Source organism: Arthrobacter sp. KUASC02 (genome assembly GCF_059739395.1).
This window is the reverse complement of record NZ_AP046053.1, coordinates 1,471,939-1,584,905: the sequence shown is the minus strand read 5'-3', so window position 1 is coordinate 1,584,905 and position 112,967 is coordinate 1,471,939. Positions and strand designations below refer to the sequence as shown.

The window sequence follows — 112,967 nt, the reverse complement described above, 5'->3', positions numbered from 1 at the left end:
GTGACCGATGATCATGCGAGGCTGCGTTCGGCCCAAGGTGTCGGGCCGTATCTCGAACTACTTCGCACGTCCGGCGTGGAGACCGTGTGGAACCGTGTCCATCTCGACCTGATGCCGTATCCGGGTGACGATCAGTCGGCGGAGGTGGCCCGGCTGCGGGCCCTCGGGGCCACTGACGCCGACGTCGGCCAGGGCGATGTGCCATGGGTGTGCCTCGCCGACCCGGAGGGCAACGAATTCTGCGTCCTCACCCCGGGCTGAACCTCGGCCCGCCGTCCCGAACGGGGGACGCGGCCTACGCGTCGGAGAGGTGTGCGATCGTGGCAGTGGCCCGGCGCAGGGCCTGCGGCGGAACGTCGCGCACGATTTCCTCCAGGAAGCTGAAGCGCCGCAGCCACTGGCTGCTCTGCCGTTCCGGCCTGGCGTTGGCCCGCTTCCACCAGTCGGCAATGTCGCCCCAGCCGGGCGCTGCCAGCGAACCGCCCACTTCCTGGACCGCCAGGGACGCGCACAGGTTGGCGAACCGGAGCCGGTCAGCAAGCGGCCAGCGCGCCAGGCTGCCCACAATGAAGGCCGCACCGAAGCAGTCTCCCGCACCGGTGGGGTCATAGGCGGAGACCGGCAGGGACGGCACCCATTCCTCTTCGCCCGTTTCGGAGTCCACGGCCATGGCACCCTGCGGCCCCAGGGTCACCACGGCCACCGGAACCCGGTCAGCGAGCGCATACAGTGCCGCCCACGGTGTGTCCCGGCCGGTAAAGGCCATGGCCTCGCGCTGGTTGGGCATAAAGGCGTGGAAATACTGCAGGTTGTCCAGCCGGGCGGAGGACCATTTGCCGGTGGCGTCCCAGCCGACGTCGCCGAACAGTTTGACCCCCGCGCTGTTGGCGGCAATGGCCCACGGGGCCAGTTCCTCGTCCAGGTCGGCGACGGCGGCGAGCGCGGCGGGCGGTGTGCCGATCAGTTCCGATGAGGTGACCGGCGCCGGGTGGCCGTGCGTCACCATGGAGCGGTCGTGCTGAACGCTGAGCGAGACCGTCACGGGTGAGTGCCAGCCGGGGATGCGCTTGGAGAGGGACAGGTCCACGTGTTCCTGGGCGGCCAGGATCTTCCAGTTGTAGTCCCCGTAGCCGTCGTCACCGAAGGCGGCCGCCAGCCCGGTGCGCAGGCCAAGGCGCGCCGCGGCGATGGCCTGGTTGGCCACACCGCCGGGGCAGCTGCCCATGCCTTCGCTCCAGATTTCGGTCCCCGGCTCCGGCGCATGGGGCAGGCCGGTGAAGATGATGTCCTGGAAAACGGTCCCGGTCAGGAGCAGATCGAAGCTCCCGTCCGCGGGAGTGCGGACGGCGGAGAGCGGGTCGAACCGGCGCTCTGGTATCGCGTCCATGTTCGGCAGACTACGCCCTCCCGCCACCACTGCAAAGTGCCGCGCCGCGGTACACCGCAGGGCGTGGGCCGGCTGGGTGGGCCGGGTGGGCCGGGCGGCCGAATAGACTGCGTGGTATGCGGCTCATGATTGCCGGTGGCGGCGGGTTCCGTGTCCCGCTGGTGTACCGGGCGCTCACCGCCGGCCCCTTCGCAGGGCTGGTGCGCGAGCTTGTGCTTTTCGACGTCGACCCCCTGCGGCTGGCCGCGATCAGCGCCGTCCTGTCATCGATGGCTCCATCCGGCGGTGCGGCTTCATCCGGACATTCCGCCCCTGCGGTCAGCACCACCACCTCACTGGCCGAAGGCCTTGACGGCACCGACATGGTGTTCGCTGCCATCCGCCCGGGTGGAACAGCCGGCCGGATAGCCGACGAACGCGTTGCCCTCGGCCTCGGCCTCCTGGGCCAGGAAACCACGGGCGCCGGCGGAATCTCCTATGCGCTGCGATCCATCCCCGGGATGCTGGAACTCGCCCGCGAAATGAAGCGGCGCTGTCCGGAGGCCTGGCTGGTCAACTTCACCAACCCCGCCGGAATGGTCACCGAGGCGCTGGTCCCGGTTCTGGGCAGCAGGGTGATCGGCATCTGCGATTCGGCCGGCGCCCTGGTTCACCGGGCGGCCCGCGCTGCCGGTGCCCCGTTGCCCGAGGGAAAGCTCGACGGCGTGGGCTACTACGGGCTCAACCATCTGGGCTGGCTGTACCGGCTGGAGTCCGGCGGCCAGGATCTGCTTCCCGGACTGCTGGCGGATGCTCAGGCGCTGGCCGGCTTTGAGGAGGGCAGGCTTTTCCCGCAGCCGTTCCTTCAGTCCCTGGGCTGTCTGCCGAACGAGTACCTGTATTACTACTACGACACCGTGCGGGCCGTCGGGGCCATCCGGACCATGCGGCAGACCCGCGGCGAATCGATCCACGAGCAGCAGTCCGGGCTGTACCCGGCGCTGGCCGCGGCCGGGTCCCGGGCCTACGAACTGTGGGACGCGGCCCGCCGTTCACGCGAGGAAGGCTACCTGGCCGAGGCGCGGACCGGCGGCGAACAGCGCGACGAGGACGACCTCGCCGGCGGCGGCTACGAGCGCGTCGCCCTCGGGGTAATGCGTGCCCTGTCAGGAGGGGCGTCCGCAGGTGCCTCCGGAGGTGCGTCCGGCAGGGGCGCCGAGCTCATCCTGAACACCCCGAACGCCGGTGCGGTTCCCGGGCTGCCGGCGGACGCCGTCGTCGAGGTTCCCTGCGTGGTGACCTCCGACGGCGCGGTGCCGGTGCCGCAGGACCGTCCGGCGGACGCCCAGCTGGCCCTCATGCAGCGGGTCAAGGAGGTGGAGCGGCTGACCGTGTCCGCGGCGGTGCACGGCCGCCGTGACGACGCCGTCCGGGCGTTCGCGCTGCATCCGCTCATTGATTCCGGGGAACGCGCCGTCGAGCTTCTCGCCGGGTATGAAGCGGCCCTCCCGGCGCTCGGGCGGCTCTGGCGCGGCGGGCCTGAAAGCGGGAAGCCCTGAAGCCGGCGGGTCCTACAGCTTGCGGTACATCACCTTCAGGCCCACGTAGCCCAGCGTCGGGTGGTTGAAAGCCTCGGGGATGGTGGCCAGGACGTCGAACCCCATGCCCTGCCAGGCCGCCACCGCGCGGACGTTGCTCTCCACCACGGCGTTGAACTGCATGGCGCGGAAGCCGGCCGCGCGGGCCGCGTCCAGGGAGTAGGCGCAGAGCGCCTTCGCCAGTCCCTTGCCCGAGTGGTCCGGGTGGACCATGTAGCCGGCGTTGGCCACATGGCTGCCTCCCCCGCCCTGGTTGGCGTGCAGCTCGCCGGTGCCGAGCACCACACCGTCCTGGACGGCCACGAAGGCCTGGCCCGGGGCGTCCTTGAACCAGCGGGCCCGGGCTTCGTCCTCCGTGGTGCCGCGGTCCCAGGTGAAGGTGTCGCCGGCCCGGATGACCGGTTCGAGGATCGTCCACATGCCGGGCCAGTCGGCAGCGGTGGCCGGGCGGATTTCGATGCCGGCGGTGGGGCCGGCTGAGTCTGTGGTTGCGTCTGCGGTGGGGCTCACAGCCGCCACGTTAGCAGGATGGCCGCGGATGCCGCGCGGGAGGGCCGCACAGCATCCGGTCCGCTGTGAAGGCCGGGGCACTTCAGGAGTAGTGTTTTATCGGATGCAGTTCCGCCAGCCGAAGGGAGAGCCGTGACTCTGATCCGACGTGTCGCGTTCCTCTCCCTGCACACCTCGCCCATGGAACAGCCCGGTTCCGGTGACGCCGGCGGCATGAACGTGTACGTGCGTGCGCTCGCGTCGGCGCTGGCGGCCAGCGGTGTGGAAGTGGAAATCTTCACACGGTCCACGTCGTCGGGACAGCCCGCCGTCGAACACCCGGATCCCGGGGTGTGCGTCCACAACGTGATCTCCGGGCCGCCGCGGAAGCTGCCCAAGGAGGAACTTCCGGAGCTGCTGCACAGCATGGTGGAGGAAGTCGAACGGATCCGGCAGCGCCAGCCGCACGGCCGGTACGATCTCATCCATTCGCACTACTGGGTTTCCGGCGTGGCCGGGCTGGAGCTTTCGCGGCTGTGGGGCGTGCCGCTGGTGCACACCATGCACACGATGGCCAAGGTCAAGAACATGCTCCTGCACTCCGGCGAAAAACCCGAACCGCGGCGGCGCGAGGACGGCGAACACCGCATTGTCGACGGCGCCACACGGCTGATCGCGAACACGCCGGCCGAAGCCGCCGAGCTCGTTTCCCATTACAACGCCGACTTCGACCACATCGACGTCGCTCCCCCGGGCGTGGACCTGACGGTGTTCACACCGGCCTTCCGGACCCGTTCCCGCGCCCGGCTCGGCGTGCCCGCCGGCAAGTTCCACCTGCTCTTCGCCGGGCGGATCCAGCGGCTCAAGGGCCCGCAGGTCCTCGTCAAGGCAGCAGCCCTGCTCCGCGCCCGCCGCCCGGACATCGACCTGCAGGTCACCATTTTGGGCGCCCTCAGCGGGGCCAAGGACTTCGACCTGAAGTCGCTGATCAGCGACGCCGGAATGGACGACGTCGTCACCCACCATCCGCCGGTGAACGCACCGGCGCTTGCCAACTGGTTCCGCTCGGCCGACGTGGTGGTGATGCCCTCATACAGCGAATCCTTCGGACTGGTGGCGCTCGAAGCCCAGGCCTGCGGGACACCCGTGGTGGCTACCCGCGTGGGCGGGCTGTCCCGGGCCATCTTCGAGGGCCGGACCGGGCTGCTGGTGGACGGCCACAAGGCCGCGGACTGGGCCGAAGCGCTGGAGGCGCTCTATGACGACCCCGCCACGCGGGAGGACATGGGCCGCGCGGCAGCCGTGCAGGCCCAGGGCTTCGGCTGGCAGCGAACCGCCGCGATCACGCTGGAAAGCTACCATGCCGCCGTCGACCAGTACATTGATACTCACAGAATTCCGGCGGGCCACACGCCTTAGCCGGGAGTGCCGGGAGGGACCCCCGAACGGCTTTGCCTGAAGCCACGAACTGAAGGACAACGATGTCTGACAACAACGTCATGAGTGACCTGGAAATCGCCCAGCGCGCCACCATGCGGCCCATCGAGGAAATCGCCGCCGCGGCGGGCATCAGCGCCGATGCCCTGGAACTCCACGGCCGGTACAAGGCAAAGATCGATCCGGCGAAGCTGTTGGTACAGGAAGGCGCGCCCGGCCGCCTGCCGGGCAAGGTGGTGCTGGTTTCGGCGATGTCCCCCACACCGGCGGGCGAGGGAAAGTCCACCACCACCGTGGGCCTGGCGGATTCCCTGGCGCGGGCCGGGCAGAAGGTGATGATCGCGCTGCGTGAGCCGTCCCTGGGGCCCGTCCTGGGCATGAAGGGCGGTGCCACCGGCGGCGGCTACTCGCAGGTGCTCCCGATGGAGGAAATCAACCTGCACTTCACCGGGGACTTCCACGCCATCACCTCGGCGAACAATGCGCTCATGGCCCTGGTGGACAACCACATCTTCCAGGGCAACGAACTCAACATCGATCCCCGGCGGATGACCTTCAAGCGGGTCCTGGACATGAATGACCGCTCGCTCCGCGAAGTGGTGATCGGCCTGGGCGGACCGGCCCAGGGGATTCCGCGGCAGGACGGCTTCGACATCACGGTGGCCTCGGAGATCATGGCGGTCTTCTGCCTGGCCACGGACATTGCGGATCTCCGCGGCAGGCTGGGCCGCATCACCTTCGGCTACACCTATGACCGTGAGCCCGTCACGGTGGCGGACCTCGGCGTCCAGGGTGCCCTGACCTTGCTGCTTCGGGATGCCATCAAGCCCAACCTCGTGCAGACCATCGCCGGCACTCCCGCCCTGGTGCACGGCGGCCCGTTCGCCAACATCGCACACGGCTGCAACTCGCTGATCGCCACCCAGACCGCCCGGCGGCTCGCGGACATCGTGGTAACCGAAGCCGGCTTCGGCGCCGATCTGGGGGCCGAAAAATTCATGGACATCAAGGCGAGGGTGGCGGACGTGGCGCCATCCGCCGTCGTGCTCGTGGCAACTGTCCGCGCACTCAAGATGCACGGCGGGGTGGCCAAGGAACGGCTGAAGGAGCCCAACGCGGAGGCGCTGGCCTCCGGCACGGCCAACCTTCGGCGGCACATCCGCAACCTGGAGAAGTTCGGAATCACCCCCGTGGTTGCCGTCAACAAGTTCACGACGGACACCCAGGAGGAGCTCGACTGGCTGCTGGAATGGTGCGCCGGCGAAGGCGTGCAGGCAGCTGTGGCCGACGTCTGGGGCCGTGGCGGGGGCGGGGACGGCGGCGACGATCTGGCCGCCAAGGTGCTCGCGGCGCTGGAGGCACCGCACAGTTTCCGGCACCTGTATCCGCTGGAACTGTCTGTGGAGGACAAGATCCGCACCATCGTGCAGGAAATGTACGGGGCCGACGGCGTGGACTTCTCCGTTCCCGCGCTCAAGCGCCTGGCCGAAATCGAGAAGAACGGCTGGGCCGGCATGCCCGTGTGCATGGCCAAGACGCAGTACTCCTTCAGCGACGACGCCACGAAGCTGGGTGCGCCGAAAGGGTTCACGGTTCATGTCCGGGACCTGATACCCAAGACCGGTGCAGGGTTCATCGTGGCGCTAACGGGGGCCGTGATGACCATGCCGGGCCTACCCAAGGTCCCGGCAGCCCTGCGGATGGACGTGGACGACACGGGCAAGCCCCTCGGCCTCTTCTAAACCTTCTCTCACTTCCCGGCGCCCACGGCTTCACTGCCAGCTATTGCCGCCTTGGCTGGCGGACTCAACGGAGCTGCATTTGATCAAGCCGCGGTCATTGCCCTCGGTTCGCCGTAACGGGATCTTCGGCCACACCGTGCTGGCCCTGGATGACGAGATCGAGTCCATCGACTGCATGCGTATCAGCACCCGGTCGCGGACGTGGCTGGACCTGGCGCGAAGGGTGTCGCTCAGCGACCTGGTGTGCATGGGCGACCAGCTGATCCGCATCCCGCGTGAAGCCTTCGAGGATCGGACACAGCCCTATGACACCCTGGTCGGACTCCGTGCTCTGGTGGGTCGCCACCCAAACCTGCAGGGTGTGATGCGTGCCCGCGAAGCGTTGGATCTCATGCGGGTCGGTTCCGACTCCGCCCCGGAAACGCTTCTCCGCCTGGCGATGGCCGACGCGGGCCTCCCCGAGCCGGATCTCCAACTTGCATTGCGCCCCGGCGACGCCGTGTCGCCGACCGCCGACCTCGGGTACCGCCATCGGCGCCTCGCCATCCAGTACGACGGCGAGCATCACCTTCTTGACGCCCGGATCCTCAGCGACCGGCGGCGGGACAAGGCGTTCGAGTCGGCTCGCTGGACGGTCCTGGTCCTCGCCAAGGATGACCTTGCTGACGGTTGCCAACCGGCCGTCAGGAAGATCAAGCGGATACTGCGCACCGCATGGCTGGATCACCCCCAGGCGTCCGGTTTCGCCGACGTCGGGTGAGGGAGGGTCCGCCGGGGACCCACCACAAGTGAGAGAGGGTCGGTACTAAACGCGCAGGGAGTGAGAGAGCGTTCCATCCGTCGACGGGGCCGCCTTACCCGCACGTCCGCCGCGCTTCAGCGATACGAACGTGACCAACACACTCAGCACCACCAGAGCTGCAACATATGCCGCGGTACCCGGGTCCTCGGCGAGGAGCTGCGGAATGGCCCGTCCCGGCACCGCAACGGCAAAAACGAACGCCACGGCAATGCCGATGTAGCTCCCGATCATGTTCCCCAGGTGCGAAGGGATGTTGCGGCGGATGGCGCTGACGAGCCCAAGGGTCACGGTCACGATGGTGAACGCCGACAGCCCGTGCAGCCAGGTGAAATGTCCGGCGGTCACAATCCAGAAACTGCTGACGCAGACGTAGTACATGGCGGCCACCCACAGGTAGCCCATCGTGCGGTGGATGCGGTCACGGCGCCTGCGCAGGATTTGAAAGGGTCCAATGACCAGGACGAACAGCGCGGCAATGACGTGGCTGACAAGCAGTACATTCCAGTGCTCCATGGCTTTAGGATAGAGCCACTATCCAATGCGTGTACATCAGGATAGCTGGCGCCGGGTCTGCTATCCGATGGCTTCGGGACCCGCAGGAAGGATGTCCGGTATGCAGCTGAAGGAACTGAGCGAGCGGTCGGGAGTCTCGGCCGCGAGCATCAAGTACTACCTGCGCGAAGGCCTCCTGCCACCGGGAGCGGCCGTCCATGCCACGCGCGCACAATATTCAGCGCGGCACGTCGAACGCCTAGAACTGATCCAGTCGCTCCGCCGGATAGTCGGTCTGACCATCGAACAGATTCGCGGCATCCTCACAATGGCCGACGACGGCGCCACGCGCCTTGAGCTCTTGGCGGCGGTTCAGCGGGTGGTGCTGGAGTTGGACTCCTACACCAATGCCAGTGGCGAGGTCGGCGCCCGGCCGGCTGACGCCGTCGTGCGTCTTAGGGGCTGGCCTGATTTCCCCAGTGATGCCCGGAACGCGTTGAATGCCCATCTGGAGTTGATGGAGAGCCTCAACATCCAGGTGCCCGGCGAACTCCTGGACACTTACAGCAAGGCCATGGACGACGTTGCGGGGGTCGATATTGCGGCCACGACGGCCCCGGACAGCGTCGATGAGCTCATTCTGACGGCCGCCGTCGGCATGCACATGCACAGCCAGCTGCTGCTGCGGCTCCTCGCCCTGGCCCAGGCCAGCCACGCGATCCGGCGCTATGAACAGGACGCTTAAGGCACGACGCTCCCCCACCAGTTCAAAAGTGAGAGAGCGTCGCGCCGAAACCCACCAAAAGTGAGAGAGCGTTGCGCGGAAGGAGGAACGGGTTTAGCGCTCCAGGTCTCCGCGGATGAAGGCCTCGACCTTTTCACGGGCGAGGTCGTCGTTGAACTGCTCCGGCGGGGACTTCATGAAGTAGCTGGAGGCGGAGAGCAGCGGGCCGCCGATGCCGCGGTCCAGGCCGATCTTGGCCGCACGGATGGCGTCGATGATCACGCCGGCGGAGTTGGGTGAGTCCCAGACCTCCAGCTTGTACTCGAGCGACACGGGGGCGTCGCCGAAGTTGCGGCCCTCGAGGCGGACGAAGGCCCACTTGCGGTCATCGAGCCACTGGACGTAGTCCGAGGGGCCGATGTGCACGTCCTTGGCAGCCAGTTCGGCCTCGACGTTGGAGGTCACGGCCTGGGTCTTGGAGATCTTCTTGGACTCGAGGCGGTCGCGCTCGAGCATGTTCTTGAAGTCCATGTTGCCGCCGACGTTGAGCTGGTACGTGCGGTCCAGCGTGACGCCGCGGTCCTCGAACAGCTTGGCCATGACGCGGTGCGTGATGGTGGCACCGATTTGGCTCTTGATGTCATCGCCCACGATCGGCACACCGGCAGCGGTGAACTTGTCGGCCCACTCCTTGGTGCCGGCGAGGAACACCGGCAGGGCGTTGACGAACGCCACGCCCGCATCGATTGCGGCCTGCGCGTAGAACTCGGCGGCTTCCTGCGAACCAACGGGCAGGTAGCAGACCATGACGTCAGCCTTGGCGTCCTTGAGGGCCTGGACAACATCGACCGGTTCGGCCGGGGACTGCTCGATGGTCTCGAGGTAGTACCTGCCGAGGCCGTCCAGGGTGTGGCCGCGCTGGACCGTGACACCGGTGGGGGGAACGTCGGCGATCTTGATGGTGTTGTTTTCGCTGGCCAGGATGGCGTCGGCGAGGTCGACTCCGACCTTCTTGCCGTCCACATCGAAGGCCGCAACGAACTGAACATCGTTGACGTGGTACTTGCCGAACTCCACGTGCATCAGACCGGGAATCGTGGCCTGGGGGTCGGCATCCCGGTAGTAATGGACACCCTGGACCAGGGACGCAGCGCAGTTACCCACGCCAACAATGGCAACACGAATCGGATTTGAAGACACGGAACTCCTTTGAGAACAAACTTCAGTGCCCGGCGCGGCTGCACTCTGATGTGCGACGGCGGCTGATGGGCACGGCGCCATTGGGCGCCCTTGCATTGTAGCCAACGCCGCCGGGGCCGGAGTTGTTCCCGGCCCCGGCGTACTGTCACGGACAGTTCTGTTACGCACGCTTTGTTACGCGCGGCCGCGTTGGGAGCGGCTGCGTTAGGAGCGGCTCTGGGCCCAGAGGTTGATGTCGGATTCGACGGCGAACTCGTCGATCGCTTTCAGCTCCTCCAGCGAGAACGCCAGGTTGTTGATAGCGGACAGGGTGTCCTCCAGCTGCTTGACGCTGGATGCGCCTACCAGCGCGGACGTCACGGGAGACCCCTTGGGCTGGTCGCGGAGGATCCAGGCGATGGCCATCTGAGCCAGCGACTGCCCGCGGCCGGCGGCGATCTTATTAAGCCCGCGGACCCGGTCCAGTTTGTCCTCGGTCAGGGCGGACTCGGACAGGAAGCGGTCCTTGGCCGCGCGCGAATCGGCCGGGACGCCGTTCAGGTAGCGGTCCGTCAGCATGCCCTGGGCGAGCGGGGAGAACGCAATGGAACCTGCACCCACCTGGTCCAGCGCCTCGTACAGGTTGGGGGCGCCGTTCTCGGTCCAGCGGTTCAGCATGGAGTAGCTGGGCTGGTGGATGAGCAGCGGGGTGCCGAGCTCCTTCAGGATCCGGGCGGCCTCGAGGGTCTGTTCCGGGGTGTAGGAGGAGATGCCCGCGTACAGGGCCTTGCCCGAGCGCACGGCGTAGTCCAGCGCGCCCATGGTTTCCTCCATGGGCGTTTCCGGATCGGGGCGGTGGCTGTAGAAGATGTCCACGTAGTCCAGGCCCATGCGCTGCAGCGACTGGTCCAGGCTGGAGATCAGGTATTTGCGGGAGCCCCACTCGCCGTAGGGGCCGGGCCACATGTAGTAACCCGCTTTGGTGGAGATGACCAGTTCGTCGCGGTAGGGCTTGAAGTCGTCCTGCAGGTGGCGGCCGAAGTTGGTTTCCGCCGAGCCGTCCGGCGGGCCGTAGTTGTTGGCGAGGTCAAAGTGGTTGACGCCGAGGTCGAAGGCGCGGCGGAGGATGGCGCGCTGCTCGTCGAAGCGCTTGTCGTCGCCGAAGTTGTGCCAGAGGCCAAGGGAAATGGCAGGAAGTTTGAGGCCGCTGCGTCCCACGCGGCGGTAGGGCATGGATTCATAGCGGTTGTCCGCTGCAGAATAAGTCATACCTGCAATCCTGCCAGCTGTGACGCAGCCTACAGCCAACAAGTCCGTTGTTACGCCGCGGGCTGACAGGAAAAGCCCTGAACATCCCGCGGCGCGGCAACAACCAAACCCGGCAGCAGACCCCTGAAGTCAGCCCTTCAGGATGGCCGCACTCCACGGAGCCAGCACCAGTGCCCCGCCGTGCAAGGCCGTAGCCTCGTCGGTGGCGAGCAGCACTGAGCCCGCAGTGTCCCCGAGCTTGACCGCCTGCTCCGAGAAGTTCAGTGCCACCTGGACGTCTCCGCGGCGGAACCGCAGCCAGCGCTCGTCCTCGCTGAAGTCCACCACGGTGTCCGCGAACTCCAGGCCGGCCAGTTCCGGAGTGGTGCGGCGCAGCGCGGTCAGTGCACGGTAGAGGTCCAGGAGGCGGGCGTGGTCGCCCCCGGCGGCCTCGGCCCAGTTCAGTTTCGACCGGTTGAAGGTCTCCGGATCCTGGGGATCAGGCACGACGGCGGGGTCCCACCCCATGCGCTCGAACTCCTTGATGCGGCCTTCCGCCGTCGCCTTGCCCAGCTCCGGCTCCGGGTGGGAGGTGAAGAACTGCCAGGGCGTGGTGGCACCGTATTCCTCGCCCATGAAGAGCATGGGAGTGAAGGGCGACGTCAGCGTGAGGACAGCGGCCAGGGCCAACTGGCCGTAGGACAGCGACTGGGAAAGCCGGTCGCCCGTGGCGCGGTTGCCGATCTGGTCGTGGTTCTGGCTGCACACCACCAGGGCGGCGGGGTGTACGAGCGACGTGTTGATGGGCCGCCCGTGGTGCCGGCCGCGGAAGCTGGAGTAGCTGCCGTCGTGGAAGAAGCCGTCCCGCAGGACCTTGGCCAGGGCACCCAATGAGTCGAAGTCGCTGTAATACCCTGCGGTCTCACCGCTGACGTTCACGTGGACGGCGTGGTGGAAGTCGTCGCTCCACTGCCCCTCCAGCCCGTAGCCGTTGACATCGCGGGGGTACAGCAGGCGGGGGTTGTTGAGGTCCGACTCCGCGATCATGGTGATCGGCCGGCCGGTTTCCGCGGCCACTGCGTCCCCCAGGGCACCGAATTCCTCGAGGAGGTGGACCGCGCGCTCGTCCTTGAAGGCATGCACGGCGTCGATCCGCAGACCGTCAACGTGGTAATCCCGGAGCCACATGGCCGCGTTGTCCAGGATGTAGCGGCGGACCTCGTCGGAGCCGTTCCCGTCCAGGTTCACCGAGTCGCCCCAGGTGTTCCCCTCCCCGGACTTGAGGTAGGGCCCGAACTTCGGCAGATAGTTCCCGCTGGGGCCGAGGTGGTTGTAGACCACGTCCTGGATGACGCCCAGGCCTGCGCCGTGGGCGGCGTCCACGAAGCTCTGGTACGCCGCCGGGCCGCCGTAGCCCTCATGGACGGTGTACCAGAGGACGCCGTCGTAGCCCCAGTTGTGGGTGCCGTTGAAGCCGTTGACCGGCAGGAGCTCAACGAAGTCGACGCCGAGGTCCTTGAGGTAGCCCAGCTTTCCGGCGGCTGCCTCCAGGGTTCCTTCGGGCGTGAAGGTCCCGATGTGCAGTTCGTAGATGACGGCACCCTGAAGCTCCCGGCCGGACCAGTCCCCGTCCGCCCACTCATGGGCGGACGGGTCAAAGGTACGGGACAGTGAGTGGACGCCCTCGGGCTGGCGGCGGGACCGGGGGTCCGGCAACGGAGTGGTGTCCGTCCCTGGCAGGTAGCCGTAGAACACTTCCCCGTCGGCCGGGGCGTCCGGGGCGGTCCACCAGCCGCCGTCGCGCCGGCTCATGGGGTACTCGGCGCCCTCAGCCAGCAGGGTGATGGCGGTGACGTCGGGGGCCCAGATGTCGAAGCGTCCGCTTCCGCTCAGGGGCCGCGTCATCAGCGGTTCTCCGATCCGTGGGCCGCAGCAGTGGCGGCAGGGGCAGCGTCAGGAACGAGCAACGCTACAGGGTACCCGGCCAGGATGTCCGCAACGCGGACCGTGCCAGGTCCGAAGCCGTTGCCTGTGAGTTCGTCCGTCATGGCTGCCGGCAGCTCCACCGAGGTGTCCTGCCAGCCGCCGGACTGTTCCAGCCCGCGCGGCAGCCTGGTGGCCAAGGTCAGGGCGCCGGCAGACTCGCCGGTTCCGCGGCTGAACGCCACCACGTGCCCGGCGGCCGGACCGGAAGCTGTGACTGCCGTGTAGCCAGTGAAGAGCTCAGGCCGGTCACGCCGGAGCCGGAGCGCCCGTGAGGTCACCAGCAGCTTGGCTGCGTCGTCCCGGTACGATGCCGGAGGCTCGCCGGCGTCGAGCGCGTCCAGCGCCCGCTGCCGCGCGGCGAAGTCGACGGTGCGGCGGTTGTCCGGATCGGTGAGCGAGCGGTCCCAGAACTCGGTGCCCTGGTACACGTCGGGGACGCCCGGCATGGTCAGCTGCACCAGTTTCGCGGACAGCGCGTTGGCGGCGCCGTACGGTTCCAGGAGTGCCACGAAGGCCTCCAGTTCGGCACGCACATCCGGGTTGTCGAACGCGGCATCGACGGCGGCGGCCAGCTTTTGCTCAAACGCCTCGTTCGGGTCCAGCCAGTCGGTGGAATTGCCGGCCTCGCGGGCAGCCTTGGTGGCGTATTGCTGCAGGCGTTCCCGGGAGGCGGGCCACGCCCCCGCGATGGCCTGCCACAGCAGGCTGGCCAACGGCCCGTCAGGCAGCGGGGCAAGTTCCTGCAGTTTGGCCAGGACCTGCTCCCATTCGGTCACGAACTCGGAGATCACCGAAATCCGGGCCCGGGTGTCCTCGCTGCGCTTGGTGTCGTGGGTGCTGAGCGTGGTCATGGACAACGGCAGTTCGGCTTCACGCCGCGCCATCCGGTGGTGGAATTCCGCCGGGTCAAGGGCGAACTCGGTGGGGTCGGCACCCACCTCGGTCAGGGTGCCCAGCCGGGTGTAGCGGAAGAACGCGGTGTCCTCCACGCCCTTGGCCATCACCATGCCGGAGGTTTGCTGGAAGCGCTGTGCCAGCGCCGAACCGGCATCCAGCAGCAGCGGCTGCAGGAGGTCCACCGCGGGTGCCAGGTCGGGCCGGTTCCGCGCAGCCAGGCTGCAGGCTTCCTTCAGGACTTCCTCGCCGTACGGGAGGTAGGTCCGGTACACGGGGAAGGCGGCAATGATCTCGGAGATGGCATCAGCAGCCCGCCCGCCATCCAGCACCGTCCCGGCGGGGTCGGTTCCGGACGGAATAAGCCGCTCCAGCCGGAGGATCTCCGAGTGCAGGATACCGTCGGTGATCCGGCGCTTGGTTCCGCGGATCATCTCCTCGTAGTCTGCCGGTTCTCCGCCGCGGAGCCTGCCGTCGAGCTGGTCAAGGGCCGCCTCCGCCGAAGGGTCCACGAAAAGCCGGTCCACGTCCGCCAGGGCGTCGTAGCCGGTGGTGCCTTCGCACTCGAACGAAGCCGGCAGCTCCTCCCCCGGTTCCAGGATCTTCTCGATCAGCAGGTACCTGCCGCCGGTCGCTTCGCGGAGCCGCCGCAGGTAGCCCTCCGGGTCGGCCAGCCCGTCCGGGTGGTCGATCCGGAGTCCGTCCGCCAGCCCCTCGCGGAACCAGCGGACCACTTCGGCATGCGCTTCGTCGAATACCCGGGGGACTTCCACCCGGATGCCGGCCAGCGTATTGACGGCGAAAAAGCGGCGGTAGTTGAGCTCGTTGTCCGCGCGGCGCCAGCCCACGAGTTCGTAGTTCTGGCGGTCGTGGACGTCGCGGGGGTCGTCCCCGTCGGTGTAGCTGCCGTCGGCCAGCGGGAAACGGTGGTCGTAGTAGCGGAGCTCGCCGTCGCGGACTTCGAGCTTGTCCAGCTCGTCATCGCTTCCCAGCACAGGGAGCCGGATGCGTCCGCCTGCGACGTCCCAGTCGACGTCGAACGCTTCCGCGTAACGGGACTTCCGCCCTTCCTTGAGGAGGGACCACCACCAGGGGTTCTGGTACGGCGACGCCACTCCCACGTGGTTGGGCACGATGTCCACGAGCACGCCCATGCCGGCGTCCCGGGCCGCCCGGGACACCGCTTCGAGGCCGTCGGGGCCGCCGCGGTCGGGGTCCACCGCGGACGGGTCCGTGACGTCGTACCCGTGGTCCGACCCCTTTTCAGCCGTCAGGATCGGGGACAGGTAGATCCAGTCCGCGCCCAGCGACTTCAGGTAGGAAACCTGGGCCGCAGCGTCCTGGAGCGTAAAGGAAGGGCGGATCTGGAGCCGGTAGGTGGAGACAGGCGTCCTCATGAATCCGCCTTGCCCTTCGCCTTTATCTTCCTGGTCTGCGCGGGTTCCGGGATGGCCGGCGTGGTGAGTGCCGCGGTGTCGCTGGTGGTTGTCTGGGACAGGGCCGCGAGCGATGCCGCCACCGAGTGGTCCGGTTCCGTTTCCGGGACGCTGTGGGCGCGGAGTACCACGAGGGACTTGGCGGCCACGGGCAGTGCGTCTCCGGCTTCCACCGGTTCGGTATCCGCGTTGTGCCCTGCAGTGTCGATGATGATGTCCCAGGCGGGCGCGTATTCGTCGGACGGCAGCGTGAACTTCACTTCGTCGTCGTGCGCGTTGAAGTAGAGCACAAAGTTGACGTCGGTGATGCGGCGGCCGCGTTCGTCCCGGCCGCGGATGCCGTCGCCGTTGAGGAACATGCCCACCGAGCGGCCGAAGCCGCTGTCCCAGTCCTCGGGCTTCATGGTGGAGCCGTCAACGTCCAGCCATTCGATGTCCGGAAGCCGTTCGCCCTCGCCGCGGAGGACCGGCCTGCCGTCGAAGAAGCGGCTGCGCCGGAAGGTGGGGTGCTTGTGCCGGAGGGCGTTCACGGCGGCGGTGAATTCCACCAGCGGCTGGTCCACGTTGTCCCAGTTGATCCAGGTCAGCTCGGAGTCCTGGCAGTAGCCGTTGTTGTTGCCCTGCTGGGTGCGGCCCAGTTCGTCGCCGTGCAGGATCATCGGCACACCCTGCGAAAGCAGCAGCGAGGCGATGAAGTTGCGCTGCTGCCGGGCGCGGAGGCCCAGGACCTTGGGATCGTCAGTGGGGCCTTCGGCGCCGCAGTTCCACGAGCGGTTGTGCGATTCGCCGTCGTTGTTGTCTTCCCCGTTGGCTTCATTGTGCTTCTCGTTGTAGGACACCAGGTCCTGCAGGGTGAAGCCGTCGTGGGCGGTGACGAAGTTGATCGAAGCGACCGGACGGCGGCCGGAGTGCTCGTAGAGGTCGGCGGAGCCGGTGATCCTGGAGGCGAATTCGCCAAGCGTCGCCGGCTCTCCGCGCCAGAAGTCGCGGACCGTGTCGCGGTACTTGCCGTTCCATTCCGTCCACTGCGGCGGGAAGTTGCCCACCTGGTAGCCGCCGGGGCCGACGTCCCACGGCTCGGCGATCAGCTTGACCTGGGACACTACCGGATCCTGCTGGATGAGTTCGAAGAAGGTGGACAGCTTGTCCACGTCATAGAATTCGCGCGCCAGGGTGGAGGCGAGGTCGAACCGGAAACCGTCCACGTGCATTTCCGTGACCCAGTAACGCAGGGAATCCATCAGGAGCTGCAGCGAGTGGGGGTGGCGGACGTTGAGCGAGTTGCCGGTGCCCGTGTAGTCCATGTAGTGCTTCTCGTCGCCGTCCATGAGCCGGTAGTAGGCGGCGTTGTCGATGCCCTTGAAGGACAGAGTGGGGCCTAGGTGGTTGCCTTCGGCGGTGTGGTTGTAAACGACGTCGAGGATCACTTCGATGCCCGCCTGGTGCAGCGAGCGGACCATGGCTTTGAAGTCCTGCACCTGCTGGCCGGTGTCACCGGTGGAGCTGTAGCTGTTGTGCGGGGCGAAGAAACCGATGGTGTTGTAGCCCCAGTAGTTGTTGAGGCCCTTGTCCTCCAGGATGCCGTCGTTGACGAACTGGTGCACCGGCATCAGCTCGATCGCCGTGACGCCCAGCTTCTGCAGGTGGGAGATGACCGAGGGGTGGGCGACGCCGGCGTAGGTGCCGCGCTGGTCCTCCGGCACCTCCGGGTGCAGCTGGGTCAGGCCCTTGACGTGGGCCTCGTAGATCACGGACTTGTGGTACGGGACGCGGGGCAGGTGGTCGCCGTCCCAGTCGAAGAACGGGTTGATCACCACGCCCATCATCATGTGGGCGGCGGAATCGGCGTCATTGCGGGAATCGGGATCGCCCATGTTGTAGGAGAACAGCGCGGGGTCCCAGTCGATCTGGCCGTGCACGGCCTTGGCGTAGGGGTCCAGCAGCAGCTTGTTCGGGTTGAACCGGTTGCCGGAGTCGGGATCGTAGGCGCCGTGGACGCGGTATCCGTATTTCTGTCCGGGCTGGATGTGCGGCAGGTAGCAGTGCCAGACGTAGCCGTCCACTTCGAGGAGCTCGATCCGGGTCTCCGCGCCCTTGTCGTCGAAGAGGCACAGTTCCACCTTGTCGGCCCTTTCGCTGAACAGCGCAAAGTTCGTGCCAGTGCCGTTAAAAGTGGCTCCCAGTGGGTATGCCGATCCGGGCCAGACTTCCATGTGTACTCCTCGTGCGTGACGAATAAATCTCTAGACAGACTACTAGTAAGTAGGATTACTATTATGTTTCCTGCGTCTTGCGCCAAATGATTACAAAGTCCGCATCACCTCGGGCAGGTGGCTGGCGATGGCACCGGCGGTGACGGGTCCGCCGGCGGAGGCAAGGGTTCCGGCTCGGCCGTGCAGGCTCGCCGCCATTGCGCCGATGGCCGCCCAGCGCTGTTCCGCGGAGATCCCGCACGCGTCAAACTTGTCCTCGTCGTCCGAATGCTGGGCCAGCAGGGAGCCGAGGATCCCGGCCAGCACATCGCCGCTTCCGGCGGTGGCCATCCACGGGGTGGCTTCCGACTGGCTGAAAACCGGGCCCGACGGCGGCGCCACCAGTGTGGTGGCGCCCTTCAGCAGGACGGTGGCTCCGGTGCGTTCGGACGCCTGGCGAACGGCATCGAGCGTGGCGCCGTCAACGCCCTGCCGCCCCAGGTCGATCCCGTAGCGCTGCAGGAGGCGGGCCAGTTCGCCGCCGTGGGGCGTGAGCACCACACGCGGCGGCAGGACGTCCGGGAGGGCCGGCAGCGCGCCGGCGTCGGCAGCCACGGGCAGTCCGGTCTCCACGGCGTCGCGCGCGCGGCGGAGCTGGTCGTCGTCACGGTCGGCGATGCCCGGGCCAACCAGCCAGGCCTGGACGTGGGCGTCGGCCACGGCATCCGGCCCGCACACTACCTCCGGGCAGGCCTGCCGGACCAGCCGGGTTGCCTCGGGCGGGCCGAGGTACCGGACCATGCCGGCCCCCGCCGCGAGGGCGCCCCGGCAGGCGAGCACGGCGGCACCCGGGTACTGCTGTGAGCCGGCAACGATTCCCAGGACACCGCGGGTGTACTTGTGGGAGCGGCGGGCCAGCGGGGGCAGCAGGCGGGCAAGGTCGGCGGATTCCAGGCGCCGCAGCACCGGCAGGGGCAGTTCGGTTTCGATGCCGATGGGTATGACCAGTACGCGTCCGGCGTGGTCGGCGCCGGGATCGGCGAGCAGGCCGGCCTTCGCGCCGCCGAAAGTCACGGTGATATCGGCTGGAAGGACCGGGTCATAGGACTCGCCGGTGTCCGCGTTCACTCCGCTGGGAATGTCGCAGGCCACCACAAACCCGTGTGCCCCGCCGTTCAGCTTCTCGATCAGGGACGCCGCGGCGCCGCGGAGGCCTCCCTGGGCGCCGGTCCCCAGCACGGCATCAATGACGACGTCGGCGCGGGCGCCGGCCGCTGCCAGCTCGCCAGCGTTGTGGTCGCTGAGGGTCAGGGTACGGCCGCCGGCCCGTTCAAAGGCGGCCAGGCCGTCAGGGTGGGCGTCACCGGCGGTGAGCACCGCCGTCGTACGCATTCCCCGGGCAGCCAGGAAAGCGGCGGCGAAAAGCCCGTCTCCCCCGTTGTTGCCTTTGCCGGCAAGGACGGCGACGCTCGCACCATAGGGGCGGATCCCGCGCGAAACAAGCTCACGGACCACGGCGTTGGCCAGCCCGTAGGCTGCGCGTTGCATAAGAACAGCGCCCGCACCAGAGTCCAGGCTTGCCTGAAAGAACCGTTTTTCGGCCTCCCGTATTTGGGTTCCGGTGTAGGCGCTGATCATATTCAGTCCAATCGGTGCTGGGTCCGCGGCAGGGCTGTCAGGTGAAAGTCCGCGTCAGCCCTCCGCGAGGACGGTCGCCGTGGCGATTCCGCCGTCGTGGCTCATCGAGAGGTGCCAGCGTTTGACGCCCTTGGACTCGGCGACGGCCAGCACGGTGCCTTTAACCTGGATGGTGGGCCCGTTCTGGTCAAGGCCGATCCAGCAGTCCTGCCAGTTCATGCCCGCCGGCGCGCCCAATACCTTGGCCACGGCTTCCTTGGCCGCAAAGCGCGCGGCCAGGGAGCGGGTGTTCAGTTCCCGTTCGGCCGGAACGAACAGCCTGTCACGGAGCCCGGGGGTCCGCTCCAGCTGCCGGCCGAACCGTTCAATGTCTACGACGTCTACGCCAATGCCAACAATCATGCGGCTTATTCTACGGTCACGCTCTTGGCCAGGTTGCGTGGCTGGTCCACGTCGTATCCCTTGGCCGTGGCAAGTTCGAGGGCGAAGATCTGCAGCGGAACGGCGGCCAGCAGCGGCGCCAGGAGCGTAGGCGTCTCGGGGATGTAGAAGACGTGCTCGGCGTAGGCCTTGACCGCTTCGTCGCCTTCCTCGGCGATGACGATGGTCTTCGCGCCGCGGGCCCGGACTTCCTGGATGTTGGAGACCACCTTGGCGTGCAGCGAGTTCCGGCCGCGCGGGGACGGGACCACCACGAAGACCGGCTGGCCTTCCTCGATCAGCGCGATCGGGCCGTGCTTCAGCTCGCCGGCGGCAAAGCCCTCGGCGTGGATGTACGCCAGTTCCTTGAGCTTGAGCGCGCCTTCCATGGCCACCGGGAACCCGACGTGGCGGCCCAGGAACAGCACGGACTTGGCCCCGGCCATGGACCGGGCCAGGTCCTTGATCTCGTCAACATGGTCCAGGACCTGCTGGATCTTTGCCGGGACCTTGCCCAGGTCGGCCAGGATGTCCTTGATCTCGCCCTGGAACTTGTTGCCGCGCAGCTGTGCCAGATACAGGCCCAGCAGGTAGGCGGCGGTGATCTGCGCCAGGAAGGCCTTGGTGGAGGCGACGGCGATCTCCGGTCCGGCGTGCGTGTACAGCACGGCGTCGGATTCGCGCGGGATGGTGGAGCCGTTGGTGTTGCAGATGGAGAGGGTCTTGGCGCCCTGTTCCTTCGCGTAGCGGACGGCCATCAGGGTGTCCATGGTCTCGCCGGACTGCGAGATGGACACAATCAGCGTGTTCTCGTCCACGATCGGGTCGCGGTAGCGGAACTCGTGGGAGAGCTCCACCTCGGTGGCGATCCGGCACCAGTGCTCGATCGCGTACTTGGCCACCTGGCCGGAGTACGCGGAGGTGCCGCAGGCCAGCACGATGATCTTGTTGATCTTCTTCAGGTGCTCCGGGTCGATGCGCATTTCATCGAGGGTCAGCTTGCCGTCAAGGTCCGAGCGGCCCAGCAGGGTGTTGGCGACGGCGTCGGGCTGGTCATGGATCTCCTTCTCCATGAAGGACGGGTAGCCGCCCTTCTCGGCCGAGGCCGGATCCCAGTCAACGTGGTATTCCTTGCCCTGGGCCGGGGCGCCGAAGAAGTCGGTGATCTCCACGGTGTCCGCGGTGATGGTCACGATCTGGTCCTGGCCCAGCTCCACGGCCCGGCGGGTGTAGTCGATGAAGCCGGAGACGTCTGAGCCGAGGAAGTTCTCGCCCTCGCCCAGGCCCACCACGAGCGGGGAGTTGCGGCGGGCGGCGACGACGACGTCGGGCTGATCCGCGTGCACGGCCAGCAGGGTGAAGGCGCCTTCCAGTCGCTGGCAGGCAAGCTGCATGGCCTTGGTGAGGCCGCCGTTGGAGGCGTCGCCGTTCAGCTGGTTCCGGAAGATGTCGCCCAGCAGCGCCGCGGCCACCTCGGTGTCCGTCTCGGACGCGAACACGGTGCCCTTTTCGAGCAGTTCCAGCTTGAGCTCGGCGAAGTTTTCGATGATGCCGTTGTGGATCAGGGCCAGCTTGCCGCCGTCGGACAGGTGCGGGTGCGCATTCTGGTCCGTGGGGCCGCCGTGCGTGGCCCAGCGGGTGTGCCCGATCCCGGTGACGGAATCCGGCAGCGGCTTCTCTTCCAGTTCAGCGAGCAGGTTGCTCAGCTTTCCGGACTTCTTGCGCGACGAAATGGTTCCGTCCGCCACCACAGCAACGCCTGCCGAGTCATACCCGCGGTACTCCAGACGGCGGAGTCCCTCAAGGACAACGTCCAACGCGCCGTGGCCAACATTTACCCGGCCTGACGAATGGCCTACGTATCCTACGATTCCACACATAGAGCCAAGCTTATATGGAGTAGTGGTCCGCTGAGGTCTGGCACGGCCCCGGCGACACTGTTCCCGGGCCCCGTTGCAGCGGATGCGACGCCCTGCATTTCGCTCTCAGCGTCGCGGAGGGCAGAATCTCTAACGTGACTTTGCAACGCAACGAAGCGAATGGAGAGGGCGTCTCCCCGTTCGTGGAGCTGGACAGGCAGACCTGGTCCCGGCTCGCAGCCCAGATGGAACAGCCTCTTAACGAAGAGGACGTGGTCCGTCTCAGAGGGCTCGGTGATCCGCTGGACATGAAGGAAGTCCGCGAAGTCTATTTGCCCCTGTCCCGGCTGCTTCACCTCTACGTCGAGGCCGCGGGCCAGCTGCACGCCGCCACCACCACCTTCCTCGGCGAGCAGACGCAGCGCACCCCCTTTGTGATCGGCGTGGCCGGTTCCGTGGCCGTGGGCAAGTCCACCATCGCCCGCGTGCTCCGTGAGATGCTCCGCCGCTGGCCCGGGACGCCGAACGTGGAGCTCATTACCACCGACGGTTTCCTGTATCCCCTGGCAGAGCTCAAGCGCCGGCACCTCCTGGAGCGGAAGGGTTTCCCGGAGTCGTACGACCGCCGAGCCCTGCTCCGCTTCGTGAGCGAGATCAAGGGCGGCGCGGAAGAGGTCCGGGCACCCTGGTACTCCCACGTCACGTACGACATTGTGCCCGGCAAGGAAGTGGTGGTCCGCCGCCCGGACGTGCTGATCGTCGAAGGCTTGAACGTCCTGGCACCCGCCCGGCCCCGCCATGACGGCAAGCAGGGGCTCGCGCTGAGCGACTTCTTCGACTTCTCCATCTACGTGGACGCGAAGACCTCCTATATCGAGGAATGGTACGTGGACCGGTTCCGCAAGCTGCGCACCACCGCCTTCGCCCAGCCGGAATCCTACTTCCACCGCTATGCGACGCTGTCCGACGAGGAAGCAGAAAGCACCGCCCGCGACATCTGGAAACGCATCAACGAGCCCAACCTCGAGGAAAACGTCCTCCCCACGCGGGGCAGGGCGCAGCTCGTGCTCACCAAGGAAGCGGATCACTCCATCCGCCGCATGCTCCTGCGGAAGGTCTAGCACAGGCGTGCCACAACTGTTCTGCGGTTCCTGGGGCTGCTGAATCCGTGCCTGCTCCCACAGCACCGACCCGGCGGGCCATCGCAAGGCTCCTGGCCGCCGGCGCGGGACTGACTGCATTGGCAGCCTGCACGCCCGACGGCGGAAACCGGCCGCCGTCGTCGGCTTCCCCGTCCGTAACTTCCGCCTCCGCTTCGCAGGCGGCACCGCCGTCGTCCGCCGGCCCGGAGACGAGCGCTGCCGCCACCGAACCCGGAACGGTGGCCGCGCCGGCACCCACTGCCGCGCCGACGCCTACGTCGCCCGCGGCCGGACTGGCCCAGCAGCATTCGTTGACGGATCCCGCCAGCCCGTGGCTGGTGGTCAACAAGCACCGGCCGCTCTCCCCCGCCGACTACGTCCCGGCGGACCTCGTCCAGCCCAACATCGCCCTGGCCGTTTCGGGCGAGTCGGCGCAGCTAAACAGCACCACGGCGGCTGCCGCGGAGCAGATGTTCGCCGCGGCCGCGGGAGACGGCGTCACCATGACGCTGGCGAGCGGTTACCGGTCCTACGGCACCCAGGTGGCAACGTACAACAGCTATGTGGCGTCCAGGGGTCAGGCCGAGGCGGACACAGCTTCGGCCAGGCCCGGGTTCTCGGAGCACCAGACCGGCTGGGCCTTCGACATCGGCGACGGCGGCGGGGCGTGCGGGTTCCAGCCGTGTTTCGCCGAGCAGCCGGCCGCGGTGTGGGCCAAAGCCAACGCCCACCGCTTCGGCTTCGTGGTGCGGTACCCGTGGATGTTCCACCAGATCACGGGCTACTACTACGAGTCCTGGCACCTGAGATACATCGGCGTGGAAGCCGCCATGGACATGGCCGCCAAGGGCATCGTGACGCTGGAAGAGTACTTCGGACTGGAAGCGGCGCCGGGGTACTTGTAGGGCGGTCACGTTCAGCCCTTCTCGCCAGGGACGCGGTGTATCGTCGACCCGCGTCAGGTCTCAGGCCAGCGCCAATGCGGATGCGAAGCGAGGGGTGAAGACTCGCCGACCAAAGCGCTGCGCAGGACCTTCAATCAGCACACAGCTCAGCCAAGCCAAAGGGGCTGTTGCCAGTACGGAAAATACGGCAAAGCCACCCAATGGCACCAGGGCGTCCACTCCAGCCAAAGCAAGGAGCTGCTGAACTGGCCAGCCATAGATGTACATGCCGTAGGAAATGTCGTATCGAGAACCGATTCGGTGGAGCGCCGGCGACGAACCGAACCAAAGGATTAAGTACGCCAAGGGCAGTGGGCAGAAGGCGATGAAGAAATCCGCAGAGTACGACAGAGCAAGCAGAGCCGCGGCGACCATTGCGATGTCTCCTCGCAAGAAGACCCTTGACCGGAAGAGGCACAAAACAGATCCGGCGAGAAAGGTTGCGGTCGGGCAAAGAATTTTTCCCCATGGCCCTGCCGTAGGACCCTGGGCCATCACCTGAAAAACAAGAGTGCCCATCGCTAGGCCGAAAAAGATTGCGATGGCTACGCGAAACAACTCGGGCTTTAGCAGCGCGAGCGATCCAACCAGGGCATAGCACAGGACCTCCCAGAAGAGCGTCCAGAGCGGCGAGTTCCATTCGTCGGCCCCTGGCACATCGGCAAGAGTGGAGCCAATAGGAACATTGCCTAATTGCGTGCCGATAAGTGAAAGGTTGTTTGCGACGAAAGCCGTTGCATCGAAAGTGCTGTACGTTCCACTGCCAAGGAATGCCCCGATCGGGGCCATAACAAAGGCGATCAACATCAAGCAAACGACCAACCCCGGTACTATCCGGAGGAAACGCGCACGGAAGAACGCAGCAACGTTCCTGGAACGCAGCCTGCTGAGTGTTATGAGATATCCAGAGATTCCAAAGAAACCCACTACGGCCCAGGATCCCAACTGACCGCCGGCCACCGCCGGTCCGGGTCCGAGCCCCGTCAACCACCAGCTGTGCGCGACAATAACCCAGACAGCCAAAATTAGTCGCATGCCGTTTAGCGAGTTTCGAGTCGCGCCCAACGCGTTCTCCAGTGTCATTCCGTCGGCCCCCCATCCGTAGTTGGGCAAGCATACGGCTACAAAGTCATTAGTCTGAAGAGTAGTCCGCTAACTTTAACACCGGCACGCCCCGACACATATGAAACCAATTCCCGCCGTCAAGGGCCAGTGACCGACGACACACCCCGCGAAATTACCCTACTGTCACACCGTGTTCACAAGACAGGGTTAAGCTCAGTCCCATGTTGACCGGATTCAAGAATTTTATTATGAAGGGCAACGTCGTAGACCTTGCCGTCGCAGTGGTCATGGGTGCCGCCTTCGGCGCCGTCGTGACCTCAATCGTTGAAGGCTTGCTGACTCCACTGATCGGCCGTCTGTTCAATGCCAAGGGCATTGAAGAAATGCAGTGGGAGGGGTTCATGTACGGATCCGTCATCTCCTCCATCATTTCGTTCCTGCTGGTGGCAGCCGCCATCTACTTCGTGGTCATCATGCCGATGAACCACATGATCGAACGCCGCAACCGCCGGCTCGGTATTGATACCGAAGTCAAGGAAGAGGCCGCCGAGGACCCCCAGATCGCACTCCTCACGGAAATCCGCGATTCCCTCCAGGCCAGGCCCCGGGCCTAGCTTCCGGGACATAACAAAGTGGTCCGCCTCCGGAGAGGCGGACCACTTTTTGTTTGCTGGATCGGGCTAGGCTACGGTCTGGGTCAGGCTGCGGGCGCTACCGCCAGTCGTTCCTGCACCACGGCCGCGAGATGCTTGCAGATCCGTTCGGCGGTGGGCATGTCGGCAGCCTCCACCATCACACGCACCAAGGCCTCGGTTCCGGACGGCCGGAGGAGCACACGGCCGGTCTCGCCGAGTTCCGCGGAAGCCTCCGCCACAGCAGCCAGAACCCCTTCGTCGGTCCCAGCCCGGGCCTTGTCCACGTTCTTGACGTTGATCATCAGCTGCGGAAGCTTGGTCATCACTGTGGCGAGTTCCTTCAAGGGCTTGCCCGTGAGAGCCACCTGGGCGGCCAGCTGCAGGCCGGTCAGGAGGCCGTCGCCTGTAGTGGCGTGATCGGCGAAGATCACGTGACCGGACTGCTCGCCGCCAAGGTTGTAGCCGCCGTCGCGCATTTCCTCGAGAACGTAGCGGTCCCCCACCGCAGTTTCGCGGATGGTGATGCCGGCGTTGCGGAGGGCGATCTTCAAGCCGAGGTTGCTCATGACAGTGGCCACCAGGACGTTGTCCGTGAGCTTGCCGGATTCCTTCAGCGCCAGGGCGAGGATGGCCATGATCTGGTCACCGTCCACCTCGTTGCCTTCATGGTCGATGGCAAGGCACCGGTCGGCGTCACCGTCGTGGGCGATGCCCAGGTCCGCACCGTGTTCCACCACTGCGCGCTGGAGGGCGCCGAGGTGGGTTGAGCCCACGCCGTCGTTGATGTTCAGGCCGTCGGGCTCGGCGCCAATGACCACGATCTCGGCGCCGGCGTCGTTGAAGAGCTGCGGTGAACAGCCGCTGGCTGCGCCGTGGGCGCAGTCGAGAACCACTTTCAGCCCGTCGAGGCGGTGCGGCAGGGTTCCGAGGAGGTGGACGATGTAGCGGTCCTCGGCGTCGGAGAACGTCTGGATACGGCCCACGTCGCTGCCTGTGGGCCGGACAGGGTCTTTGCCCATCTGCGCCTCGATGGCATCTTCCACCTCGTCAGGCAGCTTCTGGCCGCCCCGCGCGAAGAATTTGATGCCGTTGTCCGGCGCCGGGTTGTGGGAGGCAGAGATCATGACGCCGAAGTCGGCGTTAAGGTCGGCCACCAGGTAGGCGGCGGCAGGTGTGGGGAGGACGCCGGCGTCGTAGACATCGATGCCGGAACTGGAGAGTCCCGCCGCGACCGCTGCCGAGATGAACTCGCCGCTGGCACGCGGATCGCGCGCCACCACGGCGCGCGGACGGGTGCCGTTGGTGGTGCGTTCGTGGCCGAGTACGACGGCGGCCGCTTGCGCCAGCTGCATCGCCAGCTCTGCTGTGAGCAGGCCGTTAGCCAGGCCCCGGACACCATCTGTTCCAAATAATCTAGACATCGGGTCAAGTTTAGACGATGGACCCACTGGGCCGGGCTGTCCCTCACCGTGCTTGTGGTGACAGGTGACGCGCAGGTAGTACGCAGCCCCAGGAGGCTACTCGTTTGGACTACTTGGATATGCCGCACTTTGTACTCGTCTTTCCCAAAACCCCTCGTCAGAGCTACTAGTGGCTCTCTAGCATTCGAGGCATGACACCTAGCTCTGGGGGCTTGGCGCTCGAAATCGTAGTACCGGTCTTCAACGAAGAGTCGGTGCTCGAGAAAAGCATCAGCAGGCTCGCCGAATACTTATCGCAGGAAATGCCTTCAACGTGGCAAATTACCATCGCGGACAATGCCAGCACGGACAACACTGCTGTCATCGCCACACGCTTAGCAACGCAATTGCCCAACGTTGTTTATCGCAGGCTGCAGGTCAAAGGCCGGGGCTTTGCACTGAGGGACGCATGGGGGGCCTCGACCGCAAGGGTCTTGGCGTACCTCGACGTCGACCTCTCTACGGATCTGGCAGCACTGCCTCCGCTGGTTGCCCCGTTGCTGTCCGGCCATTCGGACGTATCCATTGGCACCAGGTTGGGCGCCACCTCCAGAGTCAGCCGCGGCCCCAAACGGGAATTCATTTCCCGCTGCTACAACTTTCTTCTCAAGCGGACCATGCAGGTCAAGTTCTCTGACGCACAGTGCGGTTTCAAAGCCATCCGAGCTGACGTAGCGAAGAAGCTACTTCCGCTCGTGGAGGACAACGGCTGGTTCTTCGACACCGAACTGCTCATAATCGCCGAACGTTCAGGGCTCCGGATCCATGAGATACCCGTGGATTGGGTTGACGATCCCGATAGCCGAGTCGACATCAGGCAGACGGCTGTGGATGATCTGCGGGGCCTGATCAGGGTTGGAGGAGGGCTGATGAAGGGTTCCATTCCAGTTCAAGCCATCTATGCGGAACTTGGGCGCAGACCTTTTGTTCCGCCCGGTCGTCCAAGCTTCTTTGGTCAGGTCCTGCGATTCGGACTTGTCGGTGCGGCCTCCACCATCGCCTTCGCTTTGCTCTACCTCGTCCTTCAGGGACCGATGGGCGCGCAGCAAGCCAACTTCATGTCTCTGCTGTTAACAGCGGTGGGGAATACCGCTGCGAACCGCAGATTCACTTTCGGGATCAGAGGTCCGGCCAGGCTCTTCACACAGCAGTTCCAAGGCATGATCGTATTCCTGTTGGCTTGGACCATCACCTCCGCTTCACTGGCAGCACTCCATACTGTCTACTTGGATGCCACGCCAAGCCATGAGCTGATCGTCCTGACCGCGGCTAACGTCCTGGCTACGCTGATGAGGTTCGTACTGCTTCGGCTCTGGGTGTTTCGCAGGCGGAGCTCCACTGCGCCGGTGCACGCCGTTAGCCTGACCCCATCCAAAGAGCCGGCACTGTGAGCCGCCTAGCCGCACAGGCCGAGCTGTCAGCAAAGGGCGAACATGGGCGGCTATCATCACCTGTCATTCAATTTTTCAGAGGTCCCCAGAAATCCCCAGCGTGGCAACGTCCCGCATTGCTGGCCCTTCTAACGTTCACAGCGATTCTTTACACGTGGGGCCTGGACCGGAACGGGTGGGCCAATGCCTACTATTCCGCCGCTGCCATGTCGGGTTCGCTCGATTGGACTGCACTCCTATTTGGCTCCTCGGACCCAGGAAATGCGATCACGGTAGATAAACCACCTCTCAGCATCTGGATAATGGCGCTTTCCGCCCGGGTGTTTGGACTGAATTCGTGGAGCATCCTCCTACCCCAAGCCGTGATGGGAGTCCTGAGCGTCTACCTTCTGTATCGCATGGTGGAGAAACGCTTTGACGCGGCCACGGCACTGCTCGCCGGGACGTTCATGGCGGTAATGCCCGTGTCCACTGTGATCTTCCGCTATAACAACCCGGACGCCTTACTGACCGTGATCATGATTGGCATTGTCTTTTGCACCTTAGAGTCTATTGACCGCGGCAGACTGCGGTGGCTCATGATGGCGGGGGCGCTAACGGGGGCGGCCTTTCTGACAAAGCAGCTACAAGTGCTCGTGGTCCTGCCCGGAGTGGCCGTCGCCTACCTGGTGTTCACACGCATTTCCGTAATCAGACGCCTGCTGCACTTGTCGCTGGCCCTCGCTGCTTCCGCCATCGCAGCTGGCTGGTGGTTGGCAGTTGTCCAGTTGACTAGTCCTGCGGACCGCCCGTTCATTGGCGGTTCGAGGAACAACAGCGTTATCGAGCTCACCATGGGATACAACGGTTTGGACCGACTAACCGGCGAGGACGCAAGCCGAACAATGGGTTCCGGACTTGGCAGCGGGTTAAATGAGAAGCTGGACGCTGGATTCCAACGATTTCTTCAGCCTCAATTTTCAGGACAGTTCGGTTGGTTTCTGCCGCTGGCGGTGGCTGGACTTTGTATCTCGGTATGGCTGCTAAGGCGGCGTGAAGGCGAACTCACGTCCCGGGTCTTCCTACTAATGTGCTCCGTCTGGTTCTGCTGTTCGGCAACGATCCTGGCGTTCATGTCTGGCATCCTGCACCCTTACTACGTGCTCTCTGCGGTGCCCCCGTTATGTTGCTTGGCTGCGGTGGCCCTTATGTACTTTCTTCGGGGCCTGGACAGCAGCAAGATTCGTTTCACGGCAGCGGTAACTTTCGCCGCTAGCATGATCTTCGCGTTTGTGACGGCTGTCAGGTCCACTGCTGATTTCCCGGGCTTCCCCGTCGCGGTCGTCGTGATGTGGAGCGTTGCCGTTGGTGGGATCCTGCTGCGGCCGCCTCGACAGGTCGTCAGACGGGCAGTCAGCATGCTTTCGATAGGCGTCCTCCTAAGCGGCCCCGTCATTTGGTCCGTGAACACCGTCCTGACCGGCCATGTTGGCGCCGGCGTCATTGCCGGGCCGAGCATTTTCGGAATGCGCACGGACGACAGGGAACGTGCCTCGCCCAAGACGCCCGAAAGCTACCTGTCCGTGATGTTTGGCGACTCGCCCAGCCCGGAACTGATACGTCGCCTACGAGAAACTCCCTCAAGCCAGACGTGGGCTACTGCGGTAATCGGTTCGGAGACAGCCGCAAACTACCAGCTGGAATCGGGACGGGCTGTGCTGCCCCTGGGTGGCTTCGACGGCACAGACCCGTATCCGACTCTGGAGCAATTCCAAAGCCTCGTCAAGGACGGTCGGGTTCAGTCCCTCGCATTCCAGAACCTGCCGCCATTGACATTGGAAGGACGCGGAGAGTCAGCCAGAATATTGCTCTGGGTGAGGGAAAATTTCGTCGCAGAACAGGTCAGCGGGGCTGTTTATTACGAGTTGACGCGATAAGCGCCGTCATACAGCGGAAGCCCGCCCCGCCGAATGGCGGGACGGGCTTCCGGGAAGCGTGATTAGCGCTTGGAGTACTGCTGAGCCTTACGGGCCTTCTTGAGACCAGCCTTCTTGCGCTCGATGACGCGGGCGTCACGACGCAGGTAACCGGCCTTCTTCAGGGTGGCGCGGTTGTTCTCGGCGTCGATCTCGTTCAGTGAACGGGCGATGCCGAGGCGCAGTGCACCGGCCTGGCCGGAGATGCCGCCACCGTGGATGCGGGCAATGACGTCGTAGGCGCCGTCAAGATCGAGGATCTTGAAGGGCTCGTTGACGTCCTGCTGGTGCAGCTTGTTCGGGAAGTAGTTCGCCAGCTCGCGGCCGTTGATGGTCCACTTGCCGGAGCCGGGAACGATGCGGACGCGGGCGACGGCTTCCTTGCGGCGGCCAACAGCTGCGCCGGCAACAGTCAGTGCCGGGCGTTCCTTCTTCGGCGCTTCTGCTTCTGCAGGACCGCTTTCCGAGGTGTAGCTGGTCAGGTTTTCCTCAGCCGGAACGGCCTCGGTGGTCAGTTCTTCGTTCTGAGCCACGATTCTCCTTGTATAGATAAGTTGTTGGTGGCCAGGACTACTGGGCGACCTGGGAAATTTCGAAAGTCTTGGGCTGCTGAGCGGCGTGCGGGTGCTCTGCACCGCGGTAAACCTTCAGCTTGCCCAGCTGCTGTGCAGCGAGGGAGTTCTTCGGGAGCATGCCCTTGATGGCCTTCTCCACGGCGCGAACCGGGTTGGATTCAAGCAGTTCCGCGTAGTTGACGGAGGTCAGACCACCCGGGTAACCGGAGTGGCGGTAAGCGCGCTTCTGCTCGAGCTTGGCGCCGGTGAGGGCAACCTTCTCGGCGTTGATGATGATGACGAAGTCGCCCATGTCCATGTGGGGAGCAAAGGTGGCCTTGTGCTTGCCGCGCAGCAGGATTGCGGTCTGGCTGGCGAGACGACCAAGGACAACGTCGGTGGCGTCAATGACGTGCCACTGGCGGTTGATATCGCCGGGCTTCGGGGTGTACGTACGCACGGTGTTTGCCTCGTTCTTGTTCTGGCGTTCTTGTTTAGGTGTCACGTAAGCGTGTGCACCTACTATCTATGCGCTACCGGAACAGAGGTGAGGGCTCCAAGAATCCAGTGGTCCAGAAGTCTCGAATGTGCCCGAGGAGTAGTTATCCTGCAACCGGATTCTCAGCGGGCACGCATCATCGAGAAAGGACACGCACAACGACTATCAAGAATAGCGGGTATAGAGGCCACTGGTCAAAATAGGCTCTAGGTAGACAGTCTGCGCCGGACCTGATGCTCGGGTCCGGCGCCGTGGACCATGAACAACTCCGAGCTTAGGTGCCCTGTTGACTGAAATGCCCCCGGCCGCCCTGCTGGTAATCGCTTGCGCCCTCCTGGGCCTCGCCGCGGCACCCGCTGCCCTTCTCATCACGCGCCGGTTACTGCCCGATATCGAGCTAGGGCACGTCCGCTGGCACGCTAGGGCCGGCGCAATTGCAAACGGCGTGCTGTTCGGAGCGATGGCTTGGCGGTTCGGCTGGTCCTGGGTGCTGCCGGCCTACCTTTTCCTCTGCGCAGCTGGATTTGTGCTCTCCCGAATCGATCTTCAGCACAAGTTATTGCCCAACAGGCTCGTTGTTCCCACCCTCGGAATCGGTCTAGGACTATTGCTAATGGACGCCGGCATGAACCAGCGATGGGGAAATCTGCTCGTAGCAGTCATCGGATGCGCCGCAACTTTCGTGATCTACCTGATTTTGGCGGTTATTTCCCCCCGTGGAATGGGCATGGGCGACGTAAAGCTCTCGGCACCACTTGGTTTGTACTTGGGCTACCTCTCGATAGGTCACTTGATACTCGGGATAGCCCTTGGTTTTATTGTGGGCGCCGTGACCAGTGTGCTCCTTGTTACGGGCGGGTTTGCGGGCCGAAAGACGGCTGTGCCCTTCGGCCCGTCCATGTTCGCGGGATGCCTGCTGGCCGTTCTATGGGCCGCCGAAGTGGGGCGGATTCTCCTGCCCACAGTCTTCCCTCGATAGCCCTTTCCGAGTACACCAAGTAGTCGCGTACTTGGGTAGCGCGGTTATAGGGATGTAACACCAAGTAGACGCCCGATTCTGGTGTCTAAAAGACGAGTACATCCACTCATTGTGGGGCTATTTGTGACTCCTGTATTCCTTTGTGTATCGAAGTTCCAGCAACACCTTTTTGGGGGGAGCGGGAATTCGAAGCCAATTCAGCACTCACAAAAGGAACACAAAATGAACTCTGCACTGGTCTCCATGGTTGCCTTTATCGCCGGCGTCAAGAACCGGCTCACTCGCGAAGAGAAGGGCGCCACGATGGTGGAGTACGGCATCATGGTCGCCTTCATCGCCGTCCTGGTTATGGCCGCTGTCATCATCCTCGGCCCGCAGATTGCGGCCCTGTTCACGTCAGTTTCGGCAAAGCTCTAGTCGACGAGGTTGCGGTGGCCATAAGTGCCACCGCAACCAACCCTTCGCACAGCCAGCTGGGGAACTCTTCGAGTGGCCGGCACCGAAGGCTGAAATTTTGGTCTTATACAAGGAGCAAGTCATGAACTCGTTCATAGCAACAATCAATGCCGTTCTTCACACAGCAAAAGGCAAGCTGCAAGAGGAAAAGGGCGCCACGATGGTCGAGTACGGCATCATGGTCGCCTTCATCGCCGTTGTGGTGATGGCTGCGGTCATCATCCTCGGCCCGAAGGTCGCCGACCTCTTCACTTCTGTTTCGGCAGCTCTTTAGAAAATTTGTTCAACGGAGCTGACGACGCTTTGGGCTCTGGCGGTGGGCATAACCGCCGTCAGGGCCCATTCCACTTATAGGAAACATTCACCGCTCTAACAAAAGGTTTGGGGAGACGGTCTTGAAGTCAAAACGGAAAGAACGCGGCGCAGTGGCCGTTGAGATGGCGATCGTTCTCCCGCTGCTACTACTGGTTCTTATCGGGATCATCGAATTCGGCCGAGTGCTAAATGTCCAGGTCTCACTGACCCAGGCGGCCCGTGAAGGGGCCAGGTACGCAGCCATCCATCACAGCGACTCGTCACTGGACGTAAGCGCCGTGGCCTTGGCGGCGGCACCGTCCCTTTCGGGGCTCCCGGTGACGGTCACACACAATGCGGGCAGCTGTACGTCCGGCACAAATGTCACGGTCACCACCAAGGTGACCATGTCCTCAATGACAGGCTTCCTCGACGCCGGCTTCTTCGGCCAGCCGGTTATTTTCCCGCTGTCCATGACTGGAGTAGGAGTAATGCGATGCGGCGGTTGATTCCACAACGTTTCGCCCACCATCGGGCCGTGCGTGCAGCAGAGCGCGACGAGCGCGGCGCCGCGTCTGTCATCGTGGCAGTGCTCCTCGTTGTCTTGATGGGGTTCGGGGCCCTAGCCGTTGACGTCGGCGCCATGTATGCGGAAAAAGCCCAACTGCAGAATGGAGCCGACGCTTCCGCGTTGGCTATCGCAAATGACTGTGGCAAAGGATCATGCGGCAGTTACAACGCGACGGGGAGTGCACTAGCCAACAGCAACAGCAACGACAACTCCAGCGGAATTGCGTCCATAACGTTCCCGACCACCACATCGGTCCGGGTTGAAACCAACACGCGTCAGGCCGGCTCAGGAGTCAACAGCTTTTCCCTTTTCTTCGCCCGCGTGATGGGTTTCGACACTACGGATATCCGAGCTGTGGCCGAGGCACGCTGGGGGGCGCCGACCAAGGCAACAACCCTTCCGTGGACTATCAGCAAGTGCGTCTTCGAGAAGTACTTAACGCCAAGCCAGCTTGCCGAGCTGAACTCAACCGGTGACTTCACGGGCAATCCGACCCCGACGCACATTCTCCTGCGTTACGACGAAAATACTCCGGATTACCCTGGTTGCCCGCCGCAGAATGGTTACGCTGAGGGCGGCTTCGGCTGGCTGGACCGGGACACTGGCTGCTCGGCAAACATCGACATCGCCAATTCGGAAATTGGCAACGACCCCGGCAATGATTTTCCGAGCGAATGCAATGGCATCCTGGCCACACTCCTGATGGAGCCCGTCCTCATTCCAGTGTTCAGCACCGCGACAGGAAACGGGCAGCACGCTACATACGCCTTGGTTGGATTCTTGGCATTCAAGGTCACCGGCTACAAGTTCGGCGGTGGGCCATCGCTGACAAATCTTGACTCCGCCGCACCGTCCTGCACGGGCAACTGCAGGGGTATCCAGGGGTACTTCACCCGTTATGTCTCCTTGGCCGAGGGCCTCGCCTTAGGCGGTTCAGGAACTCCCAACTACGGAGGATCCGGGGTAGCACTCACGCAGTAGAAACAAGCCGTTCTCATCGCGGAACGGATGCACTCACACACTAAGAAGGAGCATCTAAAGTGAAATCACGCCTACTGGGAGGCATTGCAGCGCTGCTGCTGGCAATCACTGGAACCGTACTACTTGTCGTATACGTCCAGGGAGCTGACAACAGGGCATTGCAAGGACTGGATCCCGTAAATGTACTCGTCGTCAAAGAATCTGTCCCTGCCGGCACAAAGGCAGAAGACCTGAACGGTAAGGTCCAACTGGAGTCGATGCCTCAATCTGCAGTGCCGGAGGGCGCCCTCGACAAGCTAAGCGAGCAGGGGGGAAAAGTCACCTCCGTGGCTTTGGAACCCGGCGAGCAACTCCTTTCAGCCAGGCTAGTCGATCCTCGGGACCTGCGGCCGGGAACGGTGCCGGTACCTGAGGGGCTTGAAGAGGTCACTTTCCTGTTGGCACCAGATCGGATCCTGGGCGGACGGCTCGAAGCAGGAGACAAAGTAACAGTCTTCAGCTCCTTCAAGGCGGAGGATGCAATGCCGGACAATGCCAACGTTCCGGCCGAAGTCAAGGGATGGAAGCAGTCCACCGGGCTCCTCTTCCACGATGTACTTGTCACAGCTGTCCAGAAAGCCGAGCCGGACGCTAAGTCGGGGTCCTCAGACAATGCCGTTGCGATGCCGAACGGTTCCGCCTACGTGACTGTCGCCCGCAGCGACGCCGACGCCTCCAAAATGATCTATGGGGCGGAGTTCGGTACCCTCTGGCTGTCCAAGCAGACGGCGTCCACGGCTAAGTCCAATCCTCCCATTACGACGTTCGGTGGGCTGTACTGATGAGCCGCTTTGTCGCAGTCACGGCGGTGCGCGACTTTGAGGGCCGCGTCCGCCAGGCCATCGCAGGGGCCTTGCACGGAGAACTGCAGACCCTCAATCCGGAGGTATTGTCCGGTGGACCTGATGATGTGTTCAAGCAGCTCAATGGTGCACCGCCCGAGGTTCTGATCCTCGGACCCGGCGTAACAGCTGAAGCCGCGTTGAAACTGGCTACGGTCTTTGACCTCCAGTACCCGGAGATCAGCCTTCTGCTTGTTGCGGAGCCCAGCCCAGACTTGGTGTTGAAGGCCATGCATTCGGGGATCCGCGATGTTGTCACGCCAGAAATTGAAGTCAACGATCTGCGAGTGCTACTGGAACGAGCGTGCCTCGCCGCAGCCAGCCGCCGGCGAGGCATGGGCCCCGCTGCCGAACCTGACCAGGACCGTGGGCGGGTCATTGCGGTGATGTCACCCAAGGGTGGCGTCGGGAAAACCACAGTCGCAACGAATCTTGCAATTGGTTTAGGCAAGGTTGCCCCGATGAGCGTAGTTCTCGTGGATCTGGACCTTCAGTTCGGAGACGTTGCGTCGGGATTGCAGCTCGAACCGGAACACTCCATCACGGAGGCAGTTCACGGCGCCGCATCGCAGGATTCGATGGTTTTGAAGGCGTTTCTGACCGTCCATCCGGCGGGCATCTATGCACTCTGCGCTCCCCGCACGCCATCCGAATCTGACTACATCACAGCCGACCACGTCAGTCGCCTGCTGAATCAACTGGCGAGCGAGTTCAAATACGTCGTGGTCGACACCGCACCAGGTCTGGGGGAACACGTCCTTGCGACCCTGGAGCTGGCTACAGACGGCGTATGGGTCTGTGGCATGGATGTTCCCAGTGTCCGCGGGCTCCGCAAGTGTTTCACTGTCCTTAAGGAGCTCCAGTTGCTGCCGCAGGGACGGCATACCGTCCTGAATTTCGCTGATCGCAAAAGCGGACTGTCGGTACAGGATGTTGAAGCGACAATCGGGGTCCCGATAGATGCAGTGGTGCCACGATCCCGGACTTTGCCGTACTCGACGAATCGCGGGATACCCGTTCTGCAGAGCACTTCCAGGGACTCGGCCACCAAAGGCCTGAAGAAGCTGGTAGACCGCTTTGACCCCCAGTGGGTGTCCTCTAATCACAACAAATTGCACCGACGGGTGGTTGTCTCATGAAACTCTCAGACCGACTTTCCAGGACGCAGCGGGAGGGTGCCTCACAGCCTCCCAACGGAACAATCGATGAAGCTCCCGTCTCAGGGCCCGCCTCTTCAATTCCTTTCGCGTCACCGGCTGCGGGCGGGAGCCCAATCGCCCTCGCCACCGCGCCCTCGCTCGGAGGCGGCCCCGTCGTCCCTGTTGTCGACGCGTTGGCCGGGCTGAAGCAACGCGCGGCACTCGCACTATTTGAGCGGATGGGAACGCGTTTCGGCGACACCTCGGCGTCCGAAGAAGATCTCCGCGCAAGCGCCGTTGAAGAACTATCGGCGGTGATTGATCAGGAGCAGGTTCCGCTTTCGCCCGAAGAACGACGTCGCCTCATCCGTGACGTTGCCGACGAAGTCATGGGCTTGGGTCCGCTTCAGCGCCTCCTGGAGGATCCGGCTGTAACCGAAATCATGGTCAATCGTTCCGATCAAATCTACGTGGAACGTAACGGACGTCTCTCACTGACCGGATCACAGTTCAGCTCGGATGATCACTTGCGGAAGGTAATCGAGCGCATCGTCTCCAAAGTGGGCCGCCGCATCGATGAATCGTCTCCGCTCGTCGATGCAAGGCTGGAAGACGGTTCGCGTGTGAATGCGATCATCCCGCCCTTGGCTGTGAACGGACCATCACTTACCATCCGTAAGTTCAGCCAGGTCCCGTTGACTGTGCAGAACCTCATTGACTGGGGGTCCATGACTCCGGAAATGGCGGAGCTCCTCAGCGCATGTGTGCGAGCACGGCTGAATATCATCGTCTCTGGCGGAACAGGAACAGGCAAGACGACACTTCTCAACGTCCTTTCCTCCTTCATTCCCGAGGACGACAGGATCGTCACCATCGAGGACGCGGTGGAACTGCAGTTGCAGCAAGAGCACGTGGTCCGGTTGGAAAGCCGGCCACCCAATATCGAGGGCAAGGGTGCAGTGCCCATTCGCGAACTCCTCAGGAACTCGCTCCGCATGCGTCCTGACCGCATCATTGTCGGCGAAGTCCGTGGCGGCGAATCACTGGACATGCTCCAGGCCATGAACACCGGCCACGATGGCTCGTTGTCCACCGTTCACGCTAACGCTCCGCGCGATGCCGTTGCCCGACTTGAAACGCTGGTCCTCATGGCCGGGATGGACCTTCCCTTGCGGGCCATACGGGAGCAGATAGCGTCCGCCGTTGACCTGATCATCCAGGTAACCCGTCTGCGTGACGGAAGCCGCCGGGTCACACATGTCACCGAAGTTCAAGGCATGGAGGGAGAAATCGTTACGCTCCAGGATGCCTTCGTCTTCGACTATTCCGCAGGTATGGACGCCCAAGGCAGGTTTCTTGGAAAGCCGGTTCCCACAGGAATCCGTCCTCGGTTCCTGGATCGTTTCGCTGATCTGGGCATCGCAGTATCCCCGGGCGTCTTCGGTGCGGCTTCGGCTCCGGTTTCTTCAGGGAGGCGGTGATCATGGATTCGCCGGCCGTCCTCGGTTTTGCCATCTGTTTGTGCCTTGCCGCATTGATATTGGTCTTCCTTGTAGTGCTTAAGCCGCGTTACGGTGCCATCCCCATGGAGCGCCGCCGGAACTCGTCTCAGCCGCAAGCATCAACAGTTAGCCGCTTCACTCAATCAGCCGTAACCGCCGTTGACGGAGTTATCGGCGAATCGGGGGGCCCCTACAACAGGGCAGTGCTCTACAACGCCGGGGTCAAGATGTCGCCGGCCGACTTCACGGTGGCGGTAGGGATCGGGTCTGTGTTCGCAGGTGTATTCGCCTGGTTCCTGACGCACATTTTGATCGGATTCCTCGTAGCAGCAGCTACGCCGTTTGCCACCAAACTGGTCCTCAACATTCTCACGGACAAGCGCCGCGGAAAGTTCGAAGCCCAACTGACAGACACCATCCAGATGTTGATTGGAGGCCTCCGCGTCGGTCACAGCGTAATGCGGTCCATCGAGGCAGCGTCACTGGAGGCGGATGCTCCGACATCGGAGGAACTTGCCCGGATCGTCAATGAGACCCGGATTGGCAAGGACGCACGCGTGGCAATCGAGGACGCCGCGGATCGCATGGACAGTGAAGATTTCCGGTGGATTGCCCAGGCTGTCCAGATCAACAGGGAAGTCGGCGGGGACCTAGCCGAAGTGCTCGAACAAGTGGCCGCAACCATTCGCGAACGAAGCGACATCAAGGGCCAGATCCGGTCTCTCAGTGCCGAAGGGAAAATGTCGGCGTACATCCTGATGGCACTGCCAGTCGGCGTTGCTTTGTTCCTAGGGGTCATCAATCCGGGATACCTCAACGTGTTCGTCGAACACTTCGTCGGGATCATCCTCATGGTGCTCAGCGTCATCATGTTCATCGTCGGCGGCTTCTGGCTTAGCCGGATCGTCAAGATCAAGTTCTAGGGGGATTCCAAATGAACATCACAGTCCTGGCGCTAATAGCGCTGGTTGTTATCCCGGTCACCTTCCTGGCGTGGTCGCTCGTGTCGATCGACCGGCGGGGGATGGTGGCAGTCCAAACGAACTTGGGCCAGGGATTCAGTGTCAACGGGAACGCTGCCATCCAGCGGACCCCGGCTCTCCTGGGTGCTGCGAAGAGATTGACTCCGACCGGCTACGTCGGAAAGCTCGACCGCTGGCTGTCTCTGGCCGGAAGACCAGCGTCCATGCCGCTAGACAGGCTCCTTGTTGCCAAGCCCAGCCTGGCGCTTGGCGGCGCGATGTTGGGGCTGCTGCTCTTCAGCAACAGCCCATCGCCTCAGACGTTTGCCTTGGGATTGGCAATCACCGCGTTCTTCTATTTCCTGCCGGACCTGCTCATCTACAACAAGGGAATCAAGCGCCAGCAGGAAATAGAAATGGAGCTGCCCAATACGCTCGATCAGATGCTCATTTCAGTAGAAGCCGGGCTGGGATTTGAAGCCGCAATGGCTCGCGCTGGACAAAACGGCACCGGAGCGCTGGCCCAAGAGCTGGTCCGGACCCTCCAGGACATCCAGGTAGGACGTCCCCGGCAGGAGGCCTACGCTGCACTGGCGGCACGGTCTTCTGTTCAGGACCTCCGGAGCTTTGTTCGCGCGGTGGTCCAAGCTGACAAGTACGGCATCGGGATTGCAAAGGTACTTCGGATGCAAGCCAAGCAATCCAGGATCAAGCGGCGCCAGCGGGCCGAAGAGAAGGCCATGAAGCTTCCGGTCAAGGTGCTGTTTCCCTTGTTGCTTTGCATCTTCCCCGTCCTGTTCATCGTGATCCTGGGGCCGGCCGCAATCAACATCATGAAGGCGTTTAGCTAGGGCTTTCCAACGGCCAGAGTTCTGGCCGCACAGACCCGGGCTCCTTGGCACCCAGAACCGAGGAGTCCGTTGCCACCCGGCAGCGAGGAGTAGGATCTCGCACCGGGCGAAGGCCCTGAGCGCGTGTGAGTGCTCGTTCAGGGCCTTCGTGGGAAAAAATCACCATATCGCTCGGGTGTCTGCCAAGGACTCCTTCAGCCGCAAGGTTGAGGGAGTCCTTATGTGTGAGGAAGCCGCCTGCAGTCCCAGCAAATCCGCAGATTAAGCGCAGGTTTGGCGCTGCCCATACGCAATGCGAGCAGGCTTGGCGAAGGATGCACCAAGATCCAACCGAAAGCGGTCACACGGTTGCTATTTTTTTGGCAGAGCTGGTGCAGGACCAGCCCACCCAAACTCGCTCAGGAGTCCCCATGCTTTCTCTCCACACCAACCTCATGATCCGCCTTCGCAGCGACGAAAAGGGCGCTACCGCCGTCGAATACGGCATCATGGTTGCCCTCATCGCCGTCGTGATCATCGTAGCCGTCACCATTCTCGGCGGAACTTTGACCGATATGTTTACCCAGGTGTCGTGCTCAGTCAGCGGTGGCACTTACGGTGCCGGCGCTGAGGCCGGGCTGGGAACCTGCACCCCCAAGGCCGCCCCGTAAGGCGCTAGCCCACCCTCCCGACGCGCCCCGGCACGTCCACCAACCGAAGTGGCGGCGGCATCCAAGCCGCCGCCACTTCGGCTGTCTTCACCACACCATCAGCCAGAGGAAAGGCACCACCATGTCCAGGGCATCCGAGCGCGGAGCTGTTGCGGTCGAGTTTGCGATCCTGGCGCCCGTCCTCATCATGTTGCTCTTGGGCATCGTCGAATTCAGCCGGGCTTACAACGCCCAGGCCTCACTCTCCGCCGCAGCCCGCGAAGGCGTGCGCGTCATGGCTATCTCCAACAAAGTCTCTGATGCCAACAAGGCTGCGAGGGATACTGCGGTATCGCTTCAGCCCGGGCTGAAGGACACGAACATCGTTTTCAAGAATCTCGACACCGGCACCACCAGTTGTGCACCGGGTAACCGCATCACCGTCATCATCAGCTACAACCTCTCAACCATGACCGGCATCGCCGGCCCGTTCGCCATGACCGGTAAAGGGGCCATGCTATGCGGCGGCTAAGTCACCCCGGGCATAAATACGACGGCGAACGCGGCGCCGTGAGCGTGATCGTTGCCGTCATGCTTGTGGTGCTGTTGGGCTTTGGGGCCATAGCCGTGGACGTCGGCATGCTCTACGCCGAACGAACCCAGCTACGAAACGGAGCAGACGCAGCGGCGCTGGCCATTGCCCAAAAATGCGCCAAGAGCGCCCCCAGCTCGATCGACGCAGACTGTTCCACCACTTCCACTCTGGCCGCAAGCCTTGCCAACTCGAACGCCAATGACGCCCGCAGCAACATCAAATCCACCGTGCTGGATAAGGCCGCTCGCAGCGTCACGGTCACGGCCGGCGCACAGGAGAAAGGCAGGACTCCCAACGAAGTCTCGCTGTTCTTTGCCCGGGTGCTGGGCATGAACTCGACCGAAGTCAATGCCCGTTCAACAGTCGTGTGGGGCAGCCCCGAAAAAGGGACGACTCCCTTTCCCATCACTGTGTCGGTCTGCCAGGTCCGCAACAGTACGGACATCATGCAGTTGCTCCAACTGCACGGAAAAAACGCGAACGTGGACTGCAACTACGGTCCATCGGGCGCGTTCGTTGAGGGCGGTTTCGGTGGCCTCAAACAAGATATCGGCCAATGCGGCGCCTTCATCGACGTCGCCAAGAGCACAGCCGGAGGAGATACCGGCAACAATGCGCCGCCAAACTGCGAGGCCACGTTGAACGGCTGGGCGGCGGACATGAACGCAAACAAAGACGTCTTCGTGTTGCTGCCGATCTTCAATTCCGTCACCGGAACCGGTACCAACGCTATCTACGGACTGACCACTTTTGCCGCGTTCAAAGTTGCCGGATGGAAAGTTGGCAGCTCGGGCCTTCCGTACACCTTTCGCAACCGGGCCCCTGACGTTCCGGCCGCACTCGAATGCAGGGAACCATGCCGCGGAATCATCGGAACCTTCGTCAAGTATGTTTCCCTGGCCAACGGCTACACGCTCGGCCCCGTCAACCCCGACGGCGCGACTGTCGTTGCCCTCAGCAAATAGTTTCGTCCACCCCGCATGTTTAACCACAGGAGCAGTCAGTGAAGTCACGTTTGTTGGCAGGAGTGGTGGCAGTCCTGTTGGCCATCGTCGGGGCGGTGCTTGTCGTCACTTACGCCCAGGGCGCTGACCAGCGGGCAGTCAAGGACCTGGATCCGGTGGGAGTTCTGGTGGTCACCAAAGCGATCCCGGCCGGCGCAACCGTGGACACAGTGAAGGCATCGGTGGCCCTGGAGCAGGTGCCCGGCACCGCCGTCGCAAAATCCGCGCTGGACACCCTCGAAGATTCCGCCGGCAAGGTGGCCGCCTCGAATCTCGTCCCGGGCGAACAGCTGCTGAAGGAAAAAATGGTGGAACCTGAAGACCTCCAGACCTCCGGTTCAGTCAAAGTCCCGGCAGGCCTCCAGGAAGTCTCCTTCCAGCTGGAGCCGCAGCGCATGGTGGGCGGGCGCCTTCAACCCGGCGACCACGTGGGCGTCTTCATCTCCATGAAGACAGGCGGCATCGAGGCGAAGGCCGACAAGGAGACCACGCAGCTCTCCATCCATAAGGTTCTGGTCACCGCGGTCCAGCGCGCCCCCGAGGGAGCTGCCGCCAACCCGGCGCCGTCGGCGAGCGCCGGAACGGACCCTAATCCCCGGGACGTGAACCTCCCCACCGGCTCCCTGATGATCACCGTTGCAGTCAACGACATCAACGCCGGCAAGATCGTATTCGCGTCCGAGTTCGGTGATGCCATCTGGCTCACCCGCGAACCCCTAGACGCCGAGGACAACGGGCCGCGCATCATGATCCGGCCGGACGTCTACAAATGAGCCGCTTCACCCTCATCACACCGGACGTCGACTTCGACGGCCGCCTCCGCCAGGCCGTTGCCGGCGGTCTCCAAGGCGGCGTGCAGACCTTCTTCACAAGCGTGCTCCCCGCCGATCCCAACGACCTGTTCGCAGCCCTCAACCAGGAACTGACCGAGGTGCTCATCCTGGGACCCGACGTCCCGGTCGATGAAGCCCTCCGGTTTGCCACGGTGATGAACGTCCGGTTCCCGGAACTGAGCGTCATCCTCGCCGCCGAACCGGACCCGGACTTCATCCTGCAGGCAATGCGCGCCGGCATCAGGGACATCCTCTCCCCCGGCTCCGATCCCGCCCAGATCCGGGTGCTCCTGGAACGCGCCAACCAATCGTTCGCCAGCAGATACCGTGTTCAGGCCGCCCCGCCAATGACGGAATCCAACAAAGGCCTCGTCATCGGGGTCTTCTCCCCCAAGGGCGGTGTAGGCAAAACCACCATCGCCACCAACCTCGCCATCGGCCTGGGCAAGATCGCCCCGATGAGTGTGGTGATCGTGGACCTGGACCTGCAGTTCGGCGACGTCGCCTCCGGGCTCTACCTCGACCCGCAGCACACCGTCACGGACGCAGTGTCCCCCGCTGCGAGCCAGGACTCCCTGGTCCTCAAGGCCTTCCTGACGGTCCACCCCGGCGGCATTTACGCCGTGTGCGCTCCCCCCACTCCCGTTGATGCGGACGAGATCACCCCGGACCAGGTCAGCCGGCTGCTGGAACAGCTGTCCGAGCAGTTCCAGTACGTTGTGGTGGACACCGCACCGGGGCTTCCCGAAATCGGCCTGGCCGCCATGGAGCAGTGCACCGATGTGGTGTGGGTCAGCGGGATGGACATCCCCAGCGTACGCGGCCTGCGCTCCGGCCTGGAAGTGCTGCGCCAGCTGGAAATCCTCCCCGAGACCAGGCACGTGGTGCTGAACATGGCCGATTCCAAGCTGGGCCTGACCGTCCAGGACCTCGAATCGACCATCGGCGCGCCCGTGGACGTGAGCATTCCGAGGTCCCGCGCCGTCGCCCTGTCCACCAACCGCGGCATCCCCGTCCTCCAGGAATCAGCCAAGGACCCGGCAACCAAGAGCCTGAACCAGCTCGTCGACCGTTTCAACCCCGCCTGGCGGGCCAAATCCCAACGCAAACTGCACCGAAGGGTCGTGGTCTAGATGAAACTTTCAGAACGCATCAGCGCGGTGCAAGCGAAGTCGCAGTCACGCACCCAAATTGCCGCGCCGCTACAGACCTCGCGCACCGCCACCGCAACGCTGGAGCGGGAACGCCCGGAATTGCCGGCCCCGCAGCCGGAACCGTGGGCTCCGGTGAGGACGGACAAACGGACGACGACGGCGGCACCGGCTGCCGCCGTCGTCGTACCTTCCGCGGCGCCTGACCATGCGGAAGAGGCGAAACCGAAAGCCCAGCAGCCGGTGGACGCGTTTGCCGCGCTGAAGGAGCGGGCGGCCACGGCGCTGTTCGAGCGCATGGGTGCCCGCTTCAACGATTCGGCCATCACCGAGCTGGAGCTCCGGACGTCCGCCCGTGAGGAGCTCACCCGCATCATCGACGCCGAACAGGTGCCGCTCTCCTCGGAGGAACGCACGCGCCTGGTCCAGGACGTCGCCGACGACGTGCTGGGCTACGGTCCCCTGCAGCGGCTGCTGGACGACCCCGCCGTCACCGAAATCATGGTCAACCGGATGGACCAGATCTACGTCGAACGCAAGGGCCACCTCACGCTGGCCGATTCCCGCTTCAGCTCGGAAGAACACCTGCGGAAGGTCATCGAGCGCATCGTGTCCAAGGTAGGCCGCCGCATTGACGAATCCTCGCCCCTGGTGGATGCCCGGCTGGAAGACGGCTCCCGCGTCAACGCGGTGATCCCGCCGCTGGCCGTGGGCGGATCGTCGCTGACGATCCGAAAATTCAGCAAGGTTCCGCTCACCGTCCGGAACCTGATCGACTACGGCACTCTGACTCCTGAGATGGCAGAGCTCCTCAACGCCTGCGTCAAGGCCAAGCTCAACATCATCGTCTCGGGCGGCACGGGCACCGGGAAGACCACCCTCTTGAACGTGCTCTCCTCGTTCCTGCCCTCGGACGAACGGATCGTCACCATCGAGGACGCCGTGGAACTGCAGATCCAGCAGGAACATGTGGTCCGGCTGGAAAGCCGCCCGCCCAATACCGAAGGCAAGGGCGAAGTGACCATCCGCGAACTGCTGCGGAACTCGCTGCGTATGCGCCCCGACCGCATCGTGGTGGGTGAGGTCCGCGGCGGCGAGTCGCTGGACATGCTCCAGGCCATGAACACCGGCCACGACGGTTCCCTGTCCACGGTGCACTCCAATTCCCCGCGTGATGCCGTGGCGCGCCTGGAAACCCTGGTGCTCATGGCCGGGATGGACCTGCCGCTGCGGGCCATCCGGGAACAGATAGCCTCGGCGGTTAACCTGATCGTCCAGATTTCACGCCTGCGGGACGGCAGCCGCCGCATCACCCACGTGACCGAGGTGCAGGGCATGGAAGGTGACATCGTCACGCTGCAGGACGCCTTTGTTTTCGACTACTCGGCCGGCGTCGACGCCCAGGGCCGCTTCCTCGGACGGCCGGTTGCCACCGGGATCCGCCCGCGCTTCATCGACCGCTTCGAGGACCTCGGAATCCACGTCTCCCCCGCCGTCTTCGCCACGCCCGCGGGGCCCGGAACCAGCGGGCCTTCCGGGCAGGGAGGGCCCTCCGGTCCTGGCCGGCACGGCGGCCATGCGGCCCCCTCCGGCCACGGAACGGCCTAGGGGCGCCATGCTCATGACCATCGGAGCCGCGCTCCTTTTCCTTGCACCGCTGCTGCTCGGCGTGGCGATACTGATCCCCGGCGCTCCGGAGATCGCACTCAGCCGTCGCCGGCCGTTCGCCTTTGACCCGCCCTCGCGGCTGACACGCCTGGCCAACCTCACCGTCGGCGCCCTGGACCGGTTCCTGGCCGCCCGGAATGTCCGCCTCTACAACCGGGAGGCACTGGAAACGGCCGGTGTCCGGCTCACCCAGGCCGAGTTCATTGTCCTGGTGATCGCCGGCGCCATCGTGGGCGCCCTGGTGGGCCTGGTCATCGGCGTGCCCGCCGTGTCCGTCCTGCTCGTCATCCTCGCCCCCTTCGTGGGGCACCTGGTGCTCGGCTTCCTGGCCGGCAAGCGGCGTGCCAAGTTCGACCAGCAGCTCGGCGACACCCTCCAGCTCCTCGCCGGCGGGCTGCGGGCCGGCCACAGCATCCTCCGCGCCATCGATGCCGCCGCTGCCGAGTCCCAAAGCCCCACCTCGGAAGAAATGCGCCGGGTCATCACCGAAACCAGCCTGGGCCGGGACCTGCTGGCCTCCCTGACGGACACCTCGGAACGCATGAAGAACGAGGACTTCGTCTGGATCGCGCAGGCCATCCAGATCAACCGCGAGGTGGGCGGCAACCTGGCGGAGGTCCTCGACCAGGTCAATGAAACGATCCGGGAAAGGTCCGAGATCAAGGGCCATATCAAGGCACTCGCGGCGGAGGGCAAGTTCTCCGCCTACATCCTGATTGCCATGCCCATCGGCATCGTGCTGATGCTGATGGCGGTGAACCCCGGCTACATGGACGCCATGTTCACGCACCCCCTGGGCTGGGCCATGATCGCCGGATCCGTGGTGCTCATGACCATCGGCAGCCTGTGGATGCGCAAAATCATCGATCTGAAATTTTGAGGTGTCCATGAATCCCGTGGTGCTCGCCTCGCTCCTCCTGGTCTGCCTCCCCGTAGGCTACCTGGCATGGTCCGTCCTGTCCGTGGACCGCAAGTCCCGGACCGCAACAGTGGCCATCCTCAACCGTGGCAGGAGGGCTGCCGACGTCCCCGAAAAGACCCGGGGCAATTTGCTCGACAGGATCGGCTACGGCCTGACACCCGCCGCCTATGTCCGCAAACTCGACCGGCTGCTCTCCCTGGCCGGCCGGCCCGTTGCCTGGCCCCTGGGCCGCATCCTCGCGGCGAAGCCCGTCCTCGGACTGGTGGGGGCCTCCCTTTTCATCCTCATCAGCATGAGCAGCCCCAAACCGATGATCAAACTCGCCGGCCTGTTCCTGCTCTTCCTGGGTTACTTCATCCCGGACCTGCTCCTGTACAGCAAAGGCATGGAGCGCCAGAAGGCCATGCAACTGGAACTCGCCAACACCCTGGACCAGATGCTGATCTCCGTGGAAGCCGGCCTCGGCTTCGAGGGTGCCATGGCCCGGGCAGGCGAAAACGGCAAGGGCCCGCTGGCCGAGGAAATCATCCGCACGCTGCAGGACATGCAGGTGGGACGAAGCCGGCGGGAGTCCTACATCGCGCTGGCCGAGCGGACCAACATCCCGGAGCTGCGCAGCTTCGTCCAGGCGATCGTCCAGGCCGACACCTACGGCATCGCCATCAGCCGGGTCCTGCGGATCCAGGCGAAGGTCATGAGGGTGAAGCGACGGCAACGCGCGGAGGAAAAAGCCATGAAGCTGCCCGTGATGATCCTGTTCCCGCTGCTGTTCTTCATCTTCCCGGTGCTGTTCATCGCCATTCTGGGCCCCGCCGTCATCAACACCGTTGTCACATTCAGCAGTCAATAGAGTGCCCAAAGTGACACCGATCACCGCTTGTTACCCCAAGAGACTCAAGGTTTGCACAATATCTGCCTAGGTCGAGCGAATTGACAGATTCAGGAAGTAGCGTTGTCATATGTCCATTTCAGGCAGCTGTACCGAAGACGAAGGTGCGGACCACATCTGCACCCTTCCCTCGGCTGCCCCGGGCACTGACGCCAGCCTGGCTTTTGAGGAAATCCCGCTCGTGGACCTCCTGGTGCTGCAGGACCTTGAAAGCCAGCTGGCCCAGCCGGCCGTCGCCAGGAAGTTCGCCCTGGATTACATCGAAATCTGGGATCAGCGCTACGTGAACCTGAGGAACGCAATTTCCGGCCAGGACCGCACCACCGCACTCGATGCCGCGATCAGCCTGAAGATCGGCTCGGCAATGGTGGGAGGCCTCCGCCTGGCCCGCCTTGCGGAAGACGTCGAGGCCATCATCCGGTCAGGGTGCTGGGACAAGGGCCAGTCAATGCTGGCCCTCATCGCAGAACTCGGCCGCGAAACCGTTGCGCAGCTGCGCCGGAGCTACCTGCCGGCAGGCCACTCGGCCGAGTAGCCCGCCGGGCCGTTGGTAGCCCGATCGGCCAGGCAGCCTGCCGGAGCCGCTAGAGCTTGGCGGCTCCCAGCCGGTACCCCACGCCCCGCACGGTCTGCAGCAATTGCGGCGTGTGGGCATCCTCGTGGAGCTTTTTGCGGAGGTTGCCGATGTGGACCTCCACGGCACGCTCGTCAGCCTCGCTGATGTACGTGTCGTCCTGGTAGTAGTCCCCTCGGACCACTTTCACCAGGTCAGCCCGCGTGCACACACCGCCGCCGGCCCGCAGCAGTTCCTCCAGCAACACAAACTCGCTGCGCGTCAGCTCCAGTTCCTTGCCGGCCAGTTCGGCGGACCGTGTCCGGGGGCTGAGCCTGAGATCGCGGTGCTCCAGGACGTCCCTGGTGCCGGTTCCGTGCGCTGCCCCGGTTCCATGCGCTGCCCCGGTTCCGTGCGCGGCGCCGGGTTGGGCATGCGGTGCCGGTTTCGCCGGCGCCGGCTGCTGCTGTGCGTCCTGCCGCAGCCCGTCCTGGCGTTGCGCGCCGCTGTACCGTGGCCGCCGCATCATGGCCGCCACCCTCGCGCGGAGTTCCAGGGGACGGAACGGCTTGGTGATGTAGTCGTCCGCGCCCGAGTGCAGGCCGGTCAACATATCCGGTTCTTCGCTCCGGCCTGTCAGCATCACCACGTAGGCATCACTGAACTGCCGGATGCGCCGCAGCACCTCGTAGCCGTCAATGTCCGGCAGCCCCACATCCAAGGTGACAATATTCGCCTGTTGATGTCGTACCAATTCCACGCCTTCGCGGCCGTCCGAGGCGGTGTGCACCTCAAACCCCGCTTGAAGGAAGACCGATTCCAACAAGTTACGTATGTCCTTGTCGTCCTCGACAACCACAGCTACTCCCAGATCGCTCATGGTCAACCCCATAAATCCCCAGACCCCATGCAAGCATCTGCCCATCGCAAATGCCTGTTACACCCCCCAAAGGACTACGCTACAAGAAATCTCGCTTATTGGCGGCTCTTTTTCCGTGGCAGATGTATGAATGTCAATTAGCATGACTTCACAGTAAACAATGACGTCCAAGAAAGGCCCGGGCCCCATGATTGCCACCATTCGCCACCAGCATTCGCCCGGCCAAGGTGAGTGGGCCGGCGGCGTTGTGCTCAGGGCGGGGACCAGGGCCCACCTGCGTGGCTGAGACATCGCTGGCTCCCAGCGCCGACCGTTTCTTCCGTGCGCTGGGGCCTCGCACCCAGGTGATCCTGTGCCAATTACCGCTTTCATTTGTGGTCCTGGCACTGGCAGTCACGGCATTCCTCGCTTGGCCCGGCATATTCGGCAACGACGTCTTCCTGATGGCTTTGGGGATGCACGCCCTCCTTTTCCTGGCATGCATCCTGCTGCCTTGGGAAAAGCTTGGGCCGTACGTTCCGCTATTCATTCCCATGTTTGATTTCATCGCCATCTGGCTGACCCGCCTCGGCGTGCCGCCCGGCGTTCCGGGCCTCGGCGTCCTGGCAATTTTCCCGGTGATCTGGGTGTCCGCCTCGTCGCTGCCCGCCCGGAGCAGCCTCTTCCTAAGCTTCTGCGGGCCCCTGTTAATTTCCCTGCCCCCGTTGTTTTCCCGGCTTCCGGCGGTTTCCGCCTCGGACGTGGCGTCCGCGCTGCTTTTGCCGCTCATGATGCTCACAGTGTCCCTCGCGATCCGCTTCGCCAGCGTGAACCTGAAGCTGCAACAGCGGGATTTGGAGGCGAAGGACCGTGAAATGCGTGCGCTCTTCGAGGAAAGCAAGGAGCGCGAAAAGCTGCTGGACACAATCCTGGAAACTGTCGACGTCGGCATTGTCGCCGTGAATGCCAAGGGTGACCGGCTGCTGACAAATGTCCGGCAATCCCAGCTGGAAGCCGCGGCGTCCCCGGGAGGTCTTTCGGATCAATTGCCGGCATCGAGAATCGAGGAGCAACTGACACTCCTCAGCCAGGACGGGAAATCGCCATTGGCCCCGGATAAACGTCCCGTTTACCGGGCCACCCAGGGTGAGTCCTTTGCCGATTACCTGGTCTGGTTCGGTGAAGGACCGCAGCGCCGGGCCATTTCCACGGCGGCCCGGTCCCTGAGGAATGACGACGGCGACTTCAACGGCGCCGTGGTGGTGTTCAATGACGTGACCGGCCTGGTGGAGGCGATGGCGGCCAAGGACGATTTCCTGTCCAACGTGACCCACGAACTGCGCACCCCCCTGAATTCCGTCATAGGGAACCTCGATCTGGTGCTCGACGGCGAGCACGGACTCCCGCCCCTGGCCGCTCAACGGCTGGAGGTGGCGCAGCGCAACACGGAACGGCTCCTCACCCTGGTGTCGGATCTGCTGCTGTCGGCGTCGGCGTCGCTGCCGGTGCATCCGCGGAGGACGGACTTGTCCGGACTGGTGGATTTCTGCGTTGGTTCGGCGCAGGAACATGCCGCCGCCGCCAAGGTGTCGCTTCGTGCCGACGTGCCGGTGCCTTTATGGGCGCAGGTGGACCCGCTCCGGCTCGGCCAGGTCCTGGACAACCTCCTGTCCAACGCCATCAAATACTCGCCCGACGGCGGGACGGTCCGGGTCACGGCCCGGGCGGAAGCCGAGCAGGTGTACCTGCGCGTGGACGACACCGGGATGGGAATGACTCCGGCCGACGCGGCGCAGGTGTTCAACAGGTTCTTCCGCAGCCGCGATGTGCTGCAGTCCGGCATCCCCGGCGTCGGCCTGGGGCTCTCCATCACGAAGGCCATCGTGGACCTGCACCGCGGCTCCATTACGTGCACCAGCCGGCCAGGCGAGGGAAGTAGTTTCACTGTGGTCCTGCCGGCGGAAGACCCTCCCCCGGGCTACTAGCGGCCGGCCCTCTAGCTGACCAAAAAATTAGCGGCCCGGCCCACTAGCGGCCACGCCTACTTCCGCAGCGCCCGGGTCAGTTCGGCCCGGGCCAGAAGTTCGCTGTCCGAGGGATAGGCCACTTCCTCGAGCACCAGGGGGTGCGGGGCGGACAGCACGGACTTTGCGTCGCGTTTCTGCTCAAGCAGCCGCTCATAAAGCCACCCCGGCTTCTCCGCACCTGATCCGACGTACAGGGCCGAGCCCACCAGCGCCCGCACCATGTTGTGGCAGAACGCGTCAGCCTGCACGGTGGCGACGATGACGCCGTCGCTCCCCCGAGCGAACTCAAAGCGCTGCAGTTCACGGATGGTGGTGGATCCTTCGCGGGGCTTGCAATAGGAACGGAAGTTCTGCAGCCCCAGGAGCTTGGACGCCCCCTCGTTCAACAGCGACACATCGAGCTGTTCCTTGTGCCAGAGCGTGGAGTACCTGCCCAGCGGGTCCCACAGCGCCGGACCGTCAGCGATGCGGTAGCTGTACCGGCGCCACAGCGCCGAGAACCGCGCGTCGAACCCCTCGGGCGCCACGGTGACACTGTGCACCTCAATGGCGCCGGTGAGGTCGCCCAGTCCCCTGCTCAGTGCTCCGCGCAGGCGCCGCAGGAGGGCGACGGCGGGATCCAGCTCTGCGCCGCGGTTCAGTCCCTGCCACTCCTCTTCGGTGAGGTCCAGATGGACCACCTGTCCGCGGGCGTGGACACCGGCGTCGGTGCGGCCGGCCACGGTCACCCGCACCTTGCGCCGGACCAGGAGGGCAAGGGCATCCTCCAGCACACCCTGAACGGTCCGCAGTCCGGGCTGCACTGCCCACCCGCTGAACGGGCCGCCGTCGTACGCCAAATCCAAACGGATACGCAAAAACCCGCCGCCCCCCAAAACGGGGGCAGCGGGTTTCTGGTGGTTCATAGACATAAGTCTACTGCGGCGTCAGAGCCTGATTACTCAGCTTCGACTGCCTGCGCAGCGTCGCCACCGGCAGGCGCGAAGCCTGCTGCTGCGGCGGACTCTGCAGAGTCGAACCAAACTTCAGCCGTGGTGGCGTCGTACCAGCGTGAGCCGGGAACGTGGAACTTCATGGAGTCCTCGTTGCCCTTGACGGGGAAGCCCTCGGGAGCTTCGTTGTCAGCGGTGGCGGGGTGCGAGCCGGCGTACTTGGCTTCGGCAGCTTCGGTCTCGGCAACCTCGGCAGCCGGAGCGGCCTCTTCGGTCTCAACAGCTTCGGCGGCCGGAGCAGCCTTGTCTGCATCGCGCTTGCCAGCGGCAGTAGCTTCAGCCACTACAGCCTGCTTTGCGGAAACCGGCTCGAGGACCAGTTCGATGACAGCCATGGGAGCGTTGTCGCCCTTGCGGTTGCCGATCTTGGTGATGCGGGTGTAGCCGCCATCGCGGTTCTCCACTGCCTGTGCAATGTCGGTGAACAGCTCGTGGACGACGCCCTTGTTGCTGATCAGGCCGAGTACACGACGGCGGGAAGCGAGGTCGCCGCGCTTAGCGAAAGTCACCAGGCGCTCTGCGTACGGCTTCAGGCGCTTGGCCTTGGTCACCGTGGTGGTGATCCGCTTGTGCTCGAACAGTGCTGCTGCCAGGTTCGCGAGCATAAGACGCTCGTGAGCCGGGCCGCCTCCGAGGCGCGGACCCTTAGTGGGGGTAGGCATAATTGTTTCTCCTCATATGGAAGCCGGTGGGCTGCGCACAACGTGGTGCATCCAGCCAGCCGGCCAAGATCTGCTTGTTAGAGCTCGTCGTCGCTGAACGCGGCGTCGTCCTCTTCGATGGCTGCGGCGCGTGCTGCCAGGTCGAAACCGGGAGGCGAGTCCTTGAGGGACAGGCCCAGTTCAACCAGCTTGGCCTTGACCTCGTCGATGGACTTCGCACCGAAGTTACGGATGTCCATCAGGTCGGCCTCGGAGCGGGCAACGAGTTCACCCACGGTGTGGATGCCCTCACGCTTGAGGCAGTTGTAGGAACGGACGGTCAGGTCCAGATCCTCGATCGGCAGGGCCATGTCGGCTGCCAGGGCAGCGTCAGTCGGCGACGGGCCAATCTCGATACCTTCAGCTGCGGTGTTCAGCTCGCGGGCCAGACCGAACAGTTCCACCAGGGTGGTGCCTGCGGAAGCAACGGCATCGCGCGGGGCGATGGCCTGCTTGGTCTCGACGTCGACAATCAGCTTGTCGAAGTCAGTGCGCTGCTCAACACGGGTGGCTTCCACGCGGAAAGTAACCTTCAGCACCGGCGAGTAGATCGAGTCGACCGGGATGCGGCCGATCTCGGAGTCGCCGGACTTGTTCTGAGCTGCCGAAACGTAGCCGCGGCCGCGCTCGATGGTCAGTTCGAGTTCGAACTTGCCCTTCGAGTTCAGCGTGGCAATGTGCAGATCCGGGTTGTGGAATTCGACGCCGGCCGGCGGAGCGATGTCCGCGGCGGTGACGACTCCCGGGCCCTGCTTGCGCAGGTAAGCAACAACCGGCTCGTCGTGCTCGGAGGAAACCGACAGGTTCTTGATGTTCAGGATGATCTCGGTGACATCTTCCTTGACACCCGGAACCGTGGTGAACTCGTGCAGCACGCCATCGATCCGGATGCTGGTTACAGCAGCGCCCGGGATGGAGGAGAGCAGGGTACGGCGGAGGGAGTTTCCGAGAGTGTATCCAAAGCCCGGCTCCAGCGGTTCAATGATGAAACGGGAGCGGTTTTCGGAGACGACCTCTTCAGAGAGGGTGGGGCGCTGTGCAATGAGCACTTAGGTTTCCTTTCGGCGAGCATCCGCTATATGACGCAACACAGGTGGTGGAAATTCGGTCTGAAGACTTAACGCGGCTGGGCCTGCCCGGACCCGTGAAGGTCCGGGCAAGCTCCAACTGCTGAATACGTCTTAGACGCGGCGGCGCTTCGGCGGGCGGCAGCCGTTGTGCGCGGCGGGGGTGACGTCCTGAATGGAGCCAACCTCCAGGCCGGCGGCCTGCAGCGAGCGGATTGCGGTTTCGCGGCCCGAACCCGGTCCCTTGACGAACACGTCAACCTTCTTCAGGCCGTGCTCCTGGGCGCGCTTTGCAGCAGCTTCGGCAGCCATCTGGGCAGCGAACGGGGTGGACTTACGTGAGCCCTTGAAGCCAACCTCACCGGCGGAAGCCCAGGAGATGACAGCACCGTTCGGGTCCGTGATGGAAACGATGGTGTTGTTAAAGGTGCTCTTGATGTGCGCCTGGCCCAGCGCGATATTCTTCTTGTCCTTCTTACGCGGCTTGCGAACCGCGCCACGAGTCTTCGGGGGCATTATTTCTCCTACAGAAAGTTATGGGGGAAAACGAGTCAATCCCGGGGGATTTAACGCGCCTTCTTCTTGCCGGCGACGGTACGCTTCGGGCCCTTGCGGGTACGAGCGTTGGTCTTCGTACGCTGTCCGCGTACGGGCAGGCCCTTGCGGTGACGCAGGCCTTCGTAGCTGCCGATTTCAACCTTGCGGCGGATATCAGCGGCCACTTCGCGGCGAAGGTCACCCTCAACCTTGTAGTTGCCTTCAATGTAGTCACGCAGCTCAACCAGCTGCGCGTCGGTCAGGTCCTTGACCCGAACGTCAGCGCTGATGCCGGTAGCAGCCAGGGTTTCGTGTGCACGGGTCTTGCCCACGCCGTAGATGTAAGTAAGCGCAATTTCCAGCCGCTTTTCGCGGGGAATGTCTACGCCAGCGAGACGAGCCATAGTGGCGGTACTCCTTGTATAAACCGGAGGTCGTAGGCAGTACACCCGCACTTTCAGTGCGGCCCCAGCCTCCGACCGGGGGTTAGCTGTCCGGGCTCTTTCGAGCTTATGTCCCAGTTCAGCTTGTGCTGCCTTTATTTACTTGCGTGGGTTAGCAACCCAGGATTTCCCGTGAAGGAAATTAGCCCTGGCGCTGCTTGTGGCGCGGGTTCTCGCAGATCACCATGACCCGGCCATTACGGCGGATCACTTTGCACTTTTCGCAGATCTGCTTGACGCTCGGCTTGACCTTCATGGCGTTCCTTTGCGTGTTGCAGTTGGTCTACTGGCCCGGCCTTCGGCTAATGCTCTGGCCGCCCAGTGTTTACTTGTAGCGGTAGACGATACGACCACGTGTCAGGTCGTACGGGCTCAGCTCCACCACTACCCGGTCCTCAGGGAGAATCCTGATGTAGTGCTGGCGCATTTTTCCAGAGATGTGCGCCAGAACGATGTGCTTGTTGGTGAGCTCAACGCGAAACATCGCGTTAGGCAGCGCCTCAGTCACAACGCCCTCGATCTCAATGACCCCGTCCTTCTTGGCCATACCCTCCGCTAACTGTTGTTGTCACAGCCTTCCGGTTGGCACCGGACATGACTGCGAACGTTTTTGATTGATTGGCTTCTGCCTTCCGACCGCAAAAGGGCGCAAACAGGGCAGACAACCAACAGACAACATTACGCCATCTTGGCAGGAATGTTAAATCGGACCATGGTAGCGCACTACCGGGCCGTACGCAGCATATTCCCCTGCCGGGGTTGTGACGCTTTCAGCCCGGGAGACCCCGTCCAGGATGGCCTCGGTCACGACGTCGGCTGCCGCGCTCTGCAGCGTGATGAGGCTGAACGTCCGGGCGGCATCGGTGCTGCGGTCAAGTTCGACGGCGCCGGTCGCCAGCGCGAACACGGTGTCGCCATCGGCGAGGGTATGGGAAGGATTCAGCGCCCGGGCCAGTCCGGCATGGCACGCAGAGGCGGTCCGCTTGCACTCGGCCTTGGACAGCACAGCATTCGTGGCGACGACGACGAGCGTGGTGTTGAGCGGCGGCGCTTCGGCATCTGTGCCGTGCCCGGCTTCCGCCGCAACGGCCGAAACCCTTGGCGTGCTCGCTCCTTCGTCGCTTAGACGCACGCTGCCGGGTTCCGCCCGCTCCGGCGATGCGCCAAAAGGCAGTCCCACGGCGTTGACCACCGCTATGGCGCCTATCACTACCCCGTTGTCGAGGGTGACGGACGCTGTGCCGACTCCCCCTTTGTATTGCCCCCGGCCGAGGACGGCTCCGGTGCCGGCTCCCACGTTGCCGCGTTCGACGTCGTGACCGTCCTTTTGGGCGGCAGCGGCGGCAGCGGCCGTGTAACCCATCTCCTCATCGGGGCGGGCGGTGAAGTCACCGCCGCGGCCCAGGTCGAAGATGGCGGCGGCCGGGACGATCGGCACGAGTCCGCCCGGCACGGGCAGCCCGCGGCCGTCTTCCTCGCACCAGCGCTTGGCGCCGTGGGCGGACACCAGCCCGTAGGCGCTGCCGCCGGTGAGCACCACGGCGTCCACGCGCTGCGAGAGTGTGGTGGGGTCCAGGGAATCCGTCTCATGGGTGCCCGGGCCTCCGCCGCGGACGTCAACGGAACCGACGGTTCCGGGCGGCGGCAGCACCACGGTCACCCCGGTGAGCCAGCCGCCGTCGGACGTCCCGCCGTCGGACGACCCCGACGACCCAATTTTCTGCGTGTGGCCGACCCTGATTCCGGTGACATCGGTAATTGATCCCATGGCTCCATTGTGCGCCTGCGCGGAATCGAGTGTCCGCTCCCAAAAGTTCGGCGACCCGCGGGAGCAACTCCGGCCTCCAAAACAAACGTTATGCAATACTGCCAGCAACACGGCGTTAACGGGCAAGGAAGCCTTGACTAACAATCCTCTGACGAGGGCTAGTGCGGGATTCTGCCCACCAACCATGTGGTGAAGTGAAGCTAAATCCCCACGTCCACCGGCCTGCCTCGAGCGGGCCCGGATCCGTTAGAGACCGAATGACAAGACAACTGACTGACAGGCCACCCGCCGTCGTGGAAGCCGTTCCGGCCCCGCGGCGCCGGCCGAAATGGTCCGGCAGGACCCGCCGGGACTTCTTCGTCTTCCTGGCCCTCGCACTGCCCAACCTTGTGCTGATCGGGGTCTTCACGTACCTCCCGCTCATCAACAACATCTACTACTCCACGCTGGACTGGACGCTGGGATCGGCGTCGGCCACCGTGGTGGGGCTGGACAACTACGTCACGTTCTTCACCAGTGCCGATGCCGCCAAGGTGCTGGGGACCACCGCTGTCTTCACCCTTGTCACCGTGGGCGGCTCGATGGTGCTCGGCCTGCTGATCGCCCTCGCGTTGAACTCCAAGGTCCGCGGCACCACTTTTGCCCGGTCCGCGGTTTTTGCACCCTATGTGCTCAGCGGCGTGGGCGTGGGCCTGGTCTGGCTGTTCATCTTCGATCCCGGCTACGGCGTCCTCGCCTGGGTGCTCCGCGGGCTGGGCCAGCAAAGCCCGCAATGGATCAACGATCCGCAGCTGTCCCTGGTGATGGTGATCATCGTGTACGTCTGGAAGAACCTGGGCTACTGCGCGGTGGTCTACCTCGCCGGGCTGCAGTCGCTGCCGCAGGACGTTATGGAGGCTGCTTCCCTGGACGGCGCCAACGGGTTCCGGCGCTTCCTGAGCATGTCCGTCCCGCTGCTCTCCCCCACCACGTTCTTCCTGCTGATCACCACCATGCTCAGCTCGCTGCAGGCGTTCGACCTGATCAGGATCATGACGCCCCTGGGCAACGGCACCAGCACGCTGATCTACGAGGCCTACCTCCAGGCGTTCGGAGCCTTCAACCGGGCCGGGTATTCGGCCTCCATCTCAGTGGTGCTCTTCGCCATCCTGCTGATCATCACCGTGCTGCAGCTGCGGTTCGTCGAACGGAAGGTGCACTACTCATGAGCACGCACCGCCCCTTCTCCCGCGCCAACATTGTCCAAACGATTGCCGGCGGCTACGTTCCGCTGATCCTGGCCACCCTGGTGGTGTTCCTGCCGCTGCTCTGGATGATCCTGAGTTCGTTCAAACAGCCCGGCGAGATCATCACCATGGACCTGAAGATCCTCCCGGAGAGCGTGAACCTGGAGAACTACAACATCGCCATGACCACGGTGCCGTTCGCGCAGTTCTTCCTGAACAGCACCATCGTCACGCTGGTGGGTGCAACCATCAAGGTGCTGCTGGCCATCCTGACCGCCTATGCCCTGGTGTTCGTCCGATTCCCGTTCAAGAACGCCATCTTCGTGCTGATCCTCGTGGCGCTGATGGTTCCGCCGCAGGTGTCCATCCTGCCGAACTACATCCTCATTGCCGGCATGGGCGGCAAGAACACCCTCTGGGGCATCATCCTGCCCGGCCTGGGAACCGCCTTCGGCACCTTCCTGCTGCGGCAGCATTTCATGACCCTGCCGGCCTCCATCCTGGAATCCGCGGAGATCGACGGCGCCGGCCACTGGCGGCGGCTCTGGCGGATCGTGGTACCGGTGTCCGTCCCCTCGATCGCCACGGTTGCCCTGGTCACCGTCGTCAGCGAATGGAACGACTACATCTGGCCGCTCATCATCACGGACCGCCCGGAAACCATGACGCTCCCTGTAGGCCTCACCCTGCTGCAGAACTCCGAGGGCAACGGCTCCGGCTGGGGCATCCTCATGGCGGGAGCCGTGCTGGTGATCGTCCCCATCCTGGTGGTGTTCGCGGCACTCCAGCGCTACATCGTGGCCGGCCTTACCCAGGGCAGCGTCACCGGCTAGGGCCCGCTTTCCCCGCACTACCTGTCATCCAACCCGTACAACGAGTCAGCATGAGCAATCACCTTTGAGAGGATCCACAATGGGTATGAATCTTGACCGCAGGCATTTCCTGGGGCTTGCCGGTGCAGGAGCCGGCGCCGCTGCGCTGGCAGCCTGCGGCGGCCCGTCCACCGGCGGAACAACTCCGGCGAGCGAAGCCGCCGAGATCGATTTCAGCGGTGTGAAGCCCGCCGCCTCGATCGACTTCTGGACCAGCCACCCGGGCAAATCCCAGGACGTGGAGAAGTCCATCATCGCGAAGTTCCATGCCAAGTTCCCGGAGATCAAGGTGAACCTGGTGACGGCGGGTGCCAACTATGAGGAAATCGCGCAGAAGTTCCAGACCTCACAGGCAGCCAAGGAAGCACTGCCGGGCGTTGTGGTGCTTTCGGATGTCTGGTGGTTCCGCTACTTCACCAACGGCAACATCATCCCGCTGGACGGCCTGGTCAAGCAGCTGGACATCAAGGTGGACGATTTCCAGAAGTCCCTCGTGGCGGACTACCAGTACGACGACAAGCAGTGGGCTCTTCCCTACGGCCGCTCCACTCCGCTGTTCTACTACAACAAGGACCACTTCAAGGCTGCGGGGCTGCCTGACCGCGCACCGAAGACCTGGCAGGAGTTCGCCGAGTGGGCACCAAAGCTGAAGTCCAGCTCGGGCGCGCAGTACGCCTACATCTACCCGGCACTGGCGGGCTATGCGGGCTGGACCCTGCAGAACAACCTCTGGGGCTGGGGCGGCAGCTGGTCCAACGAGTGGACCATCAACTGCGACTCGGCGGAATCCGTGGCGGCGCTGCAGTGGGCACAGGACTCCATCTACAAGGACGGCTGGGCGGGTGTTTCCTCGAAGGAGGCGGCTGACGACTTCGCCGCCGGGATCACGTCCTCCACCATCTCGTCCACCGGCTCACTGCTGGGTGTGCTGAAGTCGGCCAAGTTCAATGTGGGCGTGGGCTTCCTGCCGGGCGGGCCCAAGGTGGAAAGCGGGGTGTGCCCCACCGGCGGCGCCGGCCTGGGCATCCCCAGCGGCGTCAGCAAGGAAGTGCAGCTGGCGGCCGGCACGTTCCTGAAGTTCATGACCGAGCCGGAGAACACCGCGGAATTCTCAGCGGCCACCGGCTACATGCCCACCCGCGTCTCCGCCGACATGACCTCGGTGCTGGCCAAGACCCCGCAGATCAAGACGGCCATGGACCAGCTCGCGGCCACCAAGGTCCAGGACAACGCCCGCGTGTTCCTGCCGGGTGCGGACCAGGAGATGGCCAAGGCCGCGGCGAAGATCCTCACCCAGCAGGGCGATGTTAAGGCCACCATGACCGCGCTGAAGTCCACGCTGGAAGGCATCTACACGAAGGACGTCAAGCCCAAGCTGAAGAGCTGACGCATCCTTACCTGACTCGCGGACTCGACGCGCAAAACGTCCTGCGCTACGCAAAATCCCTGGCGCACCCGTTATTTCGGGTGCGCCAGGGATTTTGCGCGTCGAGGGCGTATTTGCGCGTCGCGTCGCCTCGCGGCCGGGCGGGACGGAGCTGCGGGCGCGACGCCGGAGCGGGGCGCGACGCCGTGTGCCGGGGACTTACGGAATCGGGACCGGGACCACGCCCAGCGGCGCAAGCCGCTCCGCACCGCCGTCGGGCGCGGAAAGAACCCAGATGCCCTTTTCATGCACGGCAACGGAGTGCTCCCACTGGCAGGAGCGCTTGCCGTCGGTGGTGACTACGGTCCAGTCGTCCTCGAGCACGGCGGTCTCAATGCTGCCGCGGACCAGCATGGGCTCAATGGCCAGGCACAGCCCGGGACGGATCTTGGGACCGCGGTGGCTGGTGCGGTAGTTGAGCACGTCCGGCGCCATGTGCATTTCGGAGCCGATGCCGTGGCCCACGTAGTCTTCCAGGATGCCCAGCGGCTTGCCCTGCACGGAGGAAACGTAGTCGTCCACCGCGTTCCCGATGTCGCCCACGAACTTTCCGGTGGCCAGCGCGGCAATCCCCCGCCACATGGCCTCCTCGGTGACCTCGGACAACCGGACGTCTTCGGGATCGGGGGTCCCGACAATCACGGTGCGGGCGGAGTCGGAGTGCCAGCCGTCCACAATGGCGCCGCCATCGATCGAGATGATGTCGCCGTCGTTCAGCACGCGGCTGCCCGGGATGCCGTGGACCACTTCCTCATTGACGGAGGTGCAAATGGTGGCCGGGAACCCGTGGTAGCCGAGGAAGTTGGACTTGGCGCCCGCCTCGTCGAGGACTGCGCGGAATACTGCGTCCAGCTGGGCCGTGGTGGTACCGGGGACTGCGGCGGCCACGGCGGCGTCCAGCGCACGGCTCAGGACCAGGCCGGCCTCATGCATGATGCGCATTTGGGCGTTGGTCTTGTATTCAATCCGGGGCTGTCCGAATGCCATTTATACCTCAGTGCTTCGTCTCGCTGGCGGGATGGTTTCATCCCAGGTCTCTGATCCATTCTCCCGCACTTGCGAAGCTGCTCGGGACAGGGTCAACTCCCAGCTCGTCCCGCAGGCGGCGCGTGCAGTAAGTGCGTTCGAAGCCGAGCTGGCTGACTGCGTAGCGCGTCAGCCGCGGCGGCCTGCGTGTCACGCCCGCCATCGCCTCGAGCGACGCCGCCAATGTCATCGCCGCGCGCATCGGGATAAAGCCGAGTTCGACGTCGGACCGGCCAGTAGCGTCCAGCACTTCCCGCAGGACTCCTCCGAGGGCCACAGGCCGCTGGTCCGCCACGTTGACGGGACCGGTGGCGTCCGCGGTGCAGGCGGCGAGCGCTGCCCGGGCCAGGTTGCCGATGGATGTCAGCTGGTGCAGGACATCCGGGCCGCCGACGCTGAGCAGCCTGTTATTGTTCACGTTGCCCATGAGGCGGGGCAGGAGGGTCCGGTCACCCCGGCCGTAGACACCGTGCGGCCGGAGGATCAGCGCATTGCCGTGCCGTGCCGCCGCTGCCTCGGCAAGGGCCTTTGAACTGGCGTAGGCGTTCAGGTACCGGCCGGCGACCGGCTCCTCCGGCCGGTCGACGCACGGCTGCCACCATGGATAGACGCTGGAACTGGAAATGTGGACCAGCCGCGCACGGGGAAAGGTAGCCGCAACAGCTTCGGTCCCGTGGACATTGACGCGGTGGAAAAGCTGCGGAGGCCCCCAGTCCGCCACATGCGCTCCGGAATGCACGACGGCGTCCACTTCCGGCGGGCTTGTCAGCGGCCCTGCGCTGAGGTCCCACACCGTTACGCCCGGGAGCCGGCGCCGGCCGTACCGGACCACCTCCCAACCGCGATCCTCGGCAGCTTCGGCAACAGCGCCGCCGACAAATCCGCTGGCCCCGGTCACGGCGATCCTCATGGCGTCTCCTCCGAGGGCCGGTCTCGCTGCGGGCTCCCGTACGGCGGGCTCCCATGAGTCAGGCGGTCCGAGAACAGCGCCCGCAGCGCCACGCGGTCCGGTTTGCGGTGCCGCCCCGACGCCGGAAGCCTGGGCATGGCCTCGATCCGGTCGGGCAGAGCCGATTCGTCAATGAGCAGGGGCAGCTCGCGGTGCAGGGTCCGGAGCAACGCCGCCGGGTCCTGTCCCTGCCGCGGTTCGACGGCGAGCCACACCGTTTCGTCGCCGATGCCGTCCGGGACGCCGACCATCGCTGCCTGGGCCACGCCGTCGATGCCGGCAATGACCGGCTCGTACAGGCCCGGGTAGATGTTGGTCTTGCCGCGGATGATCATGTCCTTCTTGCGCCCCAGTAGGACGAGCCTCGGCGTCCCGGTAGAGCCGGCCGGGCCGCGGTCCACGCGCACGAGGTCGCCGGTGGCGTGCTCGTCCATGGTGTCCTCGCCAAGGTAACCCAGGCACATGTTGGGCCCGGAGACGATCAGTTCATGGTCCTCAGCCACCCGGAAGCGCACGCCCGGCAGCGGACCGCCGAGGTAGTCGCCCTCGCCGGCACCGTCCGCGGTCCGGAATTCCGCGGTGCGTCCGGACGCGAAGTCCAGTTTCTCGCGTCCGTCGGCGATCGCGATGGGCAGGACTTCGGTCATCCCGTAGATGCAGTGGAAACGCACTCCCGGCAGGAGCCGGGCAGCCCGCGCCAGGAACGGGGCCAGCACGGGCGCGGCACCCAGCATCACTGTTTTCAGGGTGCCCGGCCACGCCAGCTGTCCTGATTCCACGGCGTCCAGGATCGGCGCCAGCTGTGACGGCACCAGGAACACATGGGTGGCCGCCTTCCGGCCCGGCGCCGGTCCCAGTTCTGCCGCGAACCGCACCGGATCGATGGTGGCGGACAACCCGTACGCCGGCATGGTCCAGTGGGCGCCGGCGATCAGGGCCGGCAAGCCCATCATCAGCTGTTCGGAGTGGATGCGGTCGCCGGCGGCGAACGTGCAGCGTGTGCTCAACTGGCCGAAACCGGCCGCCAGGGTTCCGCGGCTGTGCACCACGCCCTTCGGCTTCCCGGTGGTGCCCGACGTGAAGATGATGACCGCTTCCTGCCCCGGTGCGGCTTCGACCGGCGGGGGACCGTCCGGCATGCCGCCGTCGTGAGCGCCGCCGTCGTACTTGCTTCCACGGGAAGCGTTTCGGGACAGGGCACGGATGTTGGTCGACGTGAACGGGACCCCCGGAAGCCACGGGCCGGAGTGGAAGTGCCGGACCTCCATTGTGGCGTAGTCCGGAAGCAGCAGGCCGCGCCGCCGGGCAAGGCGCCGCTGCGGCCCGGGCGCGCTGAGCGCATAAAGCAGCGACTCGGAGGCCGCCCAGCGCGGCGATGCGAGCGCCGTCCTGCTCCGGAAGAGTTCGGGGCCAACCCCCGGGTCGATGAATACGACGGCCCCGCCGGCCCGGACTGCGGCCAGGGCGAGCGTGAACGCCGCCGGCCCCGGCCGTACGGAAAACAGCAGGCGCTCCCCCGGACCGAATCCCTCGCGCCGCAGGCCCGCCGCGGTGGATTCAATCCCGGCGGCAAGGTCCCGGTAGCTAATGGTCTTCCCCGGCTTTCCGCCGCGTTTGCCGGGTGCCGTGATGGCCGGGTGGTCCGGGTACATCGCAGCAGCGTCATACACAGCGGCGATGAGGTCGTCCGGCAGGTCAGTTGGCACGGGTCAGCTCCAAGGACTTGTAGTGCGGAATAAGTACGTTCCGGCTCACGGTCCGTGAGCGGATGCGCCACGGGCAGCGCGCGTACTCGTCCAGCAGCACGGTCAAGGCGCAGTTGATTTCGGCCATAGCCAGCGGCATCCCGATGCAGAAGTGGGCCCCCGCCCCGAACCACAGCTGGCGGGCCGCCGGCGGGACGGGCGTTCCCGGGTCGAAACCGCCCAGGCTCTTGACGGCGTGCACCGTCGACAGCAGGATCCGGTCCCCCGGGTTGATCCGGATACCGCCCAGCCGCCCGGCCGCTGTGGCCTCACGGAGCATCATCGGCGACGGCGCCGTGTACCGCAGGCCCTCGGTGACGGCGTCGGGGAGCCCGCTGCGGTCAGCTGACAGCGCGGGCAGCCTGCCGTCGTCGAACAGCATGGCGGCGAGCCGCGGAACGTAGGACACCAGGGTTTCGGTCCCGGCGATCACAAAGGCACTGACAATCCCCACTGCTTCGTCCTCCCCGAGCCCCAGGACCCGGAGGCGGCCCGGAAAAGTGGAGGGATCGTCGCTGCGGTAGGCGTTCCGTACGGGTCCGGCCAGAATTTCGACGGCGGCCTTCGCCTGTGCGACCTGAGCCGGCGCCAGCCCAGGCCGCCCCAGCCGCACCAGCGAGGTGATGGAGGTGCCCAGGGTGAAGAGGTCGCTGTCCGGCAGGCGGCCGGGCGCATCGTCCGGGACGCCCAGCAGCCTGCTGATCACTCCCCCGGACAGTTCCTTGACCAGCCCGACGAACTCCACCGAGCCGCCATGCTCCAGCCCTGCGGCCAGCCGCCCGCGCAGCCGCTCGCCCGCCGGGGCAACGATGGCTTCGACAGCCCGCGGCGTGAAGAGGCCGTTGAGGCGGCGGCGCAGCTCAAGGTGCTCTTCCCCGTGCATGTTCAGCAGGGCACGGGGACCCACCACCGGGGTCCAGAGAGCGCCGGAAGCCGTGGCCCCGGACTTCGAGTAGCTGGCATCCATCAGCACTTCCCTGACCAGGGAGGCCTCGCTGACGAGTACGCCCAGGCCGGGCAGCCGGACAACGGGCCGGAGCTTCCCCAGCCCGCGGAGCAGCGGGTAGGCCACAGGATGGGCGCCGACGTGGAGCCGCCGCTCCCACATGGCCAGGCGGCCGGTGCCGGACTCCCGGGCGGACGCTTGCCCCGTCACCGCGCGTTCCGAAACGCCACTCACCGGATGTCCACGTGGTCCGGGCGGAACCGGTGGTCCGCGTACCAGGCGAGGGTGTTGGGCAGGCCCCAGGCCTGAACCCTGCGGGAGGAGCCGAACACCACCACGTTGCGCCGGAGGGCATAGGAGCGCGTGAGCTTGCGGACCCGGTTGGAAAGCGCACGGTCCTCGTGCAGCTCCTCGATGCTGGTGCGCGGGAACCCGCCCGAGCGCAGATACAGCTCTGCGGTGATGGCCATGTTGCACCCGGGCAGCATCTGGTAGGGGCCAAGGTAGCCCTCCCCCTTGTTTCCCGGGCGGATGCGGCCGAAGAACGACGCGACCTCGACGGCCAGGAGCATCAACCAGCGGCTGTTCCGGGCCAGGCCTTCATCCAGCCGCGGGTTCAGCTGGCCGGCAATCATCTCCAGGCCGTCGTCGAACGCTTCCATGATGCGCAGTGTCCAGTCAGCAGCCGGGAGGCAGTCCGAGTCGGTGCGCGCCAGCCACCGGGCGCCGTTCAGGGCGCCGAAGCGCATGCCTGTGTCCGCGGCGGCTCCGGTGCCCTTCTGCGGCTCGCGGAGCAGACGGATATCCATGGCCGGGTGAAGCCTGGCAAAGTCGGCGACGATTGACCTGGTGGCATCAGTGGACCCGTTGTCCACTACCACGAGCGTGAAGTCTTTGTGCCGCTGGCCGGCAAGCGCCTGCAGTGACTGGCCGATCAGCTTCTCTTCGTTGAGCGCCGGCATCGCGACACACAGCGCCCGCACCGGCGGTTGGCCGCCCGGGGCAGTCGGTTCGCCGCCCGGGGCCGTCACAGCCGCACCACGGCGATGCCCAGGCTCACGCCGCCGGCCAGACCCACCAGTGCCACCAGGTCGCCGGGTCCGCAGCGGCCAAGGTCCTGTGCCACCTTCAGCTGCAGGGGCAGGCTGACCGAGGCCATGTTGCCGTACTCCTCCACGGTCCTGACGAGCTTGTCCTGCGGCACCCCGGCGCCGCGGGCGAAGATGTCCCGGTACGGCGCACTCACCTGGTGGACGCACACCACTGCGAAGTCGGCCCATGCCAGGCCCACCCGCTCCAGGGTCTCGTCGAGGATTCCCCGCCCGAGGTCAAGGAAGGCGTCCTTGAGCTTTTCGCCGTCCATGTTGAAATACGTCGCCTCGAGGTCCCGCGGGGCAACGGAGCCGCCGGTGGCGAGGGTTCCCACAGCCCAGTGGCTGCTCTTCGCGGTGAACCCCATGCCCAGCACCCGGGCCCCGGCGTCGTCGTCGGGGTCTGCCGGTTCCAGCAGCAGCGCACACCCGGCGTCGCTCATGGTGTAGCCAGGGAAGGCCGCGGCGAACGTCTCCTGGTCCGGGACGGACCACCGCACCGCCCTGGAGGGCGACTCCCCGCTGACCAGGAGAACGCGCTGGTAGCGTCCCGAGCCGATCAGCGCGTCGGCTACTTCCAGGCCGTTGAGGAGGCTGTTGCAGGCGTTCTTGATGTCCATCACCGGGCAGCCCATGCCAAGCTTTGCGGCCACCATGTGCCCGGTGGCCGGTTCCACCATGTCCTGGCTGGCGGAGGCAAAAAGGAGGAGGTCGACGTCGGCGGGCTGGAGTCCGCGGTCCGCCAGCAGTTTCGCGGCGGCTACTGCCGCAAGGTCGGAGGCCTGCTCGTTCGCCGCCATGACGGACCGGCTGCGGATCCCGGTGAGCCTGCCGATCAGGCCCTTCGGGACGCGGAAACCTGGACTGGCGGCAGCGAGCTGCTGCTCCAGCTGCGCGGTGCCAAGCCGTCCTGGCGGCACATAGACTTCGAGGCCGGCGATCCTCGCCGCCCCCGGAAGGGTCTGGTTCATGCAGTATCTCCCCACAGACAATGCGTCCGGTGACATCCGGCTCCGGTCCCGGGTGCTTGACGGCGTCAATGTCCCGCAGCGCCGCCCCCATCACCCTTCCAAACAAGGAAGGGCGCGTCCCGTACTCGATGGTACGGGACGCGCCCTTCAAGGCACTGGAGGCGAGCCGGGTCTGCAGTCAGACGCAGGAATCCGGCAAATCCTGGATCAGGCTGCCTGTGCTGCCTTGATGGCCTGCATGACGCGGTCGGTGACCTCGTCGATGCCGCCGATGCCGTCAACCTGGGTCAGGATGCCGCGCTCGGCATACTTGGCCACAACGGCTTCAGTCTGCTCGTGGTAGAGGTCCAGACGGTGGCGGATGACGGCTTCATTGTCGTCGCTGCGCCCGGTCTCCTTGGCACGGCCCAGGAGGCGCGTAACCAGTTCCTCGTCATCGGCGGTCAGCTGCAGGACGACGTCCAGCTTCTGCTCACCGTTGGCGAGGATCTCATCGAGGTAGTCCACCTGTGCGGTGGTGCGCGGGTAACCGTCCAGGAGGAAGCCGTTTTCGACGTCGTCCTCGCTCAGGCGGTCGCGCACCATCTTGTTGGTGACGCTGTCCGGCACGAAATCGCCGGCATCCATGTACTTCTTGGCCTCGACGCCCAGCGGCGTCTCACCCTTAACGTTGGCGCGGAAGATATCGCCGGTGGAGATCGCAACGACGCCGAGGCGCTCGGAGATCCGATCCGCCTGCGTTCCCTTGCCTGAACCCGGGGGTCCAATAATCAGCATTCTCGTCATCGCAAAAGCCCTTCGTAGTGACGTTGTTGTAGCTGCGCGTCAATCTGCTTGACCGTTTCCAGGCCCACGCCCACCATGATCAGGATCGAGGTTCCACCGAACGGGAAGTTCTGGTTGGCGTTGATCAGGACCAGGGCGACCAGCGGGATCAATGCCACGAAGCCCAGGTAGAGGGCGCCGGGCAGGGTGATCCTGGAAAGGACGTACTGCAGATAGTCCGCCGTCGGCTTACCGGCCCGGATACCCGGGATGAAGCCGCCGTACTTCTTCATGTTGTCGGAAACCTCTTCAGGATTGAAAGTGATTGCGACATAGAAGTAGGTGAAGAAAACAATCATGGCGAAATAAAGTGCCATGTAGATGGGGTGGTCGCCACGGGTGAGGTTGTTGTTGATCCACTCAACCCACGGTGCCATCTGTTCGCCCTGCTTGGGCTGGTTGAACTGTGAGATCAGGCCCGGCAGGTACAGCATCGAGGAGGCAAAGATGACGGGCACGACGCCGGCCATGTTCACCTTGATGGGGATGTACGTGCTGGTGCCGCCCACAGTGCGCCGGCCGATCATGCGCTTGGCGTACTGCACCGGAATGCGGCGCTGGGACTGCTCCACGAAGACCACAAGGGCCACGGTGAGCAGGCCGATGGCCAGGACCATGAAGAAGGTGCCGGGACCCTGCGAGGTCCAGATGGCGCCCAGGGAGGTCGGGAAGCTGGCAGCGATCGAGGTAAAGATGAGCAGCGACATGCCGTTGCCCACACCCTTCTCGGTGACGAGCTCGCCCATCCACATGATCAGGCCGGTGCCGGCCGTCAAGGTGATGATGATCAGGATCGTGGTGATGACGCTCGCATCGGGGATGATGTCCAACTGGCAGTTGGGCAGCAACTGGCCGGAACGAGCCAGCGACACCAGCGTCGTGGCGTTCAGCAGGCCCAATGCGATGGTCAGGTAACGCGTGTACTGCGTCAGCTTGGATTGCCCCGAGGCGCCCTCTTCGTACAGCTCCTGGAAGCGGGGAATGACCACGCGCAACAGCTGGACGATGATGCTCGCCGTGATGTACGGCATGATGCCCAGGGCGAAGATGGACACCTGTAGCAACGCACCGCCGCTAAACAGATTGACGAGCTGGTAGATCCCGCCCGAGGTCTGACCGCTCTGCAAGCATTGCTGGACATTCTGGTAGTTCACACCAGGCGAGGGGATGAAGGCACCCAAGCGGAAGATTGTGATGATTCCCAGCGTGAACAACAACTTGCGTCGCAGATCAGGCGTGCGAAAGGCCCGGCCAAATGCGCTAAGCAAGCGTCCTCCTGATGAGTAAATAAAGTCGTGTGAGATAGGTCAATAAACCCAACAACCGAGTCTAACGGGTTGATGCGCCGTGCGAACAATCGGTGAGGGTCCAAATGAGAAAAAACTCCCGGTACGCAGGGCCGAAGCCCCGGGTACCGGGAGTTCCTACAACGAGCGTATGCTCCGCCGCCTCTTATTAGAGGGCGGTGGTGCTTCCGCCTGCTGCTGCAATCTTTTCTGCGGCGCTGGCCGAGAATGCGTGGGCGGTGACGTCAACCTTGACGGTGATGTCGCCGGTGCCCAGCACCTTGACGGGCTGGTTCTTGCGAACCGCACCCTTTTCGACCAGGTTCTCCACGGTGACTGCGCCACCTTCCGGGAACAGCTCGTTGAGCTTGTCCAGGTTTACAACCTGGAACTCGACCCGGAACGGGTTCTTGAAGCCGCGCAGCTTCGGCAGGCGCATGTGCAGCGGTAGCTGGCCGCCGGCAAAGCCAGCCTTGATCTGGTAGCGGGCCTTCGTACCCTTGGTACCGCGACCAGCGGTCTTACCCTTGGAACCTTCACCACGACCAACACGGGTCTTGGCGGTCTTGGCACCCGGGGCGGGACGCAGGTGGTGAACCTTCAGTGCGTTCTGCTTCTCAGCAGCGGCGCCCTGTGCCTTTTCGGCGGTGTTCTTCTCTGCCATTTACTTCGCCTCCTCTACCTTTACCAGGTGCGGAACCGTGTTGAGCATTCCGACGGTCACGGCGTCGGCGGTGCGGACAACGGTGTGTCCGATCCGCTTCAGGCCGAGGGACCGAAGGGTGTCGCGCTGGTTCTGCTTGCCGCCAATGGCGGACTTGATCTGAGTGATCTCCAACTGAGTGTCGGAGGGAATCAGGTTCTTAGCCACGACTCAGACACCTGCCTTCTGGTTCATGAGTGCCTTCACCATTGCGGCCGGAGCGATCTCGTCGAGCGGGAGGCCGCGGCGTGCTGCCACTGCTGCCGGCTCTTCGAGGCGCTTCAGTGCATCAACGGTCGCGTGAACGATGTTGATGGCGTTGGAGGAACCGAGCGACTTGGAGAGGATGTCGTGGATGCCCACGCACTCCAGTACTGCACGGACCGGGCCACCGGCGATAACACCGGTACCGGCGGAAGCCGGACGCAGCATAACGACGCCTGCAGCGGCTTCACCCTGAACGCGGTGCGGGATGGTGCTGCCGATGCGGGGAACGCGGAAGAAGGACTTCTTGGCCTCTTCAACGCCCTTCGCGATGGCGGCGGGAACTTCCTTGGCCTTGCCGTAGCCGACGCCGACCATACCGTTGCCGTCACCGACGACGACGAGTGCGGTGAAGCTGAAGCGACGACCACCCTTGACGACCTTGGAAACGCGGTTGATGGTTACAACGCGCTCTACGAACTGGCTCTTTTCGGCTTCGCGGCCACCATCGCGGCCACCACGGCCACCACGGTCGCCACGGCCCTGGCCGCGGTCGCCACGCTCGCCACGACGAGCGCCACCACGGCGGTCGTCGGTGGTAGCAGGCGCAGCGGTCTCAGTTGCCGGAGCAGCTACAGCTTCAGTCACCTGAATGTCCTTTTCGTTATTTTCGGTCACAGTGACAGCCCACCTTCACGTGCGCCGTCAGCGACGGCGGCGATCCGGCCGTGGTACTTGTTACCGCCGCGGTCGAAGACAACTGCTTCGATACCGGCAGCCTTGGCACGCTCGGCGACGAGCTCGCCCACGCGCTTGGCCTTGGCGGTCTTGTCACCGTCGAATGCACGAAGGTCGGCTTCCAGAGTGGACGCGCTCGCTACGGTCAGGCCCTTGCTGTCATCGACAACCTGGACGAATACGTGGCGTGCGGAACGGTTGACGACCAGACGCGGACGTACAGCCGTACCGGAGATGCGCTTGCGGATACGAAGCTGGCGGCGGCTGCGCTGGGCAGACTTGCTCTTGTTCGTACGCTTCTTGTTAATTGAGATGGCCATGGTTACTTACCAGCCTTTCCGACCTTGCGGCGGATGACTTCGCCGGCGTAGCGGATGCCCTTGCCCTTATAGGGGTCCGGCTTCCGCAGCTTGCGAATGTTGGCAGCAACCTCGCCGACCTGCTGCTTGGAGATACCTGAAACAGAGAGCTTGGTCGGGGTCTCTACTGCAAAGGTGATGCCGTTCGGTGCCGAGACGTTGACCGGGTGGCTGTAGCCCAGAGCGAACTCCAGGTCAGAACCCTTGGCCTGGACGCGGTAACCGGTACCGACAATCTCAAGCTTCTTCTCGTAGCCTGCGGTGACACCCTGGATCATGTTGGCGATCAGGGTGCGGGTCAGGCCGTGCAGCGAACGCGAAGCGCGCTCGTCGTTCGGGCGGGCGACAGTCAGGGTGCCATCTTCCAGGGTGACCTCGATCGGGCTGGCCACAGTGTGGCTCAGCTCGCCTTTGGAACCCTTGACGCTGACGACAGAGCCGTCAACCTTGACCTCAACGCCGGCAGGAACGGTGATGGGGAGACGTCCAATACGTGACATTATTCTCTTCCTTTCCCGTTACCAGACGTAAGCGAGGACTTCGCCGCCCACGCCCTTCTTGCCGGCCTGCTTGTCAGTCAAGAGGCCGGAAGAGGTGGACAGGATTGCGACACCCAGGCCACCGAGCACGTGCGGCAGGTTGGTGGACTTCGCGTAAACGCGGAGTCCCGGCTTGGAAATACGACGAACGCCAGCGATTGAACGCTCGCGGTTCGGACCGAACTTGAGCTCGAGGGTCAGCTTCTTGCCAACCTCAGCGTCTTCTTCTTTCCAGGAGGCGATGTAACCTTCAGCCTTCAGGATGTCGGCAACGCGTGCCTTGAGCTTGCTGTACGGCATAGTCACGGTGTCGTGGTATGCCGAGTTTGCGTTGCGCAGACGCGTAAGCATGTCTGCGACGGGATCTGTCATGGTCATGTTGGGCTCTTGCCCTTCCTCATAACGGTTTCCGCCCTGCCATCCCCGTGGGGACGCGGCAAGGCCGGACCTTCTATGTAGCTAGATTAAGCTTCGGTCTTGAACGGGAAACCAAGCGCCTTGAGCAGCGCGCGGCCTTCGTCGTCGGTCTTGGCAGTGGTCACGACGGTGATGTCCATACCGCGAACGCGGTCGATGGAATCCTGGTCGATCTCGTGGAACATAACCTGCTCGGTCAGACCGAAGGTGTAGTTGCCGTTGCCATCAAACTGCTTGCCGCTGAGGCCCCGGAAGTCACGGATACGCGGCAGTGCCAGCGTTACCAGACGGTCCAGGAATTCCCACATGCGGTCTCCACGCAGAGTTGCGTGTGCACCGATGGGCATGCCTTCGCGCAGCTTGAACTGTGCGATCGACTTACGGGCCTTGGTTACCTGCGGCTTCTGACCGGTGATCAGGGTGAGATCACGGACAGCGCCGTCGATCAGCTTGGAGTCCTTGGCGGCATCTCCAACACCCATGTTCACAACGACCTTGACCAGACGGGGAACCTGGTTGACGTTCTCGTACTTGAATTCCTCGATGAGCGTGCTCTTGATGGAATCCGCGTACTTGGTCTTCAGACGAGGAACGATCTTGCTTGCCGGAGTCTCGAGAGTCTCAGTCATTAGATGTCCTTCCCGGAGCTCTTGGCCACGCGTACGCGCACTTCACGCTGCTTGCCGTTGCGCTCAACGGTCTCGGTACGGAAACCGACGCGGGTGGGCTTCTTGGTGGAGGGGTCAACCAGGGCCACGTTGGAGATGTGGATGGAAGCCTCAACGACCTCGATGCCACCGGTCTTGGTGCCGCGCTGCGACTGACCGACCTTGGTGTGCTTGGTTACGCGGTTAATGCCTTCAACCAACACGCGGTTGGTCTCGGGGAATACGCGCAGAACCTTGCCCTGCTTGCCCTTGTCGCCGCCGCGCTCAGCCTTGGCGCCAGTGATGACCTGAACGAGGTCACCCTTCTTGATCTTAGCCATGGACTAGAGCACCTCCGGAGCCAGAGAAACGATCTTCATGAACTTCTTGTCACGAAGTTCACGACCAACCGGTCCGAAGATACGGGTACCGCGGGGGTCACCGTCGTTCTTCAGGATCACAGCTGCGTTCTCGTCAAACTTGATGTAGGAACCATCCGCACGGCGGCGTTCCTTCTTGGTACGGACGATGACAGCCTTGACGACATCGCCCTTCTTTACGTTGCCGCCCGGAATTGCGTCCTTGACGGTAGCGACGATGACGTCGCCAATGCCTGCGTAGCGACGGCCAGATCCACCGAGAACGCGAATGGTAAGGATTTCCTTAGCACCCGTGTTGTCGGCGACCTTGAGTCGCGACTCCTGCTGAATCACTATTTACTCCTTGCGTCGCGCTGGTTCTCAGACCGAAAATCTTCCTACGGAATGAGCCTTGCGGAACGGTTGATCGGGGTGTCTCTTGACCTGCCTGGATTTTGCCAGACCAGGCCTAAACTCCCGTGCCAAAAACATTTGCTTCCCAGGCGATTCCGACGGATCGGGGCGCAAGGGGGCACTATGCCGTGGCACGATTGTTTACGAGGTTGATGACGGCGCACGAACGGCGCCATACAAACTCAAAATCTTAGCACGTTTTGGGCGAATCCCCATATCACAGCCGAGGTGCCGGCGCAGGCAGACCCGGCCCTCTTTTGGCGCACCGCGGCAATAACGGACGACGGCGTCACGCACGGCAGACTGTTGGCCCGCCCGAGGCCCCACTCCCCCGGAAATCTGGCCCGCCGCCGTCGGACGGTCACCAAAAGGATGCTCCGCGTGACGCTGGCACGGACCCGCACCCGCCCGCAGACGGCGAAACCCCCGCTCCCACAAGGGGGAACGGGGGTTTCTTGCATTTCTGCAGGTGTTACTTGGCCTTCTCGAGGATCTCGACCAGACGCCACCGCTTGGTAGCGGAGAGCGGGCGGGTCTCGGCGAGGAGCACGAGGTCGCCGATGCCGGCGCTGTTCTCTTCGTCGTGTGCCTTGATCTTGGCGTTGCGGCGGATGACCTTGCCGTAGAGGGCGTGCTTCACGCGGTCTTCGACCTGGACAACGATGGTCTTTTCCATCTTGTCCGAGACGACGTAGCCGCGCTTCGTCTTACGGTAACCGCGCTCGTCAGCCTTGGCTGCGTCGGAAACAGTTTCCGTCACGTTCTCGTCCTTTTCACTCACTTGGCGTCCTCCTCGGTCTCAACCGTTTCAGCCTTGTCAGCCTTCTTGGTTGCAGCCTTCTTGGACTTCTTTTCTTCCTTGGCTTCCACAACCGGTGCGGCAACCTCGGCACGAATGCCCAGCTCGCGCTCACGGAGAACGGTGTAGATGCGGGCGATGTCCTTCTTTACCGCGCGCAGACGACCGTGGTTCTCCAGCTGACCGGTGGCGGACTGGAAACGCAGGTTGAACAGCTCTTCCTTGGCCTTGCGGAGTTCTTCAACGAGACGCTCGTTGTCGAAACCGTCCAGCTGTGCGGATGCAAGTTCCTTGGATCCTACTGCCATTTCTACTCACCACCTTCGCGACGCACAATGCGTGCCTTCAACGGCAGCTTGTGGATTGCCAGGCGCAGGGCCTCGCGAGCTACCTCTTCACTGACACCGGAGAGTTCGAAGAGAACCCGGCCCGGCTTGACGTTTGAGACCCACCATTCCGGAGAACCCTTACCGGAACCCATGCGGGTTTCAGCAGGCTTCTTCGTCAGCGGACGGTCCGGGTAAATGTTGATCCAGACCTTGCCGCCACGCTTGATGTGGCGGGTCATCGCGATACGGGCAGACTCGATCTGACGGTTGGTGACGTATGCCGGGCTCAGAGCCTGGATACCCCACTCACCGAAGGAGACCTTGGTGCCGCCCGTAGCAGCGCCGGAACGACCCGGGTGGTGCTGCTTACGGTGCTTGACTCGACGTGGGATAAGCATTTAAGCCTGTCCTCCTTCTGCAGCAGCAGGTGCTGCCTCAGCTGCCGGAGCTTCGGCAGCAGGTGCTGCCTCGGCTGCCGGACGCTCCGTACGACGACGGCGGTCACCACGGTCAGCGCCACCCGGGCGGCCCGGACGATCGCTGGCACCACGGCCGCGGGACGGAGCAGCAGCTGCCTGCTGAGCCAGTTCCTTGGAGGTGACGTCACCCTTGTAGATCCAGACCTTCACGCCGATGCGGCCGAAGGTGGTCTTGGCTTCGTAGAAGCCGTAGTCGATGTTCGCGCGGAGGGTGTGCAGGGGCACACGGCCTTCGCGGTAGAACTCCGAGCGGGACATTTCAGCGCCACCCAGTCGACCGGAGCAAGCGATACGGATGCCCTTGGCACCGGCGCGCTGTGCGGACTGCATTGCCTTCTTCATTGCACGGCGGAAGGCCACGCGGGAAGTCAGCTGCTCTGCAACGCCCTGGGCAACAAGCTGTGCTTCCATCTCGGGGTTCTTGACCTCGAGGATGTTCAGCTGAACCTGCTTGCCGGTGAGCTTTTCGAGCTCGCCGCGGATGCGGTCTGCTTCAGCACCGCGGCGGCCGATGACGATGCCCGGACGTGCCGTGTGGATATCCACACGGACACGGTCGCGGGTGCGCTCGATTTCGACCTTGGCGATACCGGCGCGCTCCATGCCCGTGGACATGAGCTGGCGGATACGGATGTCTTCGCGAACGAAGTCCTTGTACCGCTGGCCGGCCTTGGTGCTGTCAGCAAACCAGTGCGATACGTGATCGGTGGTGATGCCGAGTCGGAACCCGTGCGGGTTAACTTTCTGTCCCACTTAGCGAGCCTCCTCTTTCTCCGGGGTAGCGACTACCACGGTGATGTGGCTCGTGCGCTTCTTGATCTGAAATGCACGACCCTGGGCACGCGGCTGGAACCGCTTCATGGTCGGGCCTTCATCAACAAACGCTTCGCTGATGATGAGGTCACCTTCGTCAAACGCCACGCCGTCGCGGTCCGCGAGGACCCGGGCGTTGGAGATTGCCGACTGAACTACCTTGAATACCGGCTCAGAAGCTGCCTGGGGGGCAAACTTCAGAATTGCCAGAGCCTCGTTCGCTTGCTTACCACGAACAAGGTTGACGACGCGCCGGGCCTTCATAGGCGTTACGCGGATGTGACGCGCAATTGCCTTGGCTTCCATTGCTTTCCTTCTCTCGTCTTTGACGTAAGTGCAGGCGCCTAGCGGCGCTTGCCCTTACGGTCGTCCTTGACATGGCCGCGGAATGTCCGCGTGGGAGCGAATTCGCCGAGCTTGTGCCCGACCATCGACTCGGTGACAAACACCGGAATGTGCTTGCGTCCGTCGTGAACGGCGATCGTGTGCCCGAGCATGTCGGGGATGATCATCGAACGGCGGGACCAGGTCTTGATGACGTTCTTGGTGCCCTTTTCGTTTTCCCTGTCCACCTTTACAAAGAGGTGCTGGTCAACGAAAGGACCTTTTTTCAGGCTGCGTGGCATGTGTCCAGGCTCCTATCGCTTGTTCTTGCCAGTACGACGGCGACGAACAATAAGCTTGTCGCTCTCTTTGTTGGGACGGCGGGTGCGGCCTTCGCGCTTACCGTTCGGGTTGACGGGGTGACGTCCACCGGACGTCTTACCCTCGCCACCACCATGCGGGTGGTCAACCGGGTTCATCGCGACACCACGGACGGTCGGGCGAACGCCCTTCCAGCGCATGCGGCCGGCCTTGCCCCAGTTGATGTTCGACTGCTCGGCGTTGCCGACCTCGCCGATCGTTGCGCGGCAGCGCACGTCAACGTTGCGGATTTCGCCGGAAGGCAGACGCAGCTGGGCGAAGCGGCCTTCCTTTGCAACGAGCTGGATCGATGCGCCGGCGGAGCGGCCCATCTTGGCGCCGCCACCCGGACGCAGTTCAACTGCGTGGATTACGGTACCGACCGGGATGTTGAGCAGCGGCAGGTTGTTGCCGGGCTTGATGTCAGCACTGGCACCTGCTTCAACTACGTCACCCTGGGACAGCTTGTTCGGGGCGATGATGTAACGCTTGGTGCCATCAACGTAGTGCAGGAGGGCGATGCGAGCCGTGCGGTTCGGATCGTACTCGATTTCGGCAACGCGGGCGTTGACGCCGTCTTTGTCGTGGCGACGGAAGTCGATCAGACGGTACTGGCGCTTGTGGCCACCACCCTTGTGACGGGTCGTGATCTTACCGGTGTTGTTACGGCCACCCTTTTTCGGGAGGGGACGTACCAACGACTTTTCCGGCGTCGACCGCGTGATTTCAGTGAAGTCCGCTACGCTCGAGCCGCGACGGCCCGGGGTAGTCGGCTTATATTTACGGATTCCCATAATTTATTTCCTCGTTAAAGTGGTCTCCGCTACGAGAGCGGACCGCCGAAGATGTCGATTGTGCCTTCTTTGAGGCTCACAATTGCACGCTTGGTGTTCTTGCGGGTACCCCAGCCGAATTTGGTGCGCTTGCGCTTACCGGCACGGTTGATGGTGTTGATCGATTCGACCTTGACGGAGAAAATCTTCTCCACGGCCAGCTTGATCTCGGTCTTGTTCGAGCGGGGGTCCACCAGGAAGGTGTACTTTCCCTCATCGATCAGGCCGTAGCTCTTTTCCGATACGACGGGTGCAAGCACGACGTCGCGCGGGTCCTTGATGGTGGCTGCACTCACTTGGCATCCTCCTCGTTCTTTGCCTTGGCGGCAACGAATGCCTCGTAGGCAGCCTTGGTGAAGACTACGTCGTCAGAGACGAGCACGTCGTAGGTGTTCAGCTGGTCTGCGTACAGAACGTGAACATCTGCGAGGTTGCGCACGGACAGTGCAGCAACATCGTTGGCGCGCTCGATGACAACGAGCAGGTTCTTGCGCTCGGACACGCCGCGCAGCGTTGCCAGTGCGGCGCTGGAGGACGGCTTGGTGCCGGTTACCAGTTCAGCGACAACGTGGATGCGGCCGTTACGGGCGCGGTCAGACAATGCGCCGCGCAGTGCAGCAGCAATCATCTTCTTGGGGGTCCGCTGGCTGTAGTCACGCGGGGTCGGGCCGTGGACAACGCCACCACCGGTCATGTGAGGAGCACGGATTGAACCCTGACGGGCGCGGCCGGTGCCCTTCTGCTTGAACGGCTTACGGCCTGCACCGGAAACTTCAGCGCGGGTCTTGGTCTTGTGGGTACCCTGGCGAGCAGCAGCGAGCTGTGCAACGACGACCTGGTGCAGCAGCGGCACGTTGGTCTGTACGTCGAAGATCTCTGCAGGCAGGTCAACCTTGACAGTGCTAGTCATTGAACTAGGCTCCCTTCACGGCGGTGCGTACGAGGACGACCTGGCCGCGGGCACCGGGAACGGCGCCCTTGATGAGGAGCAGCGACTTCTCGACGTCAACTGCGTGAACCGTGAGGTTCAGCGTGGTGTGACGAACGGCGCCCATACGGCCGGCCATTTTCATGCCCTTGAAGACGCGGCTCGGGGTGGATGCGCCACCGATTGAACCGGGCTTACGGTGGTTCTTGTGTGCACCGTGGGAAGCTCCAACGCCGTGGAAGCCGTGACGCTTCATAACACCGGCGAAGCCCTTACCCTTGGTGGTGCCAACGACGTCGATCTTCTGTCCGGCTTCGAAGACCTCAACAGAGAGCTCCTGGCCCAGCTCGTACTCAGCAGCATCTGCGGTACGAAGTTCGACAACGTGGCGGCGAGGCGTGACGCCTGCCTTTTCAAAGTGACCAGCCAGCGGCTTGGTGACCTTGCGGGGATCGATCTGGCCGTAGCCGATCTGAACGGCGACGTAGCCATCAACGTCTGCGTTACGCAGCTGGGTGATGACGTTTGAGTCAGCCTGGACAACAGTGACGGGGATGAGCTTGTTGTTCTCGTCCCAGACCTGGGTCATGCCGAGCTTCGTGCCCAGCAGGCCCTTTACGTTACGGGTTGCGGTCATAGTCTCTCAGCACCTCCCTACAGCTTGATTTCGATGTTCACGTCGGCGGGCAGGTCGAGACGCATAAGCGAGTCAACAGCCTTCGGCGTGGGGTCGATGATGTCGATCAGACGCTTGTGCGTGCGCATTTCAAAGTGCTCGCGGCTGTCCTTGTACTTGTGCGGAGAGCGGATAACGCAGTACACGTTCTTCTCCGTCGGCAGGGGCACGGGGCCAACTACCGTTGCGCCTGCGCGCGTGACCGTCTCAACGATCTTCCGTGCTGAAACGTCAATGACCTCGTGGTCATATGACTTCAGCCGGATGCGGATTTTTTGTCCCGCCATGTCGCCTGACTCTCTTTCAGTCTGTGCTTCCCCTGTTTGGGGCTGCCCTGTTTACTTACGCGTTGTGTGGCTGCCGAAGCATTTGAAGTCTTAACTACCACCCGCCGCACAAGCTGAATCCGGAAGAATCCGGGTTCCTCAACCTGCCGGCGTAACCGACCCCCGCGGTCGGGCGTGTCGCGCTGTGCACGCGTACTCGTCCGCAGTTCCGTGGGGAGTGAGTTATGTTTGGGCTCCTACTTGGACCCTGACACCCGGCATTATCCGGATCGGGACGCGAAGGAGCGCTTGAACAACTCATCTAGTATGCCGGATTTTGCGGGCAGAAGCGAATCACGCCATCCAGGGCAGCGTGCGGCCGCCGGCTTCCCGGGTCATTGCCTTCAGCAACGGTCGAATGGATGATAGGGGCATGACTGTGCAGAACTCTGCGGCGTTGCAGAGCCTGGCCGAGCGGCTGGACCCGGATTTCATCCTGGGTGTGGCCGCCGCCGCGTTCCAAATCGAAGGATCCCTCAAGGCGGACGGCCGCGGACCCTCCGGCTGGGACGCCTTCGCCGAGAAACCGGGCAGCATCATGGACGGCCATTCCCCTGCTGTCGCCTGCGACCACTACAACCGCTCCGGCGAAGACGTTGCCCTGATGCGCGACCTGGGCGTTGACTCGTACCGTTTCTCCATTTCCTGGCCCCGAATCCAGCCGGACGGCCGCGGCCCCTTCAACAGCCAGGGCCTGGACTTCTATGACCGGCTGATCGATCAACTGCTTGACGCCGGCATCTCACCGATGGCCACGCTGTACCACTGGGACACTCCCCTGCCGCTCGAGCACAGTGGCGGCTGGCTGAACCGCACAACCGCGGAACGCTTCGCCGAATACAGTGCCGTGGCCGGTGAACGCTACGGGGATCGCGTGGCGCAATGGGTCACGCTGAACGAACCGGTGTCGGTGACGCTCAACGGTTACGCCCTGGGTGTGCATGCTCCCGGCCATGACCTGCTCTTTGATGCGCTGCCGGCGGTGCACCACCAGTTGCTGGGCCACGGACTTGCCGTGCAGGCCCTGCGCGCAGCCGGTGTGGTCGGTACTGTCGGGGTGACCAACCTGCACTCCCCCGTGCGCCCTGCTTCAGGCAAACTCACCGACAGGCTTTTGGCCAAGGTTTTCGACCTGATGCTGAACCGGGTGTATGCGGACCCCATCCTGCTCGGCAAGTATCCGAAGCCGCCGCTGCTCGCCAGGCCATGGTTCCGGATCCTGTCCGGGGCCAAGGATGCCGACCTCCGGAACATCCACCAACCCATCGACTTCTACGGCCTCAACTACTACTACCCGGTCAAGGTCGCCACGGGGCGGGGGCCGGCCGACAGCCCTGCCGGCACGGCCGAAGCCATGGCCCGGGTGCCCTTCCATTTGGCGGCGTTCCCCGAGTATGACCTGACCGGCTTCGGCTGGCCCGTGGCCCCTGACCACATCGGGGTGCTGCTGCGCGAGATGAAGGACCGGTACGGCGACGCACTGCCGCCGCTGTACATCACCGAGAGCGGCGCAAGTTTCCCGGAACCGGAACACGTGTCCGGTCCCATTCCGGACACCAACCGGATCGACTACCTGGCGGGCCACCTGAACCATGCACTGGCCGCCACGTCACCCGGCGGCCTCGCCGAGGACGTAAAACTTCTGGGCTACTACGTGTGGACCCTGCTGGACAACTTTGAGTGGGCCGCCGGCTACTCGCAGCGCTTCGGGCTGGTCCACGTGGACTTTGACACGCTGGAGCGGACGCCGAAGGAATCCTTCTACTGGTTCCAGGCTCTCAGCAGGGCACGAAAGGCCTGATTTAGGGCCTACTTGTTCTTGTTGGCCCGGTTGATGCGCTTTGCCCGCTCGATTTCCTGGCGGAAGTGCTTCTTCGCCCAAAACACGCCGGCAACGACTGCCGCGGCGACCAGAAGGAAGATTAACCATTCCATGATGCTGTCCTTTCGTTGTCAGCAACCCTACCAAGGCTTTGCTAGGAAATTTCCTGCCGCCGGTCGGGAGCCGGCGGCCCTTCCGGCAGCGGCGATTCATGGGCAGGCTCCACGGGCTCGGCCCGTGCCAGCTTCCACAGTGCGAAGGCGATCAGTCCGACGGCGATCAGCGCCAGGAGAACGAAGGTGTAGGACCGAAGGGCCCACACCAGGCACAGGGACACTCCGGCCGCACCCCACCAGACGAACATCCGCTCCGCCATGAGCAGCCCGGACAACAGCAGTGCAGCGTGCAAGGCCAAAACCCACAGTTGCTGACTCCCCGACCCGCTCCACAGTATGCCCAGACCGCTGAGCCCAAGCAGCGTGGCGCCGGAAGCCAACAGGGTGCGTCCCGCCGTCCTGGATCCGGCTGCGAAGCGAAGCGCCGCCAATCCTGCGGCCAGTCCGACGTACCACTGCACGGCCCAGAACGGGGCCTGCAGGTGGCCATCCGTGACGAGCACTGCACGCTGCACTGCAACGGTCACCACGAATGCGCCGATTTCAGAGGCCACTCTCCGCATCCCGTCCGGAACTTCCCGCACGATCGCAGCCACGGTCACGGCAACCAGCAGGGCCGCCATGAGAGAGGTCGCATCGCTCTTGAAGCCGGCTAGGGCAGCCGCTGCCAGCCCAAGCGCCCCGGCGCTGACCAATGCCCGCCGCCGCACTCCATCTTGTTTCCTGAACGCGAAGCTGGCCCCGTAGAGGACCAGCGCTGCCGGCCCGCAACCCGCAAGCCACGGGAGATAAGCCGCCCACACCCCCTGCACGCCGGGGAACAGGGTGCCGGCAATCAACGTGGCGCCTGCCAGCACAAGCGCCGCGGCCGGCAGGTAGAGGAGCGGTGCGCGTTCCGTGTGCGAGGACGTGAATCCGGTAACGGCCAAAACCAGGAGGGCAGCGCCGATAATCCATTCCGCCGCCGGACCGGCGGTCAGCAGAGCCGTTGTGACAGGAACGGCCGCCCCTGCCAGCCAGAACCAGCGGGCCACCGGATCTGCGCCTTGCCGCTCGGCGCGCCGCAATCGTCGGCCGATCTCCCAGGCGCTGAATGCCAGTGACGCCGCGAGCAGCGTCAGGGGGACTCCGTCCCAGCTCAGCAGCGGAGCCTCCAGGAGGGTTCCGGCCCCGAACTTCAGCGCCGGTCCCGCCGCCACGACGCCGAACACGCCCCCGTAAACACCAAGGTAGAGGGCGCCGCGTGCGCCGAACAGCCGGTGGGCCGCGACCGCACTCAGAAGCAACAACACCAGCTCGGCGAGGACAACGCCCCGCCCGCCCTCGGCATCCTGGATGGCGGACACCCCGGCGCCTTGGAGTATGTAGGCCACGGGAAGCAGTGCCTGCGCCCCCAGGGTCAACCACACGGCCGCTTCCTGGAAGGGAACCTGCTCCAGCCGGTGCCGCATGACCCAACGGACCACGTGCTGGAAGGCAAGGACGCCAGCGAAACTCAGTGATACGGCCGTGCCGGAGGCGGTGACGTCGTACGTGAAGACAATCGCTAGCGCCGCCGTGAGAATGCGGGCGAAGGCAAAGTATGCCCCCTTCGCCTGCCTCGGTTCCGCTGCGGCAACCATGACCGCGCTGTAAACAGCGAAGATCCCCAGCACAAGCTCGACGTCGGCCCAACGGCCGCCGCTGCAGACGAGCAGGACTGCCAGCACAGACGGCGCGAAGGCCGCCGCGGCAGGCAGTTCCCGGAACACATAACCGGACGCAGCAGCGCTGAGTGCCATAACGGCCAAGGCCAGGGTTTGTTGCCAGTCCCCCGTGTTTCCGGCAGCCGCCCCGGGCTGCAGGATCCGGGCCAGGGCAAGGATGACGGTCTGCAACACGAGGACCAGTGCGACGTCGGCAACCACCGCATCGGGGGCGCGACGGCGCGTTGCGGCGACAAGCGGGAACACGAGCTGGGCCGCCAGTGCGGCGATCAGGACGCTTGCCAGTGAGATGTCCTCGCCAGCGAACACCACCGGTCCGGATGACTGCTGAAGCTCGCGGTATGCCATCGCCACGAGGAGGGTTGCCGCTGCCCTGGCCATCCACCAGTAGGCCCAGCGCCGGTCAATGCCGGCAGACCTCATCCCTGAGGCTGCCAAGTAGAGGAAAAGGGGGAACAGGAGGCCGGTGGCCAGGCCTGATGAGACGCCGGCGTTGGCCGTCAGGAAGGCTGTTGCCGACACTGCCAGGGGCAGCCACTCGGCTACCGTTGGCTGCCAGGGAACGTCCGTGGCGGACACCGGAAGCAGTAGGACGCCCACGGCCAGTGAAACCAGTGTCTGGACCACCAGGGCAATGGTCGAAAACAGATTCCCTGCCGTGGCGTCCGTGATGGCCAAAGCGATCAGGCACAAGGCACCGGCAGCAGTGAAACCTACCAGGGTTGGGACGGGTACCAGAGCCGCTGCACCCGCCCGCTCGGCCGCGGCGGATGCCAGCTGCTGGACCACCAGGGCGAGCGACAGGCAGAAGAAGGCCGCAGCGGGCGCGTCGCGGCTCCCGTCCATCAGTGCGGTGGTCAGCACAGGAACGGCCAGGGTCCCGGCTATCCGTGCGGCAAGGATGAAGTGCGGGAGCAGCGGTGAATGGGAAGCAACCGAGCGCACAGCCCAGAAAAGTGTTGCTGCGGCGAGCAGGTTGAAGACCAGCCAGGGGCCCAGCTGCACCCCGGCCGCCATGCCCGTTGCCAGTGCTGCCGGCGGTGCCCATTCGGCGGCTCCCCCGGCTTTCACTGCGATGTACATCCCAGCGGCGGCGCCGGTCACGACTACCCAGAGCAGCAGGTCCTCCAGGTTGCCGGGAACCTGAACGAGCATGGCGAACGCCAGGACCAGTTGGGACCCGAGTGTGATGAACGAGTCCGCGTTCCAGTGCTGCTTGCCTCCCCGGGCCGGGGACCAGCGCTGCAGAGGCACCGAGGCCGCGGCAACGGCCACGGACTGCACAGCCAGAAGGGACGCAGCGGTGAACAGTCCCCAGGCGGCAGCACCTGTGAGATGCCAGGCCCACGCGGACGCCGCAACGGTCATGGCCAGTCGCGCACCGTGCATCTTCAATAGCCGGTGGCTGGCGCCGCGCACCAATGCGGCTGTGGCGAAGTACGCTCCACAGAGTGCCATGATCAGGGCGAAGTCGCTGCGCTCCAGACCCAACGGCAGAACCACAGTTGCCAAGGCCACGGCAGGAACCAGGAATGGGTCGAGGATGATGATCGGACGCAGGAACAAGGGTGCCATCCACCCGGGCTTGACCAGCGTCACCACTGTGAACGCCACCGCTAAACCGATCACGGCCGCGAAGTACCACACCAGCGGAGCGCCGAGTACGGACACCCCGGACCACGCCGTCGAGGCTACGAAGGTGAACGACAGGTACACCAGCACCCGGCTTTCGAGCCGGATGGCGGCAACCACATATGCCAGCGTTCCAGCCAGCGACGTCAGGAGCCATGCCAGGCCGGCATCCTGCACGCCAAAGTTGTACATCGCCAGGCCAGCGACGGGCACCAGCGCCAGCCCGGTGCCGGCGAAGGCAACGGCGGCAGGCCGAAGCCTCGGCGCTTTGGCATGAAGCGCTAGCCCAACACCGTAGAAGAGAGCCGTGATCAGGCAAACGCCAGCAAAACGCAGGGCGGCCGGCAGGCTGGTGCCCACAAAGAGTGCCCCCGCCGCCACCAGCAACAGGCTGGCGACATACAGCGTGGTGTTGATGTTCTGCCGTTCACGTTTGTCCTTTCTGGCCAGGCGTTCCGCGGGCGACTCCATCAAGGGAAGCTCCTCGGCAGCCGGCTCCGCAGCAGCGGGGCGCGCGGCCACCGTCACATGATGGACCGCTTCGAGGGGCTGTTGCACTGCCAGCCCGTCAAGGCTTGCCGCACTTTCGGGCGAAGTCGGGGACCCGGTGCCGGCCGCATGCCGGGCTGACACCGCGGCAACGCCTTCATGCCAGCCTTGGACATGCCCGGCCCTAAAGCCGCTGCCGTAGGCATCATGGTTCGCAGCCTTAAGTTGACGGATGGACCGGCGGGACGAGATGAGAAGGACGGCGGCAATGATGACCAGTGGCGTCATGAGGGCAGACCACATCGAGTTATTCCTTTCGGTGTCATCGCCACCAACGGAATATCTCCGACGGAGCACTCCATGGTTTATCCAGCGATTGGAATAACTCTAGCAAAAAACAGCCCCGCTGCGATATGCACGCAGCGGGGCTGTTGATAAGTCTCAGACGGCCGTCAGGCCTTCCGATCCCTGATCATCCAGTATTACTACTTGATGATCTTGGTGACGCGTCCCGAACCAACGGTGCGGCCGCCTTCGCGGATAGCGAAGCCGAGGCCCTCTTCCATAGCGATGGGCTGGATGAGCGCAACGGTCATCTCAGTGTTGTCGCCAGGCATAACCATTTCCGTGCCTTCCGGCAGGGTGATAACGCCGGTTACGTCCGTGGTGCGGAAGTAGAACTGCGGGCGGTAGTTGGAGTAGAACGGGTTGTGACGTCCGCCTTCGTCCTTGGAGAGGATGTAGACGTTAGCCTCGAAGTCGGTGTGCGGGGTGATTGAACCCGGCTTGACGACAACCTGGCCACGCTCTACGTCATCACGCTTCAGACCGCGGAGCAGCAGGCCACAGTTCTCGCCGGCCCATGCTTCGTCGAGCTGCTTGTGGAACATCTCGATACCGGTAACCGTGGTCTTCTGGACCGGACGGATGCCGACGATCTCGACCTCAGAGTTGATCGCGAGGGTTCCACGCTCGGCGCGGCCCGTTACAACGGTGCCACGGCCGGTGATCGTGAAGACGTCTTCGATCGGCATCAGGAAGGGCTTGTCGCGGTCGCGGATGGGGTCCGGAACGGACTCGTCCACAGCAGCCATCAGGTCCTCAACGGACTTGACCCACTCGGGGTCGCCTTCCAGGGCCTTCAGGCCGGAAACGCGAACGACCGGAGCTTCGTCGCCGTCGAAGCCCTGCGAGCTCAGGAGCTCACGAACTTCCATTTCGACGAGGTCGAGGAGCTCTTCGTCATCGACCATGTCAGCCTTGTTCAGTGCCACCAGCAGGTAGGGAACACCAACCTGGCGGGCGAGCAGAACGTGCTCGCGGGTCTGAGCCATCGGGCCGTCAGTGGCGGCAACCACGAGGATTGCACCGTCCATCTGAGCCGCACCGGTGATCATGTTCTTGATGTAGTCAGCGTGACCCGGAGCGTCTACGTGTGCGTAGTGGCGCTTCTCGGTCTGGTACTCAACGTGGGAGATGTTGATGGTAATGCCGCGCTGACGCTCTTCGGGAGCAGAGTCAATCGACGCGAAGTCACGCTTCTCGTTGAGAGTCGGGTACTTGTCGTACAGCACCTTGGAAATGGCGGCCGTCAACGTCGTCTTACCGTGGTCAACGTGACCAATGGTACCGATGTTAACGTGCGGCTTAGTCCGCTCGAACTTTGCCTTTGCCACAGGTTCCTCCTAGAACGTTTTCAAATGACTTACCCTCCGGTCGCGCTTGTCGCGGCCGAAACTTCAGTAAGTCTACTTGGGGGGCTTTGGATTGGTGAAATTGCAGATTCAGGAACTAATACTAGTCCCTCGAGCCTGTTCGTGCAGATGGCCGGAAACCGACCATCTGCACAGGGCTAGTTTCCAAATTTGGAAACGCACCCGAGTTTGTCGCTTTGAAAGTCCGGTGGACTACTCGCCGCGGGTCTTCTGAATGATCTCGTCGGCGACAGCCTTCGGGACCTCGGCGTAGCTGTTGAACGTCATGGAGTACACAGCGCGGCCCTGGGTCTTCGAGCGCAGGTCACCGATGTAGCCGAACATGCCGGACAGCGGGACGTGCGCGCGGATGACCTTGACGCCCTGGGCATCTTCCATGGACTGCATCTGGCCACGGCGGGAGTTGAGGTCACCGATAACTTCACCCATGTATTCCTCAGGGGTGCGGACCTCGACATCCATCAGCGGTTCGAGCAGGACAGGGTTCGCCTTGCGTGCAGCTTCCTTGAAAGCCATACGGCCGGCGATCTTGAACGCCATTTCCGAGGAGTCAACATCGTGGTACGCGCCGTCAATCAGCGTGGCCTTGATGCCGACAACCGGGTAACCGGCCAGGACGCCGTCGTTCAGTGCATCCTGGATACCGGCGTCAACAGACGGGATGTATTCGCGCGGAACGCGGCCACCGGTGACCTTGTTCTCGAACTCGTACATCTCGCCTTCGGACGTGTCCAGCGGCTCGATCGCGATCTGGATCTTTGCGAACTGGCCCGAACCACCGGTCTGCTTCTTGTGCGTGTAGTCGTGACGCTCTACAGCACGCTTGATGGTTTCGCGGTAAGCAACCTGCGGCTTGCCAACGTTTGCCTCGACCTTGAATTCGCGGCGCATGCGGTCCACCAGGATGTCCAGGTGGAGCTCGCCCATGCCGGCGATGATGGTCTGACCGGTGTCTTCGTTGAGGGAGACCTGGAAGGTCGGGTCCTCAGCGGAGAGCTTCTGGATGGCCGTGGAGAGCTTCTCCTGGTCACCCTTGGTGTTCGGCTCGATGGCAACCGAGATCACGGGCTCCGGGAAGCTCATGGACTCGAGGACGATCTGGTTGGCGGAATCGCACAGGGTGTCACCCGTGGTGGTGTCCTTCAGACCGATGGCTGCGTAGATGTGGCCGGCGGTAGCGCCCTCAACGGGCATTTCCTTGTTGGCGTGCATCTGGAACAGCTTGCCGATGCGCTCCTTCTTGCCCTTGGTGGAGTTAACCACCTGGGCGCCTGCTTCCACGTGACCGGAGTACACGCGGATGAAGGTGAGCTGACCGAAGAACGGGTGCGCGGCGATCTTGAATGCCAGTGCGGAGAACGGCTCTTCAGAGGACGGCTTGCGAGTGAGTTCCTTCTCTTCGTCGCGAGGATCGTGACCGATCATCGGGGGGACGTCGAGCGGGTTCGGCAGGTAGTCAACGACGGCATCCAGCATCGGCTGAACGCCACGGTTCTTGAATGCGGAACCGCAGAAGACCGGGTAGATCTCCGAGTTGATCGTCATCTTGCGGATGCCGGCCTTGAGCTCGTCGATGGAGATCTCTTCGCCCTCAAGGTATTTCTCCATGAGTTCTTCGGAGGCCTCTGCAACAGTCTCAACGAGCGTTGCGCGGTACTCTTCGGCCTTTTCCTTGAGGTCAGCCGGGATCTCGCGGATCTCGTACTTGGCACCCATGGTGACGTCACCCTTGGCATCGCCGGGCCACACCAGTGCGCGCATGTAGAGCAGGTCGACGACGCCGATGAAGTCATTCTCGGAACCGATCGGCAGCTGCATGACGAGCGGCTTGGCACCGAGGCGGCTGATGATGGTGTCTACGGTGAAGTAGAAGTCAGCGCCCAGCTTGTCCATCTTGTTGACGAAGCAGATACGCGGGACGTTGTACTTGTCAGCCTGGCGCCAGACAGTCTCGGACTGCGGCTCCACGCCTTCCTTGCCGTCGAACACGGCGACTGCACCGTCGAGGACGCGCAGGGAGCGCTCAACCTCAACCGTGAAGTCCACGTGGCCGGGGGTGTCGATGATGTTGATCTGGTTGTTTTCCCAGAAGCAGGTCACGGCGGCAGACGTGATGGTGATGCCGCGTTCCTTTTCCTGTTCCATCCAGTCGGTGGTCGAAGCGCCGTCGTGCGTTTCGCCGATCTTGTGGTTCACACCTGTGTAGAACAGAATGCGCTCGGTGGTGGTGGTCTTGCCGGCATCAATGTGGGCCATGATGCCGATATTGCGGACCTTACTAAGGTCGGTAAGCACGTCCTGTGCCACGGTGTCTCCCTTTCGGATGGACTGCACGTTCGCCGCCGGCTCGAGTGAGCCGGCGGCGTCCGGGAAGTATTACCAGCGGTAGTGTGCGAAGGCCTTGTTGGACTCGGCCATCTTGTGGGTGTCTTCGCGACGCTTCACAGCGGCACCGAGACCGTTCGAGGCATCCAGGATTTCGTTCTGGAGACGCTCGGTCATCGTCTTTTCGCGGCGGGCCTTGGAGTAGCCGACCAGCCAGCGAAGGGCGAGTGCCGTGGAGCGGCCCGGCTTGACCTCAACCGGAACCTGGTAGGTTGCGCCACCGACGCGGCGTGAGCGGACCTCGAGGGAAGGCTTGACGTTGTCCATGGCCTTCTTGAGTGCTGCTACGGGGTCGCCGCCGGACTTGGCGCGGGCGCCTTCGAGGGCACCGTAAACGATGCGCTCAGCGGTGGACTTCTTGCCGTCTACCAGCACCTTGTTGATCAGCTGGGTGACCAGCGGGGAGCCGTAAACGGGATCTAGTACTAGCGGCCGCTTGGGGGCCGGACCCTTGCGAGGCATATTACTTCTTCTCCATCTTTGCGCCGTAGCGGCTGCGTGCCTGCTTACGGTTCTTCACACCCTGGGTATCGAGGGCGCCACGGACGATCTTGTAACGGACACCCGGGAGGTCCTTCACACGACCGCCACGGACGAGCACAATGGAGTGCTCCTGGAGGTTGTGGCCTACACCGGGGATGTAAGCGGTAACCTCAACGCCACCGTTAAGGCGCACACGTGCAACCTTACGCAGAGCCGAGTTCGGCTTCTTCGGGGTGGTGGTGTAGACGCGGGTGCAAACACCGCGGCGCATCGGGCTGCCCTTAAGCGCGGGAGCCTTGGTCTTTGAGACCTTAGGCGTGCGGCCCTTACGGACCAACTGGTTAATCGTAGGCACTCTCGTGTTCTCCGTTTTATCCGGAGCGGCCGCTGACAGCCGCTCTCCTTTTGCTTTGCCCCGCCGCCCGAGCTTTGAAGAATCTCCAGAGCAGCTGAGGCGAAGCCTTAATAGTCGGATCGCAGACCGGGACCCGGACTTGCGTCCTGATCGGTCCCTAGGCATGCAAAAATGTGGCATACGTTGCACAAGAACCCTGCAAACCGGAAACGTCGCTCTGGCTAGCCTTTCAGCTCAGCCGGCGCACTCATCCACTGCCACAATAACAATTGGTATCCAGTCTAACATGGACGGCCGCCAAGCCTTAATCGGCGGGTTAAACAGGGATGGTCCCCCACCTTGCGGTGCGGGACCATCCCTTGATCAGGCTATGACTGCGGTCTAGCGGAAGTCGCTGCCGAGGTCGTAATCATCCAGCGGGATGGCGTGGAACTCAGGAGCTCCGTCGCCGCCAAGCGTGTCGTAGGAGAAGTCGCTGAAAGCGCTGGGACCCGTGAACAGGTTTGCCTTTGCTTCTTCAGTCGGCTCCACCGTGACCTCCGTGTAGCGCGGGAGACCCGTGCCGGCGGGGATGAGCTTACCGATGATGACGTTCTCCTTGAGGCCGAGCAGCGGGTCGCTCTTGCCTTCCATGGCCGCCTGCGTCAGGACGCGGGTGGTCTCCTGGAAGGAAGCTGCCGACAGCCAGGACTCGGTGGCCAGGGATGCCTTGGTGATACCCATGAGCTCAGGACGTCCGGAAGCCGGAGTCTTGCCCTCGGACACCACGCGGCGGTTGGCGTCTTCGAAGCGGCTGCGCTCGGCCAGCTCACCGGGGAGCAGGTCGGATTCACCCGATTCGATGACCGTGACGCGGCGCAGCATCTGGCGGACGATAACCTCGACGTGCTTGTCGTGGATGCCGATGCCCTGGCTGCGGTACACGCCCTGGACTTCGTCCACCAGGAACTTCTGTGCAGCACGGGGGCCCATGATGCGCAGAACCTGCTTGGGGTCGACCGGGCCGTTGATGAGCTTCTGGCCCACCGCGACGTGCTGCCCGTCTTCAATCAGGAGGCGTGAGCGGCGAAGGACCGGGTAAGCGATCTCTTCACTGCCGTCGTCCGGAGTGATGACCAGGCGCATCTGGCGCTCGGACTCTTCGATGGCGATGCGGCCGGCTGCTTCTGCAATCGGTGCGACACCCTTCGGAGTACGGGCTTCGAAAAGCTCCTGGATACGGGGCAGACCCTGGGTGATGTCGTCGCCACCGCTGGCGGAAACAGCACCACCGGTGTGGAACGTACGCATGGTCAGCTGGGTACCGGGCTCACCGATGGACTGTGCGGCAATGATGCCCACTGCCTCACCGATGTCCACGGTCTTGCCGGTGGCCAGCGAACGGCCGTAGCACAGGGCGCAGGTGCCGACGCTGGACTCACAGGTGAGTACAGAGCGGACCTTGACCTCGGTGATACCGGCTGCGAACAGTTCGGCAATGACGACGTCGCCGCAGTCGGTGCCGCCGGCAGCCAGGACCTTGCCCTTGGAGTCAACGACATCCACGGCCAGGGTACGGGCGTACGCGCTGTTCTCAACGTTCTCGTCCAGCACCAGCTCACCGTTGGCATCAGCCACGGCGATCGGGGTGACGAGGCCGCGTTCGGTGCCGCAGTCCTCTTCACGGACGATGACGTCCTGCGAGACGTCCACCAGACGACGGGTCAGGTAACCCGAGTTGGCGGTACGCAGCGCGGTGTCAGCCAGACCCTTACGGGCACCGTGCGTGGCGATGAAGTATTCCAGCACCGACAGGCCCTCGCGGTAGGAGGACTTGATCGGACGCGGGATGATCTCACCCTTAGGGTTGGCCACCAGGCCACGGATACCCGCGATCTGACGGACCTGCATCCAGTTACCACGTGCACCGGAGGAAACCATGCGGTTAATCGTGTTCATGGGCGACAGGTTGTCACGCATGACCTGGGCGATTTCGTTGGTTGCCTTGTTCCAGATCTCGATCAGTTCCTGGCGACGCTCGTCGTCGTCGATCAGGCCCTTGTCGTACTGTCCCTGGATCTTGGCAGCGCGCTCTTCGTAACCGGCAAGGATGACCGGCTTCTCGGCCGGAACCTCGATGTCGGAGATGGCGACGGTGACGCCTGAGCGGGTGGCCCAGTAGAAACCGGCGTCCTTCAGGTTGTCCAGCGTTGCCGCGGTAACAACCTTCGGGTAGCGCTCGGCGAGGTCGTTGACGATGCGGGACAGTTCGCCCTTGTCGGCAACAGCCTCAACCCACGGGTAGTCCTCGGGCAGGGTCTGGTTGAAGATGACCTGGCCCAGGGAGGTCTGGACGAGCGCGGTCTGACCCGGCTCCCAGCCTTCCGGAGCTTCCCAGCCGGCGTAAGGAACAAAGCCCTCAAGACGGATCTTGACCTGGGAGTTCAGGTGCAGCTCGTGCAGGTCGAACGCCATGATGGCTTCCGAAACCGAGGAGAAGATGCGGCCTTCGCCAGCTGAACCGACACGCTTGGTGGTCAGGTGGTAGAGGCCGATGATCATATCCTGCGAAGGAAGGGTCACCGGGCGGCCGTCGGACGGCTTCAGGATGTTGTTGGAGGACAGCATCAGGATGCGTGCTTCAGCCTGGGCCTCGGGGCTCAGCGGCAGGTGCACTGCCATCTGGTCGCCGTCGAAGTCAGCGTTGAAGGCGCCACAAACCAGCGGGTGGAGCTGGATTGCCTTGCCTTCCACAAGCTGCGGTTCGAAGGCCTGGATGCCGAGGCGGTGCAGGGTAGGTGCACGGTTGAGCAGCACCGGGTGTTCGGTGATGATCTCTTCCAGCACGTCCCAGACCTGCGGACGGTAACGCTCGACCATGCGCTTTGCCGACTTGATGTTCTGGGCGTGGTTGAGGTCAACCAGGCGCTTCATCACGAACGGCTTGAAGAGCTCCAGGGCCATCTGCTTGGGCAGACCACACTGGTGCAGCTTCAGCTGCGGGCCGACGACGATGACCGAACGGCCGGAGTAGTCAACGCGCTTGCCGAGCAGGTTCTGGCGGAAACGACCCTGCTTGCCCTTGAGCATGTCGCTCAGGGACTTCAGCGGACGGTTGCCCGGACCCGTTACCGGACGGCCACGACGGCCGTTGTCGAAGAGGCTGTCAACAGCTTCCTGAAGCATGCGCTTCTCGTTGTTGACGATGATCTCCGGAGCACCGAGGTCAAGCAGGCGCTTGAGGCGGTTGTTGCGGTTGATCACACGGCGGTAGAGGTCGTTGAGGTCGGAGGTCGCGAAGCGGCCACCGTCCAGCTGGACCATCGGGCGCAGTTCCGGCGGGATCACCGGGACGGCGTCCAGCACCATGCCGAGCGGGCTGTTGTTGGTGGTCAGGAACGCGTTGACCACCTTCAGGCGCTTCAGTGCACGGGTCTTGCGCTGGCCCTTGCCGTTGGCAATGATGTCGCGCAGCAGGTCCGACTCGGCCTGCATGTCGAAGTTCTCAAGACGCTTCTTGATGGCTTCGGCACCCATGGAGCCTTCGAAGTACATGCCGTAGCGGTCACGCAGTTCGCGGTAGAGGCCTTCATCACCTTCGAGGTCTGCGACCTTCAGGTTCTTGAAACGGTCCCAGACCTGCTCAAGGCGCTCGATGTCGGCGTCGGCACGCTTACGCACGTTGGCCATCTGACGGTCCGCGGAGTCGCGGGCCTTCTTCTTGTCGGCAGCCTTGGCGCCTTCACCTTCGAGACGGGCAAGCTCGTTCTCAAGGTCGCGGGCGATCGTGGCGATGTCCGAGTCGCGGTTGTCGACCAGCTGCTTCTTCTCGATATCGTGCTCAACCTGGAGGTTGGGCAGTTCTTCGTGGCGGCTGTCGGTATCGACGCTCGTGATCATGTAGGCAGCGAAGTAGATGACCTTTTCGAGGTCCTTCGGTGCAAGGTCAAGGAGGTAGCCCAGGCGGGACGGAACACCCTTAAAGTACCAGATGTGCGTGACCGGTGCGGCCAGTTCGATGTGGCCCATGCGCTCACGGCGGACCTTGGCGCGGGTGACTTCAACGCCACACCGCTCGCAGATGATGCCCTTGAAGCGCACGCGCTTGTACTTGCCGCAGTAGCATTCCCAGTCGCGGGACGGGCCGAAGATCTTCTCGCAGAAGAGGCCGTCCTTCTCGGGCTTGAGCGTGCGGTAGTTGATGGTTTCCGGCTTCTTAACCTCGCCGTAAGACCAGCCACGGATGTCTTCCGCGGTGGCGAGGCCGATCTGCATGAGGCCGAAGGAGGATTCGCTGGACATATGGTCCCTGTTCTCTCTTGTTCTCTAAATTCTGAAGTCTTGGGTTACGGGAAGAGGGAGCCCCGGAGCAAGGCAGCGCGGCGTGCCGGCTGCCCTGCTCCGGAGGACTCTAGACCTCTTCTACGGAACTGGGCTCTGCACGAGACAGATCGATGCCCAGTTCTTCCGCAGCCGTGAAGACTGCGTCATCAGAGTCACGCATTTCAATTGTGGTTCCGTCCGTGGAAAGCACTTCCACGTTCAGGCACAGCGACTGCATTTCCTTGATCAAGACCTTGAAGGACTCAGGAACGCCCGGCTCAGGGATGTTCTCGCCCTTGACGATGGCTTCGTAGACCTTCACACGACCGTGGATATCATCCGACTTGATCGTGAGGAGTTCCTGGAGCGTGTACGCGGCGCCGTAAGCTTCGAGCGCCCACACTTCCATTTCACCGAAGCGCTGGCCACCGAACTGTGCCTTACCACCCAGCGGCTGCTGCGTGATCATGGAGTACGGGCCGGTGGAGCGCGCGTGGATCTTGTCGTCCACCAGGTGGTGGAGCTTCAGGATGTACATGTAGCCGACCGAGATCGGATCCGGGAACGGCTCGCCGGAGCGGCCGTCAAACAGGCGGGTCTTGCCCGAGGAGTTGATCAGGCGGTCGCCGTCGCGGGTCACGTTGGTGGAGTCGAGCAGGCCCGTGATTTCTTCTTCACGCGCACCGTCGAAGACCGGCGTTGCAACAGTGGTCGAACCACTCTCGCGCGGCAGGTTCGGCAGCTGCTTGACCCACTCGGGCTCGCCTTCGATCTTCCAACCGGTCTTGGCAACCCAGCCGAGGTGCGTTTCGAGCACCTGGCCGACGTTCATACGGCCCGGAACACCCAGCGGGTTCAGGACGATATCAACGGGGGTACCGTCGGCAAGGAAGGGCATGTCCTCGATCGGAAGGATCTTGGAGATAACACCCTTGTTGCCGTGACGGCCGGCGAGCTTGTCGCCGTCGGTGATCTTGCGCTTGGCGGCCACGTAGACGCGGACCAGCTGGTTGACGCCCGGGGGCAGCTCGTCGTCGTTGTCGCGGTCGAAGACGCGGACGCCGATGACGGTGCCGGACTCGCCGTGCGGAACCTTCAGGGACGTGTCGCGGACTTCGCGGGACTTCTCGCCGAAGATGGCGCGCAGCAGGCGCTCTTCCGGGGTCAGTTCGGTTTCACCCTTCGGGGTGACCTTTCCGACCAGGATGTCGCCGGCTTCAACCTCGGCACCGATGTGGATGATGCCGCGCTCGTCCAGGCCTGCAAGGACTTCCTCGGACACGTTGGGGATGTCACGGGTGATTTCCTCGGCACCAAGCTTGGTGTCGCGGGCATCGATCTCGTGCTCCTCGATGTGGATGGAGGAAAGGACGTCCTCGGCAACGATGCGCTGCGAGAGGATGATGGCGTCCTCGAAGTTGTGGCCTTCCCATGACATGAATGCCACGAGCAGGTTCTTACCGAGGGCGAGTTCACCCTGGTCCGTTGCCGGGCCGTCAGCGATGATGCCGCCGACCTCCAGGCGCTGGCCTTCGCTCACCAGGACACGGTGGTTATAGCAGTTGCCCTGGTTGGAACGGGCGAACTTGTTGATGCGGTAGTTGGTTTCCGTGCCGTCGTCGTTGAGCATGATGACGAGTTCAGCGGACACCTCGGTGACCACACCGGCCTTCTTCGCGATGACAACGTCACCGGCGTCGACGGCGGCGGCACGCTCCATGCCGGTACCGACGAACGGCGCCTCGGAACGGACCAGCGGCACAGCCTGGCGCTGCATGTTGGCACCCATGAGTGCGCGGTTAGCATCGTCATGCTCGAGGAACGGGATCAGGGCCGTAGCCACGGACACCATCTGGCGCGGGGAAACGTCCATGAACTCGACCTCGGCGGCGGGAACCAGCACGGGCTCGCCTCCACCACCACGGGCGCGGACCAGGACGGTCTCCTCGGCGAACTTCTTGTTCTCGTCCAGCGGAGCGTTGGCCTGTGCAATCAGGACCTCTGCTTCGTCGTCGGCCGTCAGGTACTGGACCTCATCGGAAACGACACCTTCGGACACGAGGCGGTAAGGCGTCTCGATGAAGCCGAACGGGTTGATGCGGCCGTAGGAAGCCAGCGAACCGATCAGACCAATGTTCGGGCCTTCAGGGGTTTCGATGGGGCACATACGTCCGTAGTGGGACGGGTGAACGTCTCGGACTTCCATGCCTGCACGGTCACGGGACAGACCACCCGGGCCAAGCGCGGACAGACGGCGCTTGTGGGTCAGACCCGACAGCGGGTTGTTCTGGTCCATGAACTGGGACAGCTGGGAAGTTCCGAAGAACTCCTTGATGGCTGCCACAACGGGGCGGATGTTGATCAGTGTCTGCGGCGTGATGGCCTCGACGTCCTGCGTGGTCATACGCTCGCGGACGACGCGCTCCATACGGGACAGGCCGGTGCGGACCTGGTTCTCGATGAGCTCGCCGACGGCGCGGATGCGGCGGTTGCCGAAGTGGTCGATGTCATCGATCTCGACGCGCAGTTCGTGGTCCTGGCCGTCGCGCTTGCCCGTGAGGGTCTTCTCTCCGGCGTGCAGGGCAACCAGGAACTTGATCATTGCAACGATGTCTTCAACGTGCAGGACCGAAGCTTCCTTGTCGCCAAGGGAGCGGTCGATGCCAAGCTTGCGATTGATCTTGTAACGGCCGACCTTGGCCAGATCGTAGCGCTTGGAGTTGAAGTACAGGTTGTCCAGCAGGGACTGGGCAGCCTCGACGGTGGGCGGCTCGCCCGGTCGCAGCTTCCGGTAGATGTCCAGCAAAGCGTCTTCGCGGGTTTCGGTGGCGTCCTTCTCCAGCGTTGCGCGCATGGAGTCGTACTGGCCGAACTCTTCGAGGATCTGGCCTTCGGTCCAGCCGAGGGCCTTCAGCAGCACCGTGACGGACTGCTTGCGCTTGCGGTCAAGGCGAACGCCGACCTGGTCGCGCTTGTCGATCTCGAGCTCGAACCAGGCACCGCGGGACGGGATGATCTTCGCAGTGAAGATGTCCTTGTCGCTGGTCTTGTCAGCGGTGCGCTCGAAGTAGGCGCCCGGGGAACGGACCAGCTGGGAGACAACGACACGCTCGGTGCCGTTGACGACGAAGGTGCCCTTCTCGGTCATCAGCGGGAAGTCACCCATGAACACGGTCTGCTGCTTGATTTCGCCCGTGTTGTTGTTCATGAATTCGGCTTTAACGTACAGCGGAGCCGAGTACGTAGCGTCCCGGTCCTTGCACTCGGCCATGGTGTATTTGGGATCAGCGAACTCCGGGTCGGAGAAGCTCAGGGACATGGTGCCCTGGAAATCCTCGATCGGGGAGATCTCTTCAAAGATGTCAGACAGACCGGAGCTAGTGGCGACGCTGAGGTCGCCTTCTTCGACAGCCTTCGCAACGCGTGCCTGCCAGCGTTCGTTTCCGACCAGCCAGTCAAAGCTGTCCGTTTGCAGGGCAAGCAGATTCGGAACGTCAAGAGGTTCGTGAATCTTTGCGAATGAGAGCCGGCGAGTGGCACCATCGGTGCTGTCGGCATTGATAGCGGTAGCGTTGTTTACATTAGAGGTGCTCGAGGCGACCAAGAGGGATCCTTCCACAGACCTTCAGGCGTTTTCAGATCTCCCCCGTTGCAAGCCCTGCAGAATGACTCCGCAGCGCTACCAGTCCGGTTCCGCTATATGACCCGGGACCCAGGCTGTTCATGTTGATGCACGTCTCGGACGGCACGTCGATGGAACAGCTGCTAGGCAAAGCCCACCGCTATATGAAGGCTGAAGGTAAACAGGGAAGACGCAAATATCTACGATACGGCAAAGCGGCGCGCGTGTCTACCCCACTTCCCCGGTTATTGCAAGCACTGTTGCCGGAGGCACCTAGTTGGGTTTTACAGCGTGAGCGTCACGCCCTCGGCGGTGCAGTCGCCGGCGTTGGCAAAGACAGCATCACGCACGGCGTCCTTGGCCGACTGGTCCGGCTGGCCGCCCTTCTCGACGACGGCAGAGTGGCTGATAGTGAGAGCGCTTAGCGACGAAAACAGTCCCCTCAGGTTTCCTGTGTAGGCGTCCTTGGCCTTCCATGCCTTGGAGTAGATCGCTTCATAGGCGTTGGACGTGGGCTCGCTGGCCCTATACTCCGCGTACAGCGAGTTGAACAACTCGCAGGCCTCTTTGGCGCCCCCGGACTGGAGAGCCGCCGGGCTGGAGGACGGAGACGGCGCGGATGTTGCGGACGTCGCTGCGGCCGACGACGATGTGCCCCCCGGGGCCGGGGTGGACACGGAACAGGCCGTGAGCCCGGCGAGGCTTAGCATGGCTGCCGCGGCGAGGACGTTCTTCAAGATGCTGCTCCCTGTTTTCCGTTGCTGAAACTCCTTCCACCCTACGCAACGCCGCGGGCACCCGCATTTCCGGTGCATGGGGAGTTCTCCCCTGTCGTCACCCCCGCCGGCACCCGGCGCCCGGCCGGATGAGGGGCGGGCGGCCGGATGAGGGGCGCCCTGCCGGATGAGGGGCGGGCGGCAGGAAAGGCGGGTGGAATGGACCCTGCGCCAGGTGCGTTTGAATGGATAGGTGATTCGGCTCACGATAGCCTTGGCCTACACCGTCACAGATCGGAAGAGATAACCATGAGCAACTCCCCAGACAACAACGATGTTGTCATCCTCGCTGCGGCACGCACGCCGCAGGGCCGCCTCAACGGCCAGCTGGCCAGCTTCACGGCGGTGGAACTCGGGGCGCATGCCATCAAGGCGGCCCTCGCCGCAAGCGGCGTCGGCGCCGACAAGGTGGATGCGGTCATCATGGGCCAGGTGCTGCAGGCGGGAGCCGGCCAGAACCCGGCACGGCAGAGCGCCATCGGCGCTGGCATCGGCTGGAACGTCCCCACTGTCACCATCAACAAGGTGTGCCTTTCCGGCCTGACGGCTGTCATCGACGCCGCCCGCATGATCCGCAGCGGTGATGCCGCCGTCGTCGTTGCCGGCGGGCAGGAATCCATGACCCGGGCCCCGCACATCCTGCCGGGGTCCCGGCAGGGCTGGACCTACGGGACCGTCCAGGCGCTGGATGTGGCCGCGCACGACGGCCTGACGGACGCGTTCGACGGACAGTCCATGGGGCTGTCCACCGAGAGCAAGAACCTGGTTCTTGGCATCGACCGGGCATCGCAGGACAACGTGGCGGCCCAGTCGCACCAGCGGGCCGCGCTGGCGGCCAAGAACGGCGTCTTCGACGACGAAATCGCACCCATCAGCGTCAAGCAGCGCAAGGGCGATCCCATTGTTGTCTCCGAGGATGAAGGCGTGCGCCCCAACACCACGGTGGAATCGCTGGCCGGGTTGCGGGCGGCATTCGTCAGCGACGGCACCATCACGGCCGGCAACTCCTCTCCCCTCTCCGACGGCGCCTCGGCCCTGGTGCTGAGCACGCGGAAGTTCGCGGAAGAAAACGGCCTGGACTACCTCGCGGTGGTGGGCAAGCCGGGCCAGGTGGCGGGGCCGGACAATTCGCTGCATTCGCAGCCTTCACACGCGATCAGGAATGCCCTCGACCGGGCGGGATGGACCACCGCGGACCTCGACTTCATCGAGATCAACGAGGCCTTCGGATCCGTTGCGGTGCAGTCGCTCAAGGACCTCAAGTACCCGTTGGAGAAGTGCAACATCCACGGCGGAGCCATCGCCCTGGGCCACCCCATCGGAGCCTCCGGTGCGCGCCTGGCCGGGCATGCAGCCCATGAACTGAAACGCCGGGGCACCGGAAGGGCCGCCGTATCCCTGTGCGGCGGCGGCGGGCAGGGCGAAGCTCTCCTGCTGTACCGGGACTGACCGTGGCCTCATCCCCAGACGCGGCCACCAGCAGCAGCACCACCTCCGGCGGTGTCGGCAGGGAGCGTTTCCTGGCCGACGCCGCCGCGCGCGGGCTCGAGGTCGAGATAGTGGAGCGGCTCGCAGCGAAGAGCCTTGAGGAGGCCGCCGGCATCCTGGGCATAACGCCGGCGGACATCGTGAAGTCCCTGGTGGTCAAACACAAGGACGGCAGTTTCCTCTTTGCCCTGGTCCCCGGGGACCGGCAGTTCTCCTGGCCCAAGCTGAGGGGGCTGCTGGGCGTCAACAAGCTCTCGCTGCCGCCGGCGGACGTCGCGTTGGAAGCCACCGGCTATGAACGCGGCACCATCACCCCGCTGGGAAGCATCAGGGCGTGGCCCGTCTACGCGGACGCGACCATCGCAGGGCGCCGGATTTCCATGGGGGCCGGACAGCACGGATACAGCGCCTTCGTGGATGCCGACGCCCTGACCACGGCGCTGGGCGCCGTGGTCGCGGACATCAGCGACCCCGCCTAGCCCGCACCGTTTAGGGAATGACCGTCAATGGTTGGCCGTTGACCACCAGCCGCCAGTCGCTGCGGCTGAACAGTGCCGCGTCAAGGGTGCCGCTGTCCACAACGTAGTCGATGATCCGTTGCCGGATCTCCTGCTGGCTGTTGGAGAGCACGGGCGCGGTTTTGACGCCCGGGAAGTTCCCGCCGCCGCTCTGGCGGTAGTTGTTGATGGCCATCGCGAATTCCTGGTCCGCGCGCAAGGCCTCTCCCCCGTAGCTGAGGTTCGAGATCCGGCTTCCCACGGGCCGGGCCAGGTCGATGTCGTAGGTGAGCGGGGCGTCCAGGCCATAGACGACGTCGTAGTTGTAGTCGGGCGTTCCGCCCGGTGCCGTCGGGGTGACGGAATTGGTGACGTCGGCAGCGGCGGCAGTGGTGCCGGTGACCGGTTTGAAGTACTGCGCCGACCATTCGAGGTAGGCCTTCACCTGCGCTCCGGTGACCTTGATGGACAGCAGGGTGTTGTCGAAGATGTAGAGCCCGGCGACGTCCCGGATGGTCAGCGGTCCCGCCTTTACATCCACGGCGCGGGAGAACGCCGCGGCAATGGACAAGACGGGGAGGCCGGCGTTTGCGCCACCCGCAAGCTCTGCTTTGATGGTGCTCGCCTGGACGAAGTTGATGGCTTCGATAGCCGCAGTGTCCTGCCAGCAGGCGGTTCCGGTGCTCAGCGCCGCCGTCGACGTGCCGATCACCTCGTTCACATACTTCACGGTCGCTTCGTGCCCGGCCTGCACAGCGCGGACGACGGCGGGATCCGGCTCAGCCGTCTTGGCGTCCAGCAGGTGGGAGGACGCCGAGGTGACGTTCCACCGGCCCCTCTCCTTGGTCAGCCGGAGGTCCATCACGGAAACCCGCATGCCCCACTTCAGGGGCTCCGTCAGGAGCACCTGCTTGCCGGTGGCCTTGTGGGTGACGAAGCGTTCCGGGATCTCCACGTGCGCGTGGCCCACCAGGATGGCGTCGATGCCCGGGACCTCCTCGGCAAGAAGGGTGGAGGCATTTTCCGGGAAAGGCAGGGCGTCGCCGTAGGAGGATCCCGGCGTCGCGCCTGAATGGCTGGAGACGATCACGACGTCGGCTCCGGCAGCCTTCATCTGCGGAATGACGGTCCTGGCTTCCTCCACAATGCCGTTGAAGTCCAGCTTCCCCTGGACGTTGTCCCGGTCCCACAGCGCGCAGCCGGGAGTCACGAATCCGACCAGTCCCACGGTCAGCCACCCGTTGTCCGTTTTGATGCGCTTGAGTACGTAGGGAGTGAATGCACGCTGGCCGGTCACGGCGTCGTGGACATTGGCGCCGAGCAGCGGAAAGTCCAGTTGTTTCTCCCAGGTGCGGAGCAGCGGGATGCCGTAGTTGAATTCGTGGTTCCCGAGTCCGACGGCGTCGTAGCCCACGGCATTCATTGCCAGGGCCATGGGGTGGGTGACCGAATCGGAGACGGGCCTGATCTTGGCGAAGTAGTAGGCAAGGGGCGTGCCCTGGATGGTGTCGCCGGCGTCGATGGTCAGCGTGTTCGCTGCGCCGCATTCAGCCCGCATGGCCTTGATGAGGGTGGAAGCCTGGGCGTTGCCGATCTTGTTGCCCGCAGCGTCGGCGTAGCTGGTGTTCTTGAAGTAGTCCCAGTTGAAGACGTTGTTGTGCAGGTCGGTAGTGCCGAGCACGGTCAGGGTGAACTGCTTCTTGTCCTCTGGCCGGAGGGCCGGGCGGGCCTGCGCCGCGGGGGCTCCGGCGAAGGTGGTGGCGGCGGCGGTCCCGCCGACCAGGGCTGCGGTAAGCATGGCGCGGCGGGAAGGCGAGGGGGTCGGATCGGTCATCGTGTGAGCTCCTTGACGTTGGTGGCCGGTGGGCACAAAGCCAAAGTCTAGGGCTGCGGGAAGTGCATGAAAAGGAGAGTCCACAATCTTTTTCTGAACTTCACCGGTTGTTGGTGCGGGGTGGTGCGGGGTGTCCGCGGGGCGGCTGGTGCGGCTGTTGATGCCGCTCCGGACGCAGAAAACCCCGCCCACCGGAGTGGACGGGGTTTCCGTGAAGCAGCGTGTGTTACTTGAGGGTAACGGTGGCGCCGGCAGCTTCGAGCTGCTCCTTGGCCTTCTCGGCAGCTTCCTTGGTGACGCCTTCGAGGACGGCCTTCGGAGCGCTGTCAACAACGTCCTTAGCTTCCTTGAGGCCCAGGGAAGTGATGGCGCGAACTTCCTTGATCACTGCGATCTTCTTGTCGCCAGCAGATTCGAGAACGACGTCGAATTCGGTCTTCTCTTCAGCTTCTTCAGCAGCACCGGCAGCGGGGCCAGCAACGGCAACAGCAGCAGCGGTAACTTCGAAGGTCTCTTCGAAGAGCTTGACGAACTCGGAGAGCTCGATGATGGTCAGTTCCTTGAAAGCTTCAATGAGCTCTTCGTTGGTGAGCTTCGCCATGGTGTGGCGTCCTTCCTATAGGTGGTGCTTGGCGGCCTGGGCCGTAGTCCTCGCACCGGAGTCTGGTCTAAAAGAGAATTAGTTCTCTTCGGTGGCTGCGGCTTCGGCCGGAGCTTCGGTCTCTGCTGCTTCTGCGGCCGGTGCTTCTTCAGCGGCGGGCGCTTCGGCAGCTGCCGGTGCACCGTTCTCTTCTTCAAGCTTGAGGCGCAGGGCGTCGATGATGCGTGCAGCGGCGGCAGCAGGAGCCTTGAGGATCCCTGCAACCTTGGCGAGCTGCAGCTCACGGGACTCGAGTGCTGCCAGGGCAGCAACTTCGCTGGCGTTCAGGGCCTTGCCCTCGAAGTAACCGGTCTTGATGACCAGCTGCTTGTTGGTCTTGGCAAAATCCGTCAGGCTCTTGGCAGCCGCAACTGCGTCACCCTTGATGAACGCGATTGCAGTGGGGCCGGCGAGCTGTCCGTCGAATGCTTCGACACCAGCTTCCTTGGCTGCAATGGCGGTCAGGGTGTTCTTGACGACCGAGAACTTGGTGTCCTGGCCGAGAGAAACACGCAGCTGCTTGAGCTGTGCAACAGTGAGCCCACGGTATTCGGTCAGGACAGCGGCGTTCGATTCCTTGAAATCGTTTGTGATCTCAGCTACTGCTGAAACCTTTGCAGGCGTTGCCATAACCCTCCTTCCGGGGATAGTGCCGGTATTCCGGGTCCCCGCTCAAGGTGAGCTAAAACTAAAAACGCCCCGCGCAGATGCACGGGGCTTGGCTCAACGCAGTTCTAACCGCGGAGCTTTGCTTCGTTCACCTGCGCCGGCCGCCCTATGTTCAGGGTCCTTCGTCCGGAAATCCACTGGCTCTCCCGCACACAACTGCAGAATTGAGCGATGCTCAGGAGAGTGGATTTCCAACAACCGACGGTCTTTGGTAGTTCAAGCTTACGGGCAAGGCTGCCCGTACTCCAAATCGGGCGGCTCAGCTGCTGCTGGGCCCGAGGTCCGGGAGGTCCTTCTGCCAGATCCCCGTGACGCCCGCCGTGGTGAACCCCAGCTGCTGGTTCACCTTGAGCAGGTACCTGTTCTCCGGGGCGTTCCAGGTGTAGATGACCCTGGCATCAGGGAACTGCTCGGTGAGCCGTTCCATGTTGGCCACCTTAATCAGCAGGCCCAGCTTGTTGCCCCGGTGTTCCTGCATCACCACTGTGTCGTCCTGGAACACCACGTCCTGCCGCTGCGAAAGGACACTGATGGTGGTCAGCCCCACGAGCATCCCGGTGGCGATGTGTTCGACGGCGGTGACCACCGTGCGCCGTCCCTGCGCAATGGTGGCCTCTTCCGCTTTCCTGATCATGGCGCCGTCGAACACCATCTGCTCGTCGGTCCTTGACGACGGTTCAGTGTCCTCGCCTGCCTGGTTTTCGAGGGCCGCCACCGCGTCCAGCCACTGGTCCGGGCACCGGTCCGTCCAGTGATGCAACCGGTAGCGGCCAGCGTTGGCCTGCTCCGCTTCGTCCGACAGTTCCGCGACCAGCTTGGTGTCCAGCGGCAACAGGCACGAGCTGAACTGCTCGATGTGCTGCAGGGTGTAGCCGGTCTTGCGGGCAAACTCCACTTCCCGGCTTCCCATCGGAACGAAGCCAAGGCCGGAGCCCGGGACCAGCTGGTCATCGACCTCGCTGTTCAATGAGACGCCGGGATGGTTGGTGTCGATCAGGATCGACGTCCGGCCTTCAGCCCGGGCAAACTGCTCCGCCGCCTCCAGCAACTGGCGTCCCACTCCCTGGCGCTGGAACTCGGGCAGGATGTCCAGCGTGAATTCCGCGAGGTCCAGGTTATCGGCCAGGGGCAGGGCGATGTCTGCCGTGCCCACGATTTCGCCGTCCACCCTGGCAACGAGGATGATCTGGCGTTCGTAGGGATCGGCAAGTTCGAGGAGCTTTTCCAGCGGGGTGTAGGCGAGATCGTCACTCCCCCATGTCTGCATCCGGACCTTCCGGCTCACTTCGACGGCGGCCAGGAAATCGGCGCTGTCGGGCCCGTCGAGGGAATCGGGAATCCAGAGTTGTTCGATCCGTACGTCTTTAACCATAGAGGGCGTCATTCCAGTCGTTTCTGCCACTCACCTTCAAAGCCGGCGGGCTTGAATCCAAGCGAAATATTAATCGCCAGCATATGCCGGTTTTCGCTGGCGTTCCATGTAATGACCGACTCCGCAGCCGGGCACGCCTCCCGGGCGAGCCTGATATTGGCGATCTTGGCCAGCATTCCCAGCCGGCGGCCGCGGTGCGGTGCCGCGACCAGCGTGTCTTCCTGGATCAGAACGCGGGGCCGCTCCGGACGGTAGCCCAGCACCGTAAAGGCTGCCAGGTCTCCTGTCCCCGAGTGCTGGACCGCGGCCACCAGCGCCACCACACCGCTGCGCTCCCAGCCTTGTTCCTCAACGCGCACCCTCGCCGCGTCCCAGTCTTCGACCTCGGCTTCCAGCCCGGCGGTCGGCACGTCCGCGCTCATCCTCCGTTTCAGGGCGGCGTAGGCATCCACGAGGGATTCCGGGCAGCTGCCCTGCCACGCCACAACCCGGTAGCCGTCCGCGTGCTTCCTGGCGTCGGCTTCCAGTCCGTCCAGCAGCTCCGGGTCCACAGGCAGCCGCAGCCTGCCGGACCTTTCCACCTGCTCCAGTTCATAACCGGAGGCCAGGGCGAAGCACGTTGAGGCAAGGTTCAGCGGAACACCGCCGCTCCCGGATTTCGCCGGGAGTTCTTCCGTGCCCGGCTGCTGCTCCTGGACGGGCTCCTCGCAGTAGCCTTCGAATACCCTGCGTCCACGACTGTGGGCCGCTTCCTCTGCAACCGCCAGCAGCCGCCTGCCAATCCCCCGCCGCCGATACGGGGCAGCAACCAGCACGTCGATCCAGGCCACTGACATGTTCTCCTTGAGCGGCAGCACCACCGCACAGGTACCCACCGGGACGCCATCCAGCGTTGCCAGGAACTGCAGACGTTCCTCGTAATCGGTTCCGCGCCAGTATTCCTGGTCTTCCCGGAGTGTGGATCCGCGGTCCAGGTTTCCCCACTTGGCCAGATGGTGCCCGTCGCGGAGCGCACGGCACGCCAGGAGGCTGGCGGCCAGTCCCGTCCCTTCGTCCCCGGGCTGCGGGATGGCGACGGCGGTGATCGCCAGGCCGATCACGGCGTCTTCTGCCATTCACCGTCGTACCCCGCGGGACGGAAGCCGAGCGCCACGTTGATGGAGAGCATGTGGTCGTTTTCGGCGGCGTTGAACGTAATGATTCGCTCCACCTCCGGATAACCGGCCAGCAGCCGGCGGATGTTGAGGATCTTGACCAGCATTCCCAGGCGGTGCCCCCGGTGATGGCGGGCCACGAGGGTATCGTCCTGGTTGGCCAGCCACGGCTTCCCGTCTGACACCTGAAGGACGGTGTACGCGGCCAGTTCCCCGGTCGAACGGTGCCGGGCGGCTGCCACCAGGGAGTTCAGGCCGGCCTTCTTCCACGTTTTCTCCACGTGCCGGACCCGGGTCACGTCCCAGGTTTCCTCGTCGTAGTTGAGGCCACCCGCGGGCGTGTCCGTGCTCATGCGGGACACCAGGACTGCGAGTTGTTCCGCATGTTCCTCAGGGCAACGGTCCGTCCAATGCAGCAACTCGTACTGCTGCGCCGCCTTTTTCCCCGCTTCGCTTTCCAGTGCAGAAAGCTTGCTGTCCGCCGTTAGGAGGGACAGGGCGCTGAAGCGCTCCACCTGTTCCAGCCGGTAGCCGGCCTGCAGGGCGAAACGCACACCGTCCGCGTCTGCGGGCACTCCGCCCGTTCCCGTTGCCGGCCGGAGCAGCCCGGACCCGTCGGCGTCGAAGTCTGCCGGGTGCTCCGTGAATGTCTGAAGTATGGTGCGCCCGTGCGATGCTGCCAGCTGCTCGGCGTGGCCCAGCAGCGCCTGGCCGATGCCCAGCCCCCGGAACTCCTTCAGCACAGACACGTGCAGGAGTGCGGTCTGGAGGTTTTCCTGGACCCCCATGCGGATCCAGGACCTCGCAACCATCCGACCGCGCAGCCGCACGAAGAAGAGCCTCACCTGTGCGTAGGGGCTGTCCCGCCAATACTGAAGCCTCGTGGCCAACGGTGCCAGGCGGTCCGCGTTACCCCAGGTTCCGAGCACCAGGGCATCGCTGAGCGCTCCGAACTCCAGGAACTCGCCGGCCTCCGGGGAATCGATTGCGTCGGGCAGGACAAGGGGTTCGATGACGTAAGCCGCTGCATTCACGGGGACAGCCTAACCGGGGGCGGACTCTCAGCCAACGGACGCTCCGCCAGGGGAATGGAGGCGGAGACGCAGAAAGACCGCCCCGCAACTGCGGGACGGTCTTTCATGCGGAACTGCTGAGGATTAGACCTCGGTCAGGACCTTGGTGACGTTGGGGTCAACGGAGATGCCCGGGCCGAACGTGGTAGCCACGGTGGCCTTCTGGATGTAGCGGCCCTTGGAAGCGGACGGCTTCAGGCGAAGGACCTCTTCCAGTGCTGCTGCGTAGTTCTCGGCCAGCTTGACGGCGTCAAAGGAAACCTTGCCGATGATGAAGTGCAGGTTGGAGTGCTTGTCGACGCGGAAGTCGATCTTGCCGCCCTTGATGTCGTTGACAGCCTTGGTGACGTCGGGGGTCACGGTGCCGGTCTTCGGGTTCGGCATCAGGTTACGCGGACCCAGGACCTTACCGAGGCGGCCAACCTTGCCCATGAGGTCAGGGGTGGCGACGGCGGCGTCGAAGTCGGTCCAGCCGGCTGCGATCTTTTCGATCAGGTCATCGGAACCAACGAAGTCGGCGCCGGCAGCGATTGCTGCTTCTGCCTTGTCGCCCGTTGCGAAGACGAGGACGCGGGCGACCTTACCGGTGCCGTGCGGCAGGTTGACCGTGCCGCGGACCATCTGGTCGGCCTTGCGAGGGTCTACGCCCAGGCGGAAAGCGACCTCAACGGTGGCGTCGAACTTGGACGGGTTGGTGTCCTTGGCGAGCGTCACTGCCTCGAACGGCGCGTAGAACTTCTCCGCGTCGATCTTGGCGGCGGCTGCCTCATATGCTTTGCTGCGCTTTGCCATGCTGCTTATTCTCCTTGTGCAGTTGTGGTCCGCGGACCGCGCTGGGCCCTGCCACAGTTGGAATCCCGAAACGGTTTGTCCGGACCGGATGTCCAACATTTCTATGTTTAGGTGGTGCCGGTTGCCCGGCGGTGCTGTCCGCCGTCGTCCTCGGTTTCTTACGGTCCGAGTGCCGACGCCGCATCAGCGGTGGGGAATTAACCCTCGACGGTGATACCCATGGAGCGGGCGGTGCCGGCGATGATCTTCGCTGCGCCTTCGAGGCTGGTGGCGTTGAGGTCTTCCATCTTGGTGGAAGCGATCTCGTTGACCTGGGCCTGGGTCAGCTTGGCAACCTTGACGGTGTGCGGGGTAGCTGAACCCTTGGCGACGCCTGCAGCCTTTTTGATGAGCTCTGCAGCCGGCGGGGTCTTGGTGATGAACGTGAACGAGCGGTCTTCGTAGACCGTGATTTCAACAGGAATAACGTTGCCGCGCTGGGCTTCCGTCGCAGCGTTGTACGCCTTGCAGAATTCCATGATGTTGACACCGTGCTGGCCAAGCGCAGGACCGATCGGCGGGGCCGGGTTAGCGGCACCTGCCTGGATCTGCAGCTTGATGAGGCCGGTGACCTTCTTCTTGGGAGCCAATGTAGGGTCCTTCTCTCAATTTCGTCCTGGGACACAGGAGCGTGCCTCAGGTTGGTGGCCGCCATGGCGAGGCGACCGGCCGCTACATGGCTGCTAAGCGGGCAGCCCTGAAGCGAATTCTGGTGGGGTGTTGCTAGATCTTGGTGACCTGGTTGAACGCCAGGGTGACCGGGGTCTCGCGCTCGAAGATGGAGACCAGCACCACGAGGGTCTGCGAATCGATCTTGATCTCGGAGATCGTGGCGGGGAGGGTCTCGAAGGGACCTTCCTTGACGATGACGGACTCGCCGACTTCGAAGTCGACGTCCACGGGAGCGGCGGCGTGCTTGACCGGCTTGCCCTTCTCGGCCTGCTCTTCTTCGAAGACGGGGGCGAGCATGGAGAAGACCTCATCGAGCCGCAGCGGGACCGGGTTGTGGGCGTTGCCCACGAAGCCGGTGACGCCGGGGGTGTGCCGGACGGCGCCCCAGGAAGCGTCGGTCAGGTCCATGCGGACCAAAACGTAGCCGGGGATGCGGACGCGGTTGATGACCTTGCGCTGAGCGTTCTTGATCTCAACGACTTCTTCCATCGGGACCTGAATTTCGAAGATGTAATCTTCCATGTCCAAAGTCTGGATGCGGGTCTCAAGGTTGGCCTTGACGCGGTTTTCGTAACCCGCGTAGGAGTGGATGACGTACCAGTCGCCTTCCTGGCGGCGCAGCTTGGCCTTGAATTCCTCGGCCGGATCAACCTCAGCCTTGGCGGCCGCGGCGGCCAGGGCGTCAGCCTCATCGTCCTCGGAGCCGGCTTCGGCGTCGTCAGAGTCTTCGTCCGTTTCGGCGTCGTCAGCATCAGCGTCAGCGTCGGCCTCAGAGGAATCGTCGATGGAATCGGGCGCAGCAGACTCAACCTCTGACTCTTCCCCGGCTACCGCCGCGGCGTCTGTTGTGCTGTCCGTGGACCCATCCAGCTCAGTCTCAGTTACCTCGAGCTCCTGCTCAGACACTTGGTCTCCTGCTTCCTCATTGCCTAACATGCCTATTTAAATGGCTCAATTCCGCACACCCCGTGAATGCTTCCGGATTCCCGGAGCATTCCACGCAGTCTGCGGACGGATCGCCTTAGCGGTCCGCGGGGCCTGTGCCGCCGAAGACCCAGCTCACTCCGGTCCCGAAAGCCAAGTCCAGGACGGTAACAATGAGCATCATGATGATCACGAACACCAGCACCACGAGCGTGTAATTGATCAGTTCCTTGCGGGTGGGTGCTACGACCTTCTTCAGTTCGCCGATGACCTGGCGGACGAAGAGTGCGATGCGAGCGAAGAAGCCGGCCTTGGCGGCATTCTTGGCGGGGCGGCCCTTGGAGCTGCTTGCAGCCGTTTCGGTCACCTGGTCCTCACTCATCCTCGCAAATGTCGGATACCCGGCTCTGAACTGAACCATGGTTGCTGCGCTGGCTCCGGCTAACCGCCGGAACCGCTTGCGCAGGGCAGACAGGACTCGAACCTGCAACCTGCGGTTTTGGAGACCGCTGCGCTACCAATTGCGCCACTACCCTATGGATCGAAAACCAATCACACCACACTTCCCGCAAACTTCACGGGGCGCAGGCCATCATCGTGTTTTCAACACCGGAGAACTAGTCTACGCAACAACTGCGCTTACGTCGAACCAGCCTCATTTCGGACCTTCTTCGCGGCTGCCAGGGCCTGCCGACCGGGACACGGTCACATTCCTGGCCGTCACGGTGAACGATCCGCTGAACAGCATAGAGTAGATCTCGTCGAATCCCACAACCAGCCATCGAGCTGCAAGCGAAGAATGGACCCTGCCATGCCTGCCGCCCGCGTTTCCCAACGCATTTCCGCTATCGCCGAATCCGCCACCCTGGCCGTTGATGCCAAGGCCAAGGCACTCAAGGCAGCCGGACGGCCGGTCATCGGCTTCGGCGCCGGGGAACCCGACTTCCCGACCCCCGGTTACATCGTTCAGGCCGCCATCGAGGCCGCCAGCCAGCCGAAGTACCACCGCTACTCCCCCGCCGGCGGGCTCCCGGAGCTCAAGCAGGCCATTGCGGACAAGACCTTGCGGGATTCCGGCTACAAGGCCGAGGCGTCACAGGTCCTGGTCACCAACGGCGGCAAGCAGGCCGTGTACAACACCTTCGCCACGCTGGTCGATCCGGGCGATGAGGTCATTGTTCCCACGCCGTTCTGGACCACGTACCCGGAAGCCATCCGGCTGGCCGGCGGCGTGCCCGTGGAGGTCTTCGCGGGCCCGGAACAGGACTACCTCGTTACCGTGGACCAGCTCGAAGCCGCCCTGACCGAGCGCACCAAGATCCTGCTGTTCGTGTCGCCGTCGAACCCCACCGGCTCGGTGTACTCGCCGGAGCAGGTCCGCGAAATCGGATTGTGGGCGGCCTCCAAGGGGCTGTGGGTGGTCACCGACGAAATCTACGAACACCTCACCTACGACGGGGTTCCCTTCACGTCCATTGCAACGGCCGTTCCGGAACTCGGCGACAAGGTGGTCATCCTCAACGGGGTGGCCAAGACCTACGCCATGACCGGCTGGCGCGTGGGGTGGATGATCGGCCCGGCGGACGTCATCAAGGCGGCCACCAACCTGCAGTCGCACGCCACCTCGAATGTGTCCAACATCCCGCAGGTTGCTGCCCTCGCGGCCGTCTCCGGGCCGCTCACCGCGGTTGACGAGATGAAGGTGGCCTTCGACCGCCGCCGGAAGGCGATTGTCGCCGGCCTGAACGCCATTGACGGGGTGGAATGCCCGACGCCGAAGGGCGCCTTCTACGTCTACGCGGACGTCCGCGGCCTGCTGGGCAAGGAATTCGAGACGGCGAACGGGACCGCCCGCCCGCAGACTTCCGCCGAGCTGGCTGCACTCATCCTGGACGAGGTTGAGGTTGCGGTCGTACCGGGCGAGGCGTTCGGTCCCTCGGGCTACCTGCGCCTCTCCTACGCGCTGGGCGACGACGACCTCGCCACCGGTGTGGCACGGCTTCAGGCCTTCCTCGGCAAGGCCAAGTAGGCACCCTCTCTCACCTTCCGCAGGAAAGCCGCCAACGCTCTCTCACTTTTCGCAAGAAAGTCAGAGAGCGTCGGCGGTTAACCGGCAGGAAGTGAGAGAGCGTCCGGGGTGGGCTAGAGGAGCCTGCGTTCGGCGGCCCACTTGGTCAGTTCGTGGCGGCTGGACAGCTGCAGTTTGCGCAGCACGGCGGAGACGTGGGTTTCCACTGTCTTGATGGAGATGAAGAGCTCCTTGGCCACTTCCTTGTAGCTGTAGCCGCGCGCGATGAGCCGCATGACCTCCAGCTCGCGGGCGGAGAGGCGGTCGAGTTCGTCGTCAGCGATATCCGCCGGGGCCGTGCCGAACGCATCGAGCACGAAGCCTGCCAGCCGCGGCGAAAAAACGGCGTCGCCGCCGGCCACACGGAGGACGGCATCGGTGATTTCCGTGCCGGAGATGCTTTTGGTCACATAGCCGCGGGCTCCGGCCCGGATGACCGAAACCACGTCTTCTGCGGCGTCGGAGACGCTCAGGGCCAGGAACCGGGTGCTGCCGAGCAGTGCGGCCGATCCGGCAATCACTTCGCGCCCGCCGCCGCCCAGGCCACCCGGCATGTGGACGTCCAGCAGCACAACTTCGGGCCGGGTCTGCGCGATCACGGCGATGGCCTGTTCGACTGTTCCGGCCTCGCCCACGACGGTGACCCGGGCGTCCAGGTCCGCTTTGAGCCCCGACCGGAAGATGGCGTGATCATCCACGATGACCACGCGGATGGCCGGGACACCTCCTGCATGAGCGCCCGCTGTATCGATGTTGTTCACGACTTTCCCTCTCCGTTGTCCGCGGCGTCGGAAGGAAGCCTGAGCCGCACTTCCGTGCCGTCCGCGCTGCTGCTGATGACAGCGGTCCCGCCGTGGCGGTTCATCCGTCCGACGATCGATTCCCTGACCCCCATGCGGTCGGCCGGAACCGTCTGCGGGTCGAAACCGGGTCCGCGGTCCTTCACATAGACTTCCGCACCGCCGTCGGCCACCTCGAGATAAACCGACACTGCACCGCCGCCGTGGCGGGACGCGTTCACCATGGCCTCCCGGCTGGCCTGCACCAGTGCTTCGTGGCGGGCGGTCATGGCGGTGTCTCCCACACTGACCACGTCCACGGCATGGCCCAGGGAGTCCTCAACTTCCGCCGCGGCTGCCTTGATGCGCTCGGAGAGCTGCCCTGCATCCTTGTCGGGGTCGCGGTACAACCAGCCCCGCAGCTCCCGTTCCTGGGCCCGTGCCAGGCGGACGACGTCGTTCTCGTTCCCTGCCCGGCGCTGGATCAGCGCGAGCGTCTGCAGCACGGAATCGTGCAGGTGGGCGGCAATCTCCGCACGCTCCGTGGCCCGG

The 112,967-nt window shown here is 64.0% G+C and carries 111 protein-coding genes and 1 tRNA gene (2 of these 112 only partly in view); 38 read left to right on the top strand and 74 right to left on the bottom strand.

Annotation, left to right across the window (positions count from 1 at the left end; translation table 11 throughout):
• Window positions 1-261 carry the 3' portion of a VOC family protein gene (locus AC6JAC_RS07290; protein ID WP_347894902.1) on the top strand. Its footprint begins 477 nt before the window's first position, so the window shows 261 of its 738 coding nt (coding positions 478-738); its start codon lies beyond the left edge, outside the window; the stop codon is at window positions 259-261.
• 34 nt (window positions 262-295) lie between these two features.
• Here the strand turns inward: AC6JAC_RS07290 and AC6JAC_RS07285 are convergent, their stop codons facing one another.
• Window positions 296-1,387: a PfkB family carbohydrate kinase gene (locus AC6JAC_RS07285; RefSeq protein ID WP_454699020.1), complete on the bottom strand. Its 1,092-nt coding sequence runs from the start codon at window positions 1,385-1,387 to the stop codon at window positions 296-298.
• A gap of 116 nt (window positions 1,388-1,503) precedes the next feature.
• Here AC6JAC_RS07285 and AC6JAC_RS07280 point away from each other — a divergent pair, with 116 nt between their 5' ends.
• Window positions 1,504-2,925, top strand: coding sequence for a family 4 glycosyl hydrolase (locus AC6JAC_RS07280; RefSeq protein ID WP_497964096.1), 1,422 nt, complete (start codon window positions 1,504-1,506; stop codon window positions 2,923-2,925).
• A 12-nt stretch (window positions 2,926-2,937) separates the two neighbouring features.
• Here the strand turns inward: AC6JAC_RS07280 and AC6JAC_RS07275 are convergent, their stop codons facing one another.
• Window positions 2,938-3,474: a GNAT family N-acetyltransferase gene (locus tag AC6JAC_RS07275; protein ID WP_497964094.1), complete on the bottom strand. Its 537-nt coding sequence runs from the start codon at window positions 3,472-3,474 to the stop codon at window positions 2,938-2,940.
• Between the two features lie 132 nt (window positions 3,475-3,606).
• On the opposite strand from AC6JAC_RS07275, the gene mshA reads away from it, so the two are divergent.
• The 3 genes from mshA to AC6JAC_RS07260 all read left to right on the top strand — a co-directional run bounded on the left by mshA (window position 3,607) and on the right by AC6JAC_RS07260 (window position 7,392).
• Window positions 3,607-4,872 (top strand): D-inositol-3-phosphate glycosyltransferase, encoded by a 1,266-nt coding sequence (gene mshA, locus AC6JAC_RS07270; protein ID WP_454699023.1) that lies wholly within the window; start codon window positions 3,607-3,609, stop codon window positions 4,870-4,872.
• A gap of 62 nt (window positions 4,873-4,934) precedes the next feature.
• Window positions 4,935-6,632, top strand: coding sequence for a formate--tetrahydrofolate ligase (locus AC6JAC_RS07265; protein WP_497964092.1), 1,698 nt, complete (start codon window positions 4,935-4,937; stop codon window positions 6,630-6,632).
• Between the two features lie 97 nt (window positions 6,633-6,729).
• Window positions 6,730-7,392, top strand: coding sequence for a putative endonuclease domain-containing protein (locus AC6JAC_RS07260; protein WP_497964090.1), 663 nt, complete (start codon window positions 6,730-6,732; stop codon window positions 7,390-7,392).
• Between the two features lie 45 nt (window positions 7,393-7,437).
• On the opposite strand, the gene AC6JAC_RS07255 is transcribed toward AC6JAC_RS07260, so the two are convergent.
• Window positions 7,438-7,947 (bottom strand): DUF2306 domain-containing protein, encoded by a 510-nt coding sequence (locus tag AC6JAC_RS07255; protein WP_497964088.1) that lies wholly within the window; start codon window positions 7,945-7,947, stop codon window positions 7,438-7,440.
• A 100-nt stretch (window positions 7,948-8,047) separates the two neighbouring features.
• Here AC6JAC_RS07255 and AC6JAC_RS07250 point away from each other — a divergent pair, with 100 nt between their 5' ends.
• On the top strand, window positions 8,048-8,671 hold the full coding sequence (locus AC6JAC_RS07250; protein ID WP_347894886.1) for a MerR family transcriptional regulator: 624 nt from the start codon (window positions 8,048-8,050) through the stop codon (window positions 8,669-8,671).
• Window positions 8,672-8,764: 93 nt separating this feature from the next.
• On the opposite strand, the gene AC6JAC_RS07245 is transcribed toward AC6JAC_RS07250, so the two are convergent.
• The 8 genes from AC6JAC_RS07245 to glmS all read right to left on the bottom strand — a co-directional run bounded on the left by AC6JAC_RS07245 (window position 8,765) and on the right by glmS (window position 21,523).
• The gene (locus AC6JAC_RS07245; protein WP_028269527.1) at window positions 8,765-9,850 is read right to left on the bottom strand and encodes an inositol-3-phosphate synthase; all 1,086 of its coding nucleotides are present in this window, start codon (window positions 9,848-9,850) and stop codon (window positions 8,765-8,767) included.
• A gap of 204 nt (window positions 9,851-10,054) precedes the next feature.
• Window positions 10,055-11,098, bottom strand: coding sequence for an L-glyceraldehyde 3-phosphate reductase (gene mgrA / locus AC6JAC_RS07240; RefSeq protein ID WP_028269528.1), 1,044 nt, complete (start codon window positions 11,096-11,098; stop codon window positions 10,055-10,057).
• A gap of 129 nt (window positions 11,099-11,227) precedes the next feature.
• Window positions 11,228-12,982 carry a malto-oligosyltrehalose trehalohydrolase gene (treZ, locus tag AC6JAC_RS07235; RefSeq protein ID WP_028269529.1) on the bottom strand — a complete coding sequence of 585 codons (1,755 nt, stop codon included), beginning with the start codon at window positions 12,980-12,982 and terminating at the stop codon, window positions 11,228-11,230.
• Window positions 12,982-15,354, bottom strand: a complete 2,373-nt coding sequence (gene treY / locus AC6JAC_RS07230) for a malto-oligosyltrehalose synthase (protein ID WP_497964085.1) — start codon at window positions 15,352-15,354, stop codon at window positions 12,982-12,984. Before treY ends, treZ begins: the two co-directional genes overlap by 1 nt.
• Complete coding sequence (gene glgX, locus AC6JAC_RS07225) at window positions 15,351-17,606, bottom strand: glycogen debranching protein GlgX (protein WP_028269531.1); 2,256 nt, start codon at window positions 17,604-17,606, stop codon at window positions 15,351-15,353. The genes treY and glgX overlap by 4 nt, the downstream gene beginning before the upstream one ends.
• Window positions 17,607-17,696: 90 nt before the next feature.
• Window positions 17,697-19,223 carry an NAD(P)H-hydrate dehydratase gene (locus AC6JAC_RS07220; RefSeq protein ID WP_497964083.1) on the bottom strand — a complete coding sequence of 509 codons (1,527 nt, stop codon included), beginning with the start codon at window positions 19,221-19,223 and terminating at the stop codon, window positions 17,697-17,699.
• A 54-nt stretch (window positions 19,224-19,277) separates the two neighbouring features.
• Window positions 19,278-19,625, bottom strand: a complete 348-nt coding sequence (locus AC6JAC_RS07215) for a holo-ACP synthase (protein WP_011692749.1) — start codon at window positions 19,623-19,625, stop codon at window positions 19,278-19,280.
• 5 nt (window positions 19,626-19,630) lie between these two features.
• Window positions 19,631-21,523, bottom strand: a complete 1,893-nt coding sequence (gene glmS, locus AC6JAC_RS07210) for a glutamine--fructose-6-phosphate transaminase (isomerizing) (RefSeq protein ID WP_028269533.1) — start codon at window positions 21,521-21,523, stop codon at window positions 19,631-19,633.
• 125 nt (window positions 21,524-21,648) lie between these two features.
• Here glmS and coaA point away from each other — a divergent pair, with 125 nt between their 5' ends.
• Together coaA and AC6JAC_RS07200 are read left to right on the top strand one after the other, a co-directional pair.
• On the top strand, window positions 21,649-22,623 hold the full coding sequence (coaA, locus tag AC6JAC_RS07205; RefSeq protein WP_197024893.1) for a type I pantothenate kinase: 975 nt from the start codon (window positions 21,649-21,651) through the stop codon (window positions 22,621-22,623).
• A gap of 47 nt (window positions 22,624-22,670) precedes the next feature.
• Entirely contained in the window at window positions 22,671-23,549 is an 879-nt protein-coding gene (locus AC6JAC_RS07200; protein WP_028269535.1) for a M15 family metallopeptidase, read from the top strand.
• Window positions 23,550-23,609: 60 nt separating this feature from the next.
• Here AC6JAC_RS07200 and AC6JAC_RS07195 read toward each other — a convergent pair whose 3' ends face one another.
• Window positions 23,610-24,671 carry an acyltransferase family protein gene (locus tag AC6JAC_RS07195; RefSeq protein ID WP_028269536.1) on the bottom strand — a complete coding sequence of 354 codons (1,062 nt, stop codon included), beginning with the start codon at window positions 24,669-24,671 and terminating at the stop codon, window positions 23,610-23,612.
• Between the two features lie 203 nt (window positions 24,672-24,874).
• Here AC6JAC_RS07195 and mscL point away from each other — a divergent pair, with 203 nt between their 5' ends.
• Window positions 24,875-25,267 (top strand): large conductance mechanosensitive channel protein MscL, encoded by a 393-nt coding sequence (gene mscL, locus AC6JAC_RS07190; protein ID WP_028269537.1) that lies wholly within the window; start codon window positions 24,875-24,877, stop codon window positions 25,265-25,267.
• A gap of 83 nt (window positions 25,268-25,350) precedes the next feature.
• Here mscL and glmM read toward each other — a convergent pair whose 3' ends face one another.
• Window positions 25,351-26,709, bottom strand: a complete 1,359-nt coding sequence (glmM, locus tag AC6JAC_RS07185) for a phosphoglucosamine mutase (protein ID WP_028269538.1) — start codon at window positions 26,707-26,709, stop codon at window positions 25,351-25,353.
• A gap of 212 nt (window positions 26,710-26,921) precedes the next feature.
• Here glmM and AC6JAC_RS07180 point away from each other — a divergent pair, with 212 nt between their 5' ends.
• Window positions 26,922-28,139, top strand: a complete 1,218-nt coding sequence (locus AC6JAC_RS07180) for a bifunctional glycosyltransferase family 2/GtrA family protein (RefSeq protein WP_442853332.1) — start codon at window positions 26,922-26,924, stop codon at window positions 28,137-28,139.
• Between the two features lie 206 nt (window positions 28,140-28,345).
• Window positions 28,346-30,055, top strand: coding sequence for a glycosyltransferase family 39 protein (locus AC6JAC_RS07175; protein ID WP_269319487.1), 1,710 nt, complete (start codon window positions 28,346-28,348; stop codon window positions 30,053-30,055).
• Window positions 30,056-30,117: 62 nt separating this feature from the next.
• Here AC6JAC_RS07175 and rpsI read toward each other — a convergent pair whose 3' ends face one another.
• Together rpsI and rplM are read right to left on the bottom strand one after the other, a co-directional pair.
• Entirely contained in the window at window positions 30,118-30,627 is a 510-nt protein-coding gene (gene rpsI, locus AC6JAC_RS07170) for a 30S ribosomal protein S9 (protein WP_051628702.1), read from the bottom strand.
• Window positions 30,628-30,664: 37 nt separating this feature from the next.
• On the bottom strand, window positions 30,665-31,108 hold the full coding sequence (gene rplM / locus AC6JAC_RS07165) for a 50S ribosomal protein L13 (protein WP_011692756.1): 444 nt from the start codon (window positions 31,106-31,108) through the stop codon (window positions 30,665-30,667).
• Window positions 31,109-31,442: 334 nt separating this feature from the next.
• On the opposite strand from rplM, the gene AC6JAC_RS07160 reads away from it, so the two are divergent.
• The 19 genes from AC6JAC_RS07160 (at window position 31,443) to AC6JAC_RS07070 (ending at window position 47,989) form a co-directional block, all read left to right on the top strand.
• Window positions 31,443-32,126, top strand: coding sequence for a prepilin peptidase (locus tag AC6JAC_RS07160; RefSeq protein ID WP_051628703.1), 684 nt, complete (start codon window positions 31,443-31,445; stop codon window positions 32,124-32,126).
• Window positions 32,127-32,348: 222 nt separating this feature from the next.
• On the top strand, window positions 32,349-32,543 hold the full coding sequence (locus AC6JAC_RS07155) for a Flp family type IVb pilin (protein ID WP_043437555.1): 195 nt from the start codon (window positions 32,349-32,351) through the stop codon (window positions 32,541-32,543).
• A gap of 121 nt (window positions 32,544-32,664) precedes the next feature.
• On the top strand, window positions 32,665-32,856 hold the full coding sequence (locus AC6JAC_RS07150; RefSeq protein WP_028269542.1) for a Flp family type IVb pilin: 192 nt from the start codon (window positions 32,665-32,667) through the stop codon (window positions 32,854-32,856).
• 121 nt (window positions 32,857-32,977) lie between these two features.
• Complete coding sequence (locus tag AC6JAC_RS07145; RefSeq protein ID WP_028269543.1) at window positions 32,978-33,385, top strand: TadE/TadG family type IV pilus assembly protein; 408 nt, start codon at window positions 32,978-32,980, stop codon at window positions 33,383-33,385.
• Entirely contained in the window at window positions 33,373-34,428 is a 1,056-nt protein-coding gene (locus tag AC6JAC_RS07140) for a Tad domain-containing protein (protein ID WP_051628704.1), read from the top strand. Before AC6JAC_RS07145 ends, AC6JAC_RS07140 begins: the two co-directional genes overlap by 13 nt.
• 59 nt (window positions 34,429-34,487) lie before the next feature.
• Window positions 34,488-35,249 (top strand): Flp pilus assembly protein CpaB, encoded by a 762-nt coding sequence (gene cpaB / locus AC6JAC_RS07135; protein ID WP_028269545.1) that lies wholly within the window; start codon window positions 34,488-34,490, stop codon window positions 35,247-35,249.
• On the top strand, window positions 35,249-36,448 hold the full coding sequence (locus AC6JAC_RS07130; protein WP_028269546.1) for a CpaE/TadZ family protein: 1,200 nt from the start codon (window positions 35,249-35,251) through the stop codon (window positions 36,446-36,448). The genes cpaB (AC6JAC_RS07135) and AC6JAC_RS07130 overlap by 1 nt, the downstream gene beginning before the upstream one ends.
• Complete coding sequence (locus AC6JAC_RS07125; RefSeq protein WP_028269547.1) at window positions 36,445-37,929, top strand: TadA family conjugal transfer-associated ATPase; 1,485 nt, start codon at window positions 36,445-36,447, stop codon at window positions 37,927-37,929. The genes AC6JAC_RS07130 and AC6JAC_RS07125 overlap by 4 nt, the downstream gene beginning before the upstream one ends.
• A gap of 2 nt (window positions 37,930-37,931) precedes the next feature.
• Window positions 37,932-38,873 (top strand): type II secretion system F family protein, encoded by a 942-nt coding sequence (locus tag AC6JAC_RS07120; RefSeq protein ID WP_028269548.1) that lies wholly within the window; start codon window positions 37,932-37,934, stop codon window positions 38,871-38,873.
• 11 nt (window positions 38,874-38,884) lie between these two features.
• On the top strand, window positions 38,885-39,763 hold the full coding sequence (locus AC6JAC_RS07115) for a type II secretion system F family protein (protein ID WP_028269549.1): 879 nt from the start codon (window positions 38,885-38,887) through the stop codon (window positions 39,761-39,763).
• A gap of 410 nt (window positions 39,764-40,173) precedes the next feature.
• Window positions 40,174-40,413, top strand: a complete 240-nt coding sequence (locus AC6JAC_RS07110; protein WP_028269550.1) for a Flp family type IVb pilin — start codon at window positions 40,174-40,176, stop codon at window positions 40,411-40,413.
• Window positions 40,414-40,534: 121 nt separating this feature from the next.
• Window positions 40,535-40,924 (top strand): TadE/TadG family type IV pilus assembly protein, encoded by a 390-nt coding sequence (locus AC6JAC_RS07105; RefSeq protein ID WP_028269551.1) that lies wholly within the window; start codon window positions 40,535-40,537, stop codon window positions 40,922-40,924.
• Complete coding sequence (locus tag AC6JAC_RS07100) at window positions 40,912-41,952, top strand: pilus assembly protein TadG-related protein (protein ID WP_028269552.1); 1,041 nt, start codon at window positions 40,912-40,914, stop codon at window positions 41,950-41,952. The genes AC6JAC_RS07105 and AC6JAC_RS07100 overlap by 13 nt, the downstream gene beginning before the upstream one ends.
• Window positions 41,953-41,990: 38 nt before the next feature.
• Entirely contained in the window at window positions 41,991-42,764 is a 774-nt protein-coding gene (cpaB, locus tag AC6JAC_RS07095; RefSeq protein ID WP_497964075.1) for a Flp pilus assembly protein CpaB, read from the top strand.
• The gene (locus AC6JAC_RS07090; RefSeq protein WP_347894845.1) at window positions 42,761-43,957 is read left to right on the top strand and encodes a CpaE/TadZ family protein; all 1,197 of its coding nucleotides are present in this window, start codon (window positions 42,761-42,763) and stop codon (window positions 43,955-43,957) included. The genes cpaB (AC6JAC_RS07095) and AC6JAC_RS07090 overlap by 4 nt, the downstream gene beginning before the upstream one ends.
• Window positions 43,958-45,583 carry a TadA family conjugal transfer-associated ATPase gene (locus AC6JAC_RS07085; protein ID WP_231511024.1) on the top strand — a complete coding sequence of 542 codons (1,626 nt, stop codon included), beginning with the start codon at window positions 43,958-43,960 and terminating at the stop codon, window positions 45,581-45,583.
• A gap of 7 nt (window positions 45,584-45,590) precedes the next feature.
• Window positions 45,591-46,523: a type II secretion system F family protein gene (locus AC6JAC_RS07080; RefSeq protein WP_347894841.1), complete on the top strand. Its 933-nt coding sequence runs from the start codon at window positions 45,591-45,593 to the stop codon at window positions 46,521-46,523.
• 7 nt (window positions 46,524-46,530) lie between these two features.
• Entirely contained in the window at window positions 46,531-47,415 is an 885-nt protein-coding gene (locus AC6JAC_RS07075) for a type II secretion system F family protein (protein WP_028269556.1), read from the top strand.
• Between the two features lie 109 nt (window positions 47,416-47,524).
• Window positions 47,525-47,989: an Hpt domain-containing protein gene (locus tag AC6JAC_RS07070; protein WP_028269557.1), complete on the top strand. Its 465-nt coding sequence runs from the start codon at window positions 47,525-47,527 to the stop codon at window positions 47,987-47,989.
• A 49-nt stretch (window positions 47,990-48,038) separates the two neighbouring features.
• Here AC6JAC_RS07070 and AC6JAC_RS07065 read toward each other — a convergent pair whose 3' ends face one another.
• Window positions 48,039-48,887 carry a response regulator transcription factor gene (locus tag AC6JAC_RS07065; RefSeq protein WP_028269558.1) on the bottom strand — a complete coding sequence of 283 codons (849 nt, stop codon included), beginning with the start codon at window positions 48,885-48,887 and terminating at the stop codon, window positions 48,039-48,041.
• 278 nt (window positions 48,888-49,165) lie between these two features.
• Here AC6JAC_RS07065 and AC6JAC_RS07060 point away from each other — a divergent pair, with 278 nt between their 5' ends.
• Window positions 49,166-50,851, top strand: coding sequence for a sensor histidine kinase (locus tag AC6JAC_RS07060; RefSeq protein ID WP_028269559.1), 1,686 nt, complete (start codon window positions 49,166-49,168; stop codon window positions 50,849-50,851).
• A 56-nt stretch (window positions 50,852-50,907) separates the two neighbouring features.
• On the opposite strand, the gene truA is transcribed toward AC6JAC_RS07060, so the two are convergent.
• From truA to AC6JAC_RS07020, 8 genes are all read right to left on the bottom strand, one after another.
• Window positions 50,908-51,798 carry a tRNA pseudouridine(38-40) synthase TruA gene (gene truA, locus AC6JAC_RS07055; protein WP_497964071.1) on the bottom strand — a complete coding sequence of 297 codons (891 nt, stop codon included), beginning with the start codon at window positions 51,796-51,798 and terminating at the stop codon, window positions 50,908-50,910.
• Window positions 51,799-51,830: 32 nt separating this feature from the next.
• Window positions 51,831-52,547, bottom strand: coding sequence for a 50S ribosomal protein L17, sunset domain variant (gene rplQ / locus AC6JAC_RS07050; RefSeq protein ID WP_497964069.1), 717 nt, complete (start codon window positions 52,545-52,547; stop codon window positions 51,831-51,833).
• A gap of 77 nt (window positions 52,548-52,624) precedes the next feature.
• A complete protein-coding gene (locus tag AC6JAC_RS07045) occupies window positions 52,625-53,635 on the bottom strand; it encodes a DNA-directed RNA polymerase subunit alpha (RefSeq protein ID WP_011692778.1) in 1,011 nt (336 codons plus the stop codon).
• A gap of 132 nt (window positions 53,636-53,767) precedes the next feature.
• Window positions 53,768-54,169 (bottom strand): 30S ribosomal protein S11, encoded by a 402-nt coding sequence (gene rpsK, locus AC6JAC_RS07040; RefSeq protein WP_011692779.1) that lies wholly within the window; start codon window positions 54,167-54,169, stop codon window positions 53,768-53,770.
• Between the two features lie 50 nt (window positions 54,170-54,219).
• Window positions 54,220-54,594: a 30S ribosomal protein S13 gene (rpsM, locus tag AC6JAC_RS07035; protein WP_003803743.1), complete on the bottom strand. Its 375-nt coding sequence runs from the start codon at window positions 54,592-54,594 to the stop codon at window positions 54,220-54,222.
• 181 nt (window positions 54,595-54,775) lie between these two features.
• Window positions 54,776-54,889, bottom strand: a complete 114-nt coding sequence (gene rpmJ, locus AC6JAC_RS07030; RefSeq protein WP_009358722.1) for a 50S ribosomal protein L36 — start codon at window positions 54,887-54,889, stop codon at window positions 54,776-54,778.
• A 69-nt stretch (window positions 54,890-54,958) separates the two neighbouring features.
• Window positions 54,959-55,180 carry a translation initiation factor IF-1 gene (infA, locus tag AC6JAC_RS07025; RefSeq protein ID WP_009358723.1) on the bottom strand — a complete coding sequence of 74 codons (222 nt, stop codon included), beginning with the start codon at window positions 55,178-55,180 and terminating at the stop codon, window positions 54,959-54,961.
• A gap of 153 nt (window positions 55,181-55,333) precedes the next feature.
• The gene (locus AC6JAC_RS07020) at window positions 55,334-56,401 is read right to left on the bottom strand and encodes a P1 family peptidase (RefSeq protein ID WP_497964066.1); all 1,068 of its coding nucleotides are present in this window, start codon (window positions 56,399-56,401) and stop codon (window positions 55,334-55,336) included.
• A gap of 257 nt (window positions 56,402-56,658) precedes the next feature.
• On the opposite strand from AC6JAC_RS07020, the gene AC6JAC_RS07015 reads away from it, so the two are divergent.
• The 3 genes from AC6JAC_RS07015 (at window position 56,659) to AC6JAC_RS07005 (ending at window position 59,886) form a co-directional block, all read left to right on the top strand.
• Complete coding sequence (locus AC6JAC_RS07015) at window positions 56,659-57,609, top strand: carbohydrate ABC transporter permease (RefSeq protein WP_347894827.1); 951 nt, start codon at window positions 56,659-56,661, stop codon at window positions 57,607-57,609.
• Window positions 57,606-58,460, top strand: a complete 855-nt coding sequence (locus AC6JAC_RS07010) for a carbohydrate ABC transporter permease (protein ID WP_347894825.1) — start codon at window positions 57,606-57,608, stop codon at window positions 58,458-58,460. Before AC6JAC_RS07015 ends, AC6JAC_RS07010 begins: the two co-directional genes overlap by 4 nt.
• A gap of 79 nt (window positions 58,461-58,539) precedes the next feature.
• The gene (locus AC6JAC_RS07005) at window positions 58,540-59,886 is read left to right on the top strand and encodes an ABC transporter substrate-binding protein (RefSeq protein WP_497964063.1); all 1,347 of its coding nucleotides are present in this window, start codon (window positions 58,540-58,542) and stop codon (window positions 59,884-59,886) included.
• 198 nt (window positions 59,887-60,084) lie between these two features.
• Here AC6JAC_RS07005 and map read toward each other — a convergent pair whose 3' ends face one another.
• From map to rpsJ, 28 genes are all read right to left on the bottom strand, one after another.
• Entirely contained in the window at window positions 60,085-60,912 is an 828-nt protein-coding gene (gene map, locus AC6JAC_RS07000) for a type I methionyl aminopeptidase (RefSeq protein WP_347894823.1), read from the bottom strand.
• 37 nt (window positions 60,913-60,949) lie between these two features.
• Complete coding sequence (locus AC6JAC_RS06995; protein WP_028269567.1) at window positions 60,950-61,861, bottom strand: NAD-dependent epimerase/dehydratase family protein; 912 nt, start codon at window positions 61,859-61,861, stop codon at window positions 60,950-60,952.
• Complete coding sequence (locus AC6JAC_RS06990; protein WP_051628705.1) at window positions 61,858-63,606, bottom strand: class I adenylate-forming enzyme family protein; 1,749 nt, start codon at window positions 63,604-63,606, stop codon at window positions 61,858-61,860. Before AC6JAC_RS06990 ends, AC6JAC_RS06995 begins: the two co-directional genes overlap by 4 nt.
• Window positions 63,596-64,801, bottom strand: coding sequence for a cytochrome P450 (locus tag AC6JAC_RS06985; RefSeq protein WP_497964060.1), 1,206 nt, complete (start codon window positions 64,799-64,801; stop codon window positions 63,596-63,598). The genes AC6JAC_RS06990 and AC6JAC_RS06985 overlap by 11 nt, the downstream gene beginning before the upstream one ends.
• 20 nt (window positions 64,802-64,821) lie before the next feature.
• A complete protein-coding gene (locus AC6JAC_RS06980) occupies window positions 64,822-65,622 on the bottom strand; it encodes a glycosyltransferase family 2 protein (RefSeq protein ID WP_231511035.1) in 801 nt (266 codons plus the stop codon).
• Window positions 65,619-66,653, bottom strand: a complete 1,035-nt coding sequence (locus AC6JAC_RS06975; RefSeq protein ID WP_028269570.1) for a 3-oxoacyl-ACP synthase III family protein — start codon at window positions 66,651-66,653, stop codon at window positions 65,619-65,621. The genes AC6JAC_RS06980 and AC6JAC_RS06975 overlap by 4 nt, the downstream gene beginning before the upstream one ends.
• A 207-nt stretch (window positions 66,654-66,860) precedes the next feature.
• Window positions 66,861-67,430, bottom strand: coding sequence for an adenylate kinase (locus AC6JAC_RS06970; protein WP_197024889.1), 570 nt, complete (start codon window positions 67,428-67,430; stop codon window positions 66,861-66,863).
• A gap of 5 nt (window positions 67,431-67,435) precedes the next feature.
• Complete coding sequence (secY, locus tag AC6JAC_RS06965) at window positions 67,436-68,746, bottom strand: preprotein translocase subunit SecY (RefSeq protein ID WP_028269572.1); 1,311 nt, start codon at window positions 68,744-68,746, stop codon at window positions 67,436-67,438.
• A gap of 187 nt (window positions 68,747-68,933) precedes the next feature.
• Window positions 68,934-69,428 (bottom strand): 50S ribosomal protein L15, encoded by a 495-nt coding sequence (gene rplO / locus AC6JAC_RS06960; RefSeq protein WP_051628706.1) that lies wholly within the window; start codon window positions 69,426-69,428, stop codon window positions 68,934-68,936.
• Entirely contained in the window at window positions 69,429-69,635 is a 207-nt protein-coding gene (gene rpmD, locus AC6JAC_RS06955; protein WP_028269574.1) for a 50S ribosomal protein L30, read from the bottom strand.
• A gap of 3 nt (window positions 69,636-69,638) precedes the next feature.
• A complete protein-coding gene (gene rpsE, locus AC6JAC_RS06950; RefSeq protein WP_197024890.1) occupies window positions 69,639-70,319 on the bottom strand; it encodes a 30S ribosomal protein S5 in 681 nt (226 codons plus the stop codon).
• A gap of 26 nt (window positions 70,320-70,345) precedes the next feature.
• Window positions 70,346-70,729, bottom strand: coding sequence for a 50S ribosomal protein L18 (gene rplR / locus AC6JAC_RS06945; protein ID WP_028269575.1), 384 nt, complete (start codon window positions 70,727-70,729; stop codon window positions 70,346-70,348).
• Window positions 70,730-70,731: 2 nt separating this feature from the next.
• Complete coding sequence (gene rplF / locus AC6JAC_RS06940; protein WP_028269576.1) at window positions 70,732-71,268, bottom strand: 50S ribosomal protein L6; 537 nt, start codon at window positions 71,266-71,268, stop codon at window positions 70,732-70,734.
• Between the two features lie 18 nt (window positions 71,269-71,286).
• Window positions 71,287-71,685: a 30S ribosomal protein S8 gene (gene rpsH, locus AC6JAC_RS06935; protein WP_011692798.1), complete on the bottom strand. Its 399-nt coding sequence runs from the start codon at window positions 71,683-71,685 to the stop codon at window positions 71,287-71,289.
• An 86-nt stretch (window positions 71,686-71,771) separates the two neighbouring features.
• Window positions 71,772-72,353 carry a 50S ribosomal protein L5 gene (rplE, locus tag AC6JAC_RS06930; RefSeq protein WP_011692799.1) on the bottom strand — a complete coding sequence of 194 codons (582 nt, stop codon included), beginning with the start codon at window positions 72,351-72,353 and terminating at the stop codon, window positions 71,772-71,774.
• On the bottom strand, window positions 72,353-72,712 hold the full coding sequence (gene rplX / locus AC6JAC_RS06925) for a 50S ribosomal protein L24 (protein WP_028269577.1): 360 nt from the start codon (window positions 72,710-72,712) through the stop codon (window positions 72,353-72,355). The genes rplE and rplX overlap by 1 nt, the downstream gene beginning before the upstream one ends.
• Before the next feature lie 3 nt (window positions 72,713-72,715).
• Window positions 72,716-73,084, bottom strand: coding sequence for a 50S ribosomal protein L14 (rplN, locus tag AC6JAC_RS06920; RefSeq protein ID WP_003803789.1), 369 nt, complete (start codon window positions 73,082-73,084; stop codon window positions 72,716-72,718).
• A 532-nt stretch (window positions 73,085-73,616) separates the two neighbouring features.
• Window positions 73,617-73,925: a 30S ribosomal protein S17 gene (rpsQ, locus tag AC6JAC_RS06915; RefSeq protein ID WP_051628707.1), complete on the bottom strand. Its 309-nt coding sequence runs from the start codon at window positions 73,923-73,925 to the stop codon at window positions 73,617-73,619.
• Window positions 73,922-74,251: a 50S ribosomal protein L29 gene (gene rpmC / locus AC6JAC_RS06910; protein ID WP_011692802.1), complete on the bottom strand. Its 330-nt coding sequence runs from the start codon at window positions 74,249-74,251 to the stop codon at window positions 73,922-73,924. Before rpmC ends, rpsQ begins: the two co-directional genes overlap by 4 nt.
• Before the next feature lie 2 nt (window positions 74,252-74,253).
• Window positions 74,254-74,670 (bottom strand): 50S ribosomal protein L16, encoded by a 417-nt coding sequence (gene rplP / locus AC6JAC_RS06905; RefSeq protein WP_011692803.1) that lies wholly within the window; start codon window positions 74,668-74,670, stop codon window positions 74,254-74,256.
• Window positions 74,671-75,504 (bottom strand): 30S ribosomal protein S3, encoded by an 834-nt coding sequence (gene rpsC, locus AC6JAC_RS06900; protein ID WP_028269579.1) that lies wholly within the window; start codon window positions 75,502-75,504, stop codon window positions 74,671-74,673. It abuts the gene before it with no gap.
• Window positions 75,505-75,870, bottom strand: a complete 366-nt coding sequence (rplV, locus tag AC6JAC_RS06895; RefSeq protein ID WP_003803798.1) for a 50S ribosomal protein L22 — start codon at window positions 75,868-75,870, stop codon at window positions 75,505-75,507.
• Window positions 75,871-75,908: 38 nt separating this feature from the next.
• Window positions 75,909-76,190 carry a 30S ribosomal protein S19 gene (gene rpsS / locus AC6JAC_RS06890; protein ID WP_011692805.1) on the bottom strand — a complete coding sequence of 94 codons (282 nt, stop codon included), beginning with the start codon at window positions 76,188-76,190 and terminating at the stop codon, window positions 75,909-75,911.
• Window positions 76,191-76,202: 12 nt separating this feature from the next.
• Window positions 76,203-77,042, bottom strand: coding sequence for a 50S ribosomal protein L2 (gene rplB / locus AC6JAC_RS06885; protein ID WP_028269580.1), 840 nt, complete (start codon window positions 77,040-77,042; stop codon window positions 76,203-76,205).
• A 29-nt stretch (window positions 77,043-77,071) separates the two neighbouring features.
• Window positions 77,072-77,377 (bottom strand): 50S ribosomal protein L23, encoded by a 306-nt coding sequence (gene rplW, locus AC6JAC_RS06880; RefSeq protein ID WP_018773664.1) that lies wholly within the window; start codon window positions 77,375-77,377, stop codon window positions 77,072-77,074.
• Window positions 77,374-77,991 (bottom strand): 50S ribosomal protein L4, encoded by a 618-nt coding sequence (gene rplD / locus AC6JAC_RS06875; protein WP_028269581.1) that lies wholly within the window; start codon window positions 77,989-77,991, stop codon window positions 77,374-77,376. The genes rplW and rplD overlap by 4 nt, the downstream gene beginning before the upstream one ends.
• A gap of 4 nt (window positions 77,992-77,995) precedes the next feature.
• Window positions 77,996-78,646, bottom strand: a complete 651-nt coding sequence (gene rplC / locus AC6JAC_RS06870) for a 50S ribosomal protein L3 (protein WP_011692809.1) — start codon at window positions 78,644-78,646, stop codon at window positions 77,996-77,998.
• A 17-nt stretch (window positions 78,647-78,663) separates the two neighbouring features.
• Window positions 78,664-78,972 (bottom strand): 30S ribosomal protein S10, encoded by a 309-nt coding sequence (rpsJ, locus tag AC6JAC_RS06865; RefSeq protein WP_003803825.1) that lies wholly within the window; start codon window positions 78,970-78,972, stop codon window positions 78,664-78,666.
• Between the two features lie 412 nt (window positions 78,973-79,384).
• On the opposite strand from rpsJ, the gene AC6JAC_RS06860 reads away from it, so the two are divergent.
• Window positions 79,385-80,812 (top strand): GH1 family beta-glucosidase, encoded by a 1,428-nt coding sequence (locus AC6JAC_RS06860; protein ID WP_028269582.1) that lies wholly within the window; start codon window positions 79,385-79,387, stop codon window positions 80,810-80,812.
• Between the two features lie 8 nt (window positions 80,813-80,820).
• Here AC6JAC_RS06860 and AC6JAC_RS06855 read toward each other — a convergent pair whose 3' ends face one another.
• The 9 genes from AC6JAC_RS06855 to AC6JAC_RS06815 form a co-directional block, all read right to left on the bottom strand.
• Window positions 80,821-80,946: a hypothetical protein gene (locus AC6JAC_RS06855; RefSeq protein ID WP_268760402.1), complete on the bottom strand. Its 126-nt coding sequence runs from the start codon at window positions 80,944-80,946 to the stop codon at window positions 80,821-80,823.
• 41 nt (window positions 80,947-80,987) lie between these two features.
• The gene (locus AC6JAC_RS06850; protein WP_497964052.1) at window positions 80,988-85,079 is read right to left on the bottom strand and encodes a hypothetical protein; all 4,092 of its coding nucleotides are present in this window, start codon (window positions 85,077-85,079) and stop codon (window positions 80,988-80,990) included.
• A 182-nt stretch (window positions 85,080-85,261) separates the two neighbouring features.
• Window positions 85,262-86,452: an elongation factor Tu gene (gene tuf / locus AC6JAC_RS06845; protein ID WP_028269583.1), complete on the bottom strand. Its 1,191-nt coding sequence runs from the start codon at window positions 86,450-86,452 to the stop codon at window positions 85,262-85,264.
• Window positions 86,453-86,683: 231 nt separating this feature from the next.
• Window positions 86,684-88,798: an elongation factor G gene (gene fusA, locus AC6JAC_RS06840; protein WP_028269584.1), complete on the bottom strand. Its 2,115-nt coding sequence runs from the start codon at window positions 88,796-88,798 to the stop codon at window positions 86,684-86,686.
• Between the two features lie 69 nt (window positions 88,799-88,867).
• Entirely contained in the window at window positions 88,868-89,338 is a 471-nt protein-coding gene (gene rpsG / locus AC6JAC_RS06835) for a 30S ribosomal protein S7 (protein WP_026531948.1), read from the bottom strand.
• Window position 89,339: 1 nt separating this feature from the next.
• Window positions 89,340-89,714, bottom strand: a complete 375-nt coding sequence (gene rpsL, locus AC6JAC_RS06830; protein WP_009358312.1) for a 30S ribosomal protein S12 — start codon at window positions 89,712-89,714, stop codon at window positions 89,340-89,342.
• A 381-nt stretch (window positions 89,715-90,095) separates the two neighbouring features.
• Window positions 90,096-93,995 carry a DNA-directed RNA polymerase subunit beta' gene (locus AC6JAC_RS06825; protein WP_011692815.1) on the bottom strand — a complete coding sequence of 1,300 codons (3,900 nt, stop codon included), beginning with the start codon at window positions 93,993-93,995 and terminating at the stop codon, window positions 90,096-90,098.
• A 109-nt stretch (window positions 93,996-94,104) separates the two neighbouring features.
• Complete coding sequence (gene rpoB / locus AC6JAC_RS06820) at window positions 94,105-97,620, bottom strand: DNA-directed RNA polymerase subunit beta (protein ID WP_028269585.1); 3,516 nt, start codon at window positions 97,618-97,620, stop codon at window positions 94,105-94,107.
• 302 nt (window positions 97,621-97,922) lie between these two features.
• A complete protein-coding gene (locus AC6JAC_RS06815; RefSeq protein ID WP_028269586.1) occupies window positions 97,923-98,375 on the bottom strand; it encodes a hypothetical protein in 453 nt (150 codons plus the stop codon).
• Window positions 98,376-98,663: 288 nt separating this feature from the next.
• Here AC6JAC_RS06815 and AC6JAC_RS06810 point away from each other — a divergent pair, with 288 nt between their 5' ends.
• Both AC6JAC_RS06810 and AC6JAC_RS06805 read left to right on the top strand, forming a co-directional pair.
• A complete protein-coding gene (locus AC6JAC_RS06810; RefSeq protein ID WP_028269587.1) occupies window positions 98,664-99,863 on the top strand; it encodes an acetyl-CoA C-acetyltransferase in 1,200 nt (399 codons plus the stop codon).
• Window positions 99,864-99,865: 2 nt separating this feature from the next.
• Entirely contained in the window at window positions 99,866-100,381 is a 516-nt protein-coding gene (locus tag AC6JAC_RS06805; RefSeq protein WP_028269588.1) for an aminoacyl-tRNA deacylase, read from the top strand.
• A 10-nt stretch (window positions 100,382-100,391) separates the two neighbouring features.
• Here AC6JAC_RS06805 and AC6JAC_RS06800 read toward each other — a convergent pair whose 3' ends face one another.
• The 11 genes from AC6JAC_RS06800 to AC6JAC_RS06750 all read right to left on the bottom strand — a co-directional run bounded on the left by AC6JAC_RS06800 (window position 100,392) and on the right by AC6JAC_RS06750 (window position 110,104).
• Window positions 100,392-102,233, bottom strand: coding sequence for a bifunctional metallophosphatase/5'-nucleotidase (locus AC6JAC_RS06800; protein WP_497964048.1), 1,842 nt, complete (start codon window positions 102,231-102,233; stop codon window positions 100,392-100,394).
• A gap of 226 nt (window positions 102,234-102,459) precedes the next feature.
• The gene (gene rplL / locus AC6JAC_RS06795) at window positions 102,460-102,834 is read right to left on the bottom strand and encodes a 50S ribosomal protein L7/L12 (RefSeq protein ID WP_028269590.1); all 375 of its coding nucleotides are present in this window, start codon (window positions 102,832-102,834) and stop codon (window positions 102,460-102,462) included.
• Window positions 102,835-102,912: 78 nt separating this feature from the next.
• Window positions 102,913-103,503: a 50S ribosomal protein L10 gene (rplJ, locus tag AC6JAC_RS06790; RefSeq protein WP_028269591.1), complete on the bottom strand. Its 591-nt coding sequence runs from the start codon at window positions 103,501-103,503 to the stop codon at window positions 102,913-102,915.
• 298 nt (window positions 103,504-103,801) lie between these two features.
• A complete protein-coding gene (locus tag AC6JAC_RS06785; protein ID WP_028269592.1) occupies window positions 103,802-104,914 on the bottom strand; it encodes a GNAT family N-acetyltransferase in 1,113 nt (370 codons plus the stop codon).
• An 8-nt stretch (window positions 104,915-104,922) separates the two neighbouring features.
• Complete coding sequence (locus AC6JAC_RS06780; RefSeq protein WP_497964045.1) at window positions 104,923-106,029, bottom strand: GNAT family N-acetyltransferase; 1,107 nt, start codon at window positions 106,027-106,029, stop codon at window positions 104,923-104,925.
• Window positions 106,011-107,102 (bottom strand): GNAT family N-acetyltransferase, encoded by a 1,092-nt coding sequence (locus tag AC6JAC_RS06775; RefSeq protein WP_497964043.1) that lies wholly within the window; start codon window positions 107,100-107,102, stop codon window positions 106,011-106,013. Before AC6JAC_RS06775 ends, AC6JAC_RS06780 begins: the two co-directional genes overlap by 19 nt.
• Before the next feature lie 123 nt (window positions 107,103-107,225).
• Window positions 107,226-107,933 carry a 50S ribosomal protein L1 gene (gene rplA, locus AC6JAC_RS06770; RefSeq protein ID WP_028269595.1) on the bottom strand — a complete coding sequence of 236 codons (708 nt, stop codon included), beginning with the start codon at window positions 107,931-107,933 and terminating at the stop codon, window positions 107,226-107,228.
• Between the two features lie 197 nt (window positions 107,934-108,130).
• A complete protein-coding gene (rplK, locus tag AC6JAC_RS06765; RefSeq protein ID WP_003803853.1) occupies window positions 108,131-108,562 on the bottom strand; it encodes a 50S ribosomal protein L11 in 432 nt (143 codons plus the stop codon).
• 133 nt (window positions 108,563-108,695) lie between these two features.
• Complete coding sequence (nusG, locus tag AC6JAC_RS06760) at window positions 108,696-109,550, bottom strand: transcription termination/antitermination protein NusG (protein WP_028269596.1); 855 nt, start codon at window positions 109,548-109,550, stop codon at window positions 108,696-108,698.
• 115 nt (window positions 109,551-109,665) lie between these two features.
• Entirely contained in the window at window positions 109,666-109,950 is a 285-nt protein-coding gene (secE, locus tag AC6JAC_RS06755) for a preprotein translocase subunit SecE (protein ID WP_028269597.1), read from the bottom strand.
• A gap of 81 nt (window positions 109,951-110,031) precedes the next feature.
• Window positions 110,032-110,104: transfer RNA gene (locus AC6JAC_RS06750), tRNA-Trp, on the bottom strand.
• A 275-nt stretch (window positions 110,105-110,379) separates the two neighbouring features.
• Here AC6JAC_RS06750 and AC6JAC_RS06745 point away from each other — a divergent pair.
• A complete protein-coding gene (locus tag AC6JAC_RS06745; protein WP_347894780.1) occupies window positions 110,380-111,597 on the top strand; it encodes a pyridoxal phosphate-dependent aminotransferase in 1,218 nt (405 codons plus the stop codon).
• A gap of 113 nt (window positions 111,598-111,710) precedes the next feature.
• Here AC6JAC_RS06745 and AC6JAC_RS06740 read toward each other — a convergent pair whose 3' ends face one another.
• Together AC6JAC_RS06740 and AC6JAC_RS06735 are read right to left on the bottom strand one after the other, a co-directional pair.
• On the bottom strand, window positions 111,711-112,343 hold the full coding sequence (locus tag AC6JAC_RS06740; RefSeq protein WP_497966780.1) for a LuxR C-terminal-related transcriptional regulator: 633 nt from the start codon (window positions 112,341-112,343) through the stop codon (window positions 111,711-111,713).
• A gap of 50 nt (window positions 112,344-112,393) precedes the next feature.
• Window positions 112,394-112,967, bottom strand: the 3' portion of a protein-coding gene (locus AC6JAC_RS06735) for an ATP-binding protein (RefSeq protein ID WP_028269600.1). Its footprint extends 902 nt past the window's final position; the window shows 574 of its 1,476 coding nt (coding positions 903-1,476); its start codon lies off the right edge, out of view — the gene reads right to left on this strand; it ends in the stop codon at window positions 112,394-112,396.

Coding starts and splice junctions, on each gene's coding strand:
- AC6JAC_RS07010 (WP_347894825.1), top strand. CDS start 57,606: ATGAGCACGCACCGCCCCTTCTCCCGCGCCAACATTGTCCAAACGATT.
- AC6JAC_RS06800 (WP_497964048.1), bottom strand. CDS start 102,233: ATGACCGATCCGACCCCCTCGCCTTCCCGCCGCGCCATGCTTACCGCA.
- rpsG (WP_026531948.1), bottom strand. CDS start 89,338: ATGCCTCGCAAGGGTCCGGCCCCCAAGCGGCCGCTAGTACTAGATCCC.
- truA (WP_497964071.1), bottom strand. CDS start 51,798: ATGAACCACCAGAAACCCGCTGCCCCCGTTTTGGGGGGCGGCGGGTTT.
- AC6JAC_RS07075 (WP_028269556.1), top strand. CDS start 46,531: ATGAATCCCGTGGTGCTCGCCTCGCTCCTCCTGGTCTGCCTCCCCGTA.
- rplF (WP_028269576.1), bottom strand. CDS start 71,268: ATGTCACGTATTGGACGTCTCCCCATCACCGTTCCTGCCGGCGTTGAG.
- AC6JAC_RS07065 (WP_028269558.1), bottom strand. CDS start 48,887: ATGAGCGATCTGGGAGTAGCTGTGGTTGTCGAGGACGACAAGGACATA.
- AC6JAC_RS07195 (WP_028269536.1), bottom strand. CDS start 24,671: ATGACACTGGAGAACGCGTTGGGCGCGACTCGAAACTCGCTAAACGGC.
- AC6JAC_RS07220 (WP_497964083.1), bottom strand. CDS start 19,223: ATGATCAGCGCCTACACCGGAACCCAAATACGGGAGGCCGAAAAACGG.
- AC6JAC_RS07070 (WP_028269557.1), top strand. CDS start 47,525: ATGTCCATTTCAGGCAGCTGTACCGAAGACGAAGGTGCGGACCACATC.
- glgX (WP_028269531.1), bottom strand. CDS start 17,606: ATGGAAGTCTGGCCCGGATCGGCATACCCACTGGGAGCCACTTTTAAC.
- rplJ (WP_028269591.1), bottom strand. CDS start 103,503: ATGGCAACGCCTGCAAAGGTTTCAGCAGTAGCTGAGATCACAAACGAT.
- AC6JAC_RS06970 (WP_197024889.1), bottom strand. CDS start 67,430: ATGCTGATTATTGGACCCCCGGGTTCAGGCAAGGGAACGCAGGCGGAT.
- rpsM (WP_003803743.1), bottom strand. CDS start 54,594: ATGGCTCGTCTCGCTGGCGTAGACATTCCCCGCGAAAAGCGGCTGGAA.
- AC6JAC_RS07005 (WP_497964063.1), top strand. CDS start 58,540: ATGGGTATGAATCTTGACCGCAGGCATTTCCTGGGGCTTGCCGGTGCA.
- AC6JAC_RS07215 (WP_011692749.1), bottom strand. CDS start 19,625: ATGATTGTTGGCATTGGCGTAGACGTCGTAGACATTGAACGGTTCGGC.
- AC6JAC_RS07020 (WP_497964066.1), bottom strand. CDS start 56,401: ATGGGATCAATTACCGATGTCACCGGAATCAGGGTCGGCCACACGCAG.
- treZ (WP_028269529.1), bottom strand. CDS start 12,982: ATGACGCGGCCCCTGAGCGGAAGCGGACGCTTCGACATCTGGGCCCCC.
- rpsS (WP_011692805.1), bottom strand. CDS start 76,190: ATGCCACGCAGCCTGAAAAAAGGTCCTTTCGTTGACCAGCACCTCTTT.
- secE (WP_028269597.1), bottom strand. CDS start 109,950: ATGAGTGAGGACCAGGTGACCGAAACGGCTGCAAGCAGCTCCAAGGGC.
- AC6JAC_RS07080 (WP_347894841.1), top strand. CDS start 45,591: ATGCTCATGACCATCGGAGCCGCGCTCCTTTTCCTTGCACCGCTGCTG.
- rpsH (WP_011692798.1), bottom strand. CDS start 71,685: ATGACCATGACAGATCCCGTCGCAGACATGCTTACGCGTCTGCGCAAC.
- rplO (WP_051628706.1), bottom strand. CDS start 69,428: ATGGCAGAGAAGAACACCGCCGAAAAGGCACAGGGCGCCGCTGCTGAG.
- AC6JAC_RS06850 (WP_497964052.1), bottom strand. CDS start 85,079: ATGTGGTCTGCCCTCATGACGCCACTGGTCATCATTGCCGCCGTCCTT.
- infA (WP_009358723.1), bottom strand. CDS start 55,180: ATGGCCAAGAAGGACGGGGTCATTGAGATCGAGGGCGTTGTGACTGAG.
- AC6JAC_RS07155 (WP_043437555.1), top strand. CDS start 32,349: ATGAACTCTGCACTGGTCTCCATGGTTGCCTTTATCGCCGGCGTCAAG.
- AC6JAC_RS06785 (WP_028269592.1), bottom strand. CDS start 104,914: ATGGTTAAAGACGTACGGATCGAACAACTCTGGATTCCCGATTCCCTC.
- AC6JAC_RS06745 (WP_347894780.1), top strand. CDS start 110,380: ATGCCTGCCGCCCGCGTTTCCCAACGCATTTCCGCTATCGCCGAATCC.
- AC6JAC_RS07015 (WP_347894827.1), top strand. CDS start 56,659: ATGACAAGACAACTGACTGACAGGCCACCCGCCGTCGTGGAAGCCGTT.
- rplQ (WP_497964069.1), bottom strand. CDS start 52,547: ATGCCTACCCCCACTAAGGGTCCGCGCCTCGGAGGCGGCCCGGCTCAC.
- AC6JAC_RS06825 (WP_011692815.1), bottom strand. CDS start 93,995: ATGTCCAGCGAATCCTCCTTCGGCCTCATGCAGATCGGCCTCGCCACC.
- rplD (WP_028269581.1), bottom strand. CDS start 77,991: ATGACTAGCACTGTCAAGGTTGACCTGCCTGCAGAGATCTTCGACGTA.
- AC6JAC_RS06855 (WP_268760402.1), bottom strand. CDS start 80,946: ATGGAATGGTTAATCTTCCTTCTGGTCGCCGCGGCAGTCGTTGCCGGC.
- AC6JAC_RS06860 (WP_028269582.1), top strand. CDS start 79,385: ATGACTGTGCAGAACTCTGCGGCGTTGCAGAGCCTGGCCGAGCGGCTG.
- AC6JAC_RS07250 (WP_347894886.1), top strand. CDS start 8,048: ATGCAGCTGAAGGAACTGAGCGAGCGGTCGGGAGTCTCGGCCGCGAGC.
- AC6JAC_RS07130 (WP_028269546.1), top strand. CDS start 35,249: ATGAGCCGCTTTGTCGCAGTCACGGCGGTGCGCGACTTTGAGGGCCGC.
- AC6JAC_RS06995 (WP_028269567.1), bottom strand. CDS start 61,861: ATGAGGATCGCCGTGACCGGGGCCAGCGGATTTGTCGGCGGCGCTGTT.
- rpsJ (WP_003803825.1), bottom strand. CDS start 78,972: ATGGCGGGACAAAAAATCCGCATCCGGCTGAAGTCATATGACCACGAG.
- rplR (WP_028269575.1), bottom strand. CDS start 70,729: ATGGCCATCTCAATTAACAAGAAGCGTACGAACAAGAGCAAGTCTGCC.
- glmM (WP_028269538.1), bottom strand. CDS start 26,709: ATGTCTAGATTATTTGGAACAGATGGTGTCCGGGGCCTGGCTAACGGC.
- AC6JAC_RS07110 (WP_028269550.1), top strand. CDS start 40,174: ATGCTTTCTCTCCACACCAACCTCATGATCCGCCTTCGCAGCGACGAA.
- AC6JAC_RS07280 (WP_497964096.1), top strand. CDS start 1,504: ATGCGGCTCATGATTGCCGGTGGCGGCGGGTTCCGTGTCCCGCTGGTG.
- AC6JAC_RS07125 (WP_028269547.1), top strand. CDS start 36,445: ATGAAACTCTCAGACCGACTTTCCAGGACGCAGCGGGAGGGTGCCTCA.
- AC6JAC_RS07140 (WP_051628704.1), top strand. CDS start 33,373: ATGCGGCGGTTGATTCCACAACGTTTCGCCCACCATCGGGCCGTGCGT.
- AC6JAC_RS06810 (WP_028269587.1), top strand. CDS start 98,664: ATGAGCAACTCCCCAGACAACAACGATGTTGTCATCCTCGCTGCGGCA.
- rpmJ (WP_009358722.1), bottom strand. CDS start 54,889: ATGAAGGTCAAGCCGAGCGTCAAGCAGATCTGCGAAAAGTGCAAAGTG.
- rplA (WP_028269595.1), bottom strand. CDS start 107,933: ATGGCAAAGCGCAGCAAAGCATATGAGGCAGCCGCCGCCAAGATCGAC.
- rplB (WP_028269580.1), bottom strand. CDS start 77,042: ATGGGAATCCGTAAATATAAGCCGACTACCCCGGGCCGTCGCGGCTCG.
- mgrA (WP_028269528.1), bottom strand. CDS start 11,098: ATGACTTATTCTGCAGCGGACAACCGCTATGAATCCATGCCCTACCGC.
- AC6JAC_RS07175 (WP_269319487.1), top strand. CDS start 28,346: ATGTCGGGTTCGCTCGATTGGACTGCACTCCTATTTGGCTCCTCGGAC.
- glmS (WP_028269533.1), bottom strand. CDS start 21,523: ATGTGTGGAATCGTAGGATACGTAGGCCATTCGTCAGGCCGGGTAAAT.
- rpsK (WP_011692779.1), bottom strand. CDS start 54,169: ATGCCCCCGAAGACTCGTGGCGCGGTTCGCAAGCCGCGTAAGAAGGAC.
- AC6JAC_RS07265 (WP_497964092.1), top strand. CDS start 4,935: ATGTCTGACAACAACGTCATGAGTGACCTGGAAATCGCCCAGCGCGCC.
- rplL (WP_028269590.1), bottom strand. CDS start 102,834: ATGGCGAAGCTCACCAACGAAGAGCTCATTGAAGCTTTCAAGGAACTG.
- treY (WP_497964085.1), bottom strand. CDS start 15,354: ATGAGGACGCCTGTCTCCACCTACCGGCTCCAGATCCGCCCTTCCTTT.
- AC6JAC_RS07090 (WP_347894845.1), top strand. CDS start 42,761: ATGAGCCGCTTCACCCTCATCACACCGGACGTCGACTTCGACGGCCGC.
- AC6JAC_RS07100 (WP_028269552.1), top strand. CDS start 40,912: ATGCGGCGGCTAAGTCACCCCGGGCATAAATACGACGGCGAACGCGGC.
- AC6JAC_RS07285 (WP_454699020.1), bottom strand. CDS start 1,387: ATGGACGCGATACCAGAGCGCCGGTTCGACCCGCTCTCCGCCGTCCGC.
- AC6JAC_RS07160 (WP_051628703.1), top strand. CDS start 31,443: ATGCCCCCGGCCGCCCTGCTGGTAATCGCTTGCGCCCTCCTGGGCCTC.
- map (WP_347894823.1), bottom strand. CDS start 60,912: ATGGCATTCGGACAGCCCCGGATTGAATACAAGACCAACGCCCAAATG.
- AC6JAC_RS06975 (WP_028269570.1), bottom strand. CDS start 66,653: ATGAACCAGACCCTTCCGGGGGCGGCGAGGATCGCCGGCCTCGAAGTC.
- AC6JAC_RS06780 (WP_497964045.1), bottom strand. CDS start 106,029: ATGGCAGAAGACGCCGTGATCGGCCTGGCGATCACCGCCGTCGCCATC.
- rplE (WP_011692799.1), bottom strand. CDS start 72,353: ATGACTGAGACTCTCGAGACTCCGGCAAGCAAGATCGTTCCTCGTCTG.
- rplC (WP_011692809.1), bottom strand. CDS start 78,646: ATGACCGCAACCCGTAACGTAAAGGGCCTGCTGGGCACGAAGCTCGGC.
- AC6JAC_RS07120 (WP_028269548.1), top strand. CDS start 37,932: ATGGATTCGCCGGCCGTCCTCGGTTTTGCCATCTGTTTGTGCCTTGCC.
- rpmC (WP_011692802.1), bottom strand. CDS start 74,251: ATGGCAGTAGGATCCAAGGAACTTGCATCCGCACAGCTGGACGGTTTC.
- AC6JAC_RS07115 (WP_028269549.1), top strand. CDS start 38,885: ATGAACATCACAGTCCTGGCGCTAATAGCGCTGGTTGTTATCCCGGTC.
- rplX (WP_028269577.1), bottom strand. CDS start 72,712: ATGGCTAAGATCAAGAAGGGTGACCTCGTTCAGGTCATCACTGGCGCC.
- rplV (WP_003803798.1), bottom strand. CDS start 75,870: ATGGAAGCCAAGGCAATTGCGCGTCACATCCGCGTAACGCCTATGAAG.
- AC6JAC_RS07255 (WP_497964088.1), bottom strand. CDS start 7,947: ATGGAGCACTGGAATGTACTGCTTGTCAGCCACGTCATTGCCGCGCTG.
- mscL (WP_028269537.1), top strand. CDS start 24,875: ATGTTGACCGGATTCAAGAATTTTATTATGAAGGGCAACGTCGTAGAC.
- AC6JAC_RS07085 (WP_231511024.1), top strand. CDS start 43,958: ATGAAACTTTCAGAACGCATCAGCGCGGTGCAAGCGAAGTCGCAGTCA.
- AC6JAC_RS07150 (WP_028269542.1), top strand. CDS start 32,665: ATGAACTCGTTCATAGCAACAATCAATGCCGTTCTTCACACAGCAAAA.
- rplP (WP_011692803.1), bottom strand. CDS start 74,670: ATGCTTATCCCACGTCGAGTCAAGCACCGTAAGCAGCACCACCCGGGT.
- AC6JAC_RS07105 (WP_028269551.1), top strand. CDS start 40,535: ATGTCCAGGGCATCCGAGCGCGGAGCTGTTGCGGTCGAGTTTGCGATC.